The sequence below is a fragment of the Clostridium sp. JS66 genome (genome assembly GCF_033561535.1).
Taxonomy (GTDB): domain Bacteria; phylum Bacillota; class Clostridia; order Clostridiales; family Clostridiaceae; genus Clostridium_AM; species Clostridium_AM carboxidivorans.
This window is the reverse complement of record NZ_CP131467.1, coordinates 4383038-4498380: the sequence shown is the minus strand read 5'-3', so window position 1 is coordinate 4498380 and position 115343 is coordinate 4383038. Positions and strand designations below refer to the sequence as shown.

Annotated in this window: 101 protein-coding genes, 2 pseudogenes and 2 riboswitches (1 of these 105 cut by a window edge); of the genes and pseudogenes, 76 read left to right on the top strand and 27 right to left on the bottom strand. The window is 29.7% G+C overall.

All coding sequences use genetic code 11. From position 1 onward, the window contains the following. The 3 genes from Q6H37_RS20875 to Q6H37_RS20865 all read left to right on the top strand — a co-directional run. Positions 1–835: the 3' portion of a DMT family transporter gene (locus Q6H37_RS20875; protein WP_318736158.1), read on the top strand. Its footprint begins 77 nt before the window's first position; only the last 835 of its 912 coding nucleotides appear in the window; the start codon falls outside the window, past its left edge; it ends in the stop codon at positions 833–835. Positions 836–1023: 188 nt separating this feature from the next. After that, positions 1024–1323 (top strand): hypothetical protein, encoded by a 300-nt coding sequence (locus Q6H37_RS20870; RefSeq protein WP_318736153.1) that lies wholly within the window; start codon positions 1024–1026, stop codon positions 1321–1323. 315 nt (positions 1324–1638) lie between these two features. After that, entirely contained in the window at positions 1639–2049 is a 411-nt protein-coding gene (locus tag Q6H37_RS20865) for a hemerythrin domain-containing protein (protein ID WP_007063892.1), read from the top strand. 165 nt (positions 2050–2214) lie between these two features. Here Q6H37_RS20865 and Q6H37_RS20860 read toward each other — a convergent pair whose 3' ends face one another. Further along, positions 2215–3060, bottom strand: coding sequence for a pentapeptide repeat-containing protein (locus tag Q6H37_RS20860; protein WP_318736147.1), 846 nt, complete (start codon positions 3058–3060; stop codon positions 2215–2217). A 177-nt stretch (positions 3061–3237) separates the two neighbouring features. On the opposite strand from Q6H37_RS20860, the gene Q6H37_RS20855 reads away from it, so the two are divergent. The 13 genes from Q6H37_RS20855 (at position 3238) to Q6H37_RS20795 (ending at position 18725) form a co-directional block, all read left to right on the top strand. Continuing rightward, complete coding sequence (locus Q6H37_RS20855; protein WP_318736145.1) at positions 3238–3780, top strand: metal-dependent hydrolase; 543 nt, start codon at positions 3238–3240, stop codon at positions 3778–3780. Positions 3781–3945: 165 nt separating this feature from the next. Then, on the top strand, positions 3946–4302 hold the full coding sequence (locus tag Q6H37_RS20850) for a hypothetical protein (RefSeq protein ID WP_318736143.1): 357 nt from the start codon (positions 3946–3948) through the stop codon (positions 4300–4302). A gap of 433 nt (positions 4303–4735) precedes the next feature. Next, entirely contained in the window at positions 4736–6907 is a 2172-nt protein-coding gene (locus Q6H37_RS20845; protein WP_318736141.1) for a cell division protein FtsA, read from the top strand. A gap of 23 nt (positions 6908–6930) precedes the next feature. Beyond that, the gene (locus Q6H37_RS20840) at positions 6931–8103 is read left to right on the top strand and encodes an amidohydrolase (RefSeq protein ID WP_318736138.1); all 1173 of its coding nucleotides are present in this window, start codon (positions 6931–6933) and stop codon (positions 8101–8103) included. Between the two features lie 222 nt (positions 8104–8325). Further along, the gene (locus Q6H37_RS20835; protein ID WP_318736137.1) at positions 8326–9285 is read left to right on the top strand and encodes an RluA family pseudouridine synthase; all 960 of its coding nucleotides are present in this window, start codon (positions 8326–8328) and stop codon (positions 9283–9285) included. A 79-nt stretch (positions 9286–9364) separates the two neighbouring features. After that, positions 9365–10972, top strand: coding sequence for a polysaccharide biosynthesis protein (locus tag Q6H37_RS20830; RefSeq protein ID WP_318736134.1), 1608 nt, complete (start codon positions 9365–9367; stop codon positions 10970–10972). A 302-nt stretch (positions 10973–11274) separates the two neighbouring features. Next, on the top strand, positions 11275–12222 hold the full coding sequence (locus tag Q6H37_RS20825; protein WP_318736131.1) for a zinc ribbon domain-containing protein: 948 nt from the start codon (positions 11275–11277) through the stop codon (positions 12220–12222). Between the two features lie 25 nt (positions 12223–12247). Beyond that, on the top strand, positions 12248–13681 hold the full coding sequence (locus tag Q6H37_RS20820; protein ID WP_318736129.1) for a zinc ribbon domain-containing protein: 1434 nt from the start codon (positions 12248–12250) through the stop codon (positions 13679–13681). Between the two features lie 180 nt (positions 13682–13861). Then, complete coding sequence (locus Q6H37_RS20815; protein ID WP_318736127.1) at positions 13862–14581, top strand: YARHG domain-containing protein; 720 nt, start codon at positions 13862–13864, stop codon at positions 14579–14581. Between the two features lie 256 nt (positions 14582–14837). Then, entirely contained in the window at positions 14838–16838 is a 2001-nt protein-coding gene (locus Q6H37_RS20810) for a methyl-accepting chemotaxis protein (RefSeq protein WP_318736125.1), read from the top strand. A 165-nt stretch (positions 16839–17003) separates the two neighbouring features. Further along, the gene (locus Q6H37_RS20805) at positions 17004–17462 is read left to right on the top strand and encodes a GNAT family N-acetyltransferase (protein ID WP_318736124.1); all 459 of its coding nucleotides are present in this window, start codon (positions 17004–17006) and stop codon (positions 17460–17462) included. A gap of 252 nt (positions 17463–17714) precedes the next feature. After that, entirely contained in the window at positions 17715–18176 is a 462-nt protein-coding gene (locus Q6H37_RS20800) for a GNAT family N-acetyltransferase (protein ID WP_318736121.1), read from the top strand. Positions 18177–18200: 24 nt separating this feature from the next. Beyond that, the gene (locus Q6H37_RS20795; protein WP_318736119.1) at positions 18201–18725 is read left to right on the top strand and encodes an HAD-IIIA family hydrolase; all 525 of its coding nucleotides are present in this window, start codon (positions 18201–18203) and stop codon (positions 18723–18725) included. Between the two features lie 145 nt (positions 18726–18870). Here Q6H37_RS20795 and Q6H37_RS20790 read toward each other — a convergent pair whose 3' ends face one another. From Q6H37_RS20790 to Q6H37_RS20775, 4 genes are all read right to left on the bottom strand, one after another. Then, entirely contained in the window at positions 18871–19317 is a 447-nt protein-coding gene (locus Q6H37_RS20790; RefSeq protein ID WP_318736117.1) for a DUF340 domain-containing protein, read from the bottom strand. A 2-nt stretch (positions 19318–19319) separates the two neighbouring features. Further along, complete coding sequence (locus Q6H37_RS20785; RefSeq protein ID WP_318736114.1) at positions 19320–20132, bottom strand: DUF3100 domain-containing protein; 813 nt, start codon at positions 20130–20132, stop codon at positions 19320–19322. 19 nt (positions 20133–20151) lie between these two features. Continuing rightward, positions 20152–21462, bottom strand: coding sequence for an amidohydrolase (locus Q6H37_RS20780; RefSeq protein ID WP_318736112.1), 1311 nt, complete (start codon positions 21460–21462; stop codon positions 20152–20154). A gap of 682 nt (positions 21463–22144) precedes the next feature. Continuing rightward, the gene (locus tag Q6H37_RS20775) at positions 22145–22831 is read right to left on the bottom strand and encodes a DUF554 domain-containing protein (protein WP_318736110.1); all 687 of its coding nucleotides are present in this window, start codon (positions 22829–22831) and stop codon (positions 22145–22147) included. Between the two features lie 329 nt (positions 22832–23160). Between Q6H37_RS20775 and Q6H37_RS20770 the strand changes: the two genes are divergently transcribed. From Q6H37_RS20770 to Q6H37_RS20750, 5 genes are all read left to right on the top strand, one after another. Continuing rightward, positions 23161–23430, top strand: coding sequence for a hypothetical protein (locus Q6H37_RS20770; RefSeq protein WP_007064131.1), 270 nt, complete (start codon positions 23161–23163; stop codon positions 23428–23430). A gap of 173 nt (positions 23431–23603) precedes the next feature. Next, positions 23604–24419 carry an ABC transporter substrate-binding protein gene (locus tag Q6H37_RS20765; protein WP_048029852.1) on the top strand — a complete coding sequence of 272 codons (816 nt, stop codon included), beginning with the start codon at positions 23604–23606 and terminating at the stop codon, positions 24417–24419. Between the two features lie 64 nt (positions 24420–24483). Next, complete coding sequence (locus Q6H37_RS20760; RefSeq protein ID WP_412523946.1) at positions 24484–25290, top strand: ABC transporter substrate-binding protein; 807 nt, start codon at positions 24484–24486, stop codon at positions 25288–25290. Positions 25291–25461: 171 nt separating this feature from the next. Further along, complete coding sequence (locus Q6H37_RS20755; protein WP_318736100.1) at positions 25462–27213, top strand: sigma 54-interacting transcriptional regulator; 1752 nt, start codon at positions 25462–25464, stop codon at positions 27211–27213. A gap of 333 nt (positions 27214–27546) precedes the next feature. Next, on the top strand, positions 27547–28818 hold the full coding sequence (locus tag Q6H37_RS20750; RefSeq protein ID WP_318736098.1) for a serine dehydratase subunit alpha family protein: 1272 nt from the start codon (positions 27547–27549) through the stop codon (positions 28816–28818). Positions 28819–28885: 67 nt separating this feature from the next. Here the strand turns inward: Q6H37_RS20750 and safA are convergent, their stop codons facing one another. Further along, positions 28886–29506 (bottom strand): SafA/ExsA family spore coat assembly protein, encoded by a 621-nt coding sequence (safA, locus tag Q6H37_RS20745; RefSeq protein ID WP_318736095.1) that lies wholly within the window; start codon positions 29504–29506, stop codon positions 28886–28888. Positions 29507–29665: 159 nt separating this feature from the next. Here safA and Q6H37_RS20740 point away from each other — a divergent pair, with 159 nt between their 5' ends. Beyond that, positions 29666–30220 (top strand): methyl-accepting chemotaxis protein, encoded by a 555-nt coding sequence (locus Q6H37_RS20740; protein ID WP_318743092.1) that lies wholly within the window; start codon positions 29666–29668, stop codon positions 30218–30220. A gap of 248 nt (positions 30221–30468) precedes the next feature. Here the strand turns inward: Q6H37_RS20740 and Q6H37_RS20735 are convergent, their stop codons facing one another. Next, positions 30469–31575 carry a DUF5667 domain-containing protein gene (locus Q6H37_RS20735; RefSeq protein ID WP_318736094.1) on the bottom strand — a complete coding sequence of 369 codons (1107 nt, stop codon included), beginning with the start codon at positions 31573–31575 and terminating at the stop codon, positions 30469–30471. Between the two features lie 358 nt (positions 31576–31933). Between Q6H37_RS20735 and Q6H37_RS20730 the strand changes: the two genes are divergently transcribed. From Q6H37_RS20730 to Q6H37_RS20720, 3 genes are all read left to right on the top strand, one after another. Continuing rightward, positions 31934–32917, top strand: a complete 984-nt coding sequence (locus Q6H37_RS20730; protein WP_318736091.1) for a rod shape-determining protein — start codon at positions 31934–31936, stop codon at positions 32915–32917. Positions 32918–32951: 34 nt separating this feature from the next. Further along, a complete protein-coding gene (locus Q6H37_RS20725; RefSeq protein WP_048029854.1) occupies positions 32952–33164 on the top strand; it encodes a (2Fe-2S)-binding protein in 213 nt (70 codons plus the stop codon). Positions 33165–33378: 214 nt separating this feature from the next. Then, a protein-coding gene (locus Q6H37_RS20720; RefSeq protein ID WP_412523864.1) for an IS1182 family transposase occupies positions 33379–34805 on the top strand; the annotation gives its coding sequence in 2 pieces (ribosomal slippage) (positions 33379–33967 and positions 33967–34805; 1428 coding nt in all). A gap of 95 nt (positions 34806–34900) precedes the next feature. On the opposite strand, the gene Q6H37_RS20715 is transcribed toward Q6H37_RS20720, so the two are convergent. After that, the gene (locus Q6H37_RS20715; RefSeq protein ID WP_318736083.1) at positions 34901–35575 is read right to left on the bottom strand and encodes a TerC family protein; all 675 of its coding nucleotides are present in this window, start codon (positions 35573–35575) and stop codon (positions 34901–34903) included. Between the two features lie 239 nt (positions 35576–35814). On the opposite strand from Q6H37_RS20715, the gene Q6H37_RS20710 reads away from it, so the two are divergent. From Q6H37_RS20710 to Q6H37_RS20695, 4 genes and pseudogenes are all read left to right on the top strand, one after another. Then, complete coding sequence (locus Q6H37_RS20710) at positions 35815–36186, top strand: response regulator (protein WP_318736080.1); 372 nt, start codon at positions 35815–35817, stop codon at positions 36184–36186. A 157-nt stretch (positions 36187–36343) separates the two neighbouring features. Further along, a complete protein-coding gene (locus Q6H37_RS20705; RefSeq protein ID WP_318736078.1) occupies positions 36344–36667 on the top strand; it encodes a LytS/YhcK type 5TM receptor domain-containing protein in 324 nt (107 codons plus the stop codon). After that, positions 36658–37032 carry a LytS/YhcK type 5TM receptor domain-containing protein gene (locus Q6H37_RS20700; protein ID WP_318743090.1) on the top strand — a complete coding sequence of 125 codons (375 nt, stop codon included), beginning with the start codon at positions 36658–36660 and terminating at the stop codon, positions 37030–37032. Before Q6H37_RS20705 ends, Q6H37_RS20700 begins: the two co-directional genes overlap by 10 nt. A gap of 17 nt (positions 37033–37049) precedes the next feature. Next, a pseudogene (locus tag Q6H37_RS20695) lies at positions 37050–37463 on the top strand (chemotaxis protein); the annotation flags it as partial. 41 nt (positions 37464–37504) lie between these two features. Here the strand turns inward: Q6H37_RS20695 and Q6H37_RS20690 are convergent. From Q6H37_RS20690 to Q6H37_RS20680, 3 genes are all read right to left on the bottom strand, one after another. Beyond that, positions 37505–38182 (bottom strand): 5-methyltetrahydrofolate--homocysteine methyltransferase, encoded by a 678-nt coding sequence (locus Q6H37_RS20690; protein ID WP_318736076.1) that lies wholly within the window; start codon positions 38180–38182, stop codon positions 37505–37507. A gap of 206 nt (positions 38183–38388) precedes the next feature. Next, entirely contained in the window at positions 38389–39801 is a 1413-nt protein-coding gene (locus Q6H37_RS20685) for a HAMP domain-containing sensor histidine kinase (RefSeq protein ID WP_318736074.1), read from the bottom strand. Positions 39802–39898: 97 nt separating this feature from the next. Beyond that, the gene (locus Q6H37_RS20680; protein WP_318743088.1) at positions 39899–40615 is read right to left on the bottom strand and encodes a response regulator transcription factor; all 717 of its coding nucleotides are present in this window, start codon (positions 40613–40615) and stop codon (positions 39899–39901) included. A gap of 327 nt (positions 40616–40942) precedes the next feature. On the opposite strand from Q6H37_RS20680, the gene Q6H37_RS20675 reads away from it, so the two are divergent. The 9 genes from Q6H37_RS20675 (at position 40943) to Q6H37_RS20635 (ending at position 49542) form a co-directional block, all read left to right on the top strand. Further along, entirely contained in the window at positions 40943–41854 is a 912-nt protein-coding gene (locus tag Q6H37_RS20675; RefSeq protein WP_035774136.1) for an ABC transporter ATP-binding protein, read from the top strand. After that, a complete protein-coding gene (locus Q6H37_RS20670; protein WP_318736066.1) occupies positions 41851–42612 on the top strand; it encodes an ABC transporter permease in 762 nt (253 codons plus the stop codon). Before Q6H37_RS20675 ends, Q6H37_RS20670 begins: the two co-directional genes overlap by 4 nt. A gap of 38 nt (positions 42613–42650) precedes the next feature. Continuing rightward, the gene (locus tag Q6H37_RS20665; protein ID WP_318736063.1) at positions 42651–43382 is read left to right on the top strand and encodes an ABC transporter permease; all 732 of its coding nucleotides are present in this window, start codon (positions 42651–42653) and stop codon (positions 43380–43382) included. A 183-nt stretch (positions 43383–43565) separates the two neighbouring features. Next, complete coding sequence (locus Q6H37_RS20660) at positions 43566–44609, top strand: cell wall-binding repeat-containing protein (RefSeq protein WP_318736060.1); 1044 nt, start codon at positions 43566–43568, stop codon at positions 44607–44609. A gap of 272 nt (positions 44610–44881) precedes the next feature. Continuing rightward, the gene (locus Q6H37_RS20655; RefSeq protein WP_318736058.1) at positions 44882–45829 is read left to right on the top strand and encodes a YafY family protein; all 948 of its coding nucleotides are present in this window, start codon (positions 44882–44884) and stop codon (positions 45827–45829) included. 46 nt (positions 45830–45875) lie between these two features. Further along, positions 45876–46454: a type 1 glutamine amidotransferase family protein gene (locus Q6H37_RS20650; RefSeq protein WP_318736056.1), complete on the top strand. Its 579-nt coding sequence runs from the start codon at positions 45876–45878 to the stop codon at positions 46452–46454. 202 nt (positions 46455–46656) lie between these two features. Beyond that, positions 46657–47271, top strand: a complete 615-nt coding sequence (locus Q6H37_RS20645; protein WP_318736054.1) for a CPBP family intramembrane glutamic endopeptidase — start codon at positions 46657–46659, stop codon at positions 47269–47271. Positions 47272–47420: 149 nt separating this feature from the next. Next, positions 47421–48107 carry a response regulator transcription factor gene (locus Q6H37_RS20640; RefSeq protein WP_318736051.1) on the top strand — a complete coding sequence of 229 codons (687 nt, stop codon included), beginning with the start codon at positions 47421–47423 and terminating at the stop codon, positions 48105–48107. Continuing rightward, positions 48091–49542 carry a HAMP domain-containing sensor histidine kinase gene (locus Q6H37_RS20635; protein WP_318736048.1) on the top strand — a complete coding sequence of 484 codons (1452 nt, stop codon included), beginning with the start codon at positions 48091–48093 and terminating at the stop codon, positions 49540–49542. The genes Q6H37_RS20640 and Q6H37_RS20635 overlap by 17 nt, the downstream gene beginning before the upstream one ends. On the opposite strand, the gene Q6H37_RS20630 is transcribed toward Q6H37_RS20635, so the two are convergent. Further along, on the bottom strand, positions 49539–50141 hold the full coding sequence (locus Q6H37_RS20630; RefSeq protein ID WP_318736045.1) for a TetR/AcrR family transcriptional regulator: 603 nt from the start codon (positions 50139–50141) through the stop codon (positions 49539–49541). The two genes, Q6H37_RS20635 and Q6H37_RS20630, sit on opposite strands and share 4 nt — an antisense overlap. A 192-nt stretch (positions 50142–50333) precedes the next feature. Here Q6H37_RS20630 and Q6H37_RS20625 point away from each other — a divergent pair, with 192 nt between their 5' ends. The 14 genes from Q6H37_RS20625 (at position 50334) to Q6H37_RS20560 (ending at position 67249) form a co-directional block, all read left to right on the top strand. Next, entirely contained in the window at positions 50334–51299 is a 966-nt protein-coding gene (locus Q6H37_RS20625) for an HlyD family secretion protein (protein WP_318736043.1), read from the top strand. 15 nt (positions 51300–51314) lie between these two features. After that, complete coding sequence (locus Q6H37_RS20620; protein ID WP_318736040.1) at positions 51315–51971, top strand: HlyD family secretion protein; 657 nt, start codon at positions 51315–51317, stop codon at positions 51969–51971. A 28-nt stretch (positions 51972–51999) separates the two neighbouring features. Next, positions 52000–53532, top strand: coding sequence for a DHA2 family efflux MFS transporter permease subunit (locus tag Q6H37_RS20615; protein WP_318736037.1), 1533 nt, complete (start codon positions 52000–52002; stop codon positions 53530–53532). A gap of 415 nt (positions 53533–53947) precedes the next feature. Then, positions 53948–55837: a molecular chaperone HtpG gene (htpG, locus tag Q6H37_RS20610; RefSeq protein WP_318736034.1), complete on the top strand. Its 1890-nt coding sequence runs from the start codon at positions 53948–53950 to the stop codon at positions 55835–55837. A 305-nt stretch (positions 55838–56142) separates the two neighbouring features. Beyond that, complete coding sequence (locus Q6H37_RS20605; RefSeq protein ID WP_318736032.1) at positions 56143–56964, top strand: GNAT family N-acetyltransferase; 822 nt, start codon at positions 56143–56145, stop codon at positions 56962–56964. Positions 56965–57033: 69 nt separating this feature from the next. Next, positions 57034–57495 carry a GNAT family N-acetyltransferase gene (locus tag Q6H37_RS20600; RefSeq protein WP_318736029.1) on the top strand — a complete coding sequence of 154 codons (462 nt, stop codon included), beginning with the start codon at positions 57034–57036 and terminating at the stop codon, positions 57493–57495. A 73-nt stretch (positions 57496–57568) separates the two neighbouring features. Beyond that, positions 57569–58159 (top strand): DUF1349 domain-containing protein, encoded by a 591-nt coding sequence (locus Q6H37_RS20595; protein WP_318736027.1) that lies wholly within the window; start codon positions 57569–57571, stop codon positions 58157–58159. A 37-nt stretch (positions 58160–58196) separates the two neighbouring features. Next, complete coding sequence (locus Q6H37_RS20590) at positions 58197–60080, top strand: MutS-related protein (protein ID WP_318736024.1); 1884 nt, start codon at positions 58197–58199, stop codon at positions 60078–60080. Positions 60081–60524: 444 nt separating this feature from the next. After that, entirely contained in the window at positions 60525–62276 is a 1752-nt protein-coding gene (locus Q6H37_RS20585; protein ID WP_318736021.1) for a methyl-accepting chemotaxis protein, read from the top strand. Between the two features lie 239 nt (positions 62277–62515). Further along, positions 62516–63484, top strand: a complete 969-nt coding sequence (locus Q6H37_RS20580; RefSeq protein ID WP_318736019.1) for a GntR family transcriptional regulator — start codon at positions 62516–62518, stop codon at positions 63482–63484. A 16-nt stretch (positions 63485–63500) separates the two neighbouring features. Continuing rightward, complete coding sequence (locus tag Q6H37_RS20575; protein WP_318736017.1) at positions 63501–64211, top strand: epoxyqueuosine reductase; 711 nt, start codon at positions 63501–63503, stop codon at positions 64209–64211. Positions 64212–64228: 17 nt separating this feature from the next. After that, entirely contained in the window at positions 64229–65248 is a 1020-nt protein-coding gene (locus Q6H37_RS20570) for an NlpC/P60 family protein (RefSeq protein WP_318736014.1), read from the top strand. A gap of 151 nt (positions 65249–65399) precedes the next feature. Beyond that, positions 65400–66314: a class I SAM-dependent methyltransferase gene (locus tag Q6H37_RS20565; RefSeq protein ID WP_318736012.1), complete on the top strand. Its 915-nt coding sequence runs from the start codon at positions 65400–65402 to the stop codon at positions 66312–66314. A 200-nt stretch (positions 66315–66514) separates the two neighbouring features. After that, complete coding sequence (locus Q6H37_RS20560; RefSeq protein WP_318736009.1) at positions 66515–67249, top strand: hypothetical protein; 735 nt, start codon at positions 66515–66517, stop codon at positions 67247–67249. 61 nt (positions 67250–67310) lie between these two features. Here the strand turns inward: Q6H37_RS20560 and Q6H37_RS20555 are convergent, their stop codons facing one another. Both Q6H37_RS20555 and Q6H37_RS20550 read right to left on the bottom strand, forming a co-directional pair. Further along, a complete protein-coding gene (locus Q6H37_RS20555) occupies positions 67311–67601 on the bottom strand; it encodes a hypothetical protein (RefSeq protein WP_318736007.1) in 291 nt (96 codons plus the stop codon). 17 nt (positions 67602–67618) lie between these two features. Further along, positions 67619–69511 carry a 5'-nucleotidase, lipoprotein e(P4) family gene (locus Q6H37_RS20550; RefSeq protein WP_318736004.1) on the bottom strand — a complete coding sequence of 631 codons (1893 nt, stop codon included), beginning with the start codon at positions 69509–69511 and terminating at the stop codon, positions 67619–67621. Positions 69512–69718: 207 nt separating this feature from the next. Here Q6H37_RS20550 and Q6H37_RS20545 point away from each other — a divergent pair, with 207 nt between their 5' ends. Continuing rightward, positions 69719–70216: a GNAT family N-acetyltransferase gene (locus Q6H37_RS20545; protein WP_318736002.1), complete on the top strand. Its 498-nt coding sequence runs from the start codon at positions 69719–69721 to the stop codon at positions 70214–70216. A 204-nt stretch (positions 70217–70420) separates the two neighbouring features. Continuing rightward, complete coding sequence (locus Q6H37_RS20540) at positions 70421–71038, top strand: DUF2238 domain-containing protein (RefSeq protein WP_318735999.1); 618 nt, start codon at positions 70421–70423, stop codon at positions 71036–71038. A 92-nt stretch (positions 71039–71130) separates the two neighbouring features. Here Q6H37_RS20540 and Q6H37_RS20535 read toward each other — a convergent pair whose 3' ends face one another. Beyond that, positions 71131–72357, bottom strand: coding sequence for an aminopeptidase (locus Q6H37_RS20535; protein WP_318735998.1), 1227 nt, complete (start codon positions 72355–72357; stop codon positions 71131–71133). A 67-nt stretch (positions 72358–72424) separates the two neighbouring features. Next, positions 72425–73186: a DeoR/GlpR family DNA-binding transcription regulator gene (locus tag Q6H37_RS20530; RefSeq protein WP_318735996.1), complete on the bottom strand. Its 762-nt coding sequence runs from the start codon at positions 73184–73186 to the stop codon at positions 72425–72427. Positions 73187–73490: 304 nt separating this feature from the next. Between Q6H37_RS20530 and Q6H37_RS20525 the strand changes: the two genes are divergently transcribed. Next, positions 73491–74294 (top strand): Cof-type HAD-IIB family hydrolase, encoded by an 804-nt coding sequence (locus Q6H37_RS20525; RefSeq protein WP_318735994.1) that lies wholly within the window; start codon positions 73491–73493, stop codon positions 74292–74294. Positions 74295–74361: 67 nt separating this feature from the next. Here the strand turns inward: Q6H37_RS20525 and Q6H37_RS20520 are convergent, their stop codons facing one another. Continuing rightward, entirely contained in the window at positions 74362–75162 is an 801-nt protein-coding gene (locus Q6H37_RS20520; RefSeq protein ID WP_318735992.1) for a nitroreductase family protein, read from the bottom strand. 241 nt (positions 75163–75403) lie between these two features. Here Q6H37_RS20520 and Q6H37_RS20515 point away from each other — a divergent pair, with 241 nt between their 5' ends. Next, positions 75404–75739, top strand: coding sequence for a helix-turn-helix domain-containing protein (locus tag Q6H37_RS20515; RefSeq protein WP_318735990.1), 336 nt, complete (start codon positions 75404–75406; stop codon positions 75737–75739). Between the two features lies 1 nt (position 75740). Here the strand turns inward: Q6H37_RS20515 and Q6H37_RS20510 are convergent, their stop codons facing one another. Next, complete coding sequence (locus Q6H37_RS20510; protein WP_318735987.1) at positions 75741–76568, bottom strand: YihY/virulence factor BrkB family protein; 828 nt, start codon at positions 76566–76568, stop codon at positions 75741–75743. Positions 76569–76795: 227 nt separating this feature from the next. Here Q6H37_RS20510 and Q6H37_RS20505 point away from each other — a divergent pair, with 227 nt between their 5' ends. Together Q6H37_RS20505 and Q6H37_RS20500 are read left to right on the top strand one after the other, a co-directional pair. Next, positions 76796–77572, top strand: coding sequence for a class I SAM-dependent methyltransferase (locus tag Q6H37_RS20505; protein WP_318735985.1), 777 nt, complete (start codon positions 76796–76798; stop codon positions 77570–77572). Positions 77573–77689: 117 nt separating this feature from the next. After that, positions 77690–77851 carry a hypothetical protein gene (locus Q6H37_RS20500; protein WP_318735983.1) on the top strand — a complete coding sequence of 54 codons (162 nt, stop codon included), beginning with the start codon at positions 77690–77692 and terminating at the stop codon, positions 77849–77851. 314 nt (positions 77852–78165) lie between these two features. Here the strand turns inward: Q6H37_RS20500 and Q6H37_RS20495 are convergent, their stop codons facing one another. The 3 genes from Q6H37_RS20495 to Q6H37_RS20485 form a co-directional block, all read right to left on the bottom strand. After that, a complete protein-coding gene (locus tag Q6H37_RS20495; protein ID WP_318733562.1) occupies positions 78166–78972 on the bottom strand; it encodes an ExeA family protein in 807 nt (268 codons plus the stop codon). 15 nt (positions 78973–78987) lie between these two features. After that, a complete protein-coding gene (locus Q6H37_RS20490) occupies positions 78988–80247 on the bottom strand; it encodes a DDE-type integrase/transposase/recombinase (protein WP_318734736.1) in 1260 nt (419 codons plus the stop codon). A 206-nt stretch (positions 80248–80453) separates the two neighbouring features. Next, the gene (locus Q6H37_RS20485; protein WP_318742904.1) at positions 80454–81008 is read right to left on the bottom strand and encodes a DUF6431 domain-containing protein; all 555 of its coding nucleotides are present in this window, start codon (positions 81006–81008) and stop codon (positions 80454–80456) included. Between the two features lie 308 nt (positions 81009–81316). After that, positions 81317–81399: riboswitch (cyclic di-GMP riboswitch) on the top strand. Positions 81400–81461: 62 nt separating this feature from the next. Here Q6H37_RS20485 and Q6H37_RS20480 point away from each other — a divergent pair. The 4 genes from Q6H37_RS20480 to Q6H37_RS20465 are packed head-to-tail and all read left to right on the top strand — an operon-like array spanning position 81462 to position 88746. Next, positions 81462–84080, top strand: a complete 2619-nt coding sequence (locus tag Q6H37_RS20480) for a polysaccharide deacetylase family protein (protein ID WP_318735981.1) — start codon at positions 81462–81464, stop codon at positions 84078–84080. A 60-nt stretch (positions 84081–84140) separates the two neighbouring features. After that, positions 84141–86018, top strand: coding sequence for a glycosyltransferase (locus Q6H37_RS20475; RefSeq protein ID WP_318735979.1), 1878 nt, complete (start codon positions 84141–84143; stop codon positions 86016–86018). After that, positions 86008–87687 (top strand): glycoside hydrolase, encoded by a 1680-nt coding sequence (locus Q6H37_RS20470; RefSeq protein ID WP_318735976.1) that lies wholly within the window; start codon positions 86008–86010, stop codon positions 87685–87687. The genes Q6H37_RS20475 and Q6H37_RS20470 overlap by 11 nt, the downstream gene beginning before the upstream one ends. A gap of 15 nt (positions 87688–87702) precedes the next feature. Then, entirely contained in the window at positions 87703–88746 is a 1044-nt protein-coding gene (locus tag Q6H37_RS20465) for a glycosyl hydrolase family 18 protein (protein WP_318735973.1), read from the top strand. 61 nt (positions 88747–88807) lie between these two features. On the opposite strand, the gene Q6H37_RS20460 is transcribed toward Q6H37_RS20465, so the two are convergent. Both Q6H37_RS20460 and Q6H37_RS20455 read right to left on the bottom strand, forming a co-directional pair. Further along, positions 88808–89203 (bottom strand): pyridoxamine 5'-phosphate oxidase family protein, encoded by a 396-nt coding sequence (locus tag Q6H37_RS20460; RefSeq protein WP_318735971.1) that lies wholly within the window; start codon positions 89201–89203, stop codon positions 88808–88810. A 157-nt stretch (positions 89204–89360) separates the two neighbouring features. After that, positions 89361–91100: a HAMP domain-containing methyl-accepting chemotaxis protein gene (locus Q6H37_RS20455; RefSeq protein WP_318735968.1), complete on the bottom strand. Its 1740-nt coding sequence runs from the start codon at positions 91098–91100 to the stop codon at positions 89361–89363. A 233-nt stretch (positions 91101–91333) separates the two neighbouring features. Continuing rightward, positions 91334–91440, top strand: a riboswitch (TPP riboswitch). A gap of 414 nt (positions 91441–91854) precedes the next feature. Here Q6H37_RS20455 and thiW point away from each other — a divergent pair. After that, positions 91855–92424, top strand: a complete 570-nt coding sequence (gene thiW / locus Q6H37_RS20450) for an energy coupling factor transporter S component ThiW (RefSeq protein ID WP_318735964.1) — start codon at positions 91855–91857, stop codon at positions 92422–92424. Next, entirely contained in the window at positions 92402–93199 is a 798-nt protein-coding gene (gene thiM / locus Q6H37_RS20445; RefSeq protein ID WP_318743086.1) for a hydroxyethylthiazole kinase, read from the top strand. The genes thiW and thiM overlap by 23 nt, the downstream gene beginning before the upstream one ends. 82 nt (positions 93200–93281) lie before the next feature. On the opposite strand, the gene Q6H37_RS20440 is transcribed toward thiM, so the two are convergent. After that, on the bottom strand, positions 93282–93815 hold the full coding sequence (locus Q6H37_RS20440; RefSeq protein ID WP_318735961.1) for a helix-turn-helix transcriptional regulator: 534 nt from the start codon (positions 93813–93815) through the stop codon (positions 93282–93284). A gap of 298 nt (positions 93816–94113) precedes the next feature. Here Q6H37_RS20440 and Q6H37_RS20435 point away from each other — a divergent pair, with 298 nt between their 5' ends. From Q6H37_RS20435 to Q6H37_RS20415, 5 genes are all read left to right on the top strand, one after another. Continuing rightward, the gene (locus Q6H37_RS20435) at positions 94114–94815 is read left to right on the top strand and encodes a response regulator transcription factor (RefSeq protein WP_318735958.1); all 702 of its coding nucleotides are present in this window, start codon (positions 94114–94116) and stop codon (positions 94813–94815) included. A 7-nt stretch (positions 94816–94822) separates the two neighbouring features. Further along, positions 94823–95740 carry a HAMP domain-containing sensor histidine kinase gene (locus Q6H37_RS20430; protein ID WP_318735954.1) on the top strand — a complete coding sequence of 306 codons (918 nt, stop codon included), beginning with the start codon at positions 94823–94825 and terminating at the stop codon, positions 95738–95740. Between the two features lie 158 nt (positions 95741–95898). Continuing rightward, positions 95899–96822, top strand: coding sequence for an ABC transporter ATP-binding protein (locus tag Q6H37_RS20425; RefSeq protein ID WP_318735950.1), 924 nt, complete (start codon positions 95899–95901; stop codon positions 96820–96822). Beyond that, positions 96815–97537, top strand: a complete 723-nt coding sequence (locus tag Q6H37_RS20420) for an ABC transporter permease (protein WP_318735947.1) — start codon at positions 96815–96817, stop codon at positions 97535–97537. Before Q6H37_RS20425 ends, Q6H37_RS20420 begins: the two co-directional genes overlap by 8 nt. 3 nt (positions 97538–97540) lie before the next feature. Continuing rightward, entirely contained in the window at positions 97541–98275 is a 735-nt protein-coding gene (locus tag Q6H37_RS20415; protein WP_318735945.1) for an ABC transporter permease, read from the top strand. A 159-nt stretch (positions 98276–98434) separates the two neighbouring features. Here Q6H37_RS20415 and Q6H37_RS20410 read toward each other — a convergent pair whose 3' ends face one another. Continuing rightward, a complete protein-coding gene (locus Q6H37_RS20410; protein ID WP_318735943.1) occupies positions 98435–98812 on the bottom strand; it encodes a PH domain-containing protein in 378 nt (125 codons plus the stop codon). A 288-nt stretch (positions 98813–99100) separates the two neighbouring features. Continuing rightward, positions 99101–100141: a M42 family metallopeptidase gene (locus Q6H37_RS20405; RefSeq protein ID WP_318735939.1), complete on the bottom strand. Its 1041-nt coding sequence runs from the start codon at positions 100139–100141 to the stop codon at positions 99101–99103. Positions 100142–100505: 364 nt separating this feature from the next. Here Q6H37_RS20405 and Q6H37_RS20400 point away from each other — a divergent pair, with 364 nt between their 5' ends. Then, positions 100506–101654: a methyl-accepting chemotaxis protein gene (locus tag Q6H37_RS20400; RefSeq protein WP_318735937.1), complete on the top strand. Its 1149-nt coding sequence runs from the start codon at positions 100506–100508 to the stop codon at positions 101652–101654. Positions 101655–101710: 56 nt separating this feature from the next. Further along, positions 101711–102967: a UV DNA damage repair endonuclease UvsE gene (gene uvsE, locus Q6H37_RS20395; RefSeq protein ID WP_318735935.1), complete on the top strand. Its 1257-nt coding sequence runs from the start codon at positions 101711–101713 to the stop codon at positions 102965–102967. A gap of 76 nt (positions 102968–103043) precedes the next feature. Here the strand turns inward: uvsE and Q6H37_RS20390 are convergent. Next, positions 103044–104288, bottom strand: a pseudogene (locus Q6H37_RS20390) (FAD-dependent oxidoreductase). 164 nt (positions 104289–104452) lie between these two features. Here Q6H37_RS20390 and Q6H37_RS20385 point away from each other — a divergent pair. The 5 genes from Q6H37_RS20385 to Q6H37_RS20365 all read left to right on the top strand — a co-directional run bounded on the left by Q6H37_RS20385 (position 104453) and on the right by Q6H37_RS20365 (position 114768). Beyond that, positions 104453–105346 carry a LysR family transcriptional regulator gene (locus tag Q6H37_RS20385; protein WP_318735932.1) on the top strand — a complete coding sequence of 298 codons (894 nt, stop codon included), beginning with the start codon at positions 104453–104455 and terminating at the stop codon, positions 105344–105346. Between the two features lie 176 nt (positions 105347–105522). Next, positions 105523–107988, top strand: a complete 2466-nt coding sequence (locus Q6H37_RS20380; protein WP_318735930.1) for a LuxR C-terminal-related transcriptional regulator — start codon at positions 105523–105525, stop codon at positions 107986–107988. A gap of 116 nt (positions 107989–108104) precedes the next feature. Then, the gene (locus Q6H37_RS20375) at positions 108105–108362 is read left to right on the top strand and encodes a DUF2442 domain-containing protein (protein ID WP_318735927.1); all 258 of its coding nucleotides are present in this window, start codon (positions 108105–108107) and stop codon (positions 108360–108362) included. A gap of 149 nt (positions 108363–108511) precedes the next feature. Continuing rightward, positions 108512–113080, top strand: a complete 4569-nt coding sequence (locus Q6H37_RS20370) for a X2-like carbohydrate binding domain-containing protein (protein ID WP_318735926.1) — start codon at positions 108512–108514, stop codon at positions 113078–113080. Positions 113081–113385: 305 nt separating this feature from the next. After that, positions 113386–114768, top strand: a complete 1383-nt coding sequence (locus tag Q6H37_RS20365) for an MATE family efflux transporter (protein WP_318735923.1) — start codon at positions 113386–113388, stop codon at positions 114766–114768. The last annotated feature ends 575 nt before the right edge of the window (positions 114769–115343 follow it).

Here is a 115343-nt window from a genome sequence, read left to right as displayed (position 1 = left end):
TTCAAAGAGAGCATTAAGTGTAGCTGATCCTATAACTCTTCTTTCCTTTAGGTTTTTAATTGCTTTTTTAGTAATGACATTACTTATAGTTTTCAGAGTAGTTAAGGTGAATTATAAGAATAAACCTATAAAGTGGCTTGTTATTCTTAGCTTTATTGAACCTGTAATTTATTTTATATTTGAAACCTATGGACTTCAAAGAACTGCATCTTCAGTAGGTGGTCTTATGATTGCTCTTATACCCATGGCAGTGACAATTTTAGCAGTGTATTTTTTAAATGAAAAGCCATCCATAAAGCAAACTATAAGTATAATGCTGTCTGTAGCTGGGGTAATCCTAATAGTTGTAATGGGAAGTTCGGATAAAAAGGAAAGTTCTGTTTTAGGTGTAGTTTTATTATTAGGTGCGGTATTTTCAGCTGCATTTTTTAATATAATATCAAGGAAGATATCAAGAAAATTTAATGCTATTGAAATAACATATTTTATGATGTTTTCAGGAGCTGTATGCTTTAACGTAATTTCAATTGCTAAACTTTTAATAAATAAAAAGTTATCATATTATTTTCAACCATTAAGCAGTACAACATTTATAGTCTCAGTATTATACCTTGGAATTTTATCATCTATAGTAGCATATTTTTTAGCTAATTATGCACTTTCAAAAATGGAGGCTTCTAGATGTTCAGTGTTTTCAAATATATCAACTATTGTGTCTATTATAGCAGGAGTGCTTGTATTGCATGAAAGCTTTTATTTTTATCATATTATAGGTGCAATTATGATATTAGTTGGGGTATGGGGGACAAATTATTATCATGAAAAAGTTGATTAATGTAAGTCAAATGGGATATATTAATGAATTTATTTATATTAAATTAGGCACACTATTGTAGATAAATGTAGTTAAATTAAATTTAATGTTATATTTTATTAAGTAAATAGGTTTGACTTAAACACAATATATGATATACTATATATATATATATGAGAGATAATTCTACGATTAGGAGGAATGGTTTTATGGTAGCATTTAAAACTATGTGGAATGATGTATGCGGAAGTATTTCAAATAGTAAAATTGAAGATATTGAGATATTAGAAGAATTTAAAAGCGGATTTGTAGTTAAAGATAAAGAAGATACTCATTTTGTAACTAAGGATGATTTTGTAGACTTTTGGTGTAATATGCTTTGTTTTAATAAAGTTGAAAAAGACAGCATACTAAAAGAAGAAAAACAAAAGTTAAAATATGTTTATGAGATTGTAAAAACACTACCTTATATAAATGAAAAAGAAGGTATATTAATATTAAGTGAATAGCTTTTTAGAGTTTGTATACGATTTTACCAATTAATATAGCTTAATTATTTAAATGTTGCATATAAATAATTAAAAATACTATTTAGTAACATCCCATGAGCTTTGCTGCGATTTTTTAAGTTATAAATACTAATTTAAAAATCGTGACAAAGCTTATTAATCTTTATTTTAAAATTAATGGGCTTCACATAGAATAAAATTTATCATTTGTACCATTGGTTACCGAATTAAGATAAATATTATAATATACTTAAAACAGATAAAATAATATCAACAACTTAAGGATATTTTTTAGTGAAAGAAGGGAACTGCAATATGATGAATATTAATAATCTTGTGAGACAACATGAAGCAATACGTGAAAATGTAAAAACAATAGAAAGTTTAATTAACAAGAATAGTATAGAGAATGATTCTTTTGAAATATCTAAAAATATTAATTTACTAATAGGGGTATTAAAAGTTCATTTGCAATCAGAGGATAATTTCTTATATCCTGAATTATTAAATGGTGATGATGATAAGCTTAAAGACATGGCTAAACATTATATAGATGAAATGGGAAATATAAATGCAGAGCTTGAAAAATATAAAGCTGAATTTAATACTAAAACCAAAATTAATAACAATATTGAAAGTTTTAAAAATCACACAGCTGAAATTATAAAAGTACTCAAAAATAGGTTGGATAAAGAAGATAAGCACTTATATCCACTTATAAAATAACATAAATTGTTTATAAATGTTTTTTAAAATAGTAATTTTTATATGATTTAAGGAAAAATATTCATGAAGTTTGTTTATAACTTTTTAAAAATGAGAATATTTCATATAAAAAATCCTATTATCGAAAATTTAATAATAGGATTTTTTAATATGAAGGTTATTTAATTATTTGGACCAATAATCTGGGCGAGTTAACCTTGCAGGTATTCTTGTATTTGAATTACCTTTAGCTGTGTTGATCTGAGCTTGAGTGAGAAATATACTGTTTGTAAGATTAGCACCACTGAGATCAGCATCTCGTAAATCTGAACCAATCAAATCTGCTCCACTCAAATCAGTACCTCTAAGGTTTGCTGCAATAAGACATGCTCCTCTTAAGTCAGCACCTATAAGATTAGTTTTTCTGAGATCTGCTCCAAAGAAGTCTAACGATCTAGAAATTGTTTTTTTATTTTTTAAATTAGCATTTTTCTTACTGCGTGCTTTAGTGCGTATAAATTCGCTGGTATTTCTAAGAAATATATTAACTTTGGTTCTATGATTTTCCACATCCAGTGATAATAGAGAATCAAGATCAAGTAAAGTAAGCTTTTTAGTATCTTCTAGTAATGAACCTATTTCTTTCTTTAAGTGGTCATCCGTTTGAAGCATTAATGCTTCAGTAAGATACCATAACATTTCGTGAAGCTGTCTCATAATTAAAAAGGCTTCAAACATCTGCTTAGCGTGTTCTGGACTTTCATGCCAATTGATACCCTTACAAGTAACTTGAGATACCTTTTGACCAGCACCAAAACAATCATAAGCAGTGCAGCCTTTTAGACCTTTATTTCTAAGATTTTTGTGAACAGAGCAGGTAAAGTCAGATTGAAGATTTATGCAGGGCTTACCAGCTTCTTTATCTGTTGGAAAACCTTCAGATGCTGAAAAGTATAATGCTGTACAGCATAATCCAAAACATTTTTTACAGTCAATTTTTAATTCTTTATTATTCTCATTTGTATGTACCATATTTATCTATCTCCTATTGATTACTAAAAAACACAAATAATTTTTACTTATAAATTGTATCATATACAGCTTATATTTCAATATTTACATACTAAATATTTAAAACTTGAATATTATAAAGTATAATGCAATAATATCTATAAAAATGATAATACATAAATGTTAGAGGTAAGAATTATGATATTTTTTGGACATGTAGGAATAACAACTGCGGCTTTTAAATTATATGAAAATATTGTTCCAGCAAAAAAGGTTGATAAGAATGAGTCTTATATAGATTATAGGCTGGTTGCCATTGGATCTGTACTTCCAGATATTATAGATAAGCCAATAGGAGCATATTTTTTTAGAAGTACATTTCACAATAGTAGGATATTTGCTCATTCCTTGGTATTTTCTATGTTTTTAATAATTTTAGGATCATATTATTTTAAAAGAAGTAGAAATAATGGTTTTATAACACTTGGAGTGTGCAGCTTAATACATCAAATATTGGACAGTATGTGGTTGTATCCAGGTATATTGTTCTGGCCAGCTTATGGATTGAAGTTCCCTACTAGACCAGAGGGAAATTGGATAGCTAGTAATATTGTAAATTTGCTAACAAATCCTTTTGTATACGGACCTGAAATACTAGGAGCAATTATTATTGGGTACTATTTCATTAAATTAGTTATTAATAAAAGGGTAAAGGAATTTTTGAAAACTGGCAGGTTATAATTTACTCAACTTTTGCACATAAAAAACTTTGATTTAATATGAGCAGCATGATGTGACACAACTTTTTCAGAGGACAGAGGACAATTGTCCTCTAAAAATAATGTTTCATATTATACTTTTATACTAATTAGTGATAACATTATAAGTGAAACGAGGTGTAAAAGAATGATATTTTATCATTTTTCAAGTGAAAAGTATAGCAAACTAATTCCGCAATCGGGAGAAAAGAGGCATTTAGGTGAGGGTAAGACTATAGGGAAAAAAGTAACGTTTTTAACTACTAATCCTAATATGTTTTATGAAAATGACAATGGAGGTAATTTCTTCGAGTATAGATATATTCTAAATATAGATAAGAATGATCCTCATCTATATGCTGATGATAAGTTTAATACTATGCTGGAGAAGTTCAATAGAACTTTTGGTTCGAGACGTGGAGTATTTAAGTGGTTTTTCTATGATAGTCCACTTGATTATATTTGTATATCCAAATGGAATGAGAACCTATGTAGATTTAGTTAATAATAAAATATTCACATGTTATAAAGGCTTATTAAATTAAGTCTTTTTTATTTGAAAATAAACATGTAGATAAAGTTTTATCCGATCGCTACCATTGCTAACACCCCCATCGCACACAGTGAAAGCGACTATCACCAAATCGAAGATTTGGGATATCTGCTTTTCTATCAAAGTGGGGGATAAGCACTGCTACGCGCCTGGATAAGTTCTTCTAAAGTTCAGCTGGGTAAAATGGCTAAATGGCATTTTACAAGCTTTGCTCCGGATAAAGCCATTCTTATAAGCAAACTCCATCTGAACTTAAGAATCACTTGATAATATAAATAGATTAGTTTACAAATATTTTATAATTATTTATAATGTTTATAAGGCAAAAAGGCCATATTTTTAGAACTATGAGCTTTTAAATTATAAAGATGAAGAGGTAAATATTATGAATGATACTAACATTAATCCACAAGATGTAATATTTGCATTAGATATAGGTACACGTTCTGTAATAGGTACAGCGGGTACAGTAAGAGATAAAAAATTTTATATAGTGGCTGAATATTGCGTGGAGCATGAAGAAAGAGCCATGATAGATGGTCAAATTCATGATATAGGCTTGGTAGCTAATGCAGTAAACAATGTTAAAAAGCAGTTAGAAGAAAAGCTTAATATGAAAATGGAAAGTGTATCCATTGCAGCAGCAGGAAGATTTTTAAGGACTATGGTATCTAAAGCACAGCTTAAAATTGATTATGATAAGGAAATAGATAAGGATACTGTAAGAAGCTTAGAGCTTACAGCAGTAAAAATTGCAGAAGAAAAAATAAATGAACAAAGGGAAGGAAAGCTTTATTGTGTTGGCTATAGTGTAAAAAATTATTATTTAAACGGATACATAATAAACAATTTACTTTCACATAAGGGGGAAAACATAGAAGCAGAAGTTATAGCAACCTTTCTTCCAAGATCAGTAGTAGATAGTCTTTATTCTGTTATGGAAAAGGTTGGACTTCAAGTAGCAAGTATGACTTTAGAGCCTATAGCAGCTATGGAAGCAGCTATACCACAAAATTTAAGACTTTTAAATTTAGCTTTGGTAGATGTAGGTGCAGGTACTTCAGATATAGCTATAAGTAGCAAGGACACTATAAGTGCTTATGGTATGGTTCCTTTAGCTGGTGACGAAGTAACAGAAGTCATTGCACAAAATTATCTTGTAGATTTCAATACGGCAGAATATATAAAAAGACAGTGCAGTACTAATGAGAAATTAGTATATAAAGATGTTTTAGGATTAGAAAATGAATTAAATTGTGAAGATGTAGTGAAATTTATTACTCCAACAGTAAAAAAGATAGCAGATGAAATAGGAAGCAAAATTATAGAATTAAATGGAGATAAATCTCCTAATGCTATTTTTATAGTAGGAGGAGGAGCACATACTCCTAAATTAAAGGAGTTTTTAGGGGATAAGCTTAATATATTACCTCAAAGAATAGCAATTAAAAGTAGGGATGCTGTAACCGAATGCGTATGTGAGGATAATTCATTAGGCAGTACAGGGGTAACAGTTTTGGGAATAGCATTAGTTTCTATAAGAAGGCTTGGACATGACTTTATAGATGTAATTTTAAATGATAAAGTAATAAGTTTATTTAATTCACATAAACATACAGTGATGGATGTGATGATGCAAGGGGGTATGAATCCTAAAGTACTAATTGGTAGAAACGGAAAAAATATTAGATTTACTTTAAATGGGATTAAAAGGGTAGCTTTTGGAACTCTTGCTTCACCAGCAGAAATTATGCTTAATGGAAATAAGTCCAATATAGATGAGGAAGTTAAAGAAGGAGATAAGGTAGAAATAAAATATGCTAGGGATGGAAATGATTCGGCGCCTAGTGCTTTAGATTATGTTAAAAGGCTTTACTCCATAAGCTTTTTTGTTAATGACATAATAGAAAATTTAGAGCCAATAGCTTTAATAAATGGAGAAAAGGTTGATCTTAATGAAAAAATAAAGGAAAATGATGAAGTTGAAATATTATTTCCTGAAACTTTAACCCAATATAAAAAATATGTAGCAGAAAACAGCGAAGAATATAAATACTATTTAAATGGCACAGAAATTTCAGATGACTATAAAATAGAAGAGGGAGACAGAATTTATAGTATAAAGAATGATGAAGCAGAAAAAAATGAGGTTATAGAAGAAGTTGTTGAACAAAAGGAAATTGAAACTAGTGAAGAAAGTGTTGATACTGTAGAAAATAAAACTACTGTAGAAAATAAAGCTAGTGAGGTAGAAGCTGCTTTAGATAGTGAAAAAAGTGAAGAAAAAATTGAAGCTTTAGAGGAAAATAGAGAAACAAAACAAGATGATGAGTTATTAAAAAAAGAAAAATCAGAAGATGAAATTGAAGTAATAGTTAATGGTAAAAACGTATGTTTACAAGGTAAAAAGGAATATGTTTTTATAGATATATTTAATTTTATAGATTTTGATTTAACAATACCTAAAGGAAAGCTATATTTACGTTTAAATCAAAAAGATGCAGGATATTATGATAAGCTTTCAAGTGGCGATATAATTGAAATTGGTTGGGAATAATATTGTAGATTGGAGAATTAAATATGGAACTAGATTTTTTAAAACTATCAGAGAATATAAAAGATGAAATTGTAAGTATAAGAAGAGATTTTCATATGAATCCAGAATTGGGTTATGAGGAGAACAGAACTTCTCAAAAGATAAAGGATTTTTTACAAAAGGAAGGTATAGAGTATACTGAAACAGCTAAAACAGGAATTTGCGGAATAATAAAGGGTAATGGAAATAAAACTATAGGATTAAGAGCCGATATGGATGCTCTTCCATTAGAAGATAGAAAAAACTGTGATTACTGTTCAAAAGTAAAGGGAAAAATGCATGCTTGTGGACATGATGCACATACATCTATACTTTTAGGTGCAGCTAAAATATTAAACAGTATGAAAGATAAATTAAATGGAAATGTAAAATTATTTTTTGAACCTGCAGAAGAAACCACAGGTGGAGCTGAAGTGATGATAAAAGAAGGAGTTTTAGAAGATCCACAAGTTGATAATGTAATAGGTTTGCATGTAGATGAAAATATAGAGGTTGGAAAAATAGGAGTAAAAAGAGGAGTTGTAAATGCAGCATCAAATCCTTTTACCATAAAAATTAAAGGAAAAGGAGCCCATGGAGCTCGTCCACATACAGGAATAGATCCAGTAGTTATAGCAAGTTCAGTGGTAATAGCTCTTCAAAATGTTATAAGTAGAGAAATATCACCAACAGATGCAGCAGTTATAACTATAGGGACTATTCATGGAGGTACAGCTCAAAATATAATACCAGAAGAAGTCACAATATCGGGTATTATGAGAACTATGACTACAGAAAACAGAGATTATGTAAAGAAAAGATTAGTTGAAGTAGTTGAAGGAACTGTGCATGCAATGCGTGGAGAATGTGAAATAGATATAGAAGAGAGCTATCCTTGCTTGTATAATGATGATGCTATGTTAGAAAAAGTTTTCAATGCTGCTGACAGTGTAATAGGAAAAGAAAATGTAAAAATATTGGAGAATCCAAGTTTAGGAGTTGAAAGTTTTGCTTATTTCTCCATGGAAAGACCTTCAGCGTTTTATTATTTAGGATGTAGAAATGAAGAAAAGGGAATAGTAAATCCAGCTCATGGAAGTCTATTTGACATTGATGAAGATTGTCTTCCAATTGGAGTAGCACTACAGTGTAAAATTGCATATGAACTTTTAAGATAATAATAAGCCTCAATACCTTTAAAGGTGTTGGGGTTTATTATTTTATATTGTATAAAAATGAATTTAGTTTTTATATTATCACAAATTTAAATATTTATATATTGCTTTTGACAATAATAGTGTTATATAATTAGATGTTGTTTAATTAGATAAAATGTAAATAATAACATAATAGAGAAATTTGATGTAGAAAGATATATAATACTTATTAGGAGTGATGATATGAGAATTGAAATAGGACCAAATGAAGCAGGACAGAGATTAGACAAATTTTTGAGAAAATGGCTTAAGGATATGCCTTTAAGTGCTATATATAAGAGCATACGAAAAGGTGATGTGAAGGTAAACGGCAAAAAAGCTAAAGAGAAATATGCATTATTGGATGGAGATTTAATAGAAACAAGAGATATAACTTCAAATCAAACAAAAAAGAAGTTCATTAGAATAGAAAATAGTTTTTTAAAAATAGCTTATGAAGATGAAAATATGGTAGTAGTTGAAAAGTGGCCTGGAGTTTTAGTGCACTCAGATGGAAAAAAGAAAGAGCACACTTTAACAGATTATGTACTTTCATATCTTTATGACAAAGGTGATTATACTCCAGAAAATGAAGTAACATTTACACCAGCTTCCTGCAATAGATTGGACAGAAACACTTCTGGTATAGTTATATTTGGAAAGAATTATGAAGCTTTAAAATTATTAAATGAAATGATAAGGGAAAAGAAAATACATAAGTATTATCAAGCTTTAATAAAGGGAAGAATTAAGGATGGCTTGTATAAGGCTTATATTCATAAAAATGAAAGTGAAAATATATCTCAGGTTTATGATGAACCTAGAAAAGATACAAAAGAAATTAGTATGAATGTAAAAAATATTCAAAGCTGTGGAACCTTTTCTTTAGTTGAACTTGAATTGTTAACAGGAAGAAGTCATCAATTAAGAGCTCATTTAAACCATTTGGGTAATCCAATATTAGGAGATACGAAATATGGTACAGCTAAATTAAATAGTTTTTTCTTCAATAAATATGGTTTGAATTATCAATTTTTGTATGCATACAAACTTATTTTTAGAGATTGTACTGAAAAATTTATTTACATGGAAAATAAAACTGTAGCATCAGGATTGCCACCTGTATTGAAAAAGATTAAAAATTATATTTTTGACAAGTTTTAATCGTAAATCCAAATTTATATTTAAATATGTTATAGATGGTTTATAATTAATATGGGGGATATAGATAAGGAGTTTTACTATGAAGGAACAGTCAACTACTAAAGGATTTGCAATACTTTCTGCGGCGGGTATGATGGCAAAGGTTTTGTCTTTACTCTACATACCATTTTTAATAATGATAATTGGCGGCGAGGGATATGGAATATATGGAGCTACATATCAGGTATATACTTTTATATTTGTAATTACCAATTCGGGAATACCTGTTGCAATATCAAAGCTTATATCTGAACTTACAGCAGTTGGAAACTATAAAGATGCAGTAAAAAGCTTTAAAATAGCAAGATTTATACTTGTAATTTTAGGAATTCTTATGTCGCTTGTACTGCTTATTTTTGCTAATCCTTTAGCTGAATTAGTTAAATTTAATAAGGCTTATTTATCACTTTTAACACTTTCACCAGCTATATTATTTACTTCTGTTGCATCTGCTTATAGAGGGTATTTTCAAGGTCGTGCAAATATGACTCCAACAGCAGTATCACAGGTTATAGAGCAGATAATGAATATTATTTTTTCTTTAGGCTTTGCTGTTTATTTTATGAAGTTTGGACTAGAAGCTGGTTGTGCAGGAGCTACCATAGGAACATCTGTAGGAGCACTTATTTCAGCTGTTTTTCTCATGTATTATTATGAAAGCAATAGAAGGTTTAAAGTGCCTAAAGGATATATAAATGAAGAAGTAAGAAGATTTACTACAAAGCAATTGTTAAGAAAAATAGTTAAATATGGTGTACCCATAACTATATGTGTAGGTATGACTTATGCTGGAAATTTAGTAGATGTATATAATACAAAATCAAGACTTATGGTAGGAGGAATTACTGAAGTTAATGCTAGTATATTATATGGATGGTTAGTTAAATACCAATCTCTTTTAAATGTACCTATTGCAATTATATCTTCACTTTCAGCTGCAATTTTACCTGCTATATCTGGTGCAATAGCAGTGAAGAACAAGAAGCTTGCAAGAAACAAAATAAACTATTCCTTTAGATTATGCTTTTTGATTGCAGTACCTTGTGCTGTAGGACTTGCTTCTTTAAGTGCTCCAATTTATGATATGTTGAAGTTTCGTGGAGGAGAATTTATTATGGCTTATGGTTCCGTAGTTTTAGTATTAATGGCTATTATGCAAATACAAACAACCATATTGCAAGGAATAGGAAAACTTTTTACTGCTACATTGTATTCTGTTATAGGGATAGTTTTTAAAATAACTTCTAATTATTTTTTAATAGCAATGCCTAAGATTAATATATTAGGAGCGGTAGTAGGAAGCATAATAGGATTTGCAATTCCTATAGTTTTAAATCATAGAATTATTAAAAAGTCTTTAAATTTAAAATTAAGTCTCTGGATTCATTCCATAAAGCCAATTATAGCATCAGCTGTTATGGGAGCTTTAGCTTTTGGTACGTACTATATTTTAAGCTTAGTACTTGGATTCATACATAAAGGATATGTTACTAATACAATAGCTACAGTAATAGCTATTGGGGTAGGTGGTCTTACATATGGTTTTGGATTAGTAATTTTAGGTGGAATAAGAAGAGATGATTTAAATTTGATGCCCTCTAAACTTACTAGACTTATTCCGCAGTTTGTATTAAATAAAATGAGATAAGTTTTATAATGTAATTGCATTGGTATTAAACTGATGCAATTGTTTTTTGTCAATTAAGCAATATGCAGTGCTTAATATTTAAATATAATTCATAATTTACTAGAAAATCATATATATAAAATCCTTGTATGGAAAGCTATCTCTAATTTTCACTATCTGAAAACGATACAATTACTTTATTATAGCTTAAAATGAATAAAAATAATGTAATTTGAAGGAATTTCATAAAAATTGTAGAATATATAACAAAGAAAAAAATACAAAAGAAAAAGTCCACAAAATTATTTTAAGGAGGAATAAACATGGGTTATTGTCACCAATGTGGATCAAAAGTTGAAGATGGGAGTGTATTTTGTACTAATTGTGGTGTAAAGCTAATTGAAGACTTACAAGAAGAAGAAATACAATCTAATGAAAATCAAAATTTTGTTCCAAAAGATACTTTTTTTAATTCTCAAAAAGAAGCATATAGCTCTTATACAAGCTTTAAAAATCAAGTGAATTTTTTAAATTTAAGAGATATTTTAATTAAAATGCTATTTAAGCCTGTTTTAGGGGGGAAAGAGTTTGTAGAAAATGGTGAAAAATCTTCTGCTATTGGATTAACAATATTTCTTGCAATTGTTCAAGGAATTTTAGGAGTATGGAAGGTAAATCAAATTATTTCTACAATTCAAAACATAGCTTTAGATTTAGTACAAAAAATATCGGGAATAATGAATTTAATACAGCCAGGTTCATCGAGAAATGTACCAAGTACAAATGATATAATGGGTTTAACAACTGAAATCAATAAGGTTAAATCCCTTATAAACATACCTTATGGAAAAATATTTTTGCAAAATGGTATGTTGTTTTTAGGCGTAATTATAGTACTTTTTATATTTATATATTTGGGCACTAATATTGTATCAAAGGATAAAAGAGATCCATTTACAATATATAAAATAGCACTTATTATTTCAGTACCAACTTTATACTTTGAAGTACTTTCAATTTTGGGTTCCTACATGTCGATTTACGTAGGTGCAGGTATACTCTTAATCGGTATAATAGTTTCACTAGCAAGTTTATCTATAATTATTAGGGAAGAATTATTTATAGATGAAAATCATTCAGTATTTATAGTTGCAGTATCATTTTTGGCAGCTCTTATTGTGATTTTAATGTGTTTACAGAAATTTTTATCTTCCAATATATCCGATATAATAATGTCTGCAACCAATGTTATGAAGAATATTAGATATTAAAAATAGTTAGGATAGAGGTGGAAAAATGAGTTTTTGTAGAAAATGTGGTGAAAAGCTAGAAGAAGGACAAAAATTTTGTGCTAAATGTGGTACTGCATTAAATGAAAATCAGGATAAATTAGATGAAAAAATTACAGATAATGATGAATATATGGATGAAGATGATTATAATTATAATAACGAAATTATAGTTCCTCCTAATGACGTGAGAAGAAATTTTGGAAGTTCTATGAAAACCAGAATAGGTATTGTGATAGCTTCAATTGTTGTAGTACTCTTAATTGGTTTATATGCAATTGGCAATTCAATGTCGAATCCTTCTAAGGTAGTTTTGAAGTTTGAAAATGCTGTTGCCTCTGGAAACAAAGGAGATCTTGTTAGTACACTTTATTGTGATGACAATAGATTGGAAATAAACGACAAGACAGTTACACCATTACTAACTTATTTTAAGGATAATCCTTCTTATTTAAATACAGTAGTAAATGGTTTAAAAAAGGATGCTGCAAATGCAAGCCAAACTAAAGCTTTAACTGGAATGAATGGCAGCGGCAGACCTGTTTTAACTCTCACATATGCAGGAAAGAAATTTTTATTTTTTTCTAATTATAAAATAGCTGTAAAGCCAAGTTTTATTCAAGTTAAGACAAGCATAAAAGACGTAGTTTTTTCATTAAATGGTACGGAAATTGGGAAAAGTGATTCAGATAACTTTAGCAAAGAATTTGGACCATTTATACCAGGAAAATATACTCTTTTAGCAAATTATAAAGGAAAATACACTTCTTTAAGTGATCCACATGATATTAATTTTATGGATGGCAGTAGTGATAAAGTCAATATAGAAACCTTTACAAATCTTAATTATGTAAAAGTGAAAAGTGATTACCCGGATGCAAAAATTTTTGTAAACGGCAAGGATACAGGAACTAAAGTTGCAGATGCAGGTAATTTTGGACCTTTAGATAATAATACAAAAATATATGGTGTCATTACTAAGGATGGCAAAATGCTAAAAAGTAATGAAGAAACAGTAGATAGTAGTGATAAAGACGTATATTTAAATTTTGCTCAAGCTGAAGGTTTAATAAGAAATCAAGAAAATCAAGTTCATAATTTAGTGTATTGGTATACTTATTATTTCACAAGGGCAGTAAATACTAATAGTTTTTACATGTTAGAAGATTTTTTATATCCAGGAAGTCAAATTTATGATGAACAAAAAGGTTATATTCCTACGACTTATGGCAATGGAATAAAAGAAGAGATTAAGTCATTTAATGTACTATCTTATAAATTAAGTGACGATAATAAATCTGGTACCATAAATACAGAAGAGGTATACAATATATATCAAAATGGAAGTTCTTCAATTAAAACCTTCAAATATACTTATACATTTAAGTACAATGAAGCAAAAAATGGTTATCAAATGGAAAGTATACAAGAGACTAAATAATATATATTATAAAATAAAAACTGCTGATATTTTTGTCAGCAGTTTTTTAAAAGTGAAGTATATAATTTTACCAGCATCTGATCTGGTAATAAGTAGTTCTCGTAAATAAATTCCACTTGAGTTTAAGAATCACTTGATGTTATAATCATTAGAAGATATATAGAGGAGGAATTTTTTATAATGCATTATTGTGTAAAATGTGGTACAAGATTATCAGATGAAGTTAAGTTTTGTACTAAATGTGGTTCACCACAAAAGATAGCTGGTAATCATGACAGTATTAGAGAAAAAAGTAATTATAATAATGAATACACTCAAGTAATACCTAAAATAAGAGAAGTACCAAATAGAATAGAACAAGAAGAAAATTATAATCATTCAAATGAAGGTACTTTAAAGTCAGTAATGACAGGCGTACTAATAGGATTAGTTATTTTAGCTGTAGGTTTTGGTGCGTATTATTTTTACTCTAAAAATAATACACCTTCAAAACCTCAGGCATCAACTACAAATACAGTTGGAAACAGCAGCAGTACATCAACTGATGGAAACAGTACGTCAAATTCTAGTGAAAGCACAGATAAATCAAAGGACAACAGTAAAGATAAGAACAATGCTGCAAATACTAATAGTAAATCTGATGAATATATGCTTTCTAATAGTGGAAGTACAAAACTTACAGATGATCAAGTAAGTTCTTTAAGTAAAGAAAATTTGGCTATAGCAAGGAATGAAATATATGCAAGACATGGTTTTGTATTTCAAACAGAACCATTCAAAACTTATTTTAATAATAAAACGTGGTACAAGCCTAATACTGCTTTTAAAGGTAGTGATGAAGAATTAAGTTCAGTGGAAAAAGCTAATGTGGATTTAATACTTAAGTATGAAAATAAATAATTGAAAATTTATGATAAAACCTAAAAAATCCATAAAAATGAAACTATAATTTAATATAGTTTCATTTTTTTATTATTTATAAAATTATGTAGAATACAATTTAACTTGAAATAAAAAAATGTCGAATAAATTTAAAATAATGTAGACAAATAGCGAAACTATTAGATATAATGTTGATAATATAGAAAAAGATGAAAATTTTGATAATACTAAAAATGTATTATTAGAATTAAAAAAACTTAGGGGGTATTGCGTTATGTGGAAGAAAATGAATATGAAGACAAAAATGTTATTGGCTCTATTATTACCCATGTTTGTTATTGTTATTGGAATTTGTACATATGCTTATTGGGAATCTCGAAATGCCTTAAATGCGCAAATAGTAGCAACAGCTACCAGCTTGTCAGAAAATGGCAGTGGACAAATAACCCAATTATTAAAGGAAAAGGAAACATTGCTTGCAGTAACTGATAAATTTTTAAGTGAAAAAGAAATGGCCCCAACAGAACGTATTGCTCTTTTTAAGCAATTAAAGGCAAGTATTTCTGGTGTAAACTCAGTATTTGATGGATATGAGAATAAAACATGTGCTGATTCGAAAGGTATAACGGAAAAGGAAAAGCCTGCAGGATATAATCCCACAACTCGTGTATGGTATACTCTTGCAAAAGACTCAAATGATATTGCATATACACCAATTTTTGAGACTACTGACAAAACACTAACAGTAGATATAAGTAAGAAAATTACTCGTAATGGTCAAATGGTTGGAGTTGCCGGAGTAGATATTGATATTAGTAAAATACGTGAATTGGCAAAGAATTTTAAGGTTGGAAATACTGGATATGTAGCAATTTTAGATGAAAAAGGTAATTTTATTTATCATCCTAAATTTAGCCTAAAAGATAATATTTCAAAAGTTAATAATGGCAGTTTAAAAAATTATGCATCTGCAATAGTGAGTAATAAGGCAAGTATTCAGAATGGAGATTTAAATGGTGAAAAAGTGTTGATATCGTCTTCATCCATCGGATCTACTGGATGGAAATTTGTAATATTTGCTCCAGAAAAAGAGTTATTTAAAAGTATAGATAATTTAGCATTACATTCTATAGTTTCTGGCCTTATGGGATTAATTTTAGTAGCAGCTATTATTTTAGCTATTACAATTAGCTTTGTGAAACCTATAAAAAATATAGAAAAAATGGCAGAAAAGATATCATCTGGTGATTTAAAAATTTATAATGAATATAAAGTAAATGATTATGATAAGGATGAAATTAGTAATTTAATTCGCAGCTTTTCAAATATGAGATTAAAATTACGTTCTTTAATTTTGAGTGTTAGTAATTCAACTGAGGAGGTTGCACAGTCAGCAGAAAGATTCAATGAAAGTTCCAAGCAATGTGCAGAAGCATCTACTAGTGTTGCATCTTCTGTAACACACCTTGTTGGACAAACTGAAAATCAAGTAAAATCAGTTAATGAAGTGGTATCTGTGGTAGAAAAAATGTCAAATAGTATAAAAAATGTTGCAGACAATACAAGTAAAGTGGTAAGTATTGCAGATGAAGCTGCCAAAGCAACTGGATTTGGGCAACGATCTATTGATGAGGCTGTTAAACAAATGGATAGTGTAAGTAAGTCAGCCAAGCAAGCACAATTAGCATCAAATGAAATGGAAGATAGTTCAAAGCAAATTGGTAAAATAGTGGAAATGATTTCAAACATTGCAGGACAAACTAATTTACTTGCATTGAATGCTGCAATTGAAGCTGCTAGAGCTGGAGAATCAGGGAAAGGATTTGCTGTTGTTGCAGATGAAGTTAGAGAATTGGCTGAACAATCCGATCAGGCTGCTAAGCAAGTTGCAGCGTTAGTAGAAAAAAACTACAAAAACATCAATCATATGGTTACATCAATTAAAGATGCAATTAGCAATGTAGATGAAGGAATCACTCGTGTTAATTCTGCAGGTGGAGAATTTGGTAAAATTTCAGATATGGTTAATGATCTAGTAAATCGTGTAAAAGAAATATCTTTATCACTGGATGAAATTTCCGATGGCAGTGAACATGTTGTTATGTCAGTAAATAATGTAGATAAAGTATGTGGAATGACAGCAGCTGAATTTGAAAGTGTATCTGCAGCAGTTGAACAGCAGACAGCAGCTATGCAGGAAATTGCTTCATCTTGTGAGACTTTAAGTAATTTATCAGAACAATTGAAGAAAGAAATTTATGAATTTAAATTATAGTTTATAAAATATAAGGTAGTAAAAAATGCCCAAAAGCCTATATTGTTTTATAAAAACACTGTATTATTCTTTGAATTTTGCAGTGTTTTTATAATATGATATACTTTTGATGTAGTATATAAATTTCTTTGTTGATTAACATGAATTTTTATAGGAGGAATATAGATGATACGGACAGCAACCATTAATGATATAGATAGTATTGTAAAGTTAAGAATACAATTGCTCAAAGAAGCAAAAAAGAATACTGAAAATTACAATTGGGAAAAGTATTTACAAGTGTTAAAATGTTATTATAATGAAAATTTACTAAATGAAAAGGTTGTAGCATTTTTAGATGAGGAAAACGAAAGTATTGTTGCAATGAGTATTATGTGTTTATATAATATTTCTCCGTCACTTTTCAACTTAGATGGAAAAAGGGCATTAATTACAGATATGTATACTGTTCCGAAATATAGAAATAAGGGTATAGGAAACAAACTTCTAATTAATATTATGGAATATGCAAAAAAATTAGGTTATACGAAGGTTACTTTAAATTCAACTGATGACGGTAGAAAATTATATGAAAAATATGGGTTTAAGGATATAACTGGAGAAATGTATTACAAGTTTATATGATTTTATTTGAAATTACATGCGAAGATAGGACTATTTATATAGCCCTATTTTTTTATTTCAGAAAACATTACTATTAGATCAATAAATCCTTTATTAGTTGATAACATAGGGGGCATATTTATATAAATAATTTATATAGATTATTAGAAAGATTTTGTAAGTATTACATAAAAGCACTTTTTTCAATATCTATAGCAGTAAAAGCAATAAAAAATGTAAAGTTCTAAATTATAATATATTGTGAGATGAGAATTGAGAAAAGGATGTGAAACAAACTTGATTACTATAGGTAGGGTAACATATGATGATTTAAATGATTTATCCAATTTATATGAGGAACTCTTAGGGAAAAAAGCAAACTTTGAAAAGTTCAGAGATAAGTTTGCATTGATTAATTCAGATAAGAACTATGTATTGATTGGGGCAAAGGATGATAACAACAATCTAGTTGGTTCGTTATTAGGTATTATTTGTCAGGATCTTGGTGGTGATTGCAAGCCATTTATGGTCATTGAAAATGTAATAGTAAAAAATAACTGTAGGAGAATGGGAATTGGAAAATTACTAATGAGTTTTATCGAAGGTATTGCTAGAAGAGAAGATTGTTATTTTACAATGTTAGTGTCAGCTTTTAATAGAAAAGGTGCTCATAAATTTTATGAATCTATAGGATATTGCAACGATGTTGTAAAAGGATTTAAAAAATATTTATAATAATTATTCATAGGGAGAATAAAAATGAAGGATATTATAGATGCAGTATTTATTGATAGAGATGGAACTATTGGAGGAGGATGTTCGGTAGTTTATCCAGGTGAATTTAAATTATATCCCTTTGCAAAAGAAGCTATAAAACTTTTAAAAAGTTTAGGTATAAAGATTTTTGCATTTACAAATCAACCAGGAATTTCAAGAGGGGAAAGCACAATACAAGATTTTGAAAGGGAATTGTTAGGGTTTGGGTTTGACAAGGCATATATATGTCCACATAGTGAAGATAAAAAATGTTCTTGTAGAAAGCCAAGTTCTGAATTATTAATAAGAGCTTCAAACGAATACAATATTGATTTGAAAAGATGTATTGTGATTGGTGATAGATGGAGTGATATGTTGGCAGGTAGCAATGCTGGAACAAACAAAATATTAGTTATGACAGGTGCAGGAAATGAAGCATTGGGAAAGTATAGAAGTAAATGGTCTAGTATACAGCCAGATTATATAGCAGAAAATATTTTAGATGCAGTATCATGGTTGATGTTGTGATTGGAGGTTCTTAGGTTAGATAAAATATCTATAGGCTTGGCTATTTTTATCTAGCACTTTGATAGAAGTGGAAGTGTTTACAGTAGACAGCCACCAGATAAAAATAAAACTGCCACTATTGTCATGTGGCAGTTTTGCTATATTACTAAATTTGTCCTGTAAGCTTTAATACAAGCTGTGCAACAAGAGAAGATCCTAAGAATGTACCTATAAAGGAGAGGCAGGATACTAATATGATTCTCCAGCCTGATTTAGCAAAGGATTCTAGGTCATTTCCTATGGATATACCTACATAGGCTAAAATAGGAGTTGTTAATGCTAAAAAGTTAACTTTACTAATATATGAATTTATAATAGCGGAACCTGGTACAGCAGGATATGTAATAATACATCCTAAAGTAACTACATATGCAACTGCAGGTATTTTTACTGGAATAATTTTTGCAAGCAAAATTCCTGCAATAGAAATTCCAACTAAAATCAACATACCTGGTATACTTGCTAGTATACTAGTTTTATAACCTATTAAATTTCCTACTAGAGATAATATTCCTATTAAAACTAAAATGAAAATGGAATTCTTTAGTTTCATGTTTACGCCTCCTTCTTTACCATTTGTTCATCTTCTGATGCAGGTTTTTTATATTTTATAAAATATAACTTCTTATATGCCCATTCTGTAAATGGTATTGCAATCCATAGTGAAATATATACTCCGCAAAGTCCTGAGAACATGTTACCAGCAGCACCATAGGCTACAATGGTATCTTTCATACTAGGAAACATAGCAGATAGGGAACCTACTGCTGCGGTCATCATGCTTGCACTTCCAACCCCTGATGCCATAGCTAAAGCATAAGGATGAAATGGTAAATATGCTGCAAACAAACTAGCAAGTATTCCATAAAAAATAGTGCCTAAAACTGTTCCACAAATATATACACCCATAACACCTTGACCTTCTGGACCATCTAATCCATACAAATCACTAATTAAGGCTACATTAGGCTCACGACCTATAGAATGACCTGCACCTATAGTTTCTCGCTTTAATCCAATTAAAACTGCAATAGGTACAACACAGATTACTGATCCTAAGTGTCCAAATTCTTGAAAGAATAATGCTGGACTTGATTTTATAATTTTAGGTAAAGTAGGTCCTATTGTTGTCCCATATCTTGCCATTAGGAGCATTAGAGAAATAGTGATCATTCCTTTTGCACTAAGCATATCTTTATCATTTACTACTTTTAAAAATTTAGGACTTAACATAATTCCGAAAAATAAAGCATAAAGCATTGGCAATAGTACTACAATACCAGGACCAATTTTAAATTTTATTGTTCCAATTGCTTCTGCTATAATTACTAATATAAGTGCTATAACGTGAATCTTCCAATTTTTCATTTGTTTTTCCTCCTTGCTTTTATTTATAGTACTGATCCATTGCTTTTACATACTCTTCTTTTGAGAATACAGGCTTAAAATCATCAATAACATTTTTAGCATTTTTAGCATTATTAACTAGCAAATCTACTACTGTCATAGCAAAGAATTTTGCTGGTAAAATACATGCAGCATAGTAATCTTCAACTTTAAAATCTTTTGCATGAAGACATCCACTAACGCCACCAACATAAGGGTGTATAGTAGGTATTAAGTGAGAAACATCTCCCATATCAGTAGAAGCATTGAAATGTCCCGGATTTAAAATTTTATCTTCTGGTAAAAATTCTTTACAATTTTCTTTAAATAAATTGTTTAAAGGTATAGAACAGCGAAGAGGTAAATAACCAGGAATAGTTTTTATGATAGTTTCAGCGCCTATTGCATATCCACCTGCCATTAAGGCTCTATCAACTTTTTCATTTGTTTCATTCATTGCTTTTACAGTTTTAGCTCTAACATAAGTTTCAACTCTTACATCATCAGGAACGCTGTTTACCACATCTCCACCTTTTGTAATTATAGGATGCACTCTAATAGAATCTTCATCTCTAAAGGTTTCTCTTAAAGCATTTACTCCCATTAAACCAAGCATTGCAGCATTTAAAGCATTTACACCTTCATGAGGGGCTTCTGCAGCATGAGCTGTTTTGCCTACATATTGAATTGTCTTAGCTAAAAATCCATTGCTTGATTCTCCTATACCTACTGCTGGTTCAGGAGTATTTTTTGAAGAATGCATCATCATCGCTATGTTAACATCATCAAATTCTCCTAAGGAGATTAATTCCTGTTTTCCACCAAAGAAATGAATTTTTCCTTCATCCTTAAGCTTTTGTCTATAAGCAACCTCAATACACTCTTCTGCTGGCACTGCCATAAAGGTCACATTTCCATCCAAATTATCTTCTACACCAGATAACTTTAATCCTACAGCGGAACCAATCATTGTAGCTAGTTGTAGATTATGACCACAAGCATGAGCAGCTCCAGTTGTTTTATCTGCATCTTTGTGATCTTTGCATATAACTGCATCTAATTCTCCTAGTATGGCTACATTTATTCCATTGCTCTTATTCTTTAACTTTGCTTTTACTCCAGTTAAAGCAAGTCCTTCTTTACAACTCAAGCCTATTTCACTAAAAAAGTTTGCTACTCTTTCTGCTGTTTTCTTTTCTTTAAATCCTAGTTCTGGATTTTGTCCAACTTGTTTTGCAAAGTCTATTATTTTTTCTGAATTATCATCAATAGCTTTGCATACTGCTTTTTTTATTTCGTCAATACTTTTCATTGTTGTAACTCCTTTTATATATTTAACGTTCACCCGGATGATGTCATGTAAATTATATTATTACTGAATAAGATTTTTGTCAAATTATATGCCAATTTGAAGTTATATTATCCATGTGATAATTTTTGAATAATTTCCTTGATAATTTAATATATTTTACAAATTATGTGTGTTGAAAATGACGCATTAGATTTATAATAATAGTTTAAATAAATGTAATATTTCATAATTATACATAATAACTGTTTGATATTCAACTACCATGATTATTTCATATTTATCATGTTTTGCATTACAGAATAATTATTTATAGAATAATTGTGCGATCTAATAGTAGAGTTCATAGCATAATTTATGTTTGTTAGGTATATAATTGATTTTTTAGCAGTTCTATTGATACATTTGATATATATGAAAATAAAAGTACAACCTATAAAAAGTTGTACTAGTATGTAGAAATGGATAGGAAAACGAAACAAGATTACTATGCTTGAATTTTTAGAAAATAGAATATATAAAAATCTTTCTTATTAAAATTATGCTGCTATTCATTTAAGATTATAATGCATTTAGAAAAATCCAAACTTCTACTGTATTTTTGCGTCACATTTTATAGTTATATTAGATAAAATTGCATGTGCAAAAATTGAGGTATGTAGTGCAACAGCCTATTACATAGTACTTATTTTATTACATTCATAATGATTTGATAAATAATTGGAATAAAAACTGCAGGAAGCAAATTTGCTACCTTTATTTTAGTCATGTTAAGCATGTTAAAACCTAATCCCATAATAAGAATACTTCCAACTGCAGTCATGTCTGTAATTATTGATTGCGTTAAAAGTGGCTTTAAAAAAGAAGCTGCAATGGTTATGCTGCCTTGATAAATTAGTACTGAAAATGATGAAAGAAGTACTCCAAGTCCAAGAGAAGATGCAAAAATAATAGAAACTGTACCATCTAGTATTGATTTTGCAAAAAGTATTTTATAGTTACCTGATAAGCCGCTTTCTAAGGCTCCTACTATGGCCATAGAACCTACACAAAATAATAAACTTGAAGTTACAAAACCCTGTGATATATTTGATCCCTTTCCCTTAAACTTATTTTCTATGGCATTTCCTAAACTTTCAATTCTCTTATCAATATCTACTAATTCTCCTATAAGAGCCCCCAATGCAATAGATATTATAATAAGAATAAAATTAGATGCTTTTATTGCACCAGAAATTCCTATAAAAATAGTACACAAGGATAAACCATGTATTATTGTAGTGCTTATTTTTTCAGATATACCTTTTTTTAAAACCATTCCAACAATACTTCCAACTATAATGGCAAGGAAATTCACTATAGTACCAAACATAAAAAAAACCCCCTAAAATTAATATAAATTCATTTTATCAAAAATAGATATTATTGTATACTAGCTCAATTTGCAACTTACCTTATAAAAAAATATATTAAATTGTAACATGTTTGTGACAGACTTTTAATATGATTAATTTATAAAACTGTTAATTGGTATATTTTTAGTAAATCTTTATATAAATTAAATAGTTACAGTAATATAACACTAAAAATTTTAGATAGCGATAAAAAACTTGACTATCGAACAAGTGTTCGATATAATATAAACATAAAAGAAATTTAATTTTAAAAAAATTACCCAATGAAAAAATAGGGGGATTGATTATGGATAAATATAATGTTTTTGTAAGGATTAATTATACATCAGTAGAATCTGAAAAAGAAGAAGTTAAACCTGGTGGAACTAGGGTTAATAATGGAAGAGTAAGTGGAAATAAGTATTTGATAGGTGGAGGATTTTATAATAGAAAGGGAGGAACAGTTATATTTTCTGCTAAAAATTTAGAAGAAGTAAAACATGTAACTGTAGATAAACCTCTTTTAAAAAATGCATCTATAAATTATAACGTGGCTTTTATTCCAAAAGGAATTTAAATAAAGCTTTCTCATAGTTGACTATTTTATACATTAATTAATTTTTTATGAATTGGCTGATATTACGTATCAGCTTATTTTTTTATATTTTTTAACAAAAGTTTAAGAAATGTATTGCATAATTATAAAAATAATTGTATAATTATAAAAAATAAATATTGGGGGGCATTTACATGAAAAAGAAATCAGCAGTACTTATTATAATAGCTGTTTTAGTATCACTATTAGCTGGATGTGGCAGCAGTAATGGAAGTACTAAAAGCAATGACACTAGCAAAGATAATTCATTTCAAAAAATAAAAGATGCAGGTACGTTGAAGGTAGGATTAGATGATTCCTATCCACCAATGGAATTTAGAGATGAAAAGAACAATTTAGTAGGGTTTGATATAGACCTTGGAAATGAAATAGGAAAAAAACTTGGGGTAAAAGTAGAATATATGCCAACAGATTGGAATGGCATAATTTTAGCACTTAAATCAGGAAAGTTTAATATGATACTTTCTTCATTAAGTATGACAGAGGAAAGAAAAAAGGAAATTGATTTTGCAGGTCCTTATCTTGAAGGTGGACAGATAATAGCTGTTAAAAAATCTAATAATGATATAAAATCATCAGCAGATTTAAAAGGTAAAACTGTAGGTTGTCAGCTTGGTTCTACTGGAGAGCAAGCAGCTAATAAGATTCAAGGAATCAAGGAACTTAAAAAATATGATAAAGGTACTGAAGCTTTTCATGATTTAGCTATAGGAAGAGTTGAAGCTGTAATTATGGATGGTCAAGTTGGCGGATACTATAATAAAAAAGATGGCGATGCTTTTAAAATTTTAGGTGAAAAGCTAACTAAAGAACCAGAAGGAATAGGAATTAAAAAAGAAGATAAAGAGCTTAAAGAAAAATTACAAAAAGCTTTAGATGAACTAAAACAGGATGGAACTCTTTCAAAACTTTCAATAAAATGGTTTGGATATGATGTATATAAAAAGTAAAAAATATATTTAGTAAAGAATTTATTATGATAATACATTTCAAGGGAGGATACAAATTATGAATATGAAAAAAATATCAGCATTAGTTTTAACAGCAGTAATGACTATGTCCTTATTTGCAGGATGCGGAAAATCTAACAGTGGTACATCCACTACTCAAAAAACAGACAATTCTCTTCAAAAAGTAAAGGATGCAGGGGTTTTAAAGATAGGATTGGATGATTCTTATCCACCAATGGAATTTAGAGATGAGAAAAATGAATTAGCTGGTTTTGATATAGATATGGGAAAAGAATTGGCTAAAAAATTAGGTGTTAAATATGAACCTGTAACTACAGATTTTAATGGAATAGTATTAGCACTTAAATCAGGAAAATTTGATGCCATAATAGCAGCTATGAGTATTACAGATGAAAGAAAGAAGGAAATAGATTTTGTAGGACCTTATATAGATGGTGGTCAGATAATTGTAGTTAAAAATAGCAGCACTATCCAAGGAAAGGCAGATTTAAAAGGAAAAACACTAGCAGCTCAATTAGGATCAACAGGAGAACAAGCAGCTAATAAAATTGAAGGAGCTAAAGAAGTTAAAAAATATGATAAAGTAACAGAAGCTTTTCATGACTTATCAATAGGAAGAGTAGATGCTTTAATAGTTGATGGTCAAGTTGGAGGATATTATACTAAGAAGGAAGCTGGAACTTACAAAATACTTACTGAAAAATTAACTAAAGAGCCAGAAGGAATAGGTGTTAAAAAGGAAAATAAAGAACTTAAAGATGCATTGCAAAAAGCTTTAGATGAATTAAAGAAGGATGGAACTCTTTCAAAACTTTCAATGAAGTGGTTTGGATATGATATATACAAATAAAGTGAATTAAATAATGAATGTTTGAGCTATTGGATATTGGTATCTTGATTTTTTAGTCAAGATACACATATTCCAATAGCTTATTTTTGTTTAAAATAAGTGTTATACTATTTATAAATATTAGGTATTCTCAAAGTACATAAATTATGCTGTTAGGAGGTGGGAAATCTTATGATGGGCCAAATTAAAGATGAGCTTCAAGAAATTGCTGAAACCATAAAGGCTGTAATTGGCATTGATATAACTATTATGGATAAAAACCTATTGCGAATAGCAGGAACGGGAAAATTTAAAGCTAAAATTGGATTTCAAGGACCTGAGAATTCTGTGTTTCAAAAATGTATTATCACAGGTAAGCCTTATTTTATTGAAAATCCTAAGTTGTGTAGTGAATGTACAATATGTAGTTTCAGGGAAGAATGTGATGAAAAAGCAGAAATTTGTTTTCCAATCATAATTGAAGATAAAGTAGAAGCCGTTATAGGTATGATTATTTTTCAAGATGAACAAAAGGAAGCTTTTCTAGAAAAACAGGATATTTATAAAGATTTTGAGAAGAGATTAGGGGAACTTATATCATCTAGAATGAGAGAAAAAACTTTTAATAACAAACTGGAATATAAGTCAAAGGAGCTTTTAACTGTAATTAACTCTGTAAATGAAGGAATAATTATAATAGATAAAGAAAACAAGATATTAAATTTAAATACATATATTGTAGATAAATTTAATATAAAATTTTCAGATATAATTGGAAAAAACATAAATTACATACTTCCAAATAAGTATGTAAATAAATTTGTCAAAGCAAAGTATTCATTAGAGGAAGAATCTGTAGGGGTAAGTAAAGGAAGCTTAAGATATAATTTTCTTGTAACTTGTAAATCAATAAAAGTAAATAATAAAATTTCAGGAGCTGTAATAACCTTCAAAGATTTTAATAAATTGCAGCAATCCGTATTGAAAATCAGTGGAAATCATTCTGTATTTACTTTTGAGAATGTTATTGGTGACAGCAGTGTATTTGCCAGTGTGAAGGAGCAGGCAAGGCATATAGCAAAACAAAATGTACCCGTGTTGCTTTTAGGGGAAAGCGGTACTGGTAAAGAGCTTTTTGCAAGAGCTATTCATTTTGAAAGTGAAAGAAAAAATGAAATATTTATGGCTATAAATTGTGGAGCAATACCAGATAGTTTAGTGGAAAGTGAACTATTTGGATATGAAAAGGGAGCTTTTACTGGAGCTAACACCAATGGTAAAATGGGAAAGTTTGAAATAGCTAAAGATGGAACTATATTTTTAGATGAAATAGGAGATCTTCCACTTCATATGCAGGTTAAGCTTTTAAGAGTACTTGAAGACAAAGAGCTTATTAGAGTAGGAGGAATAAATACCATAAAAGTTAATCCTAGAATTGTAGCGGCTACTCATAAAAATTTATATAAAATGGTAGAAAGAAATGAATTTAGAAGGGATTTGTTTTATAGGTTAAATGTTATACCTATAAATATTCCTGCATTAAGAGAAAGACCTTCGGATATTTTAAAACTGTCTATGTACTTCTTAAATAGGTATAATAAAATATATAATAAAGAAATAAAAGGCTTTTCAGAATCAGCTCGAAATGCTTTAATAACATATTTGTGGCCAGGAAATGTAAGAGAATTACAAAATTTGATTGAGTATGCCATTAACTTTGAAAATTCTCAATATATAACTGTAGAAACAATTAGAAAGAGAATGACAGGAGATAAAGATTTATCTATAGAAAATAGAGGACTTAAGGAAATGGTAGATGAATATGAGAAGAAAATAATAAGTAAATTTATAGAGTATTATGGATGTGACACGGATTCAAAAAAAATGATAGCAAAAAAGTTAAAAATAAGTACTGCAACATTGTATAGAAAATTAGAAGAATAAATAATTCTTCTCAAAAACAATAATTTATTATCATTTTTGAGAAATGATAAGTATAATATTTTAATATTTCAGAATTCACAATGCTTAGAGCAAATTGACTAATTATTTAGATAAATTCGAATTTCATTTCAATTAAATTTAAGGTAATAAAGAAATTGTGGTATTTTTAATTCTTATTTTTGCGAAAATAAATAGTGTAAAGATTTAAAAATATATAAATTAATATCTCCTAAATGTTGAAAATGCCCAATTGTCATATTTTTTAATAAATAAAAAAAGTATGGCATGGTATTTGCTTAGCATATAAGCATAAACATTAGGAGGTATTTTAGTATGAAAAATGATGAATTATTAGTAAGCATTTTAAAAGATCAAGTGGTACCAGCTCTTGGATGCACAGAACCAACTGCCGTTGCTTATGCTGCAGCTATGGCTAAAGAAGTACTGGGAGAACAGGTAGAATCACTAGATATTTATGTAGATAGAAATATTTTAAAAAATGGAAAAGAAGTAGGAATACCAGGAACTAGTGAAAAGGGTAATGTGGTTGCAGCTGCATTAGCTTTAATTGTAGGAAAATCAGAATATAAACTTGAAGTTTTAAAGGAAGTTACAAATGAAAGCTTGGATGAAGCATTAAAATTAATAGATAAAAAAATGATCAATTTACATTTAAAGAAAGATGTTTCAGGCCTTTATATTGAAATATCAGCTAAGGGGAAAAATAATACTTCAAGAGTAGTTATAAAGAAAACACATCTAAATGTAGTATTGGTAGAGAAAAATGGTGAATGCATTTCTAAAAAGGATGAAAAGGAAGAAGCTGCAAAACCTTCTTTGAGAGATAGAATACGAGAATTTACGGTAGCTGACATGAAGGAATTTGTAGATACAGTAGATTATAGTGAAATAGAGTTTATAAATGAAGGAATAGTAATGAATAAAAGGGTTGGTGAAGACGATTTAAAATATAACCTAGGAATAGGTATTGGAAACATGCTTAATGAAGGCAAAGAAAATTTAGAAGCTTATGCTAAAGCTATAACTTCAGCAGCTTCAGAAGCTAGAATGACAGGACATCCTTTACCTGTTATGAGCAGTGCAGGAAGTGGAAATCATGGATTAGTAGCTATACTTCCTATAGCAGTTATAGGAGAAGGTGAAAAAATAGAAAGAGAAAAAATAGTTAGAGCTGTAGCTTTAAGCCATTTAGTAACTGTTTATATAAAAAGTTATACAGGAGCATTATCACCAGTATGTGGTTGTGGTGTAGCTGCAGGAGTAGGTGCAGCAGCAGGACTTACTTACTTGTGGGGTGGAAGCTTAAAACAAATAGAAGGAGCAATTAAGAATATGTCTGCAGGTATTACAGGTATGATTTGTGATGGAGCTAAAATAGGATGCTCTTATAAGCTTTCAATATCAGTAACAGCAGCATTAGATGCAGCTAAAATGGCAATGAAAAATATATTCATACCATGTAATGATGGAATACTAGATAAGTCAGCAGAGAAGACAATTCAAAATTTAGGAAGAGTATCTAATGAAGGAATGTCTAATACTGATGATGTAATTTTAGATGTAATGATGAAAGTATGTAGTTAAAAATCATATTTATAACTCAACTTTCACAGTTTGAATAGATTTCAATTTGTGAAAGTTGAGTATTTAATTAGTACATAGGTTTTATGAACATTTGAGTCCAATAACATTGACCATTTGCATTTTTTGCTAGTCCTACACCTATTTCATTATAGGAAGGGTTTAAAATATTACTTCTATGGCCTGGAGAATTCATCCAGGAATTCATAACTTCTTCAGCAGTTCTTTGACCCATAGCTATATTTTCACCAGCTGCAGAAAACTTTATGCCAAAATTTTCTATCATATTAAATGGAGAACCATAAGTTGGTGATGTATGTGAAAAGTAATTTTTATTTATCATATCCTGAGACTTATATCTTGCAATTCTTGAAAGTTCCCAATTAGTTTTAAAAGGCTGCAAACCAACCTTTGATCTTTCTGCATTTACCAAGGATATAACTTTATTCTCGATAGTTTTTATATCTTGAATATTTGGTATAGTAAGCTTTTGTCCTGGTATAATCATAGCAGGATTTTTAACTTGAGGGTTTAAAGATATAATTTCACTTAAACCAACTTCAAACTTTACTGCAATTTTCCACATACTATCTCCTGGAACTACAGTATAAGTTGCATTTTCAGCATGAACTTTACCACATCCCAGCAGTAGAAATAGGAATGTACTTAATGTAATTAACTTCTTTTTCAAAAAAATCACCTACCTTCATTTATATATTTTGAATATAGGCGAGTTTTTATGGCATGTATATAGTGTAAATAATGCCAGCAGAAAACTCAATTAAGCATAATTTGTTTGGAAATACAAATATATTGTATAAAAATTTTTGGCTTTGTATTATAATAGTATATTGTAACAATAATAAGTAGTAGTTTCGAAGCAACTGCTAAATCCAATAGAGATGTGGCTAAGCAAATAAAAAGATTGTCTGAAAAGTCTAATGAAATTAGTATTATAACAGAAACTATAACGTCAATAACAGAGCAGACAAATCTTTTGGCTTTAAATGCTAGTATTGAAGCAGCACGTGCAGGAGAAGCAGGAAAAGGCTTTGCTGTAGTTGCCGGTGAAGTTAAAGATTTAGCAGAACAATCTGAAGAATCTGCGCTTAGAATAAGTAAGGTTATAACTGAAATAAAGGAAAATATAAGCCAGCTTTTAAATAAAATGGAGAACACAGTCGTACTTGGTAAAAATGTTGATGAGGCTATGGGATTAACAAATGAAACCTTTAAAAAAATATATAATTCCATAGATAAATTAGAGGAAAGTGTTCTAACTGTAGACAGTTCGTTGAAGCAAATGAATAAGCATAAGGATTCAGTTTTATCGCAAATACAAAATGTAAATTCTGTATCTCAAGAAATAGCAGCAACTACAGAAGAGGTAAATGCTTCTGTTTAAGAGCAAGAGTCAGGGCTTGAAAAGGTAGTAAAGGCAGCAGGAGAACTAGAAAATCTTGCTAGTGGACTAAATTTATTAGTGGATAAATTTAACATTTAAAAGTAAAATTATTATATAAAATTCATTAAGGGAAGTTAACTAACTTCCCTTAAAAATGTATAATAATTAAAGTTCAGATTGAGTCCTAAAAATTGTGTAGTAAATATGATAGATTGGTCATATCACTTATTGTCTATTTATTATAGTTTTTAATGATTAGAATTATGTTTATTTGCTGAATTATTTTCTTTATTATGGCCTTGATTTTCTTTTACATCAGTTTCTTTACTATTTTTAATCTCCTGACCTTTATTTTCTTTTACTTTTACATTGGTTTCAGTGCTAGTTGTAGCCTTAGCATCAGTTGTTGTAACAGTGGTATTGCTGTTAGCAGTACCTTGAGTAGTAGTGTTAGTAGTATTATCAGTAGTGTTAGTAGTGGTACTTGTATTTTCATTAGTTGTAGTAGGTTCAGGTGTTGTACTAGTATCTTCTGAAGTAGTATTATTTGTGGAATTTGATGTATCCTTAGTTTGTTCCTTTTTAGCTTGTTTTTTTAGTTGACCAACTCCACCTTTCATGGCTTCTTTTTTTACTGCAATTGCTTTAGTGAATTTTTCATTTTCAGCAGCTAGAGCTGTTTGAGCTTGTTTTAAAGCATCTTCAGCAGCTTTTATTGCCTGCTCATCACCAGCTTTTTTAGCTTGATCTAATTTAGTTTCAGCTTCTTTTAATGATTTTTTAGCTTGAAGTAATATTTGTTTTTCTTTAGCAGCTGCTATTATGGCTTCCTTTTTTCTTGTTTGCATTTCTATGACTTGTGCCAAAGTTACCTTGGCATTTCCAGAAACTTTGTTTTCTATACTTTTTAAGACTTCTATAGATTTCATTTGTGTATTTGTTATTGATGTTTTTAATTTTTCTAGTTTTTCTAATTTGTCAGCATCATCAGTAGTGTTAGTAGATGCTTTATCTACAGCATCATCTATTTTGTCTTGAGCTTCAGTGATTTTATCATTATATTCATTTAATGTTTTAGATGAAAGATCAGTGTTTTTCTTATCAGTCATTAATTCACTTTCACCAAGTCTTTCTTCTGCTACATCTGCTAAGGCTTCAGCCTTTTTATCATCTCCAGAAGCCATACTGATTTTTAAGTTATCTAAAGTTTTATCAATAGAATATAATACAGTATTGTCAGGTGTTATACCTGCTTTATCTGTAAATGTTGCAGTGCTAGTGTCTGCTAAAGCTACTCCTCCCCCTATACTTAATGATACAGCTAGAGCTGTTACAAATAATGCTATCTTTTTCATGTGTATTATTCCTCCTCGAAATTGTTTATTATATTGTTTTCATAGATATATACGGCATACATTTTAATTTTTAAGGGGGTAGACAAAAAAATATATTAGAATCTGTAAAAGTATTTTATATTAATTAATTCTCCTATTTGTAATTATAATGAAATTATTAAAATATAATTGAATATAATCCAGTTGATGTAATAATGTGAATTATTTGTACGTTGAAAGCAGACAAATGAAGATATATACTGTAAAAAAAGTAATCTTAGGAAGACTTCATGAAAAATAGAAGTCTATTTTTCTACATATTATCATCAATAGCATCTAAAAAAGAAAGATCTATTGTAAATTTGAAAGGAGAATTTTGATGAGATTTTTTATAAAGTCTAAGGATATAGGAATAGATTTAGGAACATCAAATACTTTATTGTATGTAAAAGGAGAAGGTGTTATATTAGAAGAGCCTTCAGTAGTAGCTATAAATACTACAAATAGACAAGTTTTAGCAGTTGGCGCAGATGCTAAGGATATGATAGGAAGAACGCCAAAAGGCATTGAAACTATTCGACCCTTAAAGGATGGGGTAATTGCTAACTTTGATTTGACACAGCAAATGTTAAAAAAGTTTATTGAAAAGATTAATGGTAAAGGTGTTTTTAAAAGTTCCAAAATTGCAATTTCCCATCCTTCAGGAATTACTGAGGTTGAAAAGAAGGCTATTAATGAAGTAATAAATCAAATGGGTGTACGTAAGATTATGCTGGTTGAAGAATCTGTAGCTGCTGCTATAGGAGCAGGATTACCTGTGAATGAGCCAGTTGGTAACATGATTATTGATATAGGAGGAGGTACTACAGAGATAGCAGTCATTTCTCTTCAGGGAATTGTTACAAGTAAAACATTAAGAGTTGCAGGAGATGAGTTAGACGAAACAATTATTGATTATGTAAAAAGAAAGTTTAATCTAATTATAGGAGAAAGAACAGCAGAGAAAATTAAAATAGAACTAGGTTCTGTCTATGTAGATGAAGAAGAAAGAAATATGGAGATAAGAGGAATAGATTTGGCAACTGGACTTCCGAAGGCTGTCACTATCATAGATAGTGAAATACGAGAAGTTTTGAAAGAGCCTGTAGCTTTAATAATTGAAGCAATTAAAGCCACCATTGAACAAACTCCACCAGAGCTTGCAGCAGATATAATGGACAAGGGTATAATGCTTTCAGGCGGAGGAGCACTTCTAAAAGGCTTAGATAAACTTATATATAGCGAATTAAATATACCTTCATATATTGCAGAAAACCCTCTTCAGTGTGTTGTTCTTGGTGCAGGTAAAAGTTTGGATATGTAAAAATATATATTAAATGTTTAAAGGAGATACTTCAATGGAACAAAATTTAAATGAAAAAATTAAAGATAAACTTACTAAAGTGTGCTTATGCAAGGCTATATCAAGAGCCTCTATCAAGAATGCAATAAATAGTGGTGCCACTTCTGTTGAAGAAGTTAAAAAAATTACAGGTGCTGGTACTGGATCTTGTAATGGAAAAAGGTGTGAGCATAAAATTCAAGCATTAATAGATCAATTAACAAAGTAAAGTAAGAAAGAGTTTTGTTAATAAGATATGTAAAAAATCCTATAATTTAAATTATAGGATTTTTTACAGGCTGTTGATAAACATATTTTGTCAGCAGCTCTTTTAATTTTTTGCCCGATAGGGATTTTTTTGATTCAAAAAGGATTTTCTGTATAAATGTCGAATATATAATATAGATAAAATTAACCCGATAGGGTTTTTACGGAGGTAATATATGCTTACAAATAATTCAGAAAAACAAAATGAATTAGAATTAGTTTATATAGAAAATTTAGTTCCCAAAAACCATATCCTTAGAAAAATAGATAAATATATTGATTTTTCTTTTATAAGAGAACTAATAAAAGATTTATATTGTCACAATAATGGTAGGCCATCAGTAGATCCAGTAGTCTTATTTAAAATGCTTTTTATTGGATATCTATTTGGTATACGTTCAGAACGTCAGCTTGTTAAAGATATTGAAGTTAATGTAGCTTATAGATGGTTTTTGGGATATAATCTTACAGATAAAATTCCAAGTCATTCAACTATAAGTCAAAATAGAATAGCAAGATTTAAAGATACCAATATATATCAAAAGATATTTGATAATATTGTACTTCAAGCTATAAATAAAAAATTAGTAGATGGTAAAATTTTATACACAGATTCAACTCACTTAAAAGCTAACGCTAATAAAAATAAGTTTACTAAAGAAATAATTACTCAGTCAACTAAAGGATATCTTGAACAACTGGAAAAAGATATTGATAAAGATAGAATAGAACATGGAAAAAAACCTTTAAAAAAAAAGAAAAAATAGCTGAAACTAAAGAAATAAAAGTAAGCACTACAGATCCTGAAAGTGGATACATGGTTAGAGAAGGTAAACCGAAAGGTTTCTTCTATTTGGATCATAGAACAGTAGATGGCAAATACAATATAATAACTGATGTCTACGTAACTCCAGGAAATATTAATGATGTAGATCCTTATATTGATAGATTAAAAACACAAATAGAAAAGTTTAATTTTCACACAAAATATGTAGTTGCTGATGCTGGTTATTCAACTAATCCAATTTGTAAAAAACTTTCTGAGAAAAGTTATAAGGCCGTTTTAGGCTTTAGACTAGGACCGCACGTTAAAGGCAAATTTACAAAATATAGATTTCAGTATGTTAAAGATTTAGATGGTTATGTTTGTGAAAATAAGTACCTATTAAAATATAAAACAACCAATAGACAAGGCTATAAAGAATATGTTAGTAATTCAGATAATTGTACAAACTGTAAATATAGAGATAAATGTTTAACTTCAGATAAAGCAAGCTTTAGAACTATTAGACGCCATGTTTGGGAGGACTATAAAGAAGAAGTTTTTAAGTTTACCAAGACAGAAAAAGGAAAAAGTATATATAATAGACGAAAAGAAAAAATTGAGCGTAGCTTTGCAGATTCAAAAAATCTTCATGGTCTACGCTATGCTCGTTTGCGTGGAATCAAAAAAGTTTCTGAACAATGCCTACTTACGGCAGCAGTTCAGAATATGAAAAAGATAGCCAGAGTGCTATCGCACATTTTTTTGATTTTACGAAACAACTATTTACAAATATTTGAAGATGTTGATATTTTCTATAAATACTACCGCATAAATTAGAATCGATAATTTTACCCAGCACTTTTAAAAGTGCTGGGTTCTTGAACAATCTGTAAAAAATCCTATAATTTAAATTATAGGATTTTTTAGTTTTATTAATGAATGTGTACTGGTTTTTTTATAATATAAAGTCCATAAATTATAGTTAAAATTGCAGCTGCATTGGGAATTATAACTCCAAATACATTAGGTATAAATGAAATAAGTTTGTCTTCTAAAATCATTTTAAAGGCTGTGTGAGCAAGAATTGCGCCTCCTATGTATGTAACAATAGGATATCTTTTCATTAAACTTGATACATATTGACTCCCCCAAAATATAATAGGTATGTTAAGTATAAGTCCAAATATAACAAGTACTATGTTACCATCAGCTGCGCCTGCAATGGCAAGAACATTATCTAAACTCATGGTAGCATCTGCTATAATTATACTCCATATAGCACCAATAAATTTATTAGATGAGCTTACACGTGCATTTTCGCTTTCGCTGCTTGGTTTTATAAAGTTCCAAGTTATTTTTGTGAGGAGTATACCTCCAACTAGTTTAATAGGGAGCCATTCTATTAAAAGAATATATGTCATAAAGCATGTGAATACAATTCTTAGTAGAACTGCAGCAAAAACTCCTATAGCAGAGGCTTTTTTTGCATACTTTTCAGGTAAATCTTTAGTGGCTAAAGCAATAACACCTATATTATCACCACTAAGAACTATATCCAAAAGGGTAATTTGAAAGGCTCCAATTATACAGGTTATTAAATTATCCATTTTTATCACTCCATTTGCTTACAATTATTGGTTAATAACTGCGATACTATAGATTGTAACATAAAAATGCTAAAAAAAGAATAGTTAATGGCCTACTAATATTGCTTATAATTGGATAAAAAGTAGTATTTGAAAATATTTGAAATTTGTTTTAAAATTATATAAAGATTATAGTGCAAGTTTGCGAAAATAATTATGAGTGAGAAATAACTACAAGACAAAAGGAGAAAAACTTTATTATGGGTGTACTAATAGTGGATGACTCTATGTTCATGAGACATTTAATAACAAAAATACTTAATAAGCATGAAATAAATATATTGGGAGAAGCAGCTAATGGAAGGGAAGCTATAGATAAATATAAGGAATTAAAGCCTGATGTAGTTACCTTGGATTTAATGATGAATGAAATGACAGGATTAGAAGCTTTAGAGGAGATTATGAAAATAGATCCTGAAGCACAAGTAATTATATGTTCATCAATGGGACAAAAGGCTTTTATAAAAGAAGCAATAGAATTAGGTGCAAGAGGATTTGTAATAAAACCTTTTGATGAAGATGCTCTAATAGATGAAGTACAAAAAGCATTATCATCTAAAAAAGATAAATAATATATAAAAAATAAATACATAGATAAATGAAGCTTTAATAGTGTGAAAATTATTTATTATGAAGGAATTAGAAAATTTTTATAGAAGTATTTATTTAATGGATATTATATAGTTCATTGAAAAGCTAAAGAATAGAAAAATGACGGGGGGATTTTTCATGATGTTAGCAAATATTTTTAGTACTATGCATAATATGTTTATGTTCATAGCATTATGTGTCTTATTTATTTATTTGATAAGCAGGTCTATGAAGATAGTAAGACTTATTGTAGCACAAAAAAATGATATGATTGGAACTATATTTCTAACTATAGTTTTTAGTATTCCTATTATTTTGGCTTCAAAATATGCTTATACAATAGGTGATGCAAAGACAAATGTAAGGGATTCAATAGCAGTATTATCAGCTATAATTGGAGGACCAATAGTAGGAACACTTGTTGGTATAGTAGGAGGCGTGTATAGGTATACATTAGATTAGGAGGATGGACTACTTTAGGATGCACTACTTCAACTGTTTTATCTGGAATTATAGCTTCTATTATTGTATATAAAACCAAGTTTACTCTTAAGAAGTTGGATAATAAAAGTATTACAAAATGGGCTATATTCATAGCGCTTTGGGAAGTTATACATATTCATATCTTAGTGCCTATTCTAGGAGAAAAGCCTTTTATGGAAGCCAATCAAGTATTGTTCAATACATTGTCTATTCCAATGATTGTAATGAATGCCTTTGCCACAGGAGTATTTTTAATAATTGTCAAAGATATGATTGTAAACGATAGCAGAATTATAGTAGAAAAGCAGCAAGAGCAGGTGAGGTTGGAAAAGGATTTGCTGTAGTAGCAGATGAAGTAAGGAAGCTTTCGGAGGAAACATCTTCTTCATCAGTGGAAGTTAAAAAGCTCATAAATGAAATAGAACATGAATCACAAAACATAGTGAATTTTATGAAAGAGGTTAAAAGTATAGTAGAAGTACAGAATGATGCTGTTGATAATACAGGAAATATTTTTAGTGACATATATAGTTCTATAAATAATATTTTAGCATCTGTGGAAAGTAACAAGGATAACGTTTCTTATATAGATAAGAATAAAAATGAACTTGTAAAATTAATTAATAATGTATCGGAAATATCAAAAAATACTTCAACAGGTGTTGAGGAAGTAAATAGTACAGTTAAACAAACTGCAGCTTCCATGGAAAAGGTATCCGATGTAGTTAATAGGTTAAATAAAATGATTGCTGAATTAAAAAATATGAATGAATAAATAATAAAAGAGAATGGAAAAACTTTCCATTCTCGAATTTTTTAAGCACAATTTGACTCTTTTAGAAATGGACCTTTGACACTGCCAGAAGTATCTCTCATAGTGCAAAATTTATTATAGCAGTTTTCACAGGAATGATCCTTACGATTAAAAGCTATACTTTTATCAGCACCATATACATATGACATAGATTTTGAAGGATAAATCATGTACTTATCAATTATACTTATGCCATGAATATCTTCATTACCAAATTTCTCTACTATATCTTTTTGGTATTCTAAATCAATTTCTCCATCTCCTGGGGCAATTTTACAAGTAAGACCTAAATTCATATCTTTGGCAGTTTCATATATAGTATTAAAAAACTCTGAACTTACACTAAAAAGATAGGAACTAGCCATAGCATCTAACAATACAGCTTCATAAAATTTACCTTCTTCAAAAAGACTATCTACTTTTTTTACAGAACCTTCTCCAATAGTTACTAAAGCATAAACTACATGGGAGCATTTATTGATTACAGTTGAATTTATTTCTCCAATTTGATTATCTATTTTAAAAACACCAATAGGTTTGGAAATTTCTCTTAGTGTAGGAAGTAAGTTATCATAGATTTTGCTCAATTCCTCATAATGAGGTGTTTGGCAATAAGATTTAACCGCATTAATAATTTTGGTTTTATTTAATTGAAATTTAAAATCGGAAACAATGTACATAAGCCTCACCTCGTATTTATATTTATCATAAGTATATTATAATTAAATAAATACAAAATTGCAAGAGTATATACTCACTATTTCAAAAAATACTAAAAATATATGTATAAAAGGCCAATTTAGGTGCCAATAAGGTTTAAATTGGACTTGGACTTGCAAAATGTCATTGCATACAATGCTGCCAATTTTTATAAAAATACATAAAACTACACAATTATGCATATGGTAGTACCTTTATTTAAAGTACTCTTTACATATATATTGCCTCTATGAGCATCTATTATTTGTTTGGAAATTGCCATGCCTAAGCCAGAACCTTCAATTGACGTATTAGTATTTGTACCTCTATAGTATTTCTCAAAAATATAATCTAAATCTTTTTTAGCTATACCCTTACCATTATCCTTTAGTTTAATATATACTTTTTCTTTTTCATAAATGGATATATCCACTTGAACATTTTTATCATTGTGAATTAAGGCATTAAAGATTAAATTACTTAATGCTCTTTTAAATAGTTTTTCATCCACAAAAGCTTGTATATTTTCTTTTTCAAAGTGAAAATTTACATTTCTATTGCAATAGCAGGGATGATTTAAAATGCTTATAATTATATTTTGAAGCAAAAGGGTAACATTTATTTTTTCTCTTTTTAAAGGAATTACTTTATTTTTTAGTTTGTAAGTAAAATTTAAATCTTCTATTAAAGTTTGAATGTATGAGGATTTATTGTATATTATTTCTGAATACTCAACAATTTCATCATTGGAAAAAATGTAATCAGGGTCTTTCATGACTTCAGAATATCCTTTTATAGAAGATAAAGGTGTTTTTATGTCGTGGGATATAGAAGAAATCCAGAGTTCACGCATTTTTTCCATTTCTTCTCTCTTAGCTTTATTTTCCTTAAGAATTTTGCTTAAATTATTTAAATTGGTAAATACGTTTTTATAAACTCCATATTCTGAATAGCTTATTTCATAGTTCCCTTCAGAAAGTGTGTTAATGCCATCTATTATAGTATCAAGAGGTTTAGCCATTCTTTTTCCAAATATAAAATAGGAGGTTACTATTGCAATTAGTATGTTTATAGCCATTAAAATAATAAATTCACCTCCTAAAAAGCTTTTAATCTTACTTGGATTAAAAGTTAAAGTATATTTTGCAACACGATTAAAAGGAAAGCCTATAATATAGGTAAAACTTTTGTCATTATACTTTTTTTCACTTATAAATACAGAACTGTTTGCTATATCATAGGTATGAATATGAACTATATCTATTGGTTTATAGGTAGAAGGAACTTCCTTTGGCTTTTTAAAGGAGTAGACTTCCTTAAGATTTTCATCTATTATTTGAATCCAGGTATTATTATCTGAAATTTGCTTTTTTCCATCTTCAATTACAAAAGGCTTATTATCCTTAAAATCTATATATTCAGAGAAATTGAATGTAAAATTTTTAGGACTAAGTGTATTGAAATTTTTTTTGGTATATATAACTGTGAATCTAAAAAAAAGAAAGTTTATTAAGAATTCAATTATAAGTATAAAAACTAGTGTTGCTAAAAATTTTGTTGTGAGGGACCAATTGGTTTTGATTCTATTTAAAATTTTCATATATTTTCACCTCAAAGGTTAAAGCAAAATTGGACTTTTTATAAATAAAAATGGACTTTTAAAATAGAAGCGTAAATTTCGTATAATAATTAAATTCTTATTGTTTTGATATACGAAGCTTGTACCCAAGTCCTTTAACTGTAATAATATGTTTGGGATTAGAAGGATCTTCTTCTAGTTTTTGCCTAAGTTTTCTCATATGAACCATTATGGTGTTGTCATATCCTTCATAGTCGTCATCCCAAACTTCGTTACATATCATTTGCTTGGTTAATATTTGATTAGCATTTTGAGCCATATAACACAATAGATGATATTCTTTAGGGGTGAGTACTATATTTTCGCCCAATTTTAATACTTCTCCTTTTTGAAAATCAATAACGATATCTCCAAAGGATATTTTATCTTCTTTTAAAGACAATTCATTTTTTATGTATATATTTCTTCTTAAATGTGCCTTTATTCTGAAAGCAACCTCCTTAGGACTAAAGGGTTTAGTTACATAATCATCTGCACCTAAGCCAAGAGCAAGAATTTTATCAACATCATCGGATTTTGCAGATAAAAAAATAACTGGAACAAAGGAAAATTCCCTAATGCGTTTGCACACATCAAAGCCATCTATATCAGGCATCATAACATCTAAAACTACTATATCTGGATTTTCCATCTTACATGTTTTTATGCCATCTGTGCCATTTACAGCTTTAGATATTCTTCTAAAGCCTTCCTTTTTTAAAACTGTTTCCATAAGTTTTAATAGTTCTATTTCATCATCAATTAAAAGGATTTTTCTATCTAAAATATTATACATATATATTTTAGTGAGAATAAATATTCCATTCTCGCTAAAATTCACTTCCTTTCGTTTTATCCTATTTTTCATAAATTACATTAATAAATCATAAAAGTTATTTCATGATTATTAGTGCCTTGTATTATTTTTCCTTTAAACAAATTTCTATTATAACATTGTTCAATTCTAGTTAAATCACCAATTATAATCACTACAATTATAGCATTATTTATATATTTTTTAATTAAGTAGAAAAATTTTAAGGTTCCGTTAAGGTTACCATAAATGAAATTTAAGCTTGGATCTTTAGTATATAAACATAACTTAATTGAAGGAGGAGCGAGAATGTCAGAAAAAATTATAGAAACAGCAAATTTGACAAAGAAATTCAAAGATTTTAAAGCAGTAAATGGCATAAATTTAACAGTTAAAAAAGGAAGGGTTTATGGTTTTTTAGGACCTAATGGTGCAGGAAAATCAACAACTATAAGAATGCTTTTAGGACTTATAAAACCTACAAAGGGACAAGTTAAGATTTTTGGTATGGATTTGAGAAAAAATAGAATAGATATTTTGAGAAAGGTGGGCTCTATGGTAGAGGCACCATCCTATTATGGAAATTTAACAGCTTATGAAAATCTTCAGGTAACGGCAGAACTTTTAGAACTTGACCATAAGTACATTGATGAAGTTTTAGAAGTGGTAAAGCTTACTGAATGGAAAAATAGACAGGTGAATAAATTTTCATTAGGTATGAAGCAGAGATTGGGAATTGCGCAGGCTTTAATATCAAAACCTGAACTTTTAATATTGGATGAGCCTACTAATGGACTTGATCCATCAGGAATTCATGAAATAAGAGGACTTATTAAGGAACTTCCAAAGCTTTATGATATGACAGTAATTATATCCAGCCATAATTTAAGCGAAATTGAACTCATAGCAGATGACATTGGTATTATAAATCGAGGAAATATATTGTTTCAAGGAACACTTGAGGAATTACATGCAAAAAGTAAGGGGCAAATTTGTATAGGCTCAAAGAATTTACAGGGTACTATGAATACATTAAATAATTATGGATGCAAATTTAAGTTAAAAGATAAAGATATTTTCTTGAAGCCTGAAGGCAGGGAAGCAGATGATATTTTAAAGCAGTTAGTATTAGATGATAATAAAATATTCAAATTCGTAGAAGTGCAAAAGTCACTTGAAGAAATATTTCTGGACCTTACTGAAGGAGGAGAAATTAAATGAGCTTCACATCAATTTTAAAATCTGAGTTAATGAAATATAAAAGATCAGTATTGTGGAAGGGAGTTTTTTTAATTCCGATTCTTTCATTTGCTATGTTATTTGCAGATTTACATATTAGGGTTAGTTTTTTAATGTCAAATGATCATATAAAGCACCTAGCTGAGATTGGAATTTATAGTAAGCTTCAAGCTTTACTTTATGAAAATCATCTTGCTACATTGTGGTTTATACTTCTAAACTTGTCTATTGTTGTAGTAGCAGTTATTGTAAATTATACGGAATACAGCGAAAACACCTGGAAACAAATAATAGCAAGACCAGTTGAAAGAAGACGAATTTACATATCAAAATGGATTATAGTATTAATGGCTGCAATTATTTTAGTAGTTTTAAATGGAGTATCCATAATGGTTGTAAAAAATTTCTTTGGTATTAATGGTGACTCTACATTGATTTTTAAATATAAAATATTAGAAATGTGTACAGTTCTAGGTGTAGTAAGCTTTCAACAATTTATAAGCTGTTACATGAAAAATTCGCTGGCATCAGCAGCTGTAGGCTTTGCAGGGAGTATAGGAGCTTATATGTTTGCACAAAGTAAATTACTTTCATATATAATTCCCTATGCTAATGTGATATTAGCACTGCCTTCAGAAGGAAATAAGGATGCACAAACGGCAGCTTTTTTTGGAATAGCATCTGGTGTCTTATGGCTTGTAATAGGAATTATAGAATTTAATAAAAGAGATATTAAGTAAATAATTCTTATATTTAAATAAAGTGGAGGTTAAATAAAATGAAAAATGTATTTAAAGTGGAATTACTAAAGTTGAGACATTCAAAAATATTAAATATAGTAATGTTTCTTCCACTGTTTTTTGTAATATTGGGTTTTACAAACTTTTTAAGATATAAAGAGCTTTTTACAGAAAAAGGTCAAAATGTATGGTCACAGGTGTATACTCAAAGTTCTATGTTTTATGGATTATTTATTATAGCATTATTTATTACTATTGTTATAGCTATTTTAGTTAGAATAGAAAATGCAGATGACAATTTCAAAAGAATACTCACATTACCTATAAAAAGAAGTGATTTATATATAGCTAAGTTATTTGTGGCAATTGCTATAGTAGCATTAAATCTTATTATTTTGATGTTGCTTACTATTTCTGCAGGGGTAATTATAGCTCCAAGTAATCAAAGTATGCCAATGGAACTAATATATGCACCAATACTTTGTATTGTAGCTTCTCTGCCTGTTATAGGAGTTCAATATTATTTAAGCATGAAATTTAAAAATATTGCTGTACCACTAGGAGTTGGTTTAGCATTTTCTATTCCATCCATTCTTATTAACAATACTAAATATTGGATGCTGTTTCCCTGGACTTATCCTGGAAGAGTACTATTAAATGCTGGAAGTATGAGTTTTTATTGTCCAATGTATATGTATATAATATCAATTATTATTTTTATAGTCTTTACAATGGTTGGATTGTATGAATTTAATAATAGAGATGTTTAGATTAAGAGAAGGTAAAAGTTATCCAAAATTATAAAATTAACTCAATTAAGGTTTGTTTGATTCTAACCATATTTGTTAATATTTGAAATATGATTTGGGTAAATATATAATATTTATATATTAGTTAAAAGATTTTTTCATATTCAAATATTAAAAAAGGTTAGAAAGGAAGATGAATATAATATGAAAATTAAAGTAAAAAATGCACTTGTAAGTGCAGCAGTTGCATCATTAATTTTAGCTGCAGTCTTGTCCACTAATTCAGTTAAAGCAGCTGTGGGAAAAGTAATTAGAATGGGTGGAGATGATAGATATAGTACAGCTGCTAAAGTTGATATGGCTAACTGGAAAAATGCCAGTGATGTGGTACTAGTATCAGGGGAAGGATATGCAGATGGATTAAGTGCTTCAACATTAGCTAAAAAATTAGATTCACCAATACTTTTAACTACATCTGATATATTAAATAAGGATGCAGTAGATGCACTTAATGTATTAAAACCAAAGAATATATATATTATTGGAGGGATTGGGTCAATTTCTCAAAAAATAAGAGATAATCTTAAAAATGAATACAACATAATAGAGTTAGGTGGAACTACGAGATATGAAACTAATGTAAAAGTGGCTAATAAACTAGTGGAATTAGGTGTTACTCCTGACAATGTTTTAGCTGTTTCTGGTGAAGGATTTTCAGATGCAATTTCGGCAGCACCGGTAGCTGCTGCAAAAGGAGAAATATTATTATTAGTAAATAATGATGAAACTTCAATTAAATCAACAATTAGCTTTTTAAAGGAAAATAAATCAAAAGCTACAGTTATTGGAACTGATAAAGTAATAAATGATAAAATTTATAATGTTCTTGGGGCATCTGAAAGAATAGATGGAGGAAAAGATAGGTTTGCTACTAACTTAAATATATTAAATGCATTTTGGGGAGACTTAAATTTTGATAAAATGTATATTGCAAGTGCCCAATTTTCAGATCCAGATGATATGTATGCAGATGCACTTGTAGCTTCTGCTATATCTGGAAAATATTCAGCACCTCTTGTATTAGTGGATAAAGACTCTTCTGATGCAACAGATAATGCTGTAACCTATATTATTAAAAATAATACATCAAAAAATGCTGATATACTATTGATTGGTGGAACTGAAGTTATTTCAGAAAATATCGAAGATAGAATAACTCCAGTATATAATCCCTTATATAATTATTAAAAAATTCATCAAACTATGATAATGTAATCTAGGCTTGCAAAAGACGTAGAGGTAGAAAGTTATAGGTTTAATTTTACAATATTATTGAAATCACATATTTATCCTCAATACTTGTTATCCTTTGAAAAGTATCACTTGATAATTTGAGTTTAATAGTGTTATCCAGCATATCTAGTATATTCCAATACTTGTATAATTAAATGATAAAGTAGTTCGGATTAATAAGGATAAGATTAAGAAAAAAATTTTAGAAATGGAGAAAGCGTGTTATTGTGAAGATTGATAGATTACTGGGAATTTTAAGTGTCCTTGCAAATACGGATCGGATTACAATACAAGGATTAGCGGAAAGGTTTGAAGTTTCCAAACGCACAATTTTTAGAGATTTGGATACCCTAAATCAGTCAGGAGTTCCTGTTGTTGCCTATTCAGGAATTGGTGGAGGGGTATCTCTCCTTGAGGGATATAAACTCAAAAACAATATTCTTTCCAAGGATGATATAAAAAACATTTTTACTGCACTTAATGGATTAATGAGTATTGATGAAAGTAATGATTTAACCAATCTAATGGCAAAGCTAATCCCAGAAGAAACAAGCATGGTATTTTCAGAAAGTGATTATGTAATTGATCTGTCATCATGGTTTCAAGACAGCATTACACAAGAAAAGGTATCTAATTTGTATAAAGCAATTAAAAATCGAAAATGTATTTATCTAGAATATATTTCAAAAAGATCACGGCGGGTAAGAATCATTCATCCTCATAAACTAGTTTTTAAACAAGCATATTGGTATTTATATGCTTTTTGTGAGGATAATCAGGAGTTTCGATTGTTTAAGGTAAGTAGGATTGCTGCTTACAAAATTATGGATGCAAGTTTTAATTATAAGACAGTTGAAAAAATAGATTTCAAAAAGGATTTTGGTGTTGGACTGTTTTCTTCAGAAAATCAGAAACCATTGTTTGAAGTTATACTAGAATATGATATTATTAATGAATTTTTCCTAACAGATAAGATAGATGCGAAATTTTTTCATAGAATGAGCAGTACAGAAGATAAGGGTCAGATTATATTTTCTGTTTCTGATTTAGAATGGACTTCTAATTTAATTTTCAGCCTGCAAGATAAAATTAAAGTTATAGCTCCTCCTGAATTAAAAGAAGCAGTAAAAATCAGAATAAAAAGAATAAATGAACTTTATAAAGATGACATATAGGTGTCATCTTTTTCATTGTACAATACTTAAGAAAGGAAGTGTTACAATGAAAAAAGAAGTACTTGTGTTTATTTTTAATGGATATGCAGATTGGGAAAGTGCTTATATTTGTTCAGAACTTAATGAATCAGAAACGGATTATATTGTAAAAACTTTAAGCTTGGATAAAGAACCTAAAATTTCTATGGGTGGTTTTCGAATTATTCCTGATTATGATGTAAGTGATTACCCTAAAAATTTCGAGATGCTGCTTTTAATTGGAGGTTATGCTTGGATTGAACAGAAAAATAATGACATTTTACCTGTGGTAGAGTATTCCGTAAAGCATCATATCCCAGTAGCAGCAATTTGTAATGCAGCTAATTTTATGGCAGAGAACGGGTATTTGGATAATATCAGACATTCTGGCAATACGCTAGAGTATCTGAAGTCACAAGCGCCGCACTACAAAGGTGACAGCAATTTTCTTGAAAAACAAGCAGTTTGTGATTCGGATATCATAACTGCAAATGGTACAGCTTCTTTAGAATTTGCTAGAGAAATTATGCTGTATTTAAAGCTTAAGTCTGTAGAAAAAATTGATGAATGGTATGAATTTAACAAGTTAGGATTCTACAAGAGGTAAGCAATATAATTATATTTTTAAAAAAGTTTTTCACAATACCTTGAAATACGTTTTTGGCATTCTTATTAATAACAATGAGTGAAAACATTATTGCAGGTGATTTTGATATCATTAGAATAATTGAATTTAAGGATACATTAAGGTTAGATATATTTTATATTCATGTTTCTTTTTTAGTATGTATTTGTAAGGAGGTTATACTATGCAAATTATTAATTTATTAATTAGTTCCATTTTACAAATACTAATGTTTTCAATTATTCCTTTTATTTGGTGGGCAGTTTGTGATCGTAAAAGATGTGGATTGTTAAAATGGTTAGGTATAAAAAAACCTATTATTAAGAATAAAGTTAAATATTTAATGACTTTTATACTGATAATTATGTTTTTGATAATTTTATCAATTTTTGTTATTCCAATTTTTGTAGATAAATCTATTATGGCTACAAATCAATTCTTAGGACAAGGTATAGCAGCATTAATTCCAGCTTTTATTTATGCTTTTTTACAAACATCTTTTTCAGAAGAATTATTTTTTAGAGGATTTTTGACAAAAAGATTGATACATAAGTTTGGATTTAAAGTAGGAAATATAGTACAAGGATTATTATTTGGGGCAATGCATGGAGTTTTATTTATATCAAAAGTAGCATTATTTTATACAATAGTTATAGTTCTTTTCACTGGCTTCTTAGGTTTTTTAATGGGATGGATAAATGAAAAACAATCAGAAGGATCTATTATTTCCAGTTGGTTACTTCATGGATGCTTTAATATAATAGCTTCTATTATAGCAATGTTTAATTTAGGCATTTGAAAGAAAATAACAAGTTCAATATTTGACAGATATTTTTTGAAGATGTCTTATAGCTGAATTGTTTAGTGCTTTTTAGATTTATTAATATGAACAGTATTTTAATTTAATGTGTGATAAAATAAAGAAAAATACTAAAGGTGGAAATAAATATGAAAAGAGTACTTATATGTGATGATGATAACGATATAATTGATTTGCTTGAACTCTATTTAGCAAAGGATAATATAGATATATTAAGAGCTGAAGATGGTCAAGCAGCTTTAGATATTTTAAAAGAGGGTAATATTGATATTTGTCTATTAGATGTTATGATGCCAAAGATTACAGGCTATCAGGTAATGAAAAAGGCTAAGAAATTTACAGATATACCAATTATATTTATAACAGCTAAAAGTGATGATAATGATGTTATTTTAGGTTTAGATTTAGGAGCGGATGACTATATTAAAAAGCCCTTTAATCCACTAGAGGTTGCTGCAAGAGTGAGATCACAACTTAGAAGAAGTTATGTAAATTGTGGAGTAAAGGATAATATAATAAGAATTGGTGATGTTGAATTAGATACAAAAGAAGCTATATTAAAAGTGAGAAATGTAGATTTTATATTGACATCCATAGAATTTAAAATGTTAAAGTATTTAATGGCGAATAAAGGAATCATATTAACTAAGGTGCAAATATTTGAGGAAGTATGGAGAGAAGATTTCTTAACTGATGATAATATTATTATGGTTTATATTAGCAAGCTCAGAGAAAAAATTGAAGAAAATCCAAAGCAGCCTGTGTATTTAAAAACTATAAGGGGATTGGGGTATAAATTTGAAAAACAAGTCTAATAAAACTGAAACAGTATTTTATTTATTTATTAAGACATATATTGAGCTTATATGTGTACTGGTTGTTAGTTTGGTATTATTACTGGTGCTTGTAAGTTTCTTTTTTGGAAAGCTAACAGAAAGTAGATTACCTAATATAGGAGTATATGATAAAATAGGTAAAAATTACGAAGCCTTTGATACTAGAGAGCTTGAAGAAATGGGTGGAGGTTTTGAAGTAGTAGATGAAAATAATAAAGTTATATTTAGAAAAGGTAATGTAGGTAAAAAGAAAGAAACATACACTCAAGAGGAACTTTTAAAGCTTAGTTATCTTTCTTCCATTGAAAGTAGCAAAGAGTTACATATATTAAATGGTTTTATATCAAGTAGTGGAAAAAAGTACATATCTATAATAACCTTGCCATCTAATAATATAAAATTAAATTTTCAGTTTTCCAGCAAGTATATGTATTTGTTCAAAGGAATAAAAAGTAAATTGATAATAAGCCTTATTTTGTTTATAGCAATAGTAATTTTTAGTATAGGTTTATTTAGTTACTTGATATCCATAAGGTTAGGGAAACCATTAAAGAAGATAGAAGAAGGTCTTGTTTCTATTGGAAACGGAAATTATAAAGATAGACTTAAATTTAATGGTCCTAAAGAGTTTGATATAATTAAAGATACTTTTAATGAAATTTTAGATAAACTTAGCAAAACAGAAGATGAAAAAAGAATGTTAGAAGATAGTAAAAAAATGTTATTGGCAGATTTAACCCATGATATAAAGAGCCCTATTACTTCAATTAAAGGATTTTCACAGGCATTGGTTGAAGGAAGGATAGACGACGAAGATAAAGATAGATATTATAAAGTGATTAATAGAAAGTCTGATGAAGTAGTAGAAATGATAGATGAACTTTTTCAATATGTAAAGATGGATACACCGGATTTTAAGTTAAATATGCAAAAAAAAGATATTTGTGAGGTTTTGAGACTGCTAATTGTAAAATATTATGATGACATAAAAAATAAAGGAATGGAACTAGAATTTTTTATTCCAGAGGAAAAAATATATGTGAAAATAGATGAGATAAATTTATTTAGAGCTTTAGGTAATTTAGTGGATAATGTTCTAAAATATAATAAGGCAGGTACTAGGATAAAAATAGAGTTAAGTAAGGACCAAATATATGGGAAATATATAGAAAAAAATGAAAAGGTAGTATTTATAAGAGTTTGTGATGATGGAATTGGAATAAAAAATAAAGATATTATATTTGATCCATTTGTAAGAGAAGATGAAAGCAGAAAAAATGATGGAGGGACGGGGTTAGGGCTTTCAATTGTAAAGAAGATTATAGAATTACATGGAGGAAAAATAGGTATTACCGAAAATGTAGAATATAAAACAATATTTGAAATTGCTTTATATGAAAATGTTTGCTGCTAATAAGTCAGCAAACATTTTATCATATATGCACATTGATCAACAGCAACTTTTTTATTAAGGCCTGAATTGTGAAAAAAAAGTAATTCATGGCAAAGATTGTCAGCAGTATTTAATGCAAGAAACATTTTCTCCTTTGGGTTAATAATAATAATATTTCGTTCTTCTAATTGCTGGAATATTCTAATTGTTATTTGTTGATGTTGATTTTTAAAATGATTTTTTATATCTTCATCGAGAAAACTTAAAGCCATAATTTCATTATGAAGATTTTTAGATAAATTATGAGATTCAATTAATATGTTGATGACTTCTTTAATCACATCTAATAAATCTTCTTCCATAGGTATCTGATTAAATTTGTTAATTACAATTTCTTGCATAATATTACTGTATTTGTGCAAAGCTTGAATAAATATATCTTTCTTATCTTCAAAGTAGGCATATACAGAACCTGTAGCAATGCCTGCTTCCTTTGCTATATCCACAGTAGTTGTATTATTATATCCTTTTTCATTAAATATTTTATAAGCAGCATCAATAATTTTATTTTTCTTTTCAATGGACCTCTTTTGACGAGGTATTCGTATTTTTCTATCCATTTTCATCACCTAAAATGATTTTAGTATAAAAAAAATGTTCAGTCAAGGATAATATGAATGTGAAAAAAGTTTCACATTTCTCTTGACAAACATGAAACATATTTCATATAATTCAAATATGAAATATGTTTCATGTTTGCGCTAAAAATTTAATTTTAATATTTTTATTTAGGAAGAAGTGTGAGTTACAGAATGAAAAAAGTAATCTTTATTTTAGTATTTTCTTTATTATTGGGCGGCTGTAGTAGTGCAAAGACAGAAGTAGGTGAAAATTATAAAGCTCAAGCAGCTGCAAGAGAGGTATTTATCTTTGCAGGGAAAATTCAGTCTAATGATTCAATAAATTTAGCTTCTAAAATTGCACCTACTAAAGTTTCAAAGGTTGCTATAAATGTAGGAAGTAAGGTTAATGCAGGAGATCCAATTATTTATTTAGATACTACAGATTTAGATCAGCAGGTAAAACAGGCAGAAGCAAAAGTAAATACTGCAATGGCTGGTTTAAGCAAGGTTAAAAGTTCAGCTAGACCTGAGGATATTGCCATAGCAGAAGCTAAGATATCTAGTGATGACAAAGCTCTCCAAAATACTGAAAGTAGTTATAATCGTGTAAAGCAGCTTTATGATAAAGGATATGAGACAAAGCAAAATATGGAACAGATAGAAGCAGCGTTAACTGCAGCTAAGAATACATTGACTTCTGATAATGAAAATTTGAGTAAGTTAAAGAATGGCTCGACACAGCAGGACATAGTAACATCTCAAGCAGCAGTAGATGAGGCACAAACTTTAGTAGATTCTTATAAAACTCAATTAAGCAATGGGGTAATCAAATCTCCTATATCAGGTGTAGTAAGTATTTGTAATATACATGAAGGAGAAATTGCTGCTACAGGTGCTAATTTAGTTACTGTAGTAAATAATGATGAATTATACATTGATGGATATGTTCCAGAGGATATGCTTTCAGAAATTAAGATTGGACAAGCAGTGATTATAAAACCATCAAATATGCCTGAAAAGAGGTTTAAGGGGGAAATATCTGTTATAAATCCAATGATGAATTCTAATGATAAAAATGTGGTGAGAGTTACAGTAAAGGATGAAAGTCATATTTTAAAAACAGGCATGATTGCCCAAATAGGTTTTAGTAAGTAGAAGAAGGTGAATATTGTGAAATCAAAAAGAAAAATTGTAATGATTGGCATGCTGCTTATAATGGTTATGTGTATGGCAACTATTGGTATATATTATTGGTATAATAGTACATATTTTGTTTCCACAGAGGATGCAAAAGTAGATGGAGATTTATATAAGATAAGTTCTCAAATATCTGGCAAACTTTTAGAATTCAATGGAGAAGAAGGAACTATGGTGGATAAAGAACAGATAGTTGGTCAGCAGGAATTAGCTGGACAACCTGATTCTAATTTAGATACTTCTGTTTTGCGGGCACCTATAAAAGGTACAATTATAAAAAAAGCAGTAAATGTAGGTGAAATAGTAACTGCGGGTCAGGTGCTTGCGTATGTAGTAGATCCAGATAAAGTTTATATTACAGCAAATATAGAAGAAACAAAGTTGACTAAATTAAGAGAAGGTGAAAAGGTAGATATTTCAATAGATAAATATAAAGGTAAAAGATTTACTGGAGTAGTACAGTCTATTGGTGAAGCTTCAGCTTCTGAATTTTCATTATTGCCAACTTCTACAAGTGCTAATTTTACTAAGGTTGTTCAAAAGGTACCTGTAAAAATCAAATTAAATAGTTATGGAAAAGTTAAATTATTACCTGGAATTAATGCAGTGGTAAGAATTCATATGAAATAATAATTTTTGGAAAGTCAGGTGTTTACAAATGGAAGAGAAAGAAGCAGCTTCTTATAAATGGCTTTGTTTAATGGTAATCATTATAGGAACTTTTATGGCATTTCTTGATACTAGTATTGTAAATATAGCATTGCCTAAAATAATGTCTGTTTTTTCTACTTCTTTAGATACTGGTCAATGGGTTTTAACTGGCTATATGCTTGCTGCAGGAGCGGTTATACCTTTAACAGGATATTTAGAAGAGGTTTTAGGTTATAAGAAAGTATATATATTTGCAATAGTAGTATTTACTATAGGTTCATTTTTGTGTGGAATATCTTGGAGTATAGATGTATTAATACTGGCAAGAATTTTACAAGCCATAGGTGGAGGCATGATTATGCCAGTTGGCATGTCTACACTCTACAAAGTAATTCCAAAAGAAAAAATTGGATTAGCAGCTGGCATATATGGTATATCAATAATGGTAGCTCCGGCTATTGGACCAACCTTAGGAGGATATATAGTTCAATACTTAAGCTGGAATTTGATTTTTAATATTAATGTACCTATTGGTATTATAGGAACAGTTCTTGCTGTAGCAATATTAAAGGAAGATGTAAAAAAAGTTGACAAAAAATTAGATGTTATTGGAGTTTTAACTTCTACATTGGGACTTATAAGCATTTTATATGTAATAAGTGAATGGTCTAAAATAGATTGGGGAGATATAAAATATCCATTACTAATTGTATTTGGAGGTTTTAATCTTGCAATATTTATATTTAATGAACTCACTATAGAAAATCCGCTATTGGAGCTAAGAGTTTTAAAAATACTTCCCTATTCAGTTAATACAATTTTAATTAATATAATAGTATTTGCTATGTATGGGGTGCTTGTATTTATACCATTATTTTTGCAAAATTTATCTGGACTCAATGCTATGCAGTCAGGTATTATTATGTTGTATTATGCAATTGGTTCAGGACTTACTATGCCTATAGCTGGGAAAATGTCAGATAAAATAGGGGGTAAACCCTTTATTATTGTAGGTATAGTTTTAATGATTATATCAACTTATGAATTATATTTTTTAAGTACAGATATGAGTAATTCAACACTTAAATTTTTATTGTTTATAAGAGGGGCTAGTGTAGGATTATGCATGATGCCTGCCACTACTATGAGTATGGCACAAGTACCGCCAGAACTTATAAGTAGGGCTTCAGCTCTACAAAATACAGTAAAACAGGTAGCAGGTTCACTAAGCACAACTGTACTTACAGTATTTTTACAAAATAGACAGAGTTTACACTACTATAGATTAGCTGAACAATTAACACCTTTTAACCCTGTAACTTCAAATTTTATTAATACTGTTCAAAGCTATGTATTGCAAAAGGGTGCAGTAGTTGGAAATGCTAAAACAGGAGTATTGTATTTAGCTTATAAGTATGTATATACAGAATCCTATATGAATGCAATAGATGATGTATTTATGCTAACATTGATTGTTGTAGCAGCAACAATACCTTTAATGTTTATAGAGAGAATAAAAAAACAAGTTAGCAAAATATAAAAAATATCTTCTATTTTTCAATAATACAGGTCATTTTTATCAAAAAAGTTCCATAAATCCTATATTAGAACTTAATTTTAGCCAAAATTTCTAATTAGCTTAAGAAAATTAATACATTTTAAATTAAATTTAAAGAATATATTGACAAAAAAAATATAATTGCTAAAATATAGTTAGCACTCGACATCAATGAGTGCTAACAAAAGCAATTTAAAAATGCATTTGGAAACCTTAAATGATATAAAAATGAAAAAATCGGGAACCTACAGAACATATTCTTAAGTTTTACTTATTATGAAAAAACTATAGTTGATTAAGAGTAGGAAAGTGGCTTGATTAATTTAGAAATAACCGCACCTACTTTATAGGTGTGGTTTTAATATGTTAAAAATTTCAATGAAGGGAAATGATATAAATGGCTACAAAACAATTTAAAGCAGAGTCTCAAAGACTACTTGAATTAATGATTAACTCAATTTATACAAACAAAGAAATATTTTTGAGGGAGCTTATATCAAATGCAAGTGATGCAATTGACAAGAGTTATTATCGCTCACTTGTTGACAGCAATATAAGCTTCAATAAAGATGATTTTTACATTAGAATTACAGCAGATAAGGAAAATAGAACTCTTACTATTACTGATACAGGTATTGGTATGACAAAGGACGAACTTGAAAATAACCTTGGTACTATTGCTAAAAGTGGTTCGTTAGCATTTAAAAATGAAAATGAGGAAAAAGAAGGCGTAGATATTATAGGTCAATTTGGAGTTGGCTTTTACTCAGCTTTCATGGTATCAGATGTAGTTACTGTTATAAGTCGTTCTATAGATTCAGATGAAGCTTATAAGTGGGAATCAAAGGGTGTAGAAGGTTATGATATTGAACCTATAGATAAAGAAACAGTTGGAACTGAAATCATATTAAAGATAAAAACAAACACTGATGATGAAAATTATGATGAATTCTTGGATGAATATAGACTAAAAGCTTTAATTAAGAAGTATTCTGATTTTATCAAATATCCAATTAAAATGATGGTAAAAAAGAGTAAGGAAAAGGAAGGCAGCGAAAAAGAGGACGGCAAAAAAGAATATGAAGATTATTATGAAGATGAAACTTTAAATAGTATGGTTCCAATTTGGAGAAAAAATAAAAATGAATTAAAACAAGAGGATTATGATCAATTTTATATGGATAAGCACTTTGGTTATGAAAAACCTTTAAAATCAATCCATACTAGTGTTGAAGGATTAGCAAGCTATAATGCTTTATTATTTATTCCAGCTAAAGCACCTTATGATTTCTATACAAAGGAATTTGAAAAAGGTTTAGAGCTTTATTCTAATGGTGTTTTAATAATGGAAAAGTGCTCAGATTTATTGCCAGATTACTTCAGCTTTGTTCAAGGTTTAGTTGATTCTGCTGATATTTCTCTTAATATTTCAAGAGAACTTTTACAGCAGGATAGACAACTTAAATTTATTGCAAAGAAAGTAAAGGATAAAATAAAAAGCGAACTTTCATTAATGCTTAAAAATGATCGTGAAAAGTATGATGAATTCTTTAAGAGCTTTGGAAGACAGCTTAAATATGGTGTTTATTCTGACTTTGGAACTAACAAGGAAGTACTTCAAGATTTATTGATGTTCTATTCTTCAACAGAGAAAAAGCTTGTAAGTCTTGATGAGTACATTTCACGTATGAAGGAAGATCAAAAATTCATATATTATGCAACTGGTGAAAGTGTAGAAAAGATTGAAAGGCTGCCACAAACTGAGTTAATCAAAGATAAAGGTTTTGAAATATTATACTTCACTGATGATATTGATGAATTTGCAATTAAAATACTTATGAAATATAAAGAAAAAGAATTTAAATCTGTTTCCAGCAAAGACTTAGGTATTGAATCTGATGAAAAAGAAAATGAAAAGGAAACACAAGAAAACAAAGATTTATTTGATTTCATGAAGGAAGCTTTGAGTGGAAAAGTTAAAGAAGTTAGAGCGTCAAAGAGATTGAAGACTCATCCAGTTTGTCTTGCAAACGAAGGTGAACTTTCTATTGAAATGGAAAAAGTGCTTAACATGATGCCAAATAATCCAAACCTTAAAGCTGATAAGATTCTAGAAATAAATACAAATCATGAAATGTTTGGTGCTATTAAAAAAGCATTTGAGGAAGATAAGGATAAAGTAAAAATGTATTCAAATCTTCTATATAATCAAGCATTATTGATTGAAGGTCTTTCAATAGAAGATCCAGTTCAATTTGCAAATGATATATGTCAGTTAATTAAGTAAAATATATTTAGGAACTAGGTTCAGAGAATAGTTAAAATATTTACAGTATCTCAAGGTGAGAAAATTATATTTAAATTTTAAGAACGCATACAGATTTGTGTAAATCTATATGCGTTTTTTGTTATTTTATTGCAATCTTTTAATAGTATATGTGGTAAACACAATTTGAAAAGCAGGTATAAAATGTTTTTTTCTTGTTCAATAAAATAAATATAATATTTGAAAAAATTCAATAATATGGTATATAATTAAGCAAATGATAACTACAAGATGTTATATAGAAACAATTCAATGGAGGGGTATTAATGATTAGATTGCTTAAACAGGCTGATAAAAAAATTATATTAGAATATCTTGAAAGAAATGAAATTGAAACATCATTTTTATATGCCAATGTTATACAATTTGGGGTTGACAATAGGCAGGATATAAGAAGATGTGCAGATTACTATGGATATTTTCAGGGAGAATTACTTAAAGGAATACTACCTTTTTATAATTTGGGAAGTTGTATACCTCACTATGAGTCAGAGGAAGCTGTGCCTTTATTTGCAAAGCTTATGAAAGAGCGAAAATTTGAATTTTTACTAGGAATGTTTAAAATCGTAAAACCTTTATATGAAAACATTAAGGAACATAAAGAAATTCAATCATATGATGAAAGTTCATATTTTATGAACAAGAATTTTAAACCATTTATGTTAGATAGAATGGAATTTATAAATGCAGATAAATTAAAAAGCGATAAAGTAATTGACTTTATTTTACATGCTCATATAAATGGGTTTCAACAAGATGCAACTTGGAAAGATATTAAGAAAGCTTTAATACAAAGAGGAGAAGAAGAGGAGTTTATTATTGCACAAAAGGATGGTAAAATGGTAGCTCAAGCATGTGTGCAGACATATACTTCTAAAGTTTGTCAAATTGGAAGTGTTTATACACTGGAATCTGAGAGAGGTAAAGGTTATTGTAAGGCTGTGGTTTCTGAAATATGCAAGAGAATTGTTGATAAAGACAAGATACCTACTCTTTCTGCTAGGAAGAACAATATACCAGCTGTGAAAGCATATACTGAATTAGGATTTCAGCACTATGATGATTATTTACTTATTAGATTTAAGTAATGAGATACGAAATTAAATATATCAAATTACAAATTTAATAAAATATTAGGAAGGGTTGAGAAATAATTTATGGAGGAAATTCAAATAAGAAAGTTAGGTAATAATGAACAAATTCCATATGATTTACTTCTTTTAGCAGACCCATCTATCGAAATAATTAATGATTATATAGATAGGGGCAATTGTTATATTGCACATATTAATGATATTATAGTTGGAGGTTATGTGGTGATTAGGACAAGACCTTTAACTTTAGAACTTGTAAATATTGCAGTTAGAGAAACATACCAGAGGAAAGGTATTGGCAAGAAATTAGTATTGAATGCAATAGAAGGAGCAAGAAAGGGGAATTTTAAAGTTTTAGAAGTTGGTACAGGAAATTCAAGCATAAATCAATTAGCACTTTATCAAAAATGTGGATTTCGTATAGTTGGCGTGGATAAAGATTTTTTTAGAAGGCATTATAAAGAAAACATTATAGAAAATGAAATTCAGTGTATTGATATGATTAGATTAAGGATAGAGTTATAATAATGAAAAGGAAGTGGTGAAAACAGTAAATTAATATATTAAAAGTTAATTTGATTTTTTATGGAGGACTAGTATGTTTGAATTTGATTCTAAAAAAGCAAAATGGTTTTTCAAACCTGAAAATTATGTAATTGAAAAAGATAGGGTTGAAATTATAACAAATCCTAACACCGATTTTTGGCAAAGAACTTATTATGGATTTAGAAATGATAATGCTCATGTACTTTATATTACAACTGATGAAAGGTATTTTTCATTTACTGTAAAGACAGAATTTGATAGTACAGCACTGTTTGATCAATGTGGAGTTGCAATTTATCAAAATAGTGAAAATTGGGTAAAGGCAGCAATAGAATTCCATGATAATAATACTGCATGGCTTGGAAGTGTGGTAACAAATCATGGATATTCTGATTGGGCAACAACTGATGTTGGAGCTTTTGTAAAATGTATGTGGTATAGACTAAGTAGACGAGAAAGTGATTATTGTCTTGAAAATTCATCTGATGGAGTAAATTTCAAGCAAATGAGAATTTTTCACTTGTTTGAAGGTGAAAAAGAAATTAATATTGGGTTATTTGCATGTTCCCCAAGCCAAAATTCTTTTAAGGCTATATTTACTGAAATGAAGATAACAGAGTGTTTGTGGGAAGAACATAAATAAACAATTTTATGATAATACAGGGTAGGAGGACTATAAGTTGATATCAGCATTAAAAGAATATGAAAAGAGAAAAACTAAATATAATTTATTATTAAAAAAACAAGAGAAGCGTATAAGTAATTTAAGTAATTTAAGACTTGCCGTTTTTGTACTAGGATTTGTAATTTTAATAAGAATGTACACCTTAAAATTGTATTTCATGTTTGATTCTGTAGTCTTAGTTATGATTATTTTGCTTTGTTATCTAGCTCATTTACATAAGGATATAGAAAATAAAAAGAAATATATAGCTGCACTTAAGGAGATAAATGAAACTTCAATAAAAAGATTAAATGGAGAATGGAAAAACTTTCAGGATAGTGGAGAAGAATTTATAGATGAGAACCATAAGTATTCCTACGATCTTGATATTTTTGGAAAAGGTTCTTTATTTCAATGGATAAATGCATGCCGTACTTACATTGGAAGACAAAGGTTGAAGGAAATATTAACGGAGAAACCTGAAGATGAACAGAGTATACATGATAGGCAGTGCGCAGTTATAGAGCTTGGACCTAAAATACATTTTAGGCAGAAGCTTGAGGCAGAAGGAAAAATAATTTCCAATGATAAACAGGATACTAAGGAACTTTTTTCATGGATAAAAGAAAGAAATGACTATATATTAAAAAATAAAATAATTTGGATTTTAAGAGTTCTTTCAATGGTGACTGGAATAACTAGTTTAACGTTGATAGTTAGAATAATTGATTATATCATAGCAGTTTTACTTGATACTAGCAGAAGTGCACCAAAAATATTTTATATAATTCCATACTATATTCCTATTTTTTTGATTTTTATTCAATGTGTTATTTTAAGAATAAAAAGAGAAGATAGGATGAAAAACTTAATTATTGCAGAAAAATATAATTATAGCATAAAAACATATAGAAATATGCTTAAGCATATAGAAAAGCATAAATTTAATTCAAAGTACATTATAGATTTGTGTAAAACACTTTATGATAACGATGCAAAAAGTGCATATAAACAAATAGATACTTTTTCTAAGATTTGTGAATCCATAGTAAGTAGGCGTAATACTTTATACCCCATTTTGAATTCAATTCTCATGTTAGAATATCACTGGACCATTTCTATTGAAAGATGGAAGACAAAAGCAGGGAATGACTTTGAAAAGTGGCTTAGCATAATAGGGGAGCTAGAAGCATTGTGCAGTATTGCAAATATTAAATATGATAATCCTCATTGGGGTATGCCTAAAATTGCAGCTGGAGCATCAATGATTTCAGCAAAAAATATGGGTCATCCGCTTTTAGGAGAAAAAAGGGTATGTAATGATTTAAATATAGAAGAACCATATCAAGTTATACTTATAACAGGGTCTAATATGTCAGGAAAAAGTACATTTATGAGAACTGTAGGAATTAATGTTATATTAGCATATGCTGGAGCTCCTGTATGTGCAGATCAATTTTGCTGTACTATTATGGATCTCTATAGTTGTATGAGAACAAGTGATAATTTAGGGCAAAGTATATCTTCCTTTTATGCAGAAATATTAAAAATAAAAAATATTGTTAAAGCCTCAAAGGAAGGTAAAAAAGTACTATTTCTATTAGATGAAATTTTTAAAGGAACTAACTCAAAGGATAGACATACTGGAGCTATGATTTTAGTAAAACAATTAAGTAAAGCTGGAAATTTAGGATTTATATCCACTCATGACTTGGAATTAGGCGAAATGGCAAATGATAAAAATTCAAAAATTAAAAACTATCATTTCTCTGAATACTACAGAGATAATCAAATTTATTTTGATTACAAATTGAAAGCTGGAATTTCGCCTACAAGAAATGCTTTATATCTAATGAAATTAGCTGGAATTGAAATAGAAGAAAACAATGAGGGTGAATAGAAGAGTTTTATTATTAATTACCCAACTTTTAAAACAAAATTTAACAGATAAATTAATGAAATAAAAATCTAAAACATAAGATTCTAATAGAATTTTTTGTTTTAGATTTTTTGCGTATAAGGAGCTGTTGCACTAAAAATAAATTCTACAACATAATGCATTAATAATTGATTTGTAAAACAATATGTTGTATGGAAATGTTTTAATGTGGCAGCTCCTTAGTTTTATGTATGAAAATATTATTTTACACTTGATTGCAAAATTCTGCAATAAAATGTTTTTTCACCAATAATTATATAAAAAATGATAAATATTTTAATACAGACGCCGATAATGAAAATGAAATTATAATTTACCATATGTAGAAACAATTGTAGTATGTTTAGTAAATATTTTAAGACATTATACTATTTTAAGGATTAAAAACAAAAGGGGGCAAAAACAATGGAATTGTCAAAAAAGTCACAAAGAAACTTTGACGGTAAAAGTTTAGGTATTAAATTCAAACTTATATTTATTATATTGATAATTAATTTAATAATTACAATATTTTTTTCAGTATCATTATATACCAAGCAAAAGACAGAAAAAATAAATACTATAGATAAGAAATTAGAAACACAAGTATATAATGCAAAGTATTTATTAGGAGATTATCATGACAGAATTGTTGATAAAAAGTCTATTAGCGATGAGGAATATTTGAAAGTAGTAAAGAGATGGAATTCTATATGTAAAGATTTAAACTTAATGTATGTATGGACTATGATGGATATGAATGGGGAGATTGTTACTACATCAGGTTCTTCTGTAGATAAAGAAAAAGTAACAGGACAATACAAATTTCTTGGACAGCCAGATAAGGAATTAGGTGATGAAAGTGCAGATACTTTAAAGAAAAAAGGTAAAAATGTTCAAATAGTAAAATCCCAATATGGACATATTTATATAGTATCAATACCTTTTACAGATTCAAAAGGTAGGAATTATACTGTTAATGCAAGTATGGACATGACATATGTTAATAGTGAATTAAACAGTGTATTAGAAACAAACTTGCTAATATCAGGGATTATGTTTTTAATAGCTATTATGATAAGTTACATTTTTGCAAGTAGAATAGTAGTTCCTATTATAAAAATTAAAGATTTTGCAAATAGGTTATCAGCATATGATTTTTCTACTCCTATTGATATTACAGGCAAAGATGAAATTGGAGAAACAGCATCAGCTTTAAATAGAGCACAGAAAAATATAAAAAGCTTAGTGAAATTAATTATAGAGAATTCTCAAAATATAACTGAATCATCTAAAGAATTGTCAGTAACAGTCCAGGAGTTATCTTCAAAAGCTGTAATTATAGATGAAGCAGTAGGCAGCATTGCTTTGGGTATGAAGGATTCTAGTTGTGCATCACAAGAGATGAGTGCATCTATTGAAGAGGTAGATGCAAGTATGAATGAACTTTCTTCTAAATCTGTAGAAGGAAGTGAAAATGCAAATAAAGCTAAAGAAAGAGCTGTAAATGTTAAAGATAAAAGTAAAAAAGCTGTAGAGGAAACTGAAAAAATATATCAAGAAAAACGAAATAAAATGTTAAAAGCTATAGAAGAAGGTAAGGTAGTGGATAGCATAAAAGATATGGCAGATACTATTGGAAGTATAGCTGAACAAACTAATTTACTTGCATTAAATGCTGCAATAGAAGCAGCTAGAGCAGGTGAGCAGGGGAAAGGTTTTGCAGTTGTAGCAGATGAGGTAAGAATGCTTGCAGAACAATCATCAGAAGCAGTAATAAATATTCAAGATACTATTCTTAAAGTTCAACAAGCGTTTAAAAGTAGTATTGATACAGGTAACGATATGTTAGAATTCATAAATACACATGTAAAGAAAGAATTTGATGCTTATGGAGAAGCAGGCAATAAGTATTATAGTGATTCTGACTTTGTAAGCAAAATGTCTGAGGAAATGGCTGCTATGTCTGAAGAAATTACAGCTGCAGTTGGACAAGTAAGTGAAGCTGTACAAAATATGTCTCACGCTGCACAAAAATCAAATGAAAAAACAGAAACAATAAAAGAAAGTGTAGATGAAACTACAAGAGCAATAAAGCAAGTAGCAGTAACTGCGGAAAACCAAGCAGAAATTGCTAAAAGGCTTAATGAAATAGTTCAAAGTTTTAAATTAGAATAATCATTAAAACAAAATTAAGCAGATAAATTAATGAAATAGAAATCTAAAATACAAGTTTTAATAGAGCTTTGTGTTTTAGATTTTTTTCGTATAAAGAGCTGTCATATTAAAAATAAAAAAATAGCATTGACAATGCTTGAAATTTCCATTATTATATACATAGTTTAATAGTTTTATATTAAACTATGTAATTTAAAATATTAATTAAAGATAAATTTAAACTAGAAAGGGGTATGTAAATGAAATTTTGTATTAATAAAAAAGTAGATTTTCCTATATATCAACAGTTAAAAGAACAAATAAAATACTTTTTATTAAGTGGTATGTTACAAGCTGGTGAAAAAGTTCCTTCGCCAATGGAATTAGAAAAACTTCTAAAAATAAATCGTAATACAGTAATTTCAGCTTATAAAGAATTAGAAAAGGAGGGGTTATTGGTGGGTAAAAGGGGACAAGGTACATATGTTTCTGACAATATTAATGAATATAATACTAAAAGACATAACAAGGAATTATTAACACTTGCTGAGGAAACTATAGAAAAAACAAAACAATTAGGCTTTAAACCAGAAGAATTGTTTACAGTAATTTTTAATTATACTGTTTTAGGGGTAACTGATTCAAAGCAACCATGTTTAAAAGCCTTGCTCACAGAAAGTGCTATTCAAGATTTAGAGTATTTTAGAGATGTTTTAATAAAAGAGCTTGGTATTAATATTGATATTTGTCTTTTGTCAAAACTTCAAGATAACATAGATTCAGAAGTAGTAAGAAATTGTGATTTTGTCATAACAGGCTTTAATCATGTTGAAGATGTTAAAGCAATTATTGAGCCTTTAGATAAAGAAGTTATTGGACTTATGGCAGCACCTCGTATTCATGCTTTTATGAGCATTGCAAAGCTAAATTCTGGTACAAAAGTTGGTATTGTATGTGGAACTACACATGGAGCTTTGAATATGAAAAAGGCGATTGAGGATGCAGGAGTTCAAAATATTACAATTATAACTTGTGGAGCAGAAAACAAAAAACAATTGTTAGAGATGCTTCAAAAAGTTGATGTTGTTATAACCTCACGAGTAGCTTTCAACACTGTGAAAGCTTCACTTCCTAAGCGAGTTCAGCTTTTAGAATTCTTTTCGGAACTAGATAGAAATGGCTTACAAATGTTAAAACAATACATTAACAATAAAGCAGCGTTAAAGTAAAAAGAAGGTATAAATAATGATTAATTCTAATGAAATAAAAAAAATTTTATATGATTTAGGAGCAGATCTATGTGGTATAGCGCCTATTGAAAGATTTAAAAATGCTCCAGAGGGTTTTCATCCAAAAGATATTTTTCCTGAATGTAAGTCGGTAGTAGTTTTTGCAAAAAGAGCACCATCAGCAAATATGCTTAGCGGCAATAGAGTGGTATATACACAGGTTACTATCTCGATTTTCAAGGAACTGGATAGAATATGCGTAAATACATGCTGTTATTTGGATAAACTTCATGTGGGTGCAGTGATGATACCAGCAGATAACCCATATGAATATTGGGATAATGAAAAAAAGCATGGAAAGGCCATATTATCTTTAAAACATGCAGGAGAATTAGCTGGTATTGGAGTTATTGGGAAAAACACTCTTTTGGTAAATGAAGACTTAGGAAATATGATGTATTTGGGAGCTCTACTTATAGATAAAGTTGTAGATTATGATCCAATGATAGCTAAAAACTACTGCTATGATAAGTGTAAAGTATGCATTGAAAATTGTCCTAAGAAGGCACTTAATGGTGTAACTGTAGATCAGTTATTATGTAGAAGTAATATAGCCGCACAATCAGCTAAAGGAGATTGGTTATATAACTGCAATAAATGTAGAACTTTATGTCCTAATGTATTAGGACACAAAAAATATACAAAAAATAATGTAAAATGTTTTTAACTAGGGAGGTTAAAGTATTGAATAAAAAAACTTTGTCTGTTGTGATTGCTTTAACATTAGCAGCAACAATGAATGGAACTGCTTTAGCAGCACCATCAAATGATAATCCACAAATAGCTCAAATTCAACAGCAAAAACAAGATTTAGAAACAAAAGTGGAAAAGTTGGACAACCAGATAACAGAAATAATGAAGCAAATAGACGGTAATAAAAAAAGTATTGAAAAAACTACGGCTGATATAAAGGCAACAGGACAGGAATTAGCTAATGCAGAAAGTAACATAAAGGGACAGCAAGATGTATTTAATAAAAGAATAAGAACTATGTACATAAATGGTTCAAATAGTTATTTAGGTGTTATATTAGAATCTAATAATTTAAGTGATTTCATATCAAGAATGGATACTATTAGAAAAATAGTAGGTTTTGATGAAAAAGTAATAAACGACTTAAAGGAAAAAAAGGATATAATAACAAAGAAAAAAGAAGCCCTAAATAATGAAAATAATAGGCTTTTAGCTTTAAAATCAGATAATGAAAAGAAATTAGAGAATTTTAATATCAATAAAAGTGAGCAAAAAAATTTAATTGCAAGCTTAGACTCTAAAGAAAAAGCTCTTAAAGATGCAAATGCTCAAAGTCAAGTTGAAAAATATAGTGCAGCATCACCAGCATTGTCAAGAGGATCATCATCAGCTAGTGCAGTAGTTGCATATGCATCAACTTTTCAAGGAGTGCCTTATGAATGGGGAGGAAATGGTCCAAGCTCTTTTGATTGTACTGGTTTCACTTGTTATGTTTTTGCACACTTTGGAATAAGTTTGGAAAGAGTAGCCGATCAGCAGCAACAGCAAGGAACTTATGTACCAAGAGGCGAGCTTCAACCAGGGGATTTAGTTTTCTTTGGATCACCAGCTCATCATGTTGGAATATATGTAGGTGATGGATGTATGATTCATGCACCACATACGGGAGATGTAGTTAAGATTTCTCCATTACATTCTGACTTTAGTGGAGGAAGAAGAGTATTGAAGTAGAATATTATTCTATAAAAAAACGCCACGATAAATGTAACGAATTTGTAAACTTTTCATTCTTTATGTCATTATTATACCACAAAATGGATAAAAAGTCAAGTATTGCAGTGTTGTTGCAGGTGTTGTATATATTATTAGAGGTGATAATTTTATGGAACAAAAAAGCATAACAGCACTAGTAAGTGCATTTTCAAGGGCATACCATTCAACACAAAATTCAGAGAAAATATTTGATGATTATTTGGCAAAGAAAATATTGACGGAGGATGAATATGAAGAAATAGCAAATAATATGGCAAAAGGAATATCTTTTTTTAATCCATCTTTTTCAGGTACACAGGAGGAAGCTTTGAGGTGGGTCGTTGATAATCAATTATCACCAACTCCATTGAGTAGAGGAGCATTTGCGGAAGGATTACTTAAAAATACTGTACAAAATGGTGCAAAACAGTATTTAATTTTTGCAGCTGGATATGATACATTTGCATATCGCCAATATGATTGGGCATCAAAAATTGAAATTTTTGAAATTGATCATCTTGCTACTGCTGCAGACAAGCAAAAACGTATTAAATCAGTGGTATCAGAAAAACCAACAAATCTACATTATCTGTCTGCGGATTTTAGGGAAAATAACTGGCAAAGTAATTTACTTGAATGTATAGAATTTGACAAAAGAAAAATTAGCTTTTGTAGTTTGCTTGGAATAAGTTATTATTTGTCTAAACAGGTATTTGCAGAAACACTTAATATAATTTCAGGCTTTATACCAAAAGGTAGTAGTATTGTTTTTGATTATAATGATGAGAAGGCATATACAGATAAAGCAGGAAAACGAGCTAAAATACAAGCAGCACTAGCTGGTGCTTCAAATGAAAAAATGCTTGGAAGTTATTCTTATATGGAATTGGAGAAACTATTGTCCGAAAGTAATTTCATGATTTATGAACATTTGACACCTAATGAAATAACAGAGCAGTACTTTACAAAATATAATAAGGAGAATCCAAATCATCAAATGACAGCTTTTGATAATGTGAATTATTGTCTTGCTATTAGAAAATAAATTAGTTTCATTACAAGGACCCTTATGGCATACTTGTCGGGTGATTCCTGTGATTTCGTATTGATTATTTTCTTCAAACCAATGTACAAAAGACTTATAAGTAGGTGACATAGATTTTTAATGACTTTGAAATTTAACAAGCACAACAGATTAAAGTACTAATAAAATAATATTGAATTAATAATTATGGAGCTGCATATATGTTTTTTAGATTTCCTGAGAATTTGATACAAAATAAAGATAAAGTATATATTATAGATAAAAAATTTGCAGATGTGAATGGTGATGGTTATATTGAAACTTTAATAATTACAGGAAAGAAACCTTATGGAGAAAATGGTTTTATAGAAGATATAACTCTTACTGTAAAAAATGAAAAAACGGGATTGAATATAAAAGTAAAGCCAAAAGAAAATTCAGGTTATGAGCCTAATTTATTTATAGGAAGGTTTGATGAAAAAAGTAGCATACCATATGTATTTTTATCTATAGCCTCAGGAGGCAGTGGAGGATATTATTTTAATTATATTTATTCCTTTAAAAGAAATGCAGCAGAACTTGTTTTTGATTATGATAAATTTAGTATTGAAAATGTATATAATGCTGTATATGAAAATTTTTATAGAGTAAGTGTAAAATCAGAAAATAAGGATTTGAAAGGAATAATAGATCTTAAGTCCATAAGAAATGAGGAGTATTTGTCCAAACTCTATAATAAAGATGGAACTCTTAAAGAGCCTACAGTGGCAGGGGTATTGTTTCTTTCTAATCTTTCACCCTTAAGCATAAATGGATCTGAGGTTTTTAAACTTTTAACGGATCAAAGAATAATAGGAATTTATAATGCAGATACATTAGGTTATGTAGAATCTATTTTAAAGTGGGATAAAGATAAATTTATACCTTTAGTAACTAGGTTAGTAGTATCAATGTAATATAAAAACCAATTGCAAATATAAAGTATTTACAATTGGTTTTTATATAATTATTTAGTCTTTATATTTTTTTATAATGACCATCTATTTTACCATAAGGAATTAAAACAATTGGCTGATTTGCAGGTGTAAATAATTCTATTCCTTCTTGGTTTTCGTCTGGCCTGAAATATTTTTTTCCTAACTTTTCAACTATCCATCCTGTAATTCCTTTAGGGATTGAACCGAAATTGCCACTTTTTTCAACTGATTCAAAGGATGGCATTGCAGTACCTGTTCCATATAGAGGAGCGTAATAACATCTTTCTGTAATTTCAATTCTGTATAACTTTTTTGTTCCTAAAAAACTCATTAAAATCCCTCATTTCTTTAGTTAGTTCCATCTGCTCTCCAAGTTCTAAGTTTAGCCTTTCTTGCAGTATCCTTTTGCTGTGCACTAAGTCCCCAGTAACCAGAAGCAACAGCTGGTTCCCAGTCGCCATAGGATGGATTTGGAAGAGCAATAAATTTAGTTCCAAAGGAATCTTTATTTTTATCTGCAGAAGCGTTTCTCTGATCTAAACTTACGCCATAAGTACCTATAGGCATATCATTTTCATTATCGCCCATATAAGTTACAACATTATAATCCTTTGCAACAGCATCAAATCTAGGCTGTTTATTGCCCTTATCTGTTTGAAGAAGAAGATGTTTATCATCTACATTAGGGAAGCCTAAATCTTTCAAGTTTTTCATAGTTCCTTGCATTCCGTTTTTTGCATCCCTATTAGTAACATAGAATACTTCTACTCCTTTGCTTGAAAGGTATTGTAAAAGATCTTTAGCACCAGGCATAGCACCAGCTTTTGCTGCATCAACCCATTTTGACCAGCTATCGTTAGCATAAGCATCATTATAGCCTGTATGACCTGCATCATAAGCAGTGTTATCTATAACTGCTTCGTCACAATCTGTGATTATAGCTAAAGGTTTATCACCTGATTTATGATTTTTAAGAGCTTCATCTACTTGCATTTTAGTTAGATTATAAGCTTGATAACATAATTCTTTATATTCTGCAGCAGTTTGCATCCATAATAATGCCATTACATCCTGTTCGTTTAAATCCTTTTGAGAATAAGCAGCAGGAGTTGGCTGTGGTGTTGGAGCTGATTGCACTGTTTTTGGCAATAATTTTATTGTTTGTCCAACGTAGATCAAATTAACATTGGAAATGTTGTTGATTTTAGCTAGTGCCCTAAAATCCATAGAGAATTTCAAACCTATTCTAAATAAATTATCACCAGGTTTAACAACATAAGTGTCTTGAGTAGTAGTTGTTGTTGGAACAGCTGGAGGTTGAGCAACGTTTGAAGCTGAAGCACTTTTTACAGCTGGAGCACCATCTGCTCTCCAGGTTCTAAGTTGACCCTTTCGTGATTCATCCTTTTTAGCTGCACTAAGACCCCAGTAACCAGAAGCTACAGCTGGTTCCCAGTCACCATAGGATGGGTTTGGAAGAGCAATAAACTTTGTTCCAAAGGAATCTTTGTTTTTATCTGCAGCATCATTTCTCTGCTGTAGAGTTTTGCCATAAGTATCTACAGGTAAGTCATTTTCGTTGTCGCCCATATAAAATACAACATTATAGTCTTTTGCAACGGCATCAAATCTAGCTTGTTTATTTCCTTTGTCCGTTTGAAGAAGAACATGTTTTTCGTCTATGTTAGGAAAACCTAAATTTTTTAAGTTTTTCATAGTGCCTTGTAATCCTGTTTTAGCATCCCTGTTAGTAACATAAAAAACTTCTACTCCTTTATTTGAAAGGTATTGTAAAAAGTCTTTAGCACCAGGCATAGCATCAGCTTTTGCGGCATCAACCCATTTTCCCCAACTATCATTGGCATAAGCAGTATTGTGGTCTATATGACCTGCGTCATAAGCAGTATTGTCTATAACTGATTCATCACAGTCTGTAATTATAGCTAAAGGTTTATCACCTGATTTATGATTTTTAACAGCTGAATCTACTTGCATTTTTCCAGCATTATAAGCTTGATAGCAAAGTTCTTTGTATTCGGCAGAAGTCTGCATCCAAAGTAGTGCCATTACTTCCTGTTCATTTAAGTCCTTTTGAGTATAAGTTGATTTAACTGTTGCTGATGTTACTGTGTCTGGCTTTGCAGCAAAAGCTGGTTTTGCAGCAAAAGTAACAATAGGTGAAAGTATAAGTGAAGTGCTTAAAATAAAAGATAATAGAATATTAATTTTCTTTTTTAACATAATTTCTAAGTCCCCCTTTGAAATTTTGTAATTAATAGTCAAGCTGACATTTTAATAGTTAGGTTGGCTATTTATGTAATATTTTATTATAATTATATTGAAAATATAATGAATTGTAAATACAATATGTTTATTAAAGAAAAATAAATATTAACAGAAAGATATTATGATGGGATTTAATAAAACTTTAAATCAGGAGGCGGCAGATTGAACAGCAAATTTTTAGAATCAGAAAGATTAATTTTAAAGCCATTATCCTTTAAAGAATTGGTATATATTAAGGATAATGACATTAGTAATATTGAAATAGAAGCAGTATCTAGTTCTGTTAAATTAGCAGTATCAAAGAAATTGAGCAAAATGAAATATATCGATTCAGAATTTCATGAATGGTATACATATTGGTTAATTATAAGTAAAAATAATGAAAAAGGGATAGGCTTCATTGGATTTAAAGGACTACCAGATGAAAATGGTTATTCAGAAGTGGGATATAGTATTTCACCTAATCATAGAAAGAAGAGGATTATGACAGAAGCTTTAAGGACATTGGTTACATGGGCTTCTGAATTTCAAGGCTGCAGGGGAATAACTGCTAGAGTTTTAAAAAGCAATATAGGTTCTCATAAAGTATTAACTAACTGCAATTTTAAAGTAAATAGTTCTAATGGAGAAGGGAATGATTATATTCTTAAATTAAAATAGGAATGTAACAGGATAAGTATCAAAGAATTAAGTTTTACTAATATTAGTTGTAATACTTTTTATTTTATATATAACAAGATTGAAAAAGAAAGTAAATTTAGATAATATAAGAGTACATGATAAATTATAATATAAGAAAAAGTTCGTTCGAAGCTACATTTTTTCATTATATTTTGTGCCTTGAGCGAAGAAAAGGAAATGGATATGAATATAAAACAAATAAGTAAAATACATAGTATGTTTTTGATAATATTTTTTATAGTATTTATTTGGTCTGCTATTTACCCTAAAGATTCTTTTACCTGGTTTTTAGAAGTTTTCCCAGCAATTATAGGTATTATAATTATAATATTTACGTATAAAAAATTTAGATTTACCACTTTTGTTTATGGCTTGATGCTAATTCATGCAATTATATTGTTAATAGGTGGACATTATACTTATGCAGAAATGCCTTTGTTTAATTGGATAAAAGATAGTTTCCATTTAAGTAGAAATTACTATGATCGCTTAGGGCATTTTGCTCAAGGGTTTATACCAGCTTTTATTTCTAGAGAGATATTAATTAGAAAAGCTTATTTAAAAAAAGGTAAGATGCTGCTATTTATTGTTATATGTATTTGTTTGGCAATAAGTGCAGCTTATGAACTTATAGAATGGTTGGTAGCTGAAGTAACAGGTTCTGCAGCAGATGCTTTTTTAGGAACTCAAGGAGATGTGTGGGATACTCAATGGGATATGTTTTTTGCTTTAATAGGTTCAATGTCAGCTGTATTTATGTTTTCTAAAATTCATGATAGGTGTATAGAAAAATTTAAATAAAATAGGAGTGTGACATGGTCAATATTAAAGAATTTATAAAATAAATTTAAAAGGGATATTTTATGCATTCCCTTTTAAATTTTTAGAAAAAACTATGTAAAGTTTCCGTTTATAAATACAGGAATTTCTTTACCTTCTTTTGTAATACCTGTAATACTTAAATCCTTTGTACCAATCATAAAGTCTACATGTTCAAAGGAATCATTTACTCCTGCATTTTTTAAAGCTTCCGTACTCATATTTTCACTATTTTTTAAACAAGTAGGATAAGCTTCACCTATAGCCAGGTGGCAGGAAGCATTTTCATCAAATAAGGTATTATAGAATAATATATTTGAATTTGAAATTGGAGAATCAAAAGGTACAAGAGCAACTTCTCCAAGGTAATGAGTACCTTCATCTGTTCCTATTAAGTTTTTTAAACTGTCATAGCCTTTTTTACAAGTAAAATCTACAATCCTTCCATCTTTAAAGGTAAGAGTAAAGTTTTCTATAAGATTGCCATTATAATTTAAAGGCTTAGAACTTGTAACTTTACCATTTACACCGAACTTATAAGGTAAAGTAAATACTTCTTCTGTAGGAATGTTAGCCATAAATTCGGTACCTTCTGGTGTAAAAGATGAACCACCAAGCCATAAATGATTTTTTGGAAGTTCTATTTTTAAATCAGTGCCAATGGAATTTTTATAAACAAGATATTTAAAGTTACTTTTATTAAGAAAATCCATAGACTTTTTTAAATTATTCTGGTGATTATTCCAAGCTTCTATAGGATCATCTTTATCCGCTCTTACAGCTTTAAATATAGCATCCCAAAGCTTTTCTACTGCCTCATCTTCCGAAACATCCTTAAATACCTTTTTAGCCCAGGCTTTTGTTGGAACAGAAGCAACACACCATACATTTTTATCTGCCATAAGTCTTTCTCTATATTCAGATAATGCAGCACTTTGAGCCTTATTAGATCTCATTATTCTCTCAGGATTTACATCCTTCATAAGTTCTGGATCTGAGGCAGAAATACTAAGAAATGCAGCACCTTTTTTAGCACAGCATACAAATAAATCCTTTTGCCAGCTGTGAACTTCATCAAATATTTCATCTTTTCCATGTAAGTACTTTATTTTAGAGGAAAGTTCATCTCTCCAGTTTATTATTACTTCTCTAGCACCTTCTTTATAGGCTATTTCAGAAATTGTTCTAGTAAAGTCAGCACATTCTATAGGAGAATTTATAACCAAGGTTTGATTATTTTGTATATTAAGTCCTGTCTTTACAATAATTTGAGAATATTTTTCTAAATAATCTTTACGCATCTTAAAACATCCTTTCATAAAAAGATATTATAAGTATAACCAATGTAGTTATATTTTACAAAAAGATTTATATTAACTTCACATCTAATTTTTTTAACTTTTCTTTAATATCATCATTAATGTCTGAATCAGTGATTATAACATGGAGTTCATCTAAAGTAGCAAATTTATATATACTATCTAAATTGAACTTTTCTTTTTCAATGAGCAAGAATACTTCTTTACTGTTGGAAATTACAGTTTCTTTAAGATTACCATCTTCTAAGTCAGTGGTGCCTGCACTGTTAGTAATTAAATTTACACCTGAGCTCCCTAAAAAGCTTTTATTAAAAGTATATTTAGATATACTTTTAATTGCCTCTGAACCAAAAATTCCACCAGCTTTACTATCATATATTCCTCCTATACATATCAACTTAACATTTTCATTATCATTAAAAAGAGGTGGAATTGTGGGCATGTTAGTTACCAAAGTTATCTTTTTATTACTATTAGCAATTAGTTTAGCTAACAGAAAATCAATACTTGAAGGTTCTAAAAAAATCACATCTTCATCTTCTATAAGATTAAAGGCTTTCTCAGATATTAGCTTTTTACTGCTTAAGTTCAACTTCATTCTAGCAGTTATAGGACTGCTTTTAGAAATTCTTCTTCTTAATATAGCGCCGCCATAGGTTCTTTGAATAGCACCATCTCTTTCTAATCTTTGCAAGTCCTTCCTTACCATACCTTCTGAAACATTAAATCGTTCACTTAGTTCTTTTACCTTTATCCTACCATTTTCGTTAAGTATACTTAATATTTGTTCTAATCGTTCTTCAGTAAACATTTAAGCACCTCATCAATTATTAATGTTTATCATTATTGATTAATATTATAACATTACTATTAAAATTCACAAATTATCTTGAATAAAATTTTAAAATGATATACAATGATAATAAATGATAAACAATAATAACAAATGATATTAGTTGATAGAACTGTTTTAAAGGCCATATGATTTAGCGTAATAGGGTAATGCCTAGCGTGATATTTTATATGTTTAGGCATCTTCAAAAACTAGGTGCAGTATTGGTTTTTTGAAGGTGCCTAATAAACCAATAGTAGAGGTAAATCTTGGGAGGTAAAATATGTACAAATTATTAGCTATTGATATGGATGGTACATTATTAAATAGTAATAGAATTATTTCAAAAGCAAATAAGGAAGCAATTAGAAAGGCCATAGAAAAGGGCGTTAATGTTGTTATAACATCTGGAAGAGGGCTTAAGGGTGTGGATAATTTTTTGGACGAAGTTCATTTAAGAGGAGAGAATCAATATCTTATTGCAAATAATGGGGGAACTATATATAGAACTAGTAATTTTGAATGCGTTGCATATAAAGGATTAAGAGGCAGGGATTTCATAAAAGCGCATACTTTAAGCAAGAAATTTGGACTTAATATGATTGCGTATACTCATGAAGGTCCTATTGCAGCAGAGGAAAGTGAATTTACAAGATTTGAAGAAGAATATGTAGGAACTCCTGTTAAAATTATTAATTTTAAATCAGATATTGAAGATAATGATGAAATTACAAAGATATTATTTTCTCAGACAGAAGAATTGTTAGACAAAAAAATGCTTGAGTTGCCAAAGAAATTTTATACTGAGTATAATGTGGTGAAAACTATGCCTATAGTTTTGGAAATTATGGATAAAAATTGTAATAAAGGTTATAGTGTAAAAGTTTTAGCAGATAAGTTGGGAATAAAAAAAGAAGAGGTAATGTGCATAGGTGATCAGGCAAATGATGTTGAAATGTTAACTTATGCTGGTCTTGGTGTTGCAATGGGAAATGCTATTGAAGAACTTAAGGATATAGCTCAATATGTAACTTCAGACAATGATAATGATGGAGTGGCAAATGCTATTAAAAAATTTATATTGTAAACTAATTGCTTTGTACAAGAAACTGCTTATATGGACAGCATCACATAAGCAGCTTTTTTATTTAAACTTACCCTATACATGTAACATCTAATTTATTACGATCTACTAATCTTTTATATTTGTATTTAGGATATCCAACCATAAGAGCACCTGTGATTACTTTATCCTTAGGGATATTGAATAAATCTAATAATGGTCTATAATTCAAAAATGCACAAAATTCAAATAATCCAGCCCAGCAAGAACCTAATCCTAATGTAGGTGCAAATAGTTCCACATAGGATAATGCAGAAATGCTATTTTCTCTTCCATTTTTAAAATCCTTTGAAGCAGTTGCAAGTATAAGATGAGGAGCATCACGTAAAATTGAATCTATGCCATTTTTTCTATAATTATTTATATGTCTTGAAAAGCTCCAATGAAGTTCAATATTATCTTCCATCCACTTAACTATTATTTCAGTAGATTTTTCCAATATTTTTTTATCTTTTACGATAATATAGGATACTCCTTGTGAATTACTGGCAGTAGGAGCAAAACGTGCAATATTAACTAATTTTAATAGTTCTTCATAAGGTACAGGTGTATTTTTGTAACTTCTTATTGACCTGCGTGATCTAAGAAAATATTCAGCAGTTTTTGAATCCAAACCTTTAAAATCTTTTATATCTACTTGATCACTTAGTGGAGCTTTAATGTTATCAAGTGCACCATAAGGACATACAGCAGCACATTGTCCACAGGCAATACAAGAATTATTATTGTTTTTGGGACCATCTTCTTTCATATATAAAGCTGTAGTTGGACAAACCTTTGTACAAGCTCCGCATTTTACACATAATGATTCATTTACTTTAATTAAATTCACTAATATTCACCTCTTAAATTTTATGTTTTATAAATACTTAATATTTATGTTGCATTTTTAAATTAATATTGTAAAATGTTTTACAAGAGATATTATATACTGTACTATTATTTTTGGGAAGTAGGTACTTTTAAGTAGTATAGTACCTATTTATATACCATAGAGAGAAAAGAGGTGAACTTTAGTGATGTCAGTATAATAACAAATGATTTGATATATATTTCATCACTAAATATAATGAATGTTAAAATTTAAAGGTAATGAATATAACTGTTCTATGGAATTAACTTTAGATATAATAGGCGGAAAATGGAAACCGCTTATTATCTGGCATTTAGGTAGGAAAGCTATGAGATTCAGTGAATTGAAGAAAACTTTGCCTAGTATTACTCAAAAAATGCTTACTCAGCAGCTTAGGGCACTGGAGGAAGATCAATTAGTGAATAGATTTGTTTACACTCAAGTGCCACCCAAGGTAGAATATTCTCTTACAGAGAGAGGAAAAACTCTTTTGCCTGTTTTATCAACTTTATGTGAATGGGCCATTGGATATTCTAATTCCTTAGATGATAAATAACTCAATTCTTTTTTGAATTTGTACTAGTACATTCATGATATAATGAGGCATTAAACTCTCCACCCAAAATAACAATGATAGAAATTAGAAAAAGCCAGGTAAGTAGAACAATTATAGCTCCAATACTGCCGTAGATAACTGAATAATTAGCAAAGTTATTTACATAGTAGGCAAAGCCGGTAGATACAAGTATAAGATGAAGTATTGCAAATAGGGAACCTGGCAAAACCTCAAGCCAGGTAAGCCTTTTGCATGGTGCATAGCGATAAAGAGAAGTAAATATAAATACAGCAGTGGATATAAATATAAAATATCTAGTTAATGTCCATAAAATAATTAACCTATGAGTAAAACCTAATTTATAAGCTGTATACTTCCATATGATATGCCCTAATATTAATAAAAACATCATAATTAGTATTATAAAAGCCATTCCAATTGTGCAAAGTATTGAAATAAGCCTAACTTTAATGAAGCTCCTTGATTCAGGAACTCCATAAGCTTTATTAAGACCTTTTATAATTCCTGTAAAACCAGAAGATGCAGACCAAATAGTAAGTATTAAACTAAAGGACATGAGCTGACTGTGTTTTGTGGTGATCACTTCAGAAACTGTAGTACTTATAAGATTGAAGGCACTTGCCGGCATAATTTTACTTAAAGCTAGTAATATTTCATTATTATTTAAGGAAGTGTGCCCTATAAGTGTCATAAGAAAAATTATAAAGGGAAAAAAGGATAGGACTAAATTATATGCAAGTTGGGAGCCTAAAGCAGGAATATCATCATTGTTGAATCTATAAATCAAATCTAATAACAATCTTTTCATAATTATAAAAATCCTTTTCAATACTCCTTCTTATTATATTGAACAAGTTTGAGTTATATGATTTAAAAGGAAGAAAATAGCTTGACCATTTTTAGCTGTAATGTAGTATAATATTTGTTAGAATGTAAAAGGAGGGTAGTGACTGGAATATGGAAATTTAAATGAGTAAAGGATAATTTTTGTATTTAATCATTACTAAATATAATAATAGATGAGGAACATAAGAGATGACAATGGAATTAGAAAAATACTACAATAAATTTTGTGAAGATAAAAGATTAACGAGAAAATATGGACAAGTTGAATATATCACTTCTATGAAATATATTCATGAGTATTTAGGAAACAACAAGAATGCAAAAATATTAGATGTTGGTGCAGGGACAGGCAGGTATTCTATACAATTAGCAAATGAAGGACATGATGTTACTGCAATTGAACTTGTGAAACACAATCTAGGTGTTTTAAAGTCAAAAGGAAGTGCAGTAAAAGCATATCATGGAACAGCATTGGATTTATCAAGGTTTTCAGAAAATACTTTTGATATGACTTTGGTATTTGGACCTATGTATCATTTATATCAATTTGAGGATAAAGTAAAAGCGCTTCAAGAGGCAAAAAGAGTAACCAAAACTGGAGGTTTCATTTTAGTAGCGTATTGTATGAATGAATATAGTGTAATAACCTATGGTTTTAAGGAAAATAATATTCGTGAATGTATTGATAATGGCAAACTTACTGATGATTTTCATGTTATATCCGAACCAATAGATTTATATGATTATGTAAGAATTGAAGATATTAATAAGTTAAATGAAGAAGTAAAACTTAAAAGAATAAAATTAATTGCAGCAGATGGACCAGCTGATTATATGAGGCCTGTTTTGAATGCTATGGATGAAGATACATTTCAAATTTTTCTTAAGTATCATTTTTCTACCTGCGAAAGACCAGAGTTACTGGGAGCAAGCGCACACACAGTAGATATTTTGAGAAAAGAATAAGTAAAAGATAAGAAGTCAATTATAGATAAGTCATTTATATATACTGGGATATTGATAAATTAGAAGTATTTTGAATATTATATTAGTGGTTATTAATTTTCCTTAGAAGGGGTTTTTATGGACGCAAAAATATTTATGTCAGTATCGCAGTTAACTAAGTATATTTTTTTGATTTTTATATTGGGAATTATACTTGGTGGTATATTAGGAGGACTTATGATTTCAAAAATTAAAAATGGCTTTAAAGGGAATAAAAACAGATTTCATAAAAACAAGTAATATCATAATGAAAAAAAGTGAGGAGTTTAAAAAAAATCAGCTCCTTGCTTTTTTAGTTTGAATCAATGAAAACAAGTTTTGAAATTAATTGTTACGCGTCAAATTATTTAAGCTATTCAAAGTCAAATTATTTCAACCTAAATTAAGTAATAATATGGTAAAAATGCAGATTAAATAATCTTACGATAGAAAAAAATATGTAAAAAGTCAAATTAAATCAACCTTTCTTCACAATATCCACAATGTATAAAATATGAAAATTAGACAATTAATATAGGTATAAAAAAACACTGCCAAGTAAGCAGTGTTTAAAATTAAATTGTAAGGTCAATTTCGCTTTGAGCTTTATAAACTATTTCAGCATTAATAGAGGAAAGTTTTTGATTAGCACCAGAAATAAGACACATTCTCGTTAGAGAATTTAAAGGTCTTATAGAGCCATTTGTGGTTGAATACATAAGTTCAAATGCATCATCAGTAAAAATAGGTTCTATGCAGCCTGCGGCTTTAAGCATTGAAATTATGTAGGGTTTACATTCTTCTGGCGTTAGCCCTCGTAAGCAATAATTCATTAAAATTCGCTGGCGCAGCGCTTCATGAATTTGTCTGCTGAGTTGAAGTAAAAAGTTAGGTTGACCTGAAAGAATTAGCATAGCATAATTCTTTGAATCCATATTAAAGTTAAATATAATTCTTAAATCATCAAGGATGGAATTGCTTAAAAACTGACATTCATCTAATATAATGACTGGGGTTATATTTTTACTATGACTATAAGTGTATATAGCTTCCTGTATTTGTTTAAACATAGTAACTTTTTTACAGGCAGGAATTATTCCAAGACCATCACAAAGAGCTCTGTAAAAATCCATGACCGTTAAGGTCGAAATAGGAATATATATACATTTATATAAATTGGGGTTGAGTGAATTTACAAAATAACGGAGTAGGAAAGACTTACCTACTCCGGGTTCACCAGTAAGTACACCAATGCCCAAAACAGATTTTAAAAATTCTAATCTGCTTAATGCGTGATTAAAGTCTTGGAATTTAAAGCTGTGTGTTAAATCAATATTTTTATCAAATGGGTCAAAGGTTAACCCATAAAAAGTTTTATACATAATATCAACCTCCGGTTAGTTAGCTTTAAAGGCAGAAAAATCAACAGAATCATTATTAGATCTTCTAACCTTTGAGTTATCAATTTTTTTTAGTGGGAAAATAGTATCTGTAAGCTTAGCATCTTCAGAGAAGATGTATGCTTTATCAAGTGAAGTAGGATCATAACGAATATTTATTTTTTCTCTTACATACTTTAATGGAACTTCAAATAATTTAGTTCCTATGGATACTGTGGAGTCATTTTTAACAGTACGTTGAACTTTATATAAAAATAAATGATCAAGTTCACTTTTAGAGGAAACAAACCTTAAATTTTCAATATTATTCATATATTTATCAAAGGGTGTAGAATTTATTGATGAATGAAAGGTTTTGTTATAGTGATTAACATAAGTCAATAGAGATTCATTCAAAATGTCTATTGACTTAAAATCACCCCAGTTTATTGAATTCATCCATTGTTTTTGCATTGTTTGAAACCACCTTTCAATTTTACCTTTCGATTGAGGAGAATATGGCCTAGCAAAGCTTAAAATAGACCCAAGTGAAGCACATATAAGTTGAAACTGTTCACTTTTATATATCTTTCCGTTATCAACAAAAACTTTTTTAGGAATACCTTTAGATGCTACCGCATCTTTAAAAACAGCCATAAGAGACAATAAATCATCTTTAAAAAATACTTTACATCCAACAATAAGCCTACTAGCATCATCAAGGAAAGCTATAATATAAGTTTTATATTTTCTGCCTTGAATAGTGAGATAAGGTCCAACAGATACATCAGACTGCCAACATTCATTCGCATATTCAAATTCAAAGGCTCTTCTATCTTGAGGCGCCAGCTTTTGAGGTGCTATATTAGCCTGTTTTATGAATCTAGTTATTGTAGAAAGAGATATATTGTTTTCATTTTCAAATCCTTTGGCAATAACTTCATGATATATATGTTTAGCAGTTTTTTTGGGGGAATTAATTTTGCAGTTTATAATGAACTGCTTTGTTTCTTGCGAAATTTTTCTTGAACAACCTTTGTCATCTCTTGTTTTAGGATATAAACCGTCTATACCATGTTTCCTATATAAGGTTAACCAACCTTTAATTGTAGCCGGAGAATACTCTTTTCTTCCGCCGTTAGGCATAGTATAAGATTTAGCAGCAATTTCTGATAAATATTCTTTAACAGAAGATTGAGTAAAAGTATTAGTGATTATAGGTGCAATTAGAGAGTATCTAAACAGAGCTATTTTTTGGCTTAATTCATGAGATATCATAATTAAATGCCTCCTTCAACTTTGAGTTTATTTTCATTTTTAATTATGTACCTCAATAATCAGCCTTAACCGTTAAAAGTTGTGTGGAAAAATATAAGAACTTCAAAATAAAATTTAAAAGTTGAGACAAGTTTTAAGTAAATAAGCATTAAAAAAATAAGAAGTGTTTAATTTGATAAAGGGCAAAAAAACTAAAGCTTCTGTAATTAAGGTTTACAGAAAAAATATTTAGGCATATCTAAGAAAAATCTTAAATTAAAATCATATCTTAAACGTGAAAAATCAGTAATCATTGTAAGTAAATTGGATGGAAAAACATTTTTGGTATCAGGGCAAAATATTTTAAGTTGTGCAAAAAATAGGCGAATAGCCGTTAAAGAAGTTATTAGTCTGCTTTTCCAAAATGATAAATGAGTTTTGTTTATGGATAACATACAATTTATAGAGTTAACAAACTTAATAATTTTGCTAAATGAGTAATTAAATTTAAACATAATAATAAGGCAAGTTAATATAACATGATAGGTGTATTGTCTATAAGGTATTATGAAACTTGGAATAAGAGAGTACGTCTTATGGCATGATTTGCACCTATATCTAATGATAACTACTCTATAAGCTTTGTTAAATGTAATCAAATTTCTATAGTAGAATCCATGTCTATATAGTTTTCCTTCATATCCGCATGCTTCGCATCCATATTTTATGGGAAACCTATTATACTTATTAAGCTTATTATATTTTCTTATGCCGTAAGGCATCTTTATTATTTCTATCACTTTTTTTCAGTCCTATAAAATTTTTTTATATTTTTAAATTATAGTCAGATTAAATAATCTTATTCTTTTTGTGTCAGATTATTTAATCTGACGTAAAAAGAAAGGCTATTATAATTTACTTTTTTTGAACCTGTTATTAAGCAAATAAATTGCTTAATAACAATTAATATTACAATGGTTTCGTATTTTAATATAATTAAAAAATTTAGCCTTAAAACAACATAATCATATATATATTGACAAATTATAACACTGCAATATATAATTAATTTCGAATTAAAATAATTTACTATGTCTTGGAAATTATGAGCTATATACTTAATTTGGGCACTTTGTATATAGGGAGTTATTAGTGCAACCGGCCGAATATTTATTTGGTCGATTTTTTTATATCTTTATTATTTTTGAGGTTAAGCTGTAATTGAAAGGTGAATTATGAAAAGAAAGAATATCTTTATTATAATTTTGGTGGGAAGTATTTGTATAGGTGTTTATACATATAAAAATTACAAGGTTAATACAAGTTCAGGAAAAATGATTATAAGTAAAAAGAGCAAGTATGATGCATCAGAAGAAATAAAAAAAGCAATGAGTTCATTAAATAACAGTAAAAAGGCAGACGTTATAACAAATGTAGATGCATCAGCAAATGTGGTAAGTTTATCATTTGAAGGTCTTAGTGATAAGAATACTATGAATAAAATAGTAACTATGTTAGATGAGTATGGAATTAAAGCAACATTTTTTGTTCCTGGAATTGAAGCAGCTGAGGATTCCAGTATAGTGAAAATGATTCAAAAATCTGGACATGATATAGGAAGTGGAACTTTATCTTCCACCAAAAATATGGAAAAGCTGTCCTCAAAGGAATTAGTTACGGATTTTTGCAGAACTAATAAGATTTTAAAAACTATAACTGGAAGAGAGTCTGTTTTGCTAAAGTGTAATTCCACAGTTTACAATGACAGTATATTGAAGGCAGCTTATGCATCAGGGAATAAATATGTGGTTGACAGTAATCATTATTTAAACTATCAAAGTTTTAAAAACTATGATCAAGTGTATAGGTATGTGAATAGTTTAAAAAGAGGAACCATAATTTCTATAAAATTAGAAGGGGTTCTTGATAGTACTGAATATAAAGGAAAAGAAGAGAAACCTGCAATAGATAAACAGGCCAATGTGAATATAGATAACAAGATTGGTATGAGTGAGGAAAAAAGTGAAAAGCAAAAAGAGGACAATATTGTAGAAACTGTAGAATGGCTTTTAAAATCAATGGATGAACAGAAAAAGACTGCTTATAAAGTATCTGAGCTGCCAAATGTTGAAAGATACAATAAGCTTCAAAGAATAAAGGATACAATAGCTAGTAAGTATATTAAAAAAGATACATTGAAGACTAAATCTAATAAAAATAATACATTGGGAAATAAAGTAGAAGGTAATAAAACTAAAGACAGCAACAACATCAAAGATAATGTAGACTTAATAAATTTTAAGGAATTACTAGAGAAAAACAATAAAAGACAAGCTCCTGTGGTATCAGAGTTTTATACTACTCAAAAGGCTTTGGCTTATACCTTTAGAGGATTAAGTAATGAAACTAGCTTGAATAATGTACTTACAGAACTTGATAGGGTTAATGCTAAGGGGACATTTTTTGTAACAAAGGATGAAATATTAAAGTACCCAGATAGGATAAATAAGATACTAAATAAAGGACATGAAATTGGCAATGGTGGGATAACAACAAGTGCAGCTTTATTAAATAAATCACCAGAAGAAATTTGTAAAGAAATATATGAAGTAGATAAGTTACTAAAAGATAAAGGAATAGTTACAAATGCATATATGGCTGGATATGGATATGATAATCCACAAATTCAACAAGCCTTATCAGCAGTAACTAATATTTCTTCTCTTAAGAATTATGAATTATTTACTTATTCAAAATCGCCTACTATTAATAAATATAAAAATATGAGTGCTGAAGATATCGTGCCTAGTTATTTTAATGTAAATTCATATATGTCACTTAGAAAGGGAGAGATAGTTTATTTTAGATTAGATTCAAACTTGTTTAAAAATGATAATGTTGTTTCCAATATGGTTGATATATTAACTAAAAATTATGTTGAAAATGGTTATATTAACAGGTACAATGAAAAATCCAACTCTTATAATTTAGAGCAAAAACCATTAGGATACTCATTAGTAACATTAGACAATTTACAGAAAACTTTTGAAACTTCATCACAGTTTGGTAGATACAATATTATAGGAAATTCAATTTCTATGAAAAAAAGAAGTTATGAAGATGCACTAAAAATGATGAAAACTAATTATATAGGTAATGTAGATGTAGACGTAAGTGATTTTACTGAAGAAGAAAAATCATTTATTGATAAAAGTGGAACCATTGATACAAAGGGTAAAAATGTTATATTTTTTACTTTTGATGACTGGGGGGGAGATCCAGTAGTAAATGAAATATTAGATGTATTAAATAAACATAAAGTACATGGAACGTTTTTTGCAATAGCAAAAAATGTTGATATTAATAGTGGTATGTCAAATGTTAATCCAAACTTACTTAGAACAATTGCTTTAAATGGCAATGATATTGGAAGCCATAATTATAATCATGAACTTTTGGGAACTAATAGAGAAGAACTTGGAAAATCTCTAGTTAAAGCTTATGATGTTATGAATAGTGTTATAGGAGATTTGGATTCAATCAGGCCGTATTTTAGACCACCTACGTTGCTTTTAAAAAGGGAAGGATTGGCTGCTGTATTTGAAAGTGGCTATAAATATTCTATTAGTGGAAATGTTTCAACTCATGACTATGCAGAAGCTTCAGCACAAGATTTAGTTAAGTATATACAGCAAGGACTAGTTAAAAATAAAGGAAATATAGTGGTAATGCATATGAATGACCAAGCTTATTATACTGCAGAAGCTTTGGACATATTTTTAACTAACAATGAAAAAGGAGTGTACGGAGAAAAATATAAAATTGCAAAATTAAGTGATTATTTAGAAAAGTAATTTTAGGCATCCGGACTTATTATTTTTTGAAGATGCCTTATCAAACTAGGAGTTTTAGAAATGCTTACACAAAAGAAATTGAAAAAAGACGAAAGTGAAGAAAGTGATATCCTGCTAAATCCCCGTAAGGATAGAAGATTATTAGCAAATGTTCCAGATAAAGAAGCTATAAGAACCACAGTTGACAGAAGAGGAAAAAAGGTAATAGAAGATTATAGTGATGACCCTAACTTGTTTATAAAAAGTAAAAAAGCTGGAATAAGATATGTAATGAAAACTGATGTTAAAGTAATATGTGAAAAACACAAGGCAATTAGCAGTTTTAAAGCTAAATCCATAGATGTTTCAACTACGGCAATTTTATTAGAAGTAAAGGATAAGAAACAATTAAACATGATCAGTAAGGCTAACAATATTAAATTAAAATTTAAAGTACTGCCAGGTGCTATGCCAGAAGGGTATGAAATGAATGTTAATATTAATGGCAAAAAGGTTAGAGATACTATTAATGCAGATGGGAGGATAGTATGTGGTATAGAATTTCTGGAAAGTTTATCTGAGTATTCTGGTAGAAAAAAGGATAGATATGTATTAGCTTCTTCCAGCTTATTATTATTGTTTATAAGTATATTTATCATACTAATGAGAGCAGAAAGTATTATTTACTTTGAATTTAATAAGTGGATATATCTATATAGTATTATTGCAGCTGTATTTTTATTAAGTAGGTATTTATTTGGAGTTTTGTACAAGCCTATGCCTATGGATATTGGTTATACTCCAGGTGTAACAATTATTATTCCTTGCTTTAATGAAGAGGAATGGATAGAAAATACAATTTTAAGCTGTATTAATCAAGATTATCCTATTGATAAGCTTGAAGTTATAGTTGTAGATGATTGTTCAAATGATAAATCTGTAGAAAAGATAAGAAACACCTTAAATAAGCTAAATAATGAAGCAGAAAGATTTGAAGCTGCAAATAGAGTAAAATATTTTGTTCAAGAAAAAAACATGGGAAAAAGAGATGCTTTATGTAGAGGTGTTTTAAATGCAAAGCATGATTTAGTAGTATTTGTTGATTCAGATAGCTTTTTAGATCCCTTTGCAATAAGAAATTTGGTTCAGCCCTTTAAAGATCCTAAAATGGGTGGAGTATCAGGTAGGACAGATGTTGCAAATACTTTTACAAACACTTTGACTAAAATGCAGTCTGTTAGGTATTATATTGCTTTTAGAATTATGAAAGCAGCAGAGGCTTATTTTGATGCAGTTACATGTTTATCAGGACCACTTTCATGTTATAGAAAACAAATAGTTATGGACAATATGGATGGGTGGATAAATCAAAAGTTTTTAGGTCAAAGGGCAACCTTTGGAGATGATAGGGCTATGACTAATTTTGTATTAAATGGACATAGGACTAGTTATCAGGATACAGCAATTTGTTCCACTATTGTACCTAACAACTATAAAGTATTTCTTAAACAGCAAATGAGATGGAAAAGGTCCTGGCTAAGGGAGTCAATTATTGCAGGAAAGTTTATGTGGAAAAAAGAACCCTTTATGGCTACTTTCTTTTACATGGGAGTATGTGTTCCTATTGCTGCACCTGTAATAGTTATTTATAATTTAATATACGTACCTATTGTACATAAAATATTTCCTACTACATTTCTTGTAGGACTTTTAATGATGTCACTTATGATGAGCTTTGCTCAAATGTTCTTTAGAAAAAGTACTACCTGGATTTTTGGAATGCTATTTTGTATTTATTATGAAGCTGTGCTGCTTTGGCAAATGCCTATAGCTTGGGTAACCTTCTGGAAATCCACTTGGGGAACAAGAATGACTCCAAGTGACATAGAAGCTGAAAGAAAAAAGAGAAAAGTATTTAATATTTTAACAAAACAGGGGGAGAATGCAGTTGAAAAGTAAAGAATTCTCCTCAGAAAGAAAAGATAGAATTAAGAAAATAAGAAGCATATTTCAAGGAATAATTTTATGTGCAGTTTTAATATTTATTGCAAAAGCACTGTTTACAATTTCAACATATAAACCCTATAGTTCAAATATTGTTTCTAAAAGCAGAAAGAGTGGTTTTATCTCAATATCCTATTTTGGTGTAGATAGAATTGGGGATGATACACTAATAAGTACTGATGCTTTAGAAAAACAATTAAAAGCATTAAAGGATAATGGATATGTAACTATAACTCAGCAGGACATATTGGATTACTATAAAAAGGGAAAGGCACTGCCTGAAAAATCGTTATTTCTGTTGTTTGAGGATGGAAGAACAGATACAGCAATATTTTCTCAAAAAATTTTAGAAAAATATAACTATAAAGCTACAATGCTGACCTATGCAGATAAATTTTCAAAAAATGATCCTAAATTTTTAATGCCTAAAGATTTGTTGAAGTTAAAAAATAGTTCTTATTGGGAATTAGGTACTAATGGGTATAGATTAGAATTTATAAATGTTTTTGATAAAAATTCAAATTACTTAGGAAATTTAGATTCAGTTCAATTTTCAAAGCAGGCTCCTAAAGTCAATAGAAAATATAATCATTACCTTATGGATTATATTAGAGATGAAAATGGAATACCTTTGGAAAGCTATGATGAAATGAAGCAGCGTATTGATAATGATTATAAAAGCTTATCAAATATATACAATAAAGATATAGGATATGTACCAACTTTATATGCACTGATGCATTCAAATACAGGAAAGTTTGGAACTAATGATAAAGTTAGTGAGATAAATGGTAAATGGATTGAAAAAACTTTTAGTATGAATTTTAATAGGGAAGGATATTCATTGAATTTGCCAGACAGTTCTATTTATGATCTAACAAGAATTCAACCACAGGCTTATTGGAGTACCAATCATTTATTAATGAGAATTTGGGATGATACCAAAAAAGATGTTAAATTTGTAGTAGGAGATAGAGAAAAAGCTAAAAAATTCGAGAAGATAAAAGGACAAGCAGAGTTCGTAGACGATAAAATCATATTAACATCTAAGCCAAAGGAAAAAGGACTCATAAAGCTTGCAAACAGCCAAAATTATAAAGACATTAAAGTATCAACACTGCTTAATGGAAATATAATAGGTTCCCAGTCTATATATTTAAGATCCAATGAGGATGGAAGCAGTAGTATATGTGTTCAGCTTATTAACAATACAATTAGTGTTATTGAAAATTCAAATGGAACTAAAAATGTGTTGTATTTATCAACTTTAAGTAAAAACAATAGAGAAATTGATATAAAGGAATTTGGAAGTAAAAAAGTGGATATAACATTAGTTGGCAAAGAATTAACTTTAACTATTGATGGAAAAAAGATAGTAGAAGATTTAAAAGTGAGTAAGGAAAAGGAAGGAAGTATCCTTCTTGAGTCTGCGTGGGGAAATTATGGCTATAGTCAAAGAAACATTGCAGATGATGTATATGATGCAGTGTTTAAAAGTTTTAAAGTGACTAATACAAGTAACAAAGTTTTATATGACTCATCATTAAAAGGAATGGAAGCTGTAACTTATAATACTAAAAATTATTTTAATGAAGTTGTAAATTGGTTCATTAAGAATTTATAGTTTGAGAGGATTAATATGAAAAAAAAGTTGTTTTGGATTGTACCTATAGTATTGTTAGTATTATTAACATCAGTTATATATAAAAGTGTTAATTCAAAAGGGATTGATTCTAAGGATAATAAGGCAGTAGCAAAGGAAGGTTCAAAAGCATTTGGTGGTGATGTAAATAGTTTATCCGCCTGGGTTGTATATTGGGATTTAAGTGCTGATAAAGAAATTAAAGCTTTAAACAATAAATTAAAAAATGTTTCTTATTTTTCAGCTAACTTTGACTCAAACAGTAAACTAGTGATGCCAGAAGAATTAATTAACTATTATAATGAAACAAAGAATTTTAAGTACAATAAATATATAACTATTGTCAATGATAAAGCAAAAGGTGATGGAAGCTATTCATTAAAGGATACAAGCTTGTTAAAAAATTTGTTAGGTAATGAAGCTTCAAGAAGCAGTCATATTGAAGACATTGTGAACCTGGCAACTAAGTATGGTTTTAATGGTATAGAAATTGATTATGAACAAATAAAAAATGATATGGAGCTTTGGAATAACTATATATTATTTGTAAATGAGCTATACCAAAAGGCTGAAAGCAAAGGTTTAAAACTGAGAGTTGTACTGGAAACTAATACACCTTTTGATAAATTGAATTTTGCTCAAGGTCCAACTTATGTACTTATGTGCTATAATTTGCATGGCAGCTTCAGTAAACCAGGTGGAAAAGCAGATGACAAGTTTATTAGAAGTTCAATAGAAAAAATGAGCAAAGTTTCAGGAAAGAAGGATTTTGCCATTGCTACAGGAGGGTTTAACTGGTCATCTAATGGAAAAACTACTTCTGTTACAGAAGAGGAAGCTAACGGTATATTAAAGAAGTACAAGGCTAAGATACAACGTGATGATGACAGCAGGTGTTTATATTTTAGCTATAAGGATGAGAATAATTTGAAACATGAGATATGGTATGCAGATAAAATTACCTTGAATTTATGGATGAAGGTTATAAGTGAAAAAGGTTATGACATTAGCATTTGGAGATTAGGTGGAAACTTATTTTAATAGATAATGAAAAAGACAAGATGTGTTTTAAAATACACCTTGTCTTTTTTGAAATTTAATTTTAAAATTTAACCTTTTTAGAAACAGTCATCATATCGTAAAAAGTTGCTTCAGCTTCATCTATGTAGAATATTTCGAAAATTCCATCGCCTACTTTATATATTTTTTTAAGCATAGGCATAATATTCAAAGCAGCTTCTTGTGATTCTTTTGTTGTATTAAAAACTACCTTTCCATTTAATCTAAGCCATTTTCCTTCTGGAGAAGTTGCACTGATTTGGCATTTTGGATTAGCCTTTAGTTGTTTGTATACATCCTTTGTATTGCCAGTACAAAAACATAGCTTATTATCGTATTTCATTACAAATCCAAAAGGACGTAATGCTGGATTATCTCCATTTACAGTAGCAAGATAAAAAACTTTGTTGTCAGTTAAAAACTTTAAAACTTCATCCATAATTATTATCTCCTTTATCCATAAAACATTTTGTTAAGTTAAATTTGTCCAAAGAATAACTTTTAATACTCTAAATTAAAAAATAGAGTGTTAAATATGTTAGTCATCGGACAAATGTAACTAATTACATTTTAGCACAAAAATCACAATAAACAAATTATATAGTAAATTTTTCTATTGATTGTTGAAGTTTACTTGAAAGCTGTGAAATTTCACTTATGGATGACGATATTTCATGTATATGTGATGTTTGCTCTTCTGTAGAAGCAGAAACTTCTTCTGTTTGCAAAGCATTATCTTTTAATATATTTACAATACTATTTATAGATTCTTCCACTGACTTTGCACTATTATTAATAGCAATTGCTTCTTTAGTAACTTCGTTAACTTTTGTTGTTACTTCTAATACAGCATCCTTTACATTTTTGAACTTATTTTCTGTAGATGTTAATGAAGATACTTGTTCATTTATAGAAGATTCGGCTGTATTCATTTTAGCTACAGTAGTTTCTATATTAGTTTGAACTTCTTTTATTAAATTACTTATTTCCTTAGCAGATTCAGTGGACATTTCAGCTAGTTTTCTTACTTCTTCTGCCACAACTGCAAAGCCTTTTCCTGCTTCTCCTGCTCTTGAAGCTTCAATGGAAGCATTTAAAGCAAGTAAATTTGTCTGCTCTGATATACCATTAATAACATCAATAACTTGGCTAATCATTTTTGATTTTTCAGATAGAGTTAAAATAGTATTGCTAACATCCTTAGATGCATTTTTAGTATCTATCATGGTATCGCTTTGATGTTTAATACTTGATACACTATCATCTACAGTTTTCATTGCTTTAACAGCAAGTTCTTCAATGGTAATGTTATTTTTGGTTATACTTGATATTCCTTGAACTACATTAGTTACCATGACATTACCTTGTTCTGCCAACGCTGATTGTTCAGTACTAGCTTTTGATAAATTATTCATAGCTTCAGCAATTTGCTCAGAAGCTCTGTTAACTTCTTCAGAGGAGTTTGTCATTTCTCCAGAAGATGAGTATACATTTTTACTAAGTTCTTTAGTATGTGAAATTAATATTCTAATTTTTTCTATAAATCCATTGAATTTTTCAGTGACTCTACCTAATTCATCTTTTTTAAGTATTTCTCCCTTAACGGTAAAGTCTCCATTTTCTGCACGTTCCATTAATAATTGGAGTTGGTCTATAAAATTTATAATTCTCTTGTAAGTTAGGAAAATTAGTGCTGCAAAAAATATACTTATACAAATACTAATTAATATAATAGCAATTAAAGATTTTTGAAATTTGCTATTATCTTCTTTCAATTGATTTATGCTGTTTGCAACTTCTGAGTTTTCTTTTTGTTGTATTTGTTTTACTAATAAATCCATATTGTCAGTAGATTCTCTGTCAACACCTTTTACTAATGCATCAACAATTTTAAAACTTTGAAGGTTATTTTTATCATAACTTTGTATAGCTTGAGTGTATTTATTATGAAGTTCTTTATGGGAATTTGCTAGTTTGTCTACTAAAGCAGTATCCATGTTTTGTTTGGACATAGATTCTTTTAGTTTACTTAATCCTGTTTGGACAGTTTCGTCTTGTTTTAAAAATTCGCTATATGACTTATCAAAGGATTCTGGATCATTGCCTCTTAATAATGTATCCTTCCAATATTGAACTTGCTTTTTAAAGTCAACTTGTACAACTCTTGCATTATCAGTTAATGCAACATAATTGTTAATAGAATACATCTTATTATTGACCTTATCATTTTCATTTTTGAAGGAAATCCATGAAAAAGTTCCAATTCCAATTGTAAAAATAATTACGAAACATACTAGTAAAAATAGGGTTCTTCCAATATTTTGATTGTTTTTCATATGCTTTGTCTCCTTTAATTTTGTTTGATTATAATATATTTAAGTACATCCTTTGTTTTCCACATAAATGAATAACTTAAAGTTTTAGCACACCTGTTTATTATAGATTATCCTTATGGATTTTCCAAGTAATAAATAGTTATTTCATTTAAGAAATTATATAAGAAAGTAAACCTTTACTACGAATTACTTTTAATGGGTGTGTTGAAATTAGAAATGATATATGGTATAATTTCCTTAAAAAGGGGAGCTTGTTTAAGCAGGCTGAGAGGAAGTGTATGCTTCGACCCATAACTTGATTCGGATAATACCGACGTAAGGAAATATTTGATTTATGCTTTTATTATTTTGCAAGTGTAAATGGAATGTGCCTTATAGGTATATTCCATTTTTTATTTTTTTTAGGAGCAGAGGGGGAGCGCCCTAAGCTTTATATCAAAGGACAACTAAATAGCGAGGGAACTTGTGTTTCAAGGTGAGAGGAAGCTTTTGAGCTTCGACCGATCAATATCATGATTTCTAGTGACTAACAGCTCTAATACTCGCACTTTTCAAAGTGATAGTAAAGAGTGGGTTATGTCCTTGGATAAAGATTTTCAAGCATCAGATTGAATCTAACGCTTCATGTGATGTTAAGAAATCTATTTAAATCATATAGGGAATTGCTATTTAGTTACAATAAAATTATGCCTAAATGATGGTGTTTATTTCCTATATGGTTAGAAAATAAATATTATTATGGAGGTATTTTATTATGGAAAGAAACTCAAAACTATTAAAAAAACTTATGCTGGCAATGCTTATAGCAATGGGGGTTGTAATATCACCAATTCTTCGTATAGAAGGAATGTGCCCTATGTCTTCAGTTATAAATATTACATGTGCAGTTGTACTCGGACCTTGGTATGCACTACTTTGTGCTGTCTGCATTGGAATTATTAGAATGTTCCTTATGGGAATTCCACCTCTAGCTTTAACTGGTGCTGTTTTTGGTGCATTTTTGTCAGGACTTTTATACAGAGCATCTAAGAATACTTTGATTTTTGGAGTTTTAGGCGAAGTTATAGGAACTGGTATTATAGGAGCCATTGTTTCAGCACCTATTATGACATATTTTTGGGGTAAAAAAGGACTTTCATTAATGTTTTATGTTCCTTTATTCTTTACTGCTACAATTATAGGAGGAGCAATTGCTTTTATCTTCTTGGGAGCATTAAGTAAGAATGGGATGCTTATAAAGATTCAAAAGAGCTTGGGGGTAAAAGTTTATGACAAATCAACAGAGGTTAATAGAGAGATTATTGCAAATAAAACACAGTGTTAAAATCAATAAACCTCTTATTCATTGTATTACAAATCCAATTTCAATAAATGATTGTGCAAATGTAGTACTTGCTGTAGGTGCAAAACCTATTATGGCTGAACATCCTTTAGAGGTTTCAGAAATTACTTCTGTTTCTAAAGCATTGGGAGTTAATCTTGGAAATATAACAGATGCTCGAATGGAATCCATGATGATTTCAGGTAAAATAGCTTTTGAAAAGAAAATTCCTGAAATAATTGATCTTGTAGGTGTTGGCTGTAGTAATTTAAGATTAAACTACGCAAAAAAATTTATTTCAAAGTGTCGTCCAAGTGTTATTAAGGGCAATATGTCTGAAATAAAAGCAATTTGTGGTATAAAAAGTAATGCAAAGGGAATAGATGTAGGTGAAGGTGATGAAATAACATCTAAAAGCTTTGATGAAAATATAAAAATAATTAAGGAATTATCACTTAAAACTGGTGCTGTTATTGCAGCTACAGGGGTAGTAGATATAGTAGTAAATGGAGATGATGCTTATTTAATAAAAAATGGCTGCGAAATGCTTTCAATGGTAACGGGTACAGGATGTATGGTTACTGCACTTATAGCAAGTTATATTTCCTCATTAGATATATTAGGTGGTACTATTTTAGCAGTAGCACTTATGGGAATATGCGGGGAACTGTCACAGCATGTAAGTGGTATAGGAAGCTTTAGAACTGAACTTATAAATAATATATTTACAATTTCTGATGATACTATTGTAGAAAAAATAAAATGTAATTTCAAATAATATAAGGATCATAAAAAATTTCATATAAATATATTAATCATGAAAAATAAGACAGGGCTTAAATATCCTCCTGTCTTATTTTTTAAATTATTCCACTTAATCGTGCCATTTTTATTGCTGAAATCTTTCCACTAGCACCTAGTTTTTGGTATATATTTCGAAGATGTGTCCTTACAGTTTCCTGTGACATTCTAAGGTGTGATGCAACATCTTCTCTTTTTAAACCTTCAGCTATCAGTGAAAGCACTTCTATTTCTCTTGGAGATAGGCTGATTTTATCAAGCTTGTTTTTATTTAAACTTTCATTATACTGCTTTCCATAGTGTATTATTTTTTTCACATAGTCATTATTTGAATCATTATTTTCTATTATGTAGAGCATGTCCATAATATATGAGGCATTTTCAACAAAAGGCATTATAATATTATCTGCTTGTGCACTTAAAATTACTTTTTCAAGTGCAGATACACCTTTTTCTATACCATATAGATGATACAGAGCTACAGCTTTAAAAATACCATTGTGTATAAAACCCAATTGATTGCTGAAGATGGAAAAGTGTTCAACAAAACTTTCTGAAAGCATTTCTAAATTTATATAATTGCCAGACAACATGACAGCTTTACCATATAGTACTATCTGTTGTTTTAATATATTTATTTAAGGAATTTAAGTTTTATATTCCTTTTATAGGAGAGAAGGAGACTAAAGAAAGAAACAGCTATTATATTTTAAAGTTTAATACAATCTGGTTACTGTTCACCTTCCCTTTTGGATATGTCTACACAGTTCTAACAAATAGCCAATATAATTTATAAATAGAAACTTGATATTATTTGTCTGTCCACCTATAATTACACTGATAGAGTTTGTAGAAAGGACGGCAGAGCAAAGAGGGGAAAGGAGCTACAACATGAATAATGTTTTGATTATAGACGATGATAAAGAGCTTTGTGCTCTTATGAAAAAATGTGTAGAGCAAGAGAATTTATCTGCTATTATTGCACATGGTGGTGTAGAGGGGCTGCGTCTGGCTGACGAAAACAAAAATAGCTGCTCTCTTGTAATTTTGGACGTAATGATGCCGGATATAGGCGGTTTTCAAGTTCTGAAAAAAATTAGGGAAACAAGTAATATCCCGGTGCTTATGCTCACTGCTAAAAGTGACGAGGACGATAAGGTTTCAGGGTTGCGGCTAGGTGCTGACGATTACCTAACAAAACCCTTCAGCATTAACGAATTCATGGCTCGTGTCAATTCCCTTATTCGCCGCTACACTACCTTGAACCCAACTTTTGTAACGGATACTGATTATATAGTGTTAAAGGGCATGGTGATTGATAAATCAAATCGCATGGTTTCTGTTAATGATATTCCAGTTGAGCTTACAAGCAAAGAATTTGATTTACTTTCATTTTTGGCTTCCAATAAGGGACGGGTGTTTACCAAAAAACAGATTTATACGCAAGTGTGGAAAGAAGAATATAGTTTTGATGATAGTAATATTATGTCTTTTATCAGTAAATTGCGCAAAAAGATTGAACCAGATCCCGACCGTCCGTTTTATATTTTAACAGTCCGAGGTGTAGGCTATCGTTTTAATAAGGAGGCTTGACGTAAATATGAATGTTTATCTGCTTTTTGCGTTGGTTCTCGCCCTGCTTATTATAGCGTACCTTGTTTCTGTCTTGTGGCGTGTCCAAACACAACTTGCACTTATGAAAGACGCTTTAGAAGATGTAAAAAATGGAAATCTTAATCGACGTGTTTTAGCAACGGAGAGCGATATGACAAGGCAAATTTGTTATGGTATTAACGAAATTGCACTAAGCAGCCAAGCACGGCTTATTCAGCAAAAGCAATCAGAGCAGGCATACAAAGGTCTAATGGCAAGTCTTTCTCATGATGTGAAAACACCACTTGCTTCATTGGTTGGTTATTTGGAAGCAATCGAAAGTAAAATTGTTGTAGGAGAAGAAAAGGACGAATATATCCATGTTGCATCTGATAAAGCCCAGCACTTAAAACATTTTGTAGAAAATCTGTTTGAATGGGTTAAATTAGATGCTGGGGAACAAATTTTTCATTTTGAGATTTGTGATTTGAATGAGTTATCCCGTAATATTATAGCTGATTGGATTGCTATTTTAGAAAACAGCCATTTTGAATATGAATTTGATATACCTGAAACAGAGTATTCCATGCGCATAGACGCAACTGCGTATACCCGTATTCTCAATAATATATTACAAAATATTATTACCCACAGTGAAGGTGATAATATGTCGCTGCGTATTTTTGAGAATGAACAGCAGGCTAAAATTGTAATAACAGACAACGGGAAAGGTATATCTTCTGATAATCTCCCACTTATTTTTGAAAGAATGTACCAATGCGACCATTCACGGTCTGCAAAAGGAAACGGGCTTGGGCTTTCTATTTCCAAAGAGCTTGTCAGCGCTCATAAAGGGACTATTACAGCGGCCAGCATTCTCGGCTCTGGAACTACATTCACGATTTTATTGCCAAAAGCCCTGTGACATCACAGGGCTTTCTTACTGCTAAAACAAGATAAAAGCAAGGTTACGGCAAGGTTTTGGCAAGGTTAATGTTTTATACTTTTAATTGTGATTGTTTCTGTCTTTATATCGGTTATCACATTGCGAAAGCACAGTTATCGAAAGTGAGGAAATTTTATATGAATGATTTTGTGATTGAAACGAAACAACTGACAAAAATTTATGGAGATCAGACAGCAGTTAGCTCAGTCAATCTCCATGTAAAAAAAGGTGGGATTTACGGTCTGTTAGGGCGCAACGGAGCCGGTAAAACCACTATTATGAAAATGATTTTAGGGTTGACTCCAATCACATCTGGACAGGTAGATGTGTTTGGAAGAAATATCAAAGGTCAAGAAAAACGGGTATATCCCCGTATTGGTGCTATTATCGAAACACCGGGATTTTATCTAAATTTGACAGGAACGGAAAACTTGGAGATTTTTGCGAAGCTGCGTGGTACAGCCGCCCCACATGCAGTTGAAAACGCATTGAAAGTGGTAGGATTACCTTATAAAGATAAAAAGTTGTTTAGTAAGTATTCCCTTGGAATGAAGCAGCGTCTTGGTATTGCGAACGCTATTTTGCATGATCCGGAACTGCTGATTTTGGATGAGCCTACAAACGGTCTTGACCCTATCGGCATTGCAGAAGTAAGAGATTTTATTAAGAATTTGAGCGTTGAGCGTGGAAAGACAATTCTTATTTCCAGCCATATTCTATCGGAAATCTCATTGCTTGCGGATGATATTGGAATTATCGACCATGGTGTTCTGCTTGAAGAAAGCAGCATGGAGGAACTTAAACGAAAAAGCGGTAAGTATATTCTACTTCAAGTTTCTGATGTTTCTAAAGCAACCTTAATTTTGGAACGTCAATTCGGCTTGAAAGAATATTCTGTACAAGATGATCATACGTTGAAACTCTATGACACCTCTTTGGATATGGCGTCTGTCAATAAGACACTTATGCTTGGTGAGGTGTCGGTTATCAGTTCGGGGCTTTGTAATGATACTTTAGAGGACTATTTCAGAAAAATTACAGGGGGTGAAGGCATTGCTTAACCTTATTCAAACAGAATTCATTAAACTGCGCCGCAATAAGCTTATTTGGCTCATGTTGTTAACCGCTTTCATTATGCCATTTTTCGCACTATTTTTTGTGAATAAAGGTGTTGACCCAAGAGAGTATTATAGGTGGTCAGCATTCAATTTTACTAGTACAATTATCTTACCTGTTATTTTGGGAATATTTAGTACCATGCTTATGCACGAAGAAAATCAGTATGATACGCTCAAACAACTTTGGATTATTCCTATCAGCAAAATGGGATACTTTTTTAGTAAATTTTTTGTGGTTTTGGTTTACTCCATTTGTTTCATGCTAATTGCATTCGTAGCTTCTGTTATGGTTAGTGTGCTTTCAGGATATGTCGTATTTGAATGGTGGAGCGTAGTTTATTTGCTGAAAAAATGTTTAGAGATTGGTGTTATTACTGCTTTTACAATGTTGCCGATTTTAGCAATAGTTGCATCTCAAAAGGGATACATTCTCCCGATTTGTATTACATTGGTTTATATCTTTTTATTTTTTATAATAGGAGGAATAGATATGTATATACACCCCTTATCCAGTATGTCAGTTATAATCGGGCGAAACAACGATATTCCGCGTTGGCCACAAGGACTTAACGTCCCTTTAGCGTTTCTTTCTATTTGCGTTTGGGATATTATTGCGGTATTCCTTGCAAATATAGCATTGAAAAAAAGTGAGGCGTGAATAATGCGAAATTTACTTTGGGCTGAACTCCAAAAGATTCGCCGTTCAAATATTGTTTGGATTGCAGTTTTTGCAACAGTTATGGTAGCTGTTATTGTTTTTATGCAGGGATGGTTTACATATAATGATTCACGGTATATAGATAGTGCAGGATGGTATATGACTATGGCTCAGCCTTTGGCAACACTTTTTGTTCTTCCCGCAGTCATCTCTCTTTTGGGAAGTTATATGATTTGTCGTGAAGAAGATGAGGACACTATAAAATCTTTGCTAATTATTCCTATAAATGAAACAAAGTTAATTGCTGCAAAAATGATTATTACTTTTTTATTCAGCATTTTCATTTATTTACTACTATTTACAATAGCATTTTTTACTGAGGCAATATTACATCTTTCAGATTTATCGGCAGGAATGGTTTTAGATTTTCTGAAAATATATTTTCTTCAAGGTGTGGGTATATTCCTTGCTATCTCGCCTATTATTGCATTGGTATCATATATGAAAAAAGGCTATGGGATTGCATTAGTATTAACTGAAATGTACTCTTTTACGGGAGCATTCATGAGTAGATCAAACACCCTAAAAACAATCTATCCTATTACAGCAGCATTTGGAGTTGCTGGTTACTATGAAACTACTGCCCAAGATCGGATAGAAAGTATTATAATCTTGTTACTATGTGGTTGCCTTTCTGTTTTTATACTCAAAGATTTCAAATATAGTCAAAAAAATTAAAATACTAGAATTATAATAATAATTTTAAAGAACAAATAAAAAAGTTCCTCAAATTGCTGGAAGGTGTGTTCTTGTAAGCAAATTGAGGATTATTTTTTAAAATCTAAGTTATAAGTTTATTGAAGCAGAGTTTTAACTTTGTTATGTTTTGCGGTATACCTATTTTAGCACATATTCAGCTAAGACACTTTGAAGCTCATATATATTCAAGCTTTTGTTAAATTGTTTTTCTATAGGAGTTGGTGTTCCTGATATCCATATTTTTAACTCTGCATCTAAATCAAAATGTCCTGATGTTTCAATACTAAAGTGGGTAATGCTTTTATATGGAATTGAGTGATATTCTACCTTTTTTCCAGTTACACCTTGCCTGTCTACCAGTATAAGCCTTTTGTTTGTAAAAATAAACATATCACGAATCAATTTGTATGCTTTTTCAATAATTTCTGTAGATGCTAATATGTTACTAAGTTCTTTTTCAACTTCTTGTATATTTACCTCTGATGCATTTCCCATTAGTCCATCAAATAATCCCATTTATATAACCTCCAAACATTATATTTAAGTCTATATAATGTTATCATAAATAATTGAAAACTCAAAGAAGTATATTTTTAGGTAAGATGAAAAGATTATAGTAATAGAAATGAAGTTTCATAGAAACAATTAAATTAACATATTTTATAATATTGTCAAAAAATAGATATAAATTTTATAAAATATAATCACAAAAGTAAGGCATACTATTATTGTATGATCATTTCCTAAAATAAAAATTACTAAAGGGACATGATTAACTGTCCTTTTAGTAATTCTAAATTAAAATTATTTTTGAGCAATATATTTTATGATGAGATCTACTGTAGCTAATAATGCATCTACATGAGTTCTTTCATAAGCATGAGATGCAAAAACACCAGGTCCTATAAGTGCTGTTCTAACATCCCAACCAGCAGATAGTGCTGCAGAAGCATCTGAACCGTAATGAGGATATATATCAATCTTATATGGAATATTATTTTTTTTGCATGTATTTACTAATTTTTTTCTGAGATCATAATCATAAGGACCAGAGGAATCTTTAGCACAAACACATACAGTATATTCTGAAGAATTTTGCTCACATCCAGGAGCCCCCATATCAACAGCTATAAATTCTTTAGTGTTTTCTGGTAAAGCTGCACTGGAGCCATGCCCAACTTCTTCATAATTACTTATATAAAAATTAGTTGTATAAGGAAGTTTTAGGTTATTTTCATGAAGATATTTAATGACATACATGAGAACTGATGCACTAGCTTTATCATCCAGATATCTGCTTTTAATAAATTCCTTTTCAGTGATGGTGGTTCTTGTATCTATGCATATATAATCTCCTACATCGATACCAAGAGCTTCTATGTCACTTTTAGAGAATACCTTTTCATCCAATATTACTTCCATATTTTCAGGAGTTCTTTTAAGATTACGGGCATCATCACCACTTATATGAACAGATGGCTTTGTTGTTTGAATAGTACCAGAATAACTTGCATCATCTAAAGTTTTTATAGTGCAATTTTCACCTTCCAAAGTTGACATCATATAACCACCAACAGGTACAAAAGAAAGAGCACCATTTGCTTTTATACCTTTAACCATTGCACCTAATGTATCAATATGTGAAGTAAAAGTTCTTTGATAATCATTATTTGCTCCAGAAAAGGATACAACAAGAGCACCTTTATTTGTGGTTTTATAAGGTATGTTTAGCTTAGTGAGTTCTCCTTTAAGATACTGCATTACTGAATTGGTATATCCTGTTGGACTTGGTATGGAAAGAATAGTTTTTAATTCATTTAGAATAGCATTTTTATCATAGTTCATAATTTAATCCTCCAAAGTATAAATATGTTTTATATAACTAGTATCATATTTATTTTATGATTATAGTTAATGCGAGTCAATATAAGTATAGAAAGTAATTACAAAACATATATGGTTAATTGTGTATTTGAAGTTTGATGTAGTATTATACAAAATGAATATAATGTACAGCAAGTTTTGATATGTATTTTGAAAAACTTAATATGTTTATAATACTATAAAAAACTAATATTGACATTATATATGGAACAACTTACTATATAAATATTAAGTTTTGTTGAAACGTGTAGTAAAATGAAATTTATTGTTAGTATTAGTAATATAAAAATAAATTTTAAATTGGATTATAGGGAGGACACAAATTATGATTTCTGAAAATGGAGTAGAGTACATAAAAGCTATGTCTGAAACTCAGGCTAATATGATACCAGGAGGTGTTATCTATTTAATTAGTGATGGAAATACATATACCTGGAGAAAAGCATCTAATGAATTTGATTTGAATATTTTTCAAGTTGGTGAGAAAGTAAATTCTAAAGGTGTTACTAGTAAAGCTATGAGGGAGAATAGGCTTAATATAGAAACTGTTCCAAGATCCTTATATGGAGTTAGATTAAAAATTGTGGCAGAACCGATAGTTAATGAACAAGGACAAGCTGTTGGGGTATTTTCTACAGTATTTCCAATAACTAATCCTGTATTAAAATCATTTAGTGACTTTGCACCAGTTTTATCTGAAATGTTTCCAGATGGAGCTGTAATATTTGGTACAGATTTATATAAATATGTTTGCATTGAAAATTCAAAAAAATTCCAAATTCCTGCAATAAAAATTGGAGAAAGTTTTAAAGAAGATACTGTTTGTGCTGAGGTAATAAGAACTAAAAAGCCAGTTTTATTAAAAGCTGATGCTAGTAAATATAGTGTACCAGTTTTGATAATCTGCCATCCATTATTCAATGAAGATAGAAGTGAAGTTGTTGCAACTTTTGGCTTGATCGTTCCTAAGATTGCAGCTAAGAATTTGATAGAAATAGCTGGAAATTTGGAAAATAGTCTTGAAGAAATATCTTCTACCATTGAACAATTGGCATCATCATCAACAGAGATACATAGCAATGAACAAAAACTTAATAACAGCATAAATGAAATAACTGGTTTATCAGTACAAATAAATGAAGTATCTTCATTTATAAAGGAAATATCTGATCAAACTAAAATGCTTGGATTAAATGCTTCTATAGAAGCAGCAAGAGCAGGTGAAGTGGGAAAAGGTTTTGGAGTTGTAGCTCAACAAATTAGGAAACTGTCTGAAGAATCCAAAAGTACAGTTCCTAAAATAAAAAAATTAACTGATGAAATTAATTTTAAGGTAGCTGAATCTAGTGAGAAGAGCCATAATTCTTTATCTTCAGTTCAAGAACAAGCTGCAGCTGCTGAAGAGATAACTGCAAGTATAGAAGAAATAACTGCTATGGCAGAAGAATTAAATAAAATTGCTAACAAACTTTAAAAATATTTTATATTTTGAAAAGTTGAGCATATTATAAATGAAAGGGTGTGAATACGATGAGTATAGGATATGCATGTTTGACAATAGGGGTTTCAGATGCCAATTTAAAAAGTTGTACTGCTAAAAATTTATCCAATGAGAAGTTATTAGGTATAATAGAGCATAATTTAAAATCCCTTAAAAATATCATTGATTATAACATTAAAAACAATATACACCTTTTTAGAATTAGTTCCGATTTAATTCCTTTTGGTTCAAGTTCTTTAAATGAGCTGCCTTGGTGGGAGATATTTTCTGAAGAATTTTTTGAAATTGGTAAAGAGATTACAAGGAATAATATTAGAGTATCAATGCATCCCGGACAATACACAGTACTTAATTCTCCAAAGGAGGATGTGGTAAATAGAGCAATTGAAGATTTGAACTATCATGCCAGGGTTTTAGATAGCCTTGGAGTTAGTGAAGAAAATAAAATAGTGCTTCATATTGGCGGAATTTATAATAATAAAGAACAGGCAATAAATAGGTTTATGAACAATTATGAAGCTTTGGAAGACAGGGTAAAACGAAGGCTTGTTATTGAAAATGATGATAAATCCTACAATATAAATGATGTACTCCAAATAGGAACTAAACTAAACATACCAGTTATTTTTGACAATTTGCATAATGAAATCAATCCATATGTTGAAGAAAAAAGTGATTTGTATTGGATAGATGAATGTAAGAATACATGGAAAGAGAAGGATGGATATCAAAAAATCCATTATTCACAACAGGATATTTTAAAGAAACCAGGTTCCCATTCAAGTACTATAGCAGTAGACAGATTTATTAATTTTTACGAAAGCTTAGAAAGAGAAGATATAGATATAATGCTTGAAGTCAAAGATAAAAATCTTTCAGCAGTAAAATGTATAAATTGTGTAACTAAGGATAAAAGGATTAGTAAACTTGAAGAAGAATGGAGTAAGTATAAGTATACCATTTTGGAAAGTTCACCTAGAATTTATTTGGAAATAAGGAATTTGCTTAAAAATAAAAAAGAGTACCCTGTTGTACAATTTTATAATTATATAGATGAAGCTATGAAAGAAGAAGTTACCATTGGAAATGCAGAAAATGCAGCACTTCATGTCTGGGGATATTTTAAAAATATAGTAGATACTAAAGAAAAAGAAAGCTTTCTTAAAAGTATCGATAACTATAAAAAAGGTAAAGTATCTATTAATGTGATTAAGAATAAGTTATTGAAGATGGCAGTTAAATATAATGAAAAATATCTTAAGAATTCATATTATTTTATACTTTGAGGTTATTGGCAAAGAAAATTAATTAAAGGAAACATAAATAGGATTGCAAGTTAAAGCCTATTTATGTTCCTTGAAATTATATAAGTGCATTTTGCTTAATTAATTCATGCCTTACTTCATCAGGAGATGCTGAATTTGTATTACTGTAAATTGCAGCTGCAGCTCCTGCAGCATGTCCTGTAGCCATTGCTGTTCCAGTAACCCTAATTGATACAAAAGTTAAAGCGTCACAATCAATAGTCCGTCCAGCTGCTCAGAGGTTATTGATGTTCTTAACTTTTATACAACCAAGAGGAATATCGTAATATGAATAGTTATATACTGGATATAAATCATTTGGCATACCTGGCTTGTTATGTGCCTCACCCATCCAAGCAGCACGAGCAATGGAATCTTTATAATGTCTTCCTTCTTTTAAGTCTAAAGCTGTGAGTTTGTATTCACAAATAATGTGCCTTGTTTCACGTATACCAATTTTAGGTCCTGTTTGAATTATATAACACTTCTCACCTCCAGGAAGAAATCTGCGTAAAGCTTCAACATATGACCACGCTTGTTCACGCGCAGATATTTCACCACGAGTCAAGCTTAAAGCATCAACTCCATTTACATTTTCATCTGCAACATTTAAAAGCACATCAGGTGAAAAAGGTAGTCGAAAATTATCTCCAATTTCTTTAGTCAAATGTTTGATTCCAGCTTTTTTACCTTTAATAACAGCTTCTTTTATTTTTTCAGGACTTATATCAACTTCTGAAGGTATTCCGCCTATACGAATCATAAGTGTTGAGGCTTGAAAATTACCACAATTATCACCCATAACATAACTTCCTTCAGCCATTGCAGTAAGATTTGCATCACCACTAGCGTCTACAAAAGCAGAGCCTGTTATTATAAATTTACCTCTGTCATCTATACAGGTTATAGATTCAATATGTCCATTAATTTTATTTGCTTCTATTACTTGAGTATGCAGCAGCACATCTACTTTTGCATCACTTAATACTTTATCCAGTGCATATTTAAATGATTCAGGTTCAATCATAACAACAACAGGACTATTAGGTTTATCATCACATCGTATAGGTTTATCATATCTTCCTAGTTCTGAAAGTTTGTCTAATATTTTTTGTGCTGATCCTTTAACTGCTTGTTCATAGGGGGTACCCTGAGTAAAAAGTCCACATATTGCAGGAAGTGTACAGTGTGTTAATTGACCTCCAAAATATGGAGTCCTTTCAATTAATAATGTATGAGCTCCAGCTTCAGCAGCACCTAATGCAGCAGCTACACCTGCAGTTCCACCTCCAACAACAACCACATCATATTTAAGATTTTGCCTTGATAATTCCAACAAAATTTTTTCCTCCCTTTAGCTAAATTTCAATTAGATTATACCTAGTGGAATTATTTACTACAATTCATAATTGTGATAAGATTATTTCGTTATAGGAATATATCTATTATTAAAATGGAGGTATTGATGTGAATATTGATACTTTAAAATATGTATTAGCTCTAGCAGAATATCAGAGTTATTCAAAGGCAGCTGAAGAAATGCATATTTCTCAATCTTCTCTTTCGAAACAAATAAGTAAATTAGAAGGCGAGCTTGGCGTTAAACTGTTTGATAGAACAACTCGTCATATTTGTTTAACTGTTGCAGGCAGCGAATTTTTGCGTCATGCTGCAAAAATTCTAAATGATGTTGATGAAGCAGAAAAAGCAATGCAGGAATATTGCATAATACAGCGAGGGGAACTTGTTATAGGTACAATTCCAGTAATATGCTATTTTGGTCTAGCATCACTTATTGTTTCTTTTCAGAAAAGGTATCCTGGAATAAAGTTAAAATTAAAGGAGGCTGAAACCAAATTATTAATTCAGCTTCGTAAAAATTTAAAAATTGATGCTGCCTTTGTTACATTTACAGATGATACTGAATTGAATAGCACATTTGAACTTTTCCCCATTATTACTGATCATATAGTTTTGGTAACACCACAATTTCATCCTTTAGCTGCATATAAATCTGTGGATTTTAAAGATATTGTAAGTGAAAAATTTGTTTCCATGACTAATAATTCACTTGCAACTGAAATATTTATTAATGCTTGCAAAAAAGCAGGTTTTACTCCTGATATTGTGTATGAAAGTGATCATATTGATATGATTTTGGGTTTTGTATCTAGTGGATTAGGTGTATCCTTGTTAACATCACAAATTGCTAAGAAGTTTATCAAAGGAAATAACATTAAAATAGTAAATTTAAATGAAAAAATTAATGTTACAATAGCTTTGGCTATACCAAAAGAAAAGAATTTAATGCCTGGCATAAGAGCTTTTAAGAAATATACCTTAGAATGGTTTAAAAAATGATAAAAAGAATTTAAATTTAACCTTGATAAAGCGACATTGTTTGTTCAAGCTTTTATTAATAATATACGATAATATGGTTAATTATAAATATATTGGTTAAAAAGTAGAATTTTAAATAGCGATATTGAAAGTTATATAAATGCTAAATAAACATTCAAATTAGGAAGGGTGTTATTTTGGAAAGTAGTAAAATATTAAAAAGAAAACGGATAAATCATATTTTGTCAAAAGTATATGAGTATCCTCTTACAATTATTGAAGCTCCAATGGGGTTTGGTAAAACTACAGCAGTTAAAGAGTTTCTTCAGTCTGAAAAAAATCTGTATATTTGGATTACATTTTTAAATTCTTCACAATCTCTTAATTACATCTGGAATCAGTTTTCGGAAGAAATAAGTAAATTAGATGCAAAGTCAGGAAAATCTCTAAAAAGCCTTGGATTCCCAGTAGACGTGCCTCAGAGTGAAAAAGTTTTGTCTGTATTAAATAATATTGATTATAATGAAAAAACAGTTTTTGTCATAGATGATTATCAACTTTGTTCAAATCCTAAAATGAATAATTTCATTACTAAAATTGTGAAGGAGAAAATAGATAACTTTTATATAATTATTATTACCAGAGATACTACAAAAATTAATTTATCTGAATTCCTTTTTAAAGATATGTGTCAGATAATATCCCAACAGCAATTGAGGTTTACAAAAGAAGAGCTAAGGGAATATTGCTTGATGATGAAGAATAATATACCTGATGATGACTTAATAAAAATTAATGAATATACAGATGGATGGATATCTTTAGCTTATATGATACTTTTAGGCTTGGAAAAAGGTATACCTGTAGGTATGAATAGTACTATTGATGATTTAGTAGAAAACACATTATTCAATATATATGGAGAAAACATTCAGAATTTTTTGTTAAAACTTTCTGTAATGGATAACTTTACAGTTAAGCAAGCTTTTTATATTACTCAAGAAGAAAAAACAGATGAAATTTTAAAAAAGCTTCGCAAGGAAAATGCCTTTGTTTTTTATGATGAAGCTTCAAAAATATATAAAATACATAATGTACTGCTGGATTTTCTTAGGATAAAGTTTAGCTTTAAAGCTAAGGAACTTAAAGAAGTGTATAGACGCCTTGCTGAGTGGTATATGGAGAAAAGAAGACTTCAAACTGCTTTTGGTTATTTATATAGAGCAGGAGATGAAGAAAGAATCCTTTTAGAACTTAATAAGCCTGAGAATGCATATAATGAATCTTTGTTCGAAGGATATTTAGATATGTTCAGTAAAATTTCTGAAGAGCTGATTTATAAATACCCTGTAGCATATTTGAGGTATATGCTGTGTTATATTGTAGCTGGACAGGATATAGAAACGTGTATGCAGAACTTAGAAAGGCTTCAGTTATTTTATGAAAAGGCTGATAACATAGAAATTGAATATAGGGATAGAATTCTTGCTGAAATATTAATTATTAAAAAATTTGCAGTATTTAATGATTTGGAGAAAATGTGCATTATTAGTGATAAAGCTAGAAGTCTTTTAAAAGGAAAGCAATCCTATATATTGCTTAGAGAAAATGAATTTACTTTTGGTTCTCCTCATTTGCTCTATATTTATTTTAGAAAAGAGCAAACATTAAAAAGAGTTTTACAGGTTGTTGTAGAAAGAATGCCATTACATGCAAAACTGGCAGATGGTAATGGAACAGGCTGTGAATATTTAGGACTTGCAGAATACGCACTGGAAACAGGTGATTTTGAAGCTGCTGAGATAAATAGCTTTAAGGCTATTTACAAGGCCAAAACTAAAAAACAGACAGGCATTATAATAAATGCTTATTTTAATCTCATGAGGCTTTATATATTTCAGGGAAAGATAGGAGAAGCTATCAAAAAATTAAATGAACTTCAAGAGGAAACCGGTAAGATAAATTATTCTATATATAATACTACTATAGATTTATGCAGAGGATATATTTATGCTTGCATTGGTAGAAGGGAAAAGATTCCATATTGGCTGCAGATAGGAGACATAGCTGTTGAAGATTTTATTTATCAAGGAATGGCTTTTAGTTATATAGTTTATGGTAAGGCAGTAATGCTGTCTAAAAATTATATTGAGCTTGAAATGCTTGCTGAAAGCTTTATTGAACCTTTTTCTATATTCAGTAATGAATTTGGTTTTATTCACAACTCTATTTTTGATGCAGTGGCAAAATATAACCTCTATGGTATGGAAGAAGGTACAGCAGTACTTGAAAAGGCGTTACTTAAAGCTCAATCAAATAATATCGTAATGCCCTTTGTAGAAAATGCATCTCATATTATGACTATGCTGGAAGTAATATTAAATAGAAATTTAAAAAACAGTTATATAAAACGAGTGACTGCTTTAAGCAAACAGTACCTTGAAGGACTAAAGAACAGCAATGAAAATAAGGTGAAGTTATCACAAAGGGAGATAGAGATTCTTATACTTATTGTGGAAGGGCTAAAAAGAAGTGAAATTGCAGCTAAATTGAACATATCTGAAGGCACGGCAAAATCCCATTTACAAAATATTTATAAAAAACTTCAGGTTAGTGGAAAGTTTGAAGCAATAAAAATTGCGAAAATGTATGGAATAGTTTAAGGTATTAAAAAGAAGAAAATCAAAAAATACTCCTTTTGGCGTATACTCTCAAAAAAATTCTCTATTACAATTATAGTTGTAATAGAGAATTTTTTGTGTAAAGGAGGGGAGTTTTAATGAGCAGAATAACAAAGGTTACACCAAATGATGACTACTCAATTTTAATAGAATTTGAAGGTGGCAATAAAATTCTGTTTAATATGCAGAGATTGGTAAACACAATACGTTATTCAAGCTTAAAGGATATTGAACGGTTTAGGAATATAAGAATTGAGGATAAAACAATTTTTTGGCAGGAAGTGGGTAGTTCAAAACAAAATATTATACCTATAATGCTTACTTTAGATAATATTTTGTTTGCACTGAGAGATTAGACTAAGAACTGGTTATTTGGCCAATGGTATTTTTATTTTGAAGGAACAGGTGTAACGGGATTTAACAGTAAAGTCATAGTGATAGCAGAAATTATGTGCTAACTATAAATAAAGCTAGATATTTTATATGAAAGTAGGAGAGATATTAAATGAAAAAATTTTTTAAAAAGATAATGTCCATGCTTCTTTCAGCATTTATGTTATTAGGACTAACATTAAATTTTAGTACAATTAAGGTTTATGCAGACTCAATAACATATAATACTAATCTTGTAGTAAATGGTGATGGAAAGTTAAGCAATGGTGTTGGAAGCGGAACAGGATCACAAGATTTTAAAGGTTGGACTTCAGATCAAGGTTCTAATTCAAAGTTTTTAGTCGGAAACTCCAATGATTTTTTGGGTAGTACTGTTTATGATGACGATCCAAATGATGTTTGGTTTGATTATTATCCACAAAGTGCAGCAAGTGAAACCCTTTATCAAACTATAGATATATCAAGTATTGCATTGGATGTGGACAGCGGAAACGTTACATTAAATTTAAGTGCCTATATAAGAAAATATAAGGCATCTTCTACTGCTATTTTAAGAGTAGAAATGTTAGATGATAGTGACGTCAAAAAAGGTAGCTATGAATTATCAAATAATTCTGCTGATGATAATAGTAACGACTGGCAAAACAAAACAGGATCCACTGCAGTAGTAAGTGGTACTAGAAAACTGAAGGTTTCAATGATTGCATCTATATCACCAGCATCACCTGACCTAACTTCAGATTACATTGATTTTGGTGATATTAAGCTTACTTTAACCAAAGTAGCCACAAGCACAACTCCTACAGTAACCACATCAGCAGGTTCTACAACTTTTAAAGAAGGAGACCAACCTGCAGCAGTGGATAGTGGCTTAGTTGTAAGTGCCTCACAGATTGCCAGTGCTACAGTATCTATTACAGGAAATTTTCATTCATCTGAAGATGTATTAAATTTTACAAGTACTGCAACTAATTATGGTAATATTGCAGGTAGCTATAATGCAGTAACAGGTGAATTAACTCTTACTTCTTCTGGTGCAACAGCTACATTAGGTCAGTGGCAGGCAGCTTTAAGGTCTGTTACTTATAATGATACATTAAGTCCACCTATTCAATTTACTCGTACTGTTTCCTTTGTGATTAATGATGGAACTAACAACAGCGCTGTTGTAAACAAAACAATAACAGTGGTTGCAATACCCACAGTGAAAACATCCTTAGGTACTACAGTTTTTAACTGGGGAAATCAAGCAATAGCTGTAGATAGCGGGATAACAGTGAACAGTCCGCATACAGCAAGACTTGCTAGTGCAATTGTTTCTGTTAAAGATACAAATGCAACTATTTATACTTCAGAGGATGTATTAGGATTTACCAATAATGACTCCTCTAAGTATGGAAATATTTCTGGCAGCTATAATAACCTTTTAGGAACTTTTACTCTTAATTCTTCCGGAGCAACTGCTACGTTAGAACAGTGGCAGGCAGTTTTAAGTGCTGTTACTTATAAAAATACTTCAAGTTCACCTCATACAGCTAATCGTATTGTCAGCTTTGTAGTTAATGATGGAGCTAATGATAGTAAAATTGCTACTAAAACAATAGCAGCAGTGCCAATAGTAACAACCACCGTAGGAACTACAACTTTTGAAGAAGGGGGTCAACCTGCAGCAGTGGATAGCGGATTAACTGTCAGTGCCTCAAAGCTTTCCAGTGCTACTGTTTCTATTACAGGAAATCTTCATTCTTCAGAGGATGTATTAGGATTTACTAATAATGATTCCTCCAAGTATGGAAATATTTCTAGTAGTTTTACTTCAAGTGCAGGAGTTTTAACTCTTACTTCTTCTGGTGCAACAGCCTCATTAGCTCAGTGGCAGGCAGCATTACAAGCTGTTACTTATAGTGATAGCTCCAATGATCCTAATACAGCTGCACGTACTGTTAGTTTTGTGGCTAATGATGGAACTAACGATAGTAATGCTGCAACTAAAACAGTAAGTATAACAGCAGTGAATAATCTACCAACTTTAGTAGCTACAGCTTTAAATCCTAGTTATAATGCAGGCAATTCAGCAGTAGCCTTATTTAGTGGCACAACTGCATCAACTGTAGAAGCTGGACAAATGATCAAAAGTCTTACTCTTACAGTAAGTAATGTAACAGACGGCAATAATGAAATATTGGCTGTTGATGGCAGTGATGTTTCATTAACAAATAGTTCTGGCTCAACTGCTAATAATAATTTTGCTTATGTTGTATCCTTAACTGGCTCAACTGCTACAATAACAATTTCAGGTGATAAATCTTGTACAGATGAAAAAAGCTTAATAGATGGATTAACTTATAAAGACAGCGGGTTAAATCCTACTAAAGGGAATCGTATAATAACTTTAACCTCTATACAAGATAATGGAGGAACTTCTAATGGAGGAAGCGATACAACTACTTTAAGTATGGCATCTACGGTAAAGGTTATATCTGTACCGGAAACACCTACAATAGGAACAGCAATAGCTGGAGATGCACAAGCATCTGTAACTTTTACAGTACCTACAGATGATGGAGGTAGTTCTATTACAGGCTATACAGTTACAGCAACCCCAGCAGGAGGAGTAAGTATAAAAACAGCTTCAGGAACTTCCAGTCCAATAACGGTAACAGGACTTACCAACGGAGCAAGTTATACTTTTACAGTAACAGCAACCAATGGAGTTGGAACAAGTGCAGCTTCCAGTGCATCTAATAGTGTAACTCCAGCAGCAATAACAACAGAAATAACCAGTTTTGATGCAATCCCAAGTAAAATAGCTGGAAATGCAGGAAGTGCAATCTATGCAAATGCAGCAGCAGTAATATCAACCTTGCCGACAAGTGTAACAGCAAATAGTAATACAGTGACGTTACCAGTAAGCACATGGGTGGATACAGACAACTATAATCCGAATGCATTAGGAAGCTATACATTTACTGCAACTTTAGGAACAATGCCAGCAGGTTATGCAAATAGTGAAAATCATACAGCAACAGTAGAGGTGGTAGTGGGAGCACCAGCACTAATAGTAACAGCTGCACCAAGCGAAGCAAGTATAACAGTAACAAACAATATTGAAGGTGTACAAGATATAATTACAGTAACAGCAATTAATCCAGGGGATATAGTTAAAGTTTACAATGATATATCAGGAGGAAGTTTACTTGGAATAGGTACAGTAGCATTAGGAGAAACTTCAGTTACAATCAATGTATCACAGCTTGGAGTAAATGCAGGAAACATATATATATCAGTAACAAGTCAAGGTAAAACAGAAAGTTCAAGAACAAGGAAAGCATATGCACAAGAAATAAGAAATTCGAGTTTAGGTTTATCGACAGTTGCCTTTGATAAGAATGTTGGAAATCAAGCTGATATAAATATGTATGTAAATTTTAATGGAAATACATTAGCTGGAATAAGTAATGGAGGTAATGCTCTAATAAATGGAACGGATTATGTTGTAAATGGAAATATTATTACAATTGCAAAAGGTTACTTATCAAATCAAAATAGAGGAAGTTTTGTAATAACCTTCAATTTTAGCAGTGGAAACTCTCAAACAGTGGCAGTAACTATAATAGATACTACAGTAACTAATACATCAGGTGGCGGAACTACAACCGGAGGAAGTAGCACAATAAGCACAAGAACGGTGGACGTAATAGAAGGAACAGATAGCACAGTAGCACCAGTAAAGGTGGAGATAACAAGAACAGTAGAAGGTGGAACAAAAATAGATACAGTAAAATTAGATGAAGCAAAAATAACAGAAATTATAGCAAAAACATTAGTTGCCAATAAGACAGAAGTAACAATACCAATAACAGATCTAAAGGATAACCCAGCAGATGCATTAAAAATTGAAATACCAAAGACTTCAGTAGATAAGTTAGCAAAGAATGGTATAGGAGTAAAAATAGATGCATCAAGGGCTAAACTTGAAATTTCAAAGGAAACCTTGAGGGGCATATCAGGAGATGTAAATATAAGCATTAAGGAAGTAACAGATAAAAGCAAAATAGATGAAACTAAAGCTATGGGTTTAAAGATTTTTGGAGACGTAAATGGTGAAGTAAAAGCATTAGGCAACCCTATAGAAATAGAAGCAAACATTACAGGCAGAACAAAGATAACTATACCAATAGATCCTTCAAAGTTGCCAAGCTCAAAGGAGGAGTTAGACAAGTTTCTTTCCTCTTTAGCAGTTATGGTTCATCACAGTGATGGAGAAGATGTGGAGGATAAAGGAACTATTGTATACGATGAAAAAGGTAATGCAGTAGGTATTTCTATATATGTGAATAAATTCAGCAGCTTTACTTTAATAGAAATGCCAAAGGATTATTTCAATGGAAAAACTACTGTTATGTCGGATAAGGTAGATGAAAATAAAGAATGGCATCTTAAATTTACAAAGGCTGCAGATCCATCCACAGTAACATCAGATAATATATATGTAACTGATTTAAAGGGAAACAAAGTAGAGGTAAAGGTAAGCTGTGATTCAGATAATATAATAAAGGTATCACCTGTAAATCCATATAAGTCAGGGGAAACTTATTATATTTATATCAGCAAGAAGGTTACTTCAAAGTATAAGGAGCCGTTAACAGAAGATTTGAGATATGAGTTTACTGTAAAATAAATATTTTTAAAGGTTATAAAGATAAAATACTATAAAAATTTAATAAATAAAAATTGGCCCTTTGAATAAGGACATTTTGTAAAAAATCTCTATACTATATTAAGTGTAGAGATTTTTGTACTTGTATTGAAAGCTGTGGATGTCAAGTTTAAGCTGTGAAAGTATTTTTAATGCTTTTGCAGGAATTTAACATCAAAAAATTGTTGTTGCATATAAAAGCAGTATATTATATAATAATAATTATGCATTAATATAGTTGTGTGTGCAACTATATCAATGCATAACATTTATATGGAGGGAAATGTATGAACAAAACAAACGAATTAGGTACAGAAACTGTTGGAAAGCTTTTGTTGAAATTTTCAATTCCATCGGTAATTGGAATGATGGTTAATATGCTTTATAACATAGTAGATAGAATATTTGTTGGCAGAGGAGTAGGTTCTATAGCACTTTCAGGAGTTGCAGTAACATTTCCAATAGTTAACGTAATAATGGGGTTTGCAATGCTGGCTGGAATTGGTGCAGCAGCTGTAATTTCAATAAAGCTTGGTCAGCATAAAAAAGAAGAGGCCGAAAAAGTATTAGGAAATGCATTTACCTTGCTTGTTATATTTTCATTATGTATAACTATTTTTGGAATATCATTTCTAAATCCAATTCTTAAGGTGCTTGGAGCAAGTAATGAAACTTTACCTTATGCTAGGGACTTTAGTTTCATAATTCTTTTAGGTGTAATACTTCAAAGTGTAAGTATGGGACTTAATAATATCATTCGTGGAGAAGGCAATCCTAAAATTGCTATGCTCACAATGTTAATAGGTGCAGTACTTAATTTTATAGCAAATCCAATATTTATATTTGTACTTCATTTAGGAGTAAAAGGTTCTGCTCTTGCAACCATTATTTCACAGAGTGTTACTGTGATTTGGACATTGCAGTATTTTACTGGTGGAAAAAGCTTATTAAAATTAACCAAGAAAAATATGAAGTTAGATAAAATTGTAGTAAAAGAAATAACATCTATTGGCATGTCACCATTTGCAATGCAAATGGCTGCAAGTTTAGTTACTATAACATTTAATAAAAGTCTTGCTATATATGGAGGAGATATTGCAATAGGAGCATTTTCGCTTATAACGAGTGTAACTATGCTTATACTTATGCCTATTTTTGGAATAAATCAAGGTGCTCAGCCTATAATTGGTTATAACTATGGAGCTAAGCAATATGATAGAGTAAAAAAGACTGTATTTTATGCATCAGCAGCAGCTACAGTAATAACTACTTTAGGATTTATAATGGTTCAGTTATTCCCAGTACAAATAATAAGTATTTTTAATACCAGTGATCAAAGCCTTATAAGCATGGGGGCTAGAGGACTTAGAATAGATCTTTTGTTCTTCCCAATTGTAGGAAGTTCAATAGTTTGTACCAATTATTTTCAAGCAATAGCTAAAGCTAAATTATCTACAATATTGAGTCTTTTAAGACAAGTTATAATGATTATACCACTGCTTATTATACTTCCACCATTTTTTAAATTAGATGGTGTATGGATGGCTCAACCTATAGCAGATGTATTGAGTACAGCAATTACATTGATTCTTGCAGTAAAGCAAATGAAAACATTGGGACAGTCACAAAAAATCACTGAAAATAGAGCTGTATCAGATGTAGCTCGTTAGTTAAGCAGAGAAGTTTCATAATTAAAAATAGGAAGTTAGCAATGATAGCCATGGGATAAATTAAAGTTAGAAACTAACATGATTTTAATTGATTAAGGGTTAACATAAGATTAAAATGTGACCCAAAAATTACCAGTATATAATAAACACAAAAAGGTTATTATAATAGCATAGGGTATGTAACAGTTGAGCCAAGATTTATATGTGCTTTGAATAGAGGTATATATGAATCGGCCAACGATTATATATAGGTTATTGTGAAATAGCTTATATATGGTCAGAGGAAAGATTTTATATTGTGGGGAAAAGCTTTAGTATAGTCAACAAAATTGATTATATCAGGGTTCCAACTTATAATATAAGGTCGAGCTAAGATTATATGAAGTGTTGAAATGATTATATACAGCCGAGAGGTTGTGTGTAGTTGTGTAGATATTTTATATAGTCGAAGGAACCATTATTATAGGTAATGAACTGCTTTATTATGGTGGGAACATCATAGTGAGGTAATATATGTTATCTATAGTGGTGTAACTTAGATTATTACGTGCTCTGTTTATAGAAGAACTATAAGT

Coding starts and splice junctions, on each gene's coding strand:
- Q6H37_RS20870 (WP_318736153.1), top strand. CDS start 1,024: ATGGTAGCATTTAAAACTATGTGGAATGATGTATGCGGAAGTATTTCA.
- Q6H37_RS20865 (WP_007063892.1), top strand. CDS start 1,639: ATGATGAATATTAATAATCTTGTGAGACAACATGAAGCAATACGTGAA.
- Q6H37_RS20860 (WP_318736147.1), bottom strand. CDS start 3,060: ATGGTACATACAAATGAGAATAATAAAGAATTAAAAATTGACTGTAAA.
- Q6H37_RS20855 (WP_318736145.1), top strand. CDS start 3,238: ATGATATTTTTTGGACATGTAGGAATAACAACTGCGGCTTTTAAATTA.
- Q6H37_RS20850 (WP_318736143.1), top strand. CDS start 3,946: ATGATATTTTATCATTTTTCAAGTGAAAAGTATAGCAAACTAATTCCG.
- Q6H37_RS20845 (WP_318736141.1), top strand. CDS start 4,736: ATGAATGATACTAACATTAATCCACAAGATGTAATATTTGCATTAGAT.
- Q6H37_RS20840 (WP_318736138.1), top strand. CDS start 6,931: ATGGAACTAGATTTTTTAAAACTATCAGAGAATATAAAAGATGAAATT.
- Q6H37_RS20835 (WP_318736137.1), top strand. CDS start 8,326: ATGAGAATTGAAATAGGACCAAATGAAGCAGGACAGAGATTAGACAAA.
- Q6H37_RS20830 (WP_318736134.1), top strand. CDS start 9,365: ATGAAGGAACAGTCAACTACTAAAGGATTTGCAATACTTTCTGCGGCG.
- Q6H37_RS20825 (WP_318736131.1), top strand. CDS start 11,275: ATGGGTTATTGTCACCAATGTGGATCAAAAGTTGAAGATGGGAGTGTA.
- Q6H37_RS20820 (WP_318736129.1), top strand. CDS start 12,248: ATGAGTTTTTGTAGAAAATGTGGTGAAAAGCTAGAAGAAGGACAAAAA.
- Q6H37_RS20815 (WP_318736127.1), top strand. CDS start 13,862: ATGCATTATTGTGTAAAATGTGGTACAAGATTATCAGATGAAGTTAAG.
- Q6H37_RS20810 (WP_318736125.1), top strand. CDS start 14,838: ATGTGGAAGAAAATGAATATGAAGACAAAAATGTTATTGGCTCTATTA.
- Q6H37_RS20805 (WP_318736124.1), top strand. CDS start 17,004: ATGATACGGACAGCAACCATTAATGATATAGATAGTATTGTAAAGTTA.
- Q6H37_RS20795 (WP_318736119.1), top strand. CDS start 18,201: ATGAAGGATATTATAGATGCAGTATTTATTGATAGAGATGGAACTATT.
- Q6H37_RS20790 (WP_318736117.1), bottom strand. CDS start 19,317: ATGAAACTAAAGAATTCCATTTTCATTTTAGTTTTAATAGGAATATTA.
- Q6H37_RS20785 (WP_318736114.1), bottom strand. CDS start 20,132: ATGAAAAATTGGAAGATTCACGTTATAGCACTTATATTAGTAATTATA.
- Q6H37_RS20780 (WP_318736112.1), bottom strand. CDS start 21,462: ATGAAAAGTATTGACGAAATAAAAAAAGCAGTATGCAAAGCTATTGAT.
- Q6H37_RS20775 (WP_318736110.1), bottom strand. CDS start 22,831: ATGTTTGGTACTATAGTGAATTTCCTTGCCATTATAGTTGGAAGTATT.
- Q6H37_RS20770 (WP_007064131.1), top strand. CDS start 23,161: ATGGATAAATATAATGTTTTTGTAAGGATTAATTATACATCAGTAGAA.
- Q6H37_RS20765 (WP_048029852.1), top strand. CDS start 23,604: ATGAAAAAGAAATCAGCAGTACTTATTATAATAGCTGTTTTAGTATCA.
- Q6H37_RS20760 (WP_412523946.1), top strand. CDS start 24,484: ATGAAAAAAATATCAGCATTAGTTTTAACAGCAGTAATGACTATGTCC.
- Q6H37_RS20755 (WP_318736100.1), top strand. CDS start 25,462: ATGATGGGCCAAATTAAAGATGAGCTTCAAGAAATTGCTGAAACCATA.
- Q6H37_RS20750 (WP_318736098.1), top strand. CDS start 27,547: ATGAAAAATGATGAATTATTAGTAAGCATTTTAAAAGATCAAGTGGTA.
- Q6H37_RS20735 (WP_318736094.1), bottom strand. CDS start 31,575: ATGAAAAAGATAGCATTATTTGTAACAGCTCTAGCTGTATCATTAAGT.
- Q6H37_RS20730 (WP_318736091.1), top strand. CDS start 31,934: ATGAGATTTTTTATAAAGTCTAAGGATATAGGAATAGATTTAGGAACA.
- Q6H37_RS20725 (WP_048029854.1), top strand. CDS start 32,952: ATGGAACAAAATTTAAATGAAAAAATTAAAGATAAACTTACTAAAGTG.
- Q6H37_RS20715 (WP_318736083.1), bottom strand. CDS start 35,575: ATGGATAATTTAATAACCTGTATAATTGGAGCCTTTCAAATTACCCTT.
- Q6H37_RS20710 (WP_318736080.1), top strand. CDS start 35,815: ATGGGTGTACTAATAGTGGATGACTCTATGTTCATGAGACATTTAATA.
- Q6H37_RS20705 (WP_318736078.1), top strand. CDS start 36,344: ATGATGTTAGCAAATATTTTTAGTACTATGCATAATATGTTTATGTTC.
- Q6H37_RS20690 (WP_318736076.1), bottom strand. CDS start 38,182: ATGTACATTGTTTCCGATTTTAAATTTCAATTAAATAAAACCAAAATT.
- Q6H37_RS20685 (WP_318736074.1), bottom strand. CDS start 39,801: ATGAAAATTTTAAATAGAATCAAAACCAATTGGTCCCTCACAACAAAA.
- Q6H37_RS20680 (WP_318743088.1), bottom strand. CDS start 40,615: ATGTATAATATTTTAGATAGAAAAATCCTTTTAATTGATGATGAAATA.
- Q6H37_RS20675 (WP_035774136.1), top strand. CDS start 40,943: ATGTCAGAAAAAATTATAGAAACAGCAAATTTGACAAAGAAATTCAAA.
- Q6H37_RS20670 (WP_318736066.1), top strand. CDS start 41,851: ATGAGCTTCACATCAATTTTAAAATCTGAGTTAATGAAATATAAAAGA.
- Q6H37_RS20665 (WP_318736063.1), top strand. CDS start 42,651: ATGAAAAATGTATTTAAAGTGGAATTACTAAAGTTGAGACATTCAAAA.
- Q6H37_RS20660 (WP_318736060.1), top strand. CDS start 43,566: ATGAAAATTAAAGTAAAAAATGCACTTGTAAGTGCAGCAGTTGCATCA.
- Q6H37_RS20650 (WP_318736056.1), top strand. CDS start 45,876: ATGAAAAAAGAAGTACTTGTGTTTATTTTTAATGGATATGCAGATTGG.
- Q6H37_RS20645 (WP_318736054.1), top strand. CDS start 46,657: ATGCAAATTATTAATTTATTAATTAGTTCCATTTTACAAATACTAATG.
- Q6H37_RS20640 (WP_318736051.1), top strand. CDS start 47,421: ATGAAAAGAGTACTTATATGTGATGATGATAACGATATAATTGATTTG.
- Q6H37_RS20630 (WP_318736045.1), bottom strand. CDS start 50,141: ATGGATAGAAAAATACGAATACCTCGTCAAAAGAGGTCCATTGAAAAG.
- Q6H37_RS20625 (WP_318736043.1), top strand. CDS start 50,334: ATGAAAAAAGTAATCTTTATTTTAGTATTTTCTTTATTATTGGGCGGC.
- Q6H37_RS20615 (WP_318736037.1), top strand. CDS start 52,000: ATGGAAGAGAAAGAAGCAGCTTCTTATAAATGGCTTTGTTTAATGGTA.
- htpG (WP_318736034.1), top strand. CDS start 53,948: ATGGCTACAAAACAATTTAAAGCAGAGTCTCAAAGACTACTTGAATTA.
- Q6H37_RS20605 (WP_318736032.1), top strand. CDS start 56,143: ATGATTAGATTGCTTAAACAGGCTGATAAAAAAATTATATTAGAATAT.
- Q6H37_RS20600 (WP_318736029.1), top strand. CDS start 57,034: ATGGAGGAAATTCAAATAAGAAAGTTAGGTAATAATGAACAAATTCCA.
- Q6H37_RS20595 (WP_318736027.1), top strand. CDS start 57,569: ATGTTTGAATTTGATTCTAAAAAAGCAAAATGGTTTTTCAAACCTGAA.
- Q6H37_RS20585 (WP_318736021.1), top strand. CDS start 60,525: ATGGAATTGTCAAAAAAGTCACAAAGAAACTTTGACGGTAAAAGTTTA.
- Q6H37_RS20580 (WP_318736019.1), top strand. CDS start 62,516: ATGAAATTTTGTATTAATAAAAAAGTAGATTTTCCTATATATCAACAG.
- Q6H37_RS20575 (WP_318736017.1), top strand. CDS start 63,501: ATGATTAATTCTAATGAAATAAAAAAAATTTTATATGATTTAGGAGCA.
- Q6H37_RS20565 (WP_318736012.1), top strand. CDS start 65,400: ATGGAACAAAAAAGCATAACAGCACTAGTAAGTGCATTTTCAAGGGCA.
- Q6H37_RS20560 (WP_318736009.1), top strand. CDS start 66,515: ATGTTTTTTAGATTTCCTGAGAATTTGATACAAAATAAAGATAAAGTA.
- Q6H37_RS20555 (WP_318736007.1), bottom strand. CDS start 67,601: ATGAGTTTTTTAGGAACAAAAAAGTTATACAGAATTGAAATTACAGAA.
- Q6H37_RS20550 (WP_318736004.1), bottom strand. CDS start 69,511: ATGTTAAAAAAGAAAATTAATATTCTATTATCTTTTATTTTAAGCACT.
- Q6H37_RS20540 (WP_318735999.1), top strand. CDS start 70,421: ATGAATATAAAACAAATAAGTAAAATACATAGTATGTTTTTGATAATA.
- Q6H37_RS20535 (WP_318735998.1), bottom strand. CDS start 72,357: ATGCGTAAAGATTATTTAGAAAAATATTCTCAAATTATTGTAAAGACA.
- Q6H37_RS20530 (WP_318735996.1), bottom strand. CDS start 73,186: ATGTTTACTGAAGAACGATTAGAACAAATATTAAGTATACTTAACGAA.
- Q6H37_RS20525 (WP_318735994.1), top strand. CDS start 73,491: ATGTACAAATTATTAGCTATTGATATGGATGGTACATTATTAAATAGT.
- Q6H37_RS20515 (WP_318735990.1), top strand. CDS start 75,404: ATGTTAAAATTTAAAGGTAATGAATATAACTGTTCTATGGAATTAACT.
- Q6H37_RS20510 (WP_318735987.1), bottom strand. CDS start 76,568: ATGAAAAGATTGTTATTAGATTTGATTTATAGATTCAACAATGATGAT.
- Q6H37_RS20505 (WP_318735985.1), top strand. CDS start 76,796: ATGACAATGGAATTAGAAAAATACTACAATAAATTTTGTGAAGATAAA.
- Q6H37_RS20500 (WP_318735983.1), top strand. CDS start 77,690: ATGGACGCAAAAATATTTATGTCAGTATCGCAGTTAACTAAGTATATT.
- Q6H37_RS20495 (WP_318733562.1), bottom strand. CDS start 78,972: ATGTATAAAACTTTTTATGGGTTAACCTTTGACCCATTTGATAAAAAT.
- Q6H37_RS20490 (WP_318734736.1), bottom strand. CDS start 80,247: ATGATATCTCATGAATTAAGCCAAAAAATAGCTCTGTTTAGATACTCT.
- Q6H37_RS20485 (WP_318742904.1), bottom strand. CDS start 81,008: ATGCCTTACGGCATAAGAAAATATAATAAGCTTAATAAGTATAATAGG.
- Q6H37_RS20480 (WP_318735981.1), top strand. CDS start 81,462: ATGAAAAGAAAGAATATCTTTATTATAATTTTGGTGGGAAGTATTTGT.
- Q6H37_RS20475 (WP_318735979.1), top strand. CDS start 84,141: ATGCTTACACAAAAGAAATTGAAAAAAGACGAAAGTGAAGAAAGTGAT.
- Q6H37_RS20465 (WP_318735973.1), top strand. CDS start 87,703: ATGAAAAAAAAGTTGTTTTGGATTGTACCTATAGTATTGTTAGTATTA.
- Q6H37_RS20460 (WP_318735971.1), bottom strand. CDS start 89,203: ATGGATGAAGTTTTAAAGTTTTTAACTGACAACAAAGTTTTTTATCTT.
- Q6H37_RS20455 (WP_318735968.1), bottom strand. CDS start 91,100: ATGAAAAACAATCAAAATATTGGAAGAACCCTATTTTTACTAGTATGT.
- thiW (WP_318735964.1), top strand. CDS start 91,855: ATGGAAAGAAACTCAAAACTATTAAAAAAACTTATGCTGGCAATGCTT.
- Q6H37_RS20440 (WP_318735961.1), bottom strand. CDS start 93,815: ATGTTGTCTGGCAATTATATAAATTTAGAAATGCTTTCAGAAAGTTTT.
- Q6H37_RS20435 (WP_318735958.1), top strand. CDS start 94,114: ATGAATAATGTTTTGATTATAGACGATGATAAAGAGCTTTGTGCTCTT.
- Q6H37_RS20430 (WP_318735954.1), top strand. CDS start 94,823: ATGAATGTTTATCTGCTTTTTGCGTTGGTTCTCGCCCTGCTTATTATA.
- Q6H37_RS20425 (WP_318735950.1), top strand. CDS start 95,899: ATGAATGATTTTGTGATTGAAACGAAACAACTGACAAAAATTTATGGA.
- Q6H37_RS20415 (WP_318735945.1), top strand. CDS start 97,541: ATGCGAAATTTACTTTGGGCTGAACTCCAAAAGATTCGCCGTTCAAAT.
- Q6H37_RS20410 (WP_318735943.1), bottom strand. CDS start 98,812: ATGGGATTATTTGATGGACTAATGGGAAATGCATCAGAGGTAAATATA.
- Q6H37_RS20405 (WP_318735939.1), bottom strand. CDS start 100,141: ATGAACTATGATAAAAATGCTATTCTAAATGAATTAAAAACTATTCTT.
- Q6H37_RS20400 (WP_318735937.1), top strand. CDS start 100,506: ATGATTTCTGAAAATGGAGTAGAGTACATAAAAGCTATGTCTGAAACT.
- uvsE (WP_318735935.1), top strand. CDS start 101,711: ATGAGTATAGGATATGCATGTTTGACAATAGGGGTTTCAGATGCCAAT.
- Q6H37_RS20375 (WP_318735927.1), top strand. CDS start 108,105: ATGAGCAGAATAACAAAGGTTACACCAAATGATGACTACTCAATTTTA.
- Q6H37_RS20370 (WP_318735926.1), top strand. CDS start 108,512: ATGAAAAAATTTTTTAAAAAGATAATGTCCATGCTTCTTTCAGCATTT.
- Q6H37_RS20365 (WP_318735923.1), top strand. CDS start 113,386: ATGAACAAAACAAACGAATTAGGTACAGAAACTGTTGGAAAGCTTTTG.